Below are 115,343 nucleotides of genomic sequence, written 5' to 3'. Positions count from 1 at the left end.
AATTTAGAGGGATTGAATGGGGAAATTATGTAACTCAATCTGAAAGACAAGGTTTCCTAGACGCTACTTATGATTCCTTTATAGATCTTACAAGGCTTTGTGGTTTACCACCTTCTTTTGCCTCACTAGGTGGTAAATTGGGTATTGCTTTTGGCAGCAGAGGGCGAGGGTATGATGGGGCAGCAGCACATTTTGAGCTTGATCAATGGCTAATTCATTTGACAAAGACAAAAGGTGTGGGAGCACTTGCTCATGAATTTGGCCATGCGTTAGATGCTTATTTAGCTTTAAAGAGTAAAACAAAAAGAGATTTTCTAACTGAGTCTTTTATTACTAAATACAATAATCACTCACTTAGCCTTTATTCAAGTGGTTTAAAGATAAGTGAATCCGAAAGCCTGAGATGTTTTAAAGTTCTTCTTGAAAATATGATTTTTACTTCAGACAAGAACATAACTGATGAACAACAAGGAAGGACTAATTCTACATTTGCAAAGAATGCATGCTTGTTAGATCAAGGGAGAAAAGAAGCATACTGGACGGATCCAACTGAGCTTTTTGCTAGAGTCTTTGAAGTATGGGTCACTGATAAGCTCAAAGCTTCAGGATCAATTAACGAGTTTCTTGTTTATGGACCAGATGAACCACCTTCAAGCTGGCACACCAAAGTTAATTCATACCCTGAAGATCAGGAAAGATTAAGAATAGTCCATTATCTAGACCGCTGGTTATCAGAACTTGTAACTACATGGAAGTTTGAAAAAAAGAGAAAAATCACTATCTCTAGAATTATGTCGAAAAGTCCCCAATAATATTTATTATCACGATTTAACATTTGTCCGAAAAAATGTGATTTTTTCAAACAACCTTTGTCTGAAAACGTTGTAAAATGAATTTTATATTTGTGTGGAGGGTAGATTATGTACGCCTTAGCTCAAGAGGAAAAATTTGAAAATTCTTCAGTAGCGGAGAATGTAAGACATAAAATTAAAAAATTCCCAAGAGGTCGAGTTTTTTCTATTGAAAATATTCCTGAAACATATGGGAATAAAGAAGCGATTCAACGTAATTTGTCTCGATTAGCTCAAAAAGGTGAGATTTATCGAATTAGAAATGGGATTTACTATAAACCTTTACGAAATAAGTTTCTTAAAGGGCGAATTGTGCCGCCTAATGTCGATGAGGCACTTAAGGTAATTTCAAAAAAATATAACGAAAAGATTCAACTTCATGGTGGTGCTGCGGCTAATAAACTTGGATTAAGCACTCAAGTTCCAACAATTTACGTTTATTACACAAGTGGTGTCACACGTGAGCTTGAAATTGCGGGTATACATGTAAAGCTCATTCATACAAATAATGAAGCTTTAATTAAATATGCAGGTACAAATATTGGTTTGGCAATTGCAGCCTTACAATATTTAGGAAAGGAGCTGGTTTCGGAGGAAGTGATTCTTAAAATTCGTGAGAATCTTACTGATAAAGAATTTCAAAAATTGATGAAAGCACATATAGCGGATTGGATGCATAAAACATTGATTAAATATAGCGATATTAATAATGCCTGTTAAGTACACACATTTAACGCAAAAAGAGCAGTATGGTATTTTGCATTTCTCGGCAAGGCATTTTGGAAAGAACAGCATTGTTTTAGAGAAAGATATTTGGGTATGTTGGGTACTTAAACAAATTTTTGAGATGCCAAATCGCTTATCTATGGCTTTTAAGGGAGGAACTTCTTTATCCAAAATTTACAAAGTTATTGATCGCTTTTCTGAAGATATTGATATTACACTTGATTATAGACAATTTGAGGTTTGCAAAGAGCTAAATCTTGGTCCAAACCAAACGGTTCCGGATTCACTAAGTAGATCTGCAATTAGACGCTTATCTGAAGCATTAAAAGCAAACGTGCAAGAATATACAATGGACGTTGTTATTCCCTATTTGAAATCACAAATTCAACTACTTCCTAATGGTGAGGACTTTGAGGTGATTGCAGAGGGTTCAGAACAAATCCGTTTTATATATCCTTCAGCTATTAAAGAGGGCGGAAGAAGAGGATATATCAAAGACTATGTGCTAATAGAATTTGGTGGACGAAATATAATTGATCCAAGTGAAACTCATTTCATCGAGCCAGATGTAGCAGAAAGCACAGATCATATCGAATATCCAAGTAGCCAAGTAGTAGTTTTGTCACCGGAGAGGACATTTTGGGAAAAAGCCACCCTTATTCATGTGGAATGTCATCGAGGGGTAAGGGAAAATGCCGAACGTCTTTCTAGACATTGGTTCGATTTAACTTCTTTGTATAGTGATGATATTGGTACTCAAGCTATCCAGAATATTGAATTGCTTAAAGACGTCATTTCTCTTAAAAGTACTTTCTATAATGCATCATATGCTCATTATGGAGAATGTTTAACAGGCAGCTTTAGGTTGATTCCCGATCCAGAAGGGTTAACACATCTTGAAAGTGATTTTAGTAAAATGAATGAAGCCGGTATGCTTAATCATAGCTCAATGTCCTTCGAAGATGTAGTAGAACGTATCCGTACAATTGAAGCTCATATGAATCAGATGATCACTGAATTTCATGTTTGATCTAATAATAATGTACTTATAAAACGGGCCTATAGAGACTATAGGCCCGTTTTTTAGATTTTTACAAGCACAAGAACCGTTGATCAAATTTTATAAATCAATCTGTTTATCCACAACATTTAAATTTGAAATTTGGCTGGACTCTACTTTATTATTTTGAATACGTTACGTTTTCAAAAGGTGGCAAAATGAATAGAGCAGTTGAGTTGGGGCAGGCATGCAGCCATTTATTGTGTGGCAAAGTTTATCCGGATGTGATTTGTGTACATGAAGTAGTTAGATCTTCATCCATAAAAATTCCATTCGTAAGTGAAAAGATATCAGCGGGATTTCCATCACCAGCTCAAGATTATGTAGATAAAATGATGGATATGAATGAGCATCTTATCCGGAACGAAGCTGCAACTTTTATTGTCAAAGTTTGCTCGTTATCAATGATAAATGCTGGAATTGATATCAACGATGAGCTTGTGGTTGATCGTAGTTTAGAAGCGAAGAACGACGATATTGTAGTAGCACTTATAGAAAATGAATTTACTGTTAAGCGATTAAAGATAGAAGGAACGAAAGTCTGGCTAGAGGCAGAGAATCCAGACTACAAGAATATATATTTTAGTGAAGGGGAAAATCTGATCGTATGGGGAGTAGTTACGTTCATTCTAAAAAATGTTAGAAAAAGATCATGAACCACACAAACAAAATTTTTTTACTCGTTGATGTCAATAATATGTACACCTCGGTAGAAACGGCTTTTGATCCTTCCTTATCGGGGCGTGCCTGTGTAGTTTTGTCAAGTAATGATGGAAATATCGTAGCCAGAAGTCCGGCTGCAAAAAAGCTTGGAATCAAAATGGGTGAACCATTATTTCAAATCCAAGATTTAATAATGAGAAACGATGTTATTGTTCTTTCAAGTAACTATATTATTTATGGGGAAATGAGCCGGCGTTTTCATAAAATATTAGCTGAATACGTTTCTCCAGAAAACCATGAAATATATTCAGTTGATGAAGCATTTCTGGAACTTACAAGTTATAGGGATATATATGATTTGAATCAATGTGCTAAAGACATTAAAGATAAACTAATGAAATTTTTATCTTTGCCCGTTTGTGTGGGGATTGGACGCACGAAAACAGAGGCTAAGTGCATGAATCATATAGCGAAAACCTATCCACATTTGAACGGTATTTGTAATATTTTTGATATTGCTGAAGTAAAAGATTCTATTTATCGTAATACGGATGTTGGAGAGGTTTGGGGGGTGGGCCGGCAACAAAAAAAGAAACTTCAGCTTATGAATATTAATACGATCTATGACCTAATGATGGCTCCACCATCGCATATACAAAGTGTTTTTTCAGTGGTATTAAAGCGTACTGTTCTGGAGTTAAATGGCATATCATGTATTGATATAGAGCATACGCCTCCAACAAAAAAACAAATTGTCTCATCACGAACGTTTGGCCAGAGAATAACAAAAATTCATGATTTGAAAGAAGCAATTATTAAAAGAACACAAGAAGCGTTTACACGTGCGAGAAATGAACAAGTTCTTGTGGGGTGCCTTATTGTGTTTGGGTATTCAAATCCTTTTGATAAAACAAAGCCTTTTTATAAAAAGGAACAAAGCGCATCTTTTGCTGTACCTACGGATGATTTAAGGTTACTGGTTCAAACAGCAACAAGATTAATGGATCAAGTCTATAAGGCCGGAATTGAATTTAAAAAAGCCGGAGTGATTTTGACTTGTCTCGAACCAAAACATACTTACACCTATGATCTGTTAACTGACCATCAGGATCTGGAGAAAACAGAGCAACTTATGAAGGCTATTGAGGATGTACAACAGATCTTTGGTAAAAACAAAATTGGATTTGGGGGAAGTATGTTTAAAAACCGGATTTGGAACCTTACAGCAAATCATCAAACTAGAAATTATTTTAGTTTTGATGGAATGATAAAAATTATGAATTAAAAAAAGATAAAAAAACAAAGCCATAGATAGAGAAAAACCACCTTTCGGTGGTTTTTCCAATTAACGCTTATTTATATTGCTTTAAAATTAAAGTCAGATCCTTAATCAGTTCACCTAAAGAATTTACAACTTCTTCACGTTCTTCAGGATCTTTGATTTCGCCCTTATGTAGTTTCGATACTAACGGTAAGCTTTCTTTAGCTTTCGATAGAATATCCTCAATTACAGTTTCATTGAGTGAAACTTCTTTTGATTTAGGTTTATCTTTTTCAAGATCTGTTTCAAAAGTCTTTTTGAATTTTTGTACTTCAGCAATACCAATTTTTTTAGCTGTTGCAGATTGTTTTTCAACCCAAGCACGTACATCTACTTTATGATCACGATATAAAACTGCAATCTCATACATTGCTGAGAAGTCATTTAATAGATTGCGATTACACATATCTTCCAGAGTTTCGAGAATTTCTTCATCCAACCCATCGGTGATAGCTACAATCTTTGAAACTTTTGCATCACCATAAGCCAGCGTTTTACCGATTTGACGTTGGCTGTATCCTTTAGCCTTTAAGCGAACAATAGCACGACTAATATCATAAATAGTCATGTCTTCATTCATTGTGTTAGCTGTTAACTGGTCCAACTCTGTAAAGCTTTCTACAACAACGGCTGGGATCTTATCAATTCCAGCACGAAGGCTGTTTTTAACTCGTCTATTGCCATCTTTAACAATAAAACGGTTGCTATCATGAGGATGCTTTATAAGAATAACGGGTATACGAACACCGCTTTCACGAATACTTTCTTCAAGATCTTTTTCTTTAGCTTCAATGAATGTCTTACGTGGGTTTTCCGGATCGAGATCGATTAGATGGAGTTCAATTTCTTTTTGTTCGGCATTAGCTTCTGTTTCATCATCCTTAAGGATTGAATCTAATAACATACTCATGATTTATTCTCCTTTACCAGATGTATTGAACACAGATAATTTAAGTTGAGTGCCAACTTGTTTGAATATATTGGTAAATGTTCGTTTGACATCACGTGATGATGTTTTATTAATATGCCAACAAGCAGTGCCATAAGTGACTGCTTCTTCTATAACATTCTTATCCGTTATATATGCCATATTAGATTTATCTTGGTAGAACAAATTGGTTTGCTCAGCCACTTCCAACAACTTAGATAGTTCATTCTTTTGAATATTTGATTTTAAATTAACCATATTGGGAACAATACCGCCAATTAATAACTTGGGGTTGTTCGTTTTTTTAATTTTATTAGCAAAAGACAAATAATCTCGAATACCATCCGATGCGTATTGTTTAAGCATTGTCGGAATTAAAACTACATTTGATACTGATAAAGGTAGAAGCATTAAATTACTTAGAGTAGGGGGTGTGTCGAATATAATAACTGTTTTATATTTCAATAACTTACTAATATTATCTTTAAAAATAGTAACTAGATCAACATCGCTACTCGTGTTTATATTAGCGAGTGCTTTAGTTGGTCGAAAAACGCCAATTGAGCCATTTTGTAAGTCGCACTTAAGATTATGATTATCTTTAAGAAAAAGAGAAATTGCGTCCCCTAAGTTATGTACAGGTGAGGTTGGTCGCGTCACATATTCTGGTAATACTGTATTTGAATTGAGCATTAATAAATGACCAGAGCTGTTGCCTTGATTATCAAGGTCCACGACAATTACCTTGTAGCCATGTTGAGAAAAAAAGTACGCAGAATGTACGGTAAATGTACTTTTACCGACGCCACCTTTTCCATTACCAATAGTTAAGATACCGGCATCTTTAATTTGTGAAGTCTTGTCGTTCATGTGCTTATCCTATTTATAAAAATCAGGGCGAACTCTTGTAGAAATCACTACCCGTCCACCGCATGATTAATAGAATAGCAGAATATTAAATTTATGAAAGTATTTTTCCAAAAAAATTTTCATTTATGAAAACTTAATTAGACATTTGATTCGAACTAACAAACATATCCATAATTTCTAGATCAATGTTTTTGATATTTATAGAATACATTTTTAATGTTTCTATCGCATCTGGAAAAAAATCCAATGGGTTACTTAACTGATCTTCAATAGAAGAGAGGGCAATATTTGGCATTGCTCTTGAGGTTAAGTTGTTGATATAAAACACATTACACCAAGATGGGAAAATAAATTCTTGCTTGAGGTGAAGCTCAAAAATATTTAGTAAAACACCTTTTAGTTTTAAAGCAGACTCAGGACCAAAAACATTTGGTGCATTTAGCGTACCTAAGCAGTAGGAGAACTTTACAGTAAGAGAGTTTTCAGGAATTAAGTGGAAAACGTATACATAAAATTTATTTGGATCGTCATCAGATCTTAAAGTGAAGATTTGATCCTTACTCTCATATTCCTTTTTTTCTTTAAAAATATGTGATTGCTTTTGACCATTCGACATCAAATCATGTATCAGCAAGTTAGCTTTCTGCAACATTTCTGAGGCTGCCACAACATCTAAAACATGTTTCGGATTAGGTGATTGCTTGAGTCTACTCATAAATTTATTAGGATCATTCTGATTTGAACGGAATACTCGTTCAAGTAATTCTAGAGAAAGCTGCATTCGGCACCTTTTTATCTTAAAGGAATGAAGTTTTGTTGGATAAAGCGTGTTGACGATTAATTGGAGTCAATTGTGGTCGAACAGGTATAGGAAGATTACTGAACTCAGAAATATTCCATTTATTAATACCAGCCGGAGAAGGTCCAATCTTACCGATATATGCATTTTTGAATGCTGGAATATATTGCTGAAGATGATCATAGTACATGTCGCTTAACGGAATACTAATAGTTAAGCTTGGAATCCGGATCTTATTCTCACTGGATAAATTTAAATTGACATAATTTAGCGGTAAAAACTTGATAATCAAGTATTTTTCAATAAATGTAAAATACTCAATACCAATTTCACTTAACCACCAAAAGTCATTTTCTTGAGCGAATAACAAGAAATTTTCAGGATTCTTGTCATCTATTCCAAATGCAAACAAACTTGCTTGGTGATGTGTAAATTGAATACTAGAGTAAGGGTTTTTAGTTTCATAGTTTGTTTGAAAAGAACTTAAGAATCGGATGAAATACAACCATGCTCTTAATCGAAGTGCATTTAAAGATGCACTTTCAATTTCATTCTCTTCTAACGCTTCAAGAGCGTCAACGATATGTGGGGGTAGCTTTTTAGCCATTTACTTCACCAGTGTTTTCAATCTCATCTTCATCTGAAGAATCTAGATTCGATTTCAAAGTGAACTTTTTATGTTCTTTAATAATCTTCTTAAGAGCTTGGTGTTCACTGATCCCGTGCATCTGTGATTGCTCTAAAACCCAACTATATGATGGAGTATCAAGGATCTTCTCAATATCAGTTTTAAGTGCACGACTTCTTGCTGAACGATTATCTGTATTCAATAGCCCTTCAATATTAGACATCTTTCGGATGCGCTTTACATCACATTTACGGATATCAAGAGTTTTACCGATCGAAAAATCACTATTGCCGTCTTGAACCATGTTCGCATACGGCTTTACTTTGCTGTAAAGCTGAAGACTATTAATAATGTGGTCATGGCCAGTTACAACCATTCGTTCAATATATGGCGCAGTATCCAAGTCATCGATACGCTTATTACATTGAGCAACGATATCCTGAAGAACTTTTGGATCATTGATATCGCAAATCAACCGTGAAAGTTGGCGCGTTTTATCAATAAGATGAGAAGTACCATCAATATGGAACTGACTTTGAATTTTAGAGAATTCGAGATTGTTTAGGATTGATAAAGCAATCACAAATTCAGCTTTTAGGTCAACAATAAGGTCAAAGTTCTGTGAAATCGCTCGACAATAACTCTGTACTGGTAAACGACGTTCAACAGTCCAAATAGCAGTATCAAAGAAATTAATGAGATCGGCTAATTGATTGTCATTGAAAAGGGGATATTGCTTATTTGAAGATGAAAGAGGGTTATGCAAGTTCGACTTTTCACCACGAGTTATTTTTAAACTCAGTTCTTTGTCATCAGTAAAAAAACCGTTTTCTAAGATGGAAAAGTCCGAAGCCTCTTTTTTAGGTTTAGAGGCGATCAGATGTGTAATAGCCGAATAGTACTCATCTAGTGAGAAATTTAAACGTTGTTTACTTTCCATAATAACCTTTTAATTTAAACTATCTTGTAAGCAACCTAGATCATTGCTTTTGGCGGTAGCTGGAACCCCTAGCTTGCCCTGAACACGCGAAACCACATCTTCTGCAATTTGAACTTGTTGATCAATTGAAGATGAAGAATACGGGTTTTGTGAAGAATTTGCATAGCCATTTTTTGAATTAACATAATGGCCCCATAAAGATAGTGAGATAAATGCAAGTAGAAGTAAAACAATAGCGGCTAGGAAGAGCTGTAAAAGTGAAAACTCATAGCCAAATATTGAAAAGGTTCTTGGCTGTCTTACAGTTGATACAGATGCATGACCTGAAGGTGTGATAGGGGTATATCCACCACCGTTATTCTGGTTGCCAAAAGTTCTATTATTTAAGTTATAAGTTGAGATGATACTATTAAATGCATCCTCCCACTGGCCATTTAAATACTCTTTAATTTCATCAGGGGTGTTAAAGAAATATTTATCTGCTTTAGAATCATAATCGTTTGGATAGACTTTGAAGTCGATATCAGCAATTTCATATGTCTTAGTTTCATCAGTTTCATTCTTAAAGGAAGGTGATATTTCTAGAACTGCTTTGAATTTGACAATTTTATAAGGTACTTCCTCTGAAGTATGCACCGGATCTGCATTCAATGTACTTTGGTCAAAGTCTAAAGCGTAATTAAATGATGGTAGTTCTGGAAGTTGAATTGATACTAATTTGGGAGCACGATTGTGAATTGTGCAATTATCATCAGTATGTACCTGAATTGTCAGAAAACTTTTATCTTCCTTTTCGTGAACATTGCTAGTCACTGAAGGTAAATGAGTCGTATCAGGTAATGACACTTTTTTATTAAACAGTTTCATAGGTTATGCCTTCGCCAATTCTTAGATTTTTCCGAAAATCATTTCTAAAATGCTTTCATCTGATAAGCCAGTAGTCATTTTTGGCTCACCTGTTTTTTTGTTTAAGTAAAATGCTGTAGGAACAGCAATTGTTTGACTACCTGTACTTTGTACGGTTGCTTCAGTAAGGAATTGCACGTTTTCTTCAAGGGCCTTCTTCTCTTCAGGAGTAGGATTGACCACTATATTTGGATCTTTTGAGAACGCTCTTTCGAGTTGCTTTGGATCACGAAGAACAGCAGCCGCCAATTTAGCGCCTTCTTCATGTTTACCAAGTAGCGTGGTTGGAATCCATTTGATCGAAAAGCCTTTTTCTACATATTTACGTGTTGCGCGGTAGGCATCATGACAATTTGAACAACGAGGATCAAAAACGATATACAGTGTATCAACTGCTGAAGCATTACCTTCTTTTGCACCTTTTAATTTATCTAGTAAAGAGATAGAAGGAGGAACTTCTTTATCCCATTTCCCTACGATTTCGGCAAAATCAACAGCTACGTTACCGCCAGTCGGTGCAGCAACTCCGGTTGAATTTGCTGGAGCACCACCTTGTTGTGCTTTTTGCAAAATAGGAAGGCTTACACTATCCATTGTTGCTGTATCAAAAGCATTTCCAGTAATGACCACTTTTTCATCTTTAGTTGTAAAAACAACTTGTGGCTGGCCATTAATTAGCATGGTCCAAGCAAGTAGTTCGCCAGCCATAGGTTGAACGTTAGAAACTTGGCCCAGCTTACTCATTTGAGCAAAAAGATTTTCACTATAAAGGTTTGTGCTGTTTGAAGTTACCCCTGTAGGAACATTATGTGATTCGTAATAAAACCATCCTCCAGCCGCACCAAAGCCAAGTAGAGCTGCCAAAGCAACATGGGGAAATTTAAAGCTTGATTTTTTATTGCTGTTACCAAGTGATTTGGTTTTCATAAAATTCACCTTGAAGGAATTATTTTATAGAATAATACCTGATTTTAAAAAAAACATATATGCAAAAAATAAATATTTTTGCTAGTTGACGGTGATCTCATTAGCTTTCGGAGGCGCTGGTAAATAAACATGAGGATCGGCGTAGCGATATTGTTTAAGGCTTTCTAAAAGCCCATTCCATCCATAGCTGAAATCTGGAGAAATCTTTCTCCGGTGGTAATAAGCTTCTGAGGTGTAGTGTGAAAATGCCGCTAGTTGTTCTACATAAACACTAGGTCTACCAACATTCTGAACAAGAGCCCAAAGCGTGCGGTCATAATTTCTCAACCAGCGAAGCTCACATGGAGCAAGTACCCCTAACGTTCTGGTTTTATAGATCAGTGCAATAAGGGCAGTACGTACATATGCATGCTTTGAAAAGACTTCTTTAGCTACAGGGTGATTCCAGTATCTCTCGACAATTTTCTGTAATCTTTTTCTTTCAAAATACTTAAATTCACGTGGCTCATAATTTTTAGGATTAATAAAAGCTTTTTCTGAAGTTAAGTGCTCAATGGCTTTGTCCCAAAAGTAGTGAAGTAACATATCTTTTTGAGCTTTAATTTTTTTGAACTCTTTATCAGACATGCGTTCATCTGTAGCACAAGCCATTGGTAAAAAAAGTGCATAAAGAATAATTTCGCCATCGCTTAGATTGGATGGTTTATCTAGCATTTGACCAAGTTGATGCATCATCAATTTTTCAAATTTGCTTTGGTCTAGCAGTGGATAAGCATCATCTTTTGGAGAATTTGAGCCTTTGAAATCATCAAAATCTTCGGCATTTTCAATTTCGTATTTTCTGAATCCATAAACAAGATTATGTATTTTGATAAATTCTCTTGGCGATAAAAGAAGTCTATAAAACCCTTTGTCGGTCGCATAGTTGGATTGAATAAAACGTTGTATATAGCGTAAATGTGGCTGATAAGATCCCAGCTCTCCAATTAATGATTCAAGATCATGTTCTTGAACATAGCGTGTGTCCGGTAAGTATTTCAAATTAATTGCATGTTTATACCAGATCCAGCCGACTAAGAGAGCTCCAATAAGAATCGTTGGAAAAATGCAGTTTTCAGAATAAAAGGAAAAAGGAACTACTTTTAAATTCGCTGTACAATGCATTAACGGATTCATTGCGTGATTTGGATCCGGATAACATAGCTTTGTAATAGCATTAGTTGTGAAATCCAGATAACCAGCGTTAGAACCAGTTATCTTTTGAATAAATAATTGAAGGTAATAAAATGGAAGTTCAATTAACCCGTACACGTTTCGAGTAATTGTGATAATTGCCACTTTACCAATTTTCCATCCCCCAAAAACTAATAGAGGGATGCCTACACATAAAACACCAATCAAAATGAGTGTGTCATCAGTAGATCCATGACTTGCATTATGATTATTTGACATATACGGCCTATATTAAGCTTATCCGACCTGAATCTGACTCCAGTCTTCAATAGTTGAACTTGATTGTTCATCGAAGGACTCTTGATCAACGGGATTTTGGATTTGATCAATCGTTTCTTGTTTTGGTGAAGCTAAAGTGTATTCAGGGGTGGGTGAAAGAGCATTGGTAGTTAGATCGTCTAAGATAGGTTTCTGTAGAGGATCTGGATGACTAGTTGCTGTAATCATAGTTTCGCTATGAACATAACTTTCTAAAAGTGCAAAGGCTCTGGTGCTTTCAGTATTGAAGCTGGATGCCATGATTTGAATATTCTGGAAAAACTTCGTTTCATTCGTAAGCTCAATAAAATCATCAAGGAATGCAGAGATTCCCAATTCAAAAAATTGATTCTCAAGAGCTGCCAGTTCGTTGAAATTCCTATTAGTAACATACGTGTAATACATAAAAAGTTTGTATGCCAACATATTGGACATTTCATATAAAGCGGTTAGGCAATAAAGCTCTCTTTGATATTGAGTTTTACCAGTAAGTGTTTTAACAAGCGCCTCATGATGAAAGTTAAGGGCAATTTTGCTCTCATTTTTTCCAACGGCTCCAATTAACTGAAGTGATTTAGTAGGATGAAAAAAGAAATATGAAATGAGATGTGCATAGAAGCTATGCACATCAATCTCTTTTATATTCTTAAACTTGTCCAAAAAATCACGTTGGCGCTTAGGTAGCTTGGCTAAACTAACAGAGATTCTTAACCGGTGTTTTTGAGGCATAAGTCACCTCAAATCAAAGCTTCGAAATATACTTTGCACATTTATACATGCCACGTGCATTCGCAAATTCAGGCTGTTTTACAAGGTGCCAGTTATCATAGTTGAATCGTTTAAGTAGCTCGTCACCAAGCGTGATTGAACCTCCACCAACGAGCAACACTGCTCCTAGATCTTGACCGTCTTGCACATTCACTTTGATAGAGTTTTCAATCTGATCAGTGATTTCAACCTTTGCAGCATTTAAGATTTTTGAAATATCGTGATCTTTCCCGCCATGATTATAAATGCCGGTCTTCAAGGCTTTAGAGAGTCGCCAATCTGTAATATTTGAAGAAAGCCCGAAAAACTCCTTAAGATTTTGACTTACCTTATTTTTTAAAGTAATTATCCCTACATCTAGAGTGTCGCAGCGAGAAGCTTGCATGGTGCCGCCACGGGGATTGATCATTGCAATATCGGTAGTGCGACCACCAATATCGATAATTGCACAACCACCTTCCCATAAATCTTCATACATACTTGAGCGTTTGCCATTATCATCCATGAGAGCATCAAAATAAGCACATTGACCTTCAGAAAGAACGATATGGTTTAAAATTTGCAAAGGATCATTTTTTTTGTCGTGCTCATAAAGATTGTAAACAGTAGGGTTGTTAAAATCCTTATTAATCAATAGATTTTGAGTTTTGTCAGCAATCAACTTCTCATTTTTAGCTTTGTCTTTACCACCGTAGTACCGATTTAATGGTAAGCCAGTTGCAATTTTAAATTTACGGTATTGGCCATCAAAAGCTTGGTGAAGAGCATGGTGCACAAGTGCGACATTCGCATCACTTAGCGGATAATCTTCAGTACGTGTATCAATATGCTCTTTTGTAAATTCATCGACAGTAAAATACTTGCCATTAACGTGAATGATTTGTTTGTTTACTTCATCGGTATCACCAATAATGGTGCGTCCATTGGCTACTCGACTTGGTAGACGAAATGATTTACCCACTTCACCACAATAAATCTTGATTCCGTCATGGCCATCATCGACGCCAACTGTCAAAGTTTTATAACCTTTCATATCTATTTCCTTTAATTATTTGGGAGATTTAATTTTTCCGAAGAAAAAGCCGATAATGAGCTGGAAAAAATACTTGTATGGCATTTTTAAATAGTTCTCGATTAGCCAGCATATCGGGACAGCAAAGATACCGACGATTATCGGAATTTTTGAAATATTCCAAAACAAACATCCGAAAGCGATAAGAAATAGGGCTATAGGGTTAATGCCTTTTAAACTAGGGTTATTTGAAGCTTTACCCCAATCTATGAAATTATTGTTGTCTTCCATATTTAACTCCAAAACTAGGCTATAAGGGCATCAAAGCCTTTTTTGCTGATGAGTCCCTTATTCAATAAATCTTTAGCCTGATTTTCAAAATTTGGTGATGAGTTTTCTGTACCTTGTGGATTGTCATTCATCATCTTTCGAATGTATTGGATAACAAGTCCATACCCACCGGCCTGAATAGCCAGATCCAAAAGGTCATTACGAATGGATTTAGAGAAAAAGAGGTGTTCTCGTACACCTATTAATTTCCCCTCTGGCGTCTCAACGAGGCGCTGAGCAATAAATGCATGTGCTGTAGAGATAGTTTCGGTTAATTTACGATGTTGTTGGTCTGGTGGAACCAAATCCATGATACGAGGTAGTACGTTTGCAACATCGTTACTATGGATTGTTGACATAACGGGGTGTCCCGTCTTTGAGAGCTCAATTGCAGCAGAGAAAGATTCTTGGTCACGTAATTCAGCAACTAGTAGTAGTGCTGGTTTACGTCTCATTGCTTCTCTTACAGCTAGGCCAAAAGTCATGAAATGTTCAGGTATCTGACTTTGAACAATGATTGAATGCTTACTTTTAATGCCGTCGTATCTGAATTCGATAGGTTCTTCAAGAGTAATAATATTGCCCTGAATATGTGTATCTTCTTCATATACGTAACGAACCATTGAAGCTAATGTTGTTGATTTTCCGTGACCAGTTTCACCAACAACATAAGTGATGCCTAGTCTCGGAATGGCTTTTAGAACGAACTCTTCAGTTAGGCCGATTTGATCATAGGTAGGTGGATCAGATGGAATAATACGTTGAACAATTTGAAAGGAAGAGTTGCCAGTTCTATCATTACAGGCACTCACATTACAGCGGAAAATGATTTTCTCTTTTTCCACTGCATTCACATGTAACCAGCTTTCATCATTCTGTGTAGTTATATACCCTTTACCACTTTTCGAATTGCGATCTTGAAATGCGCTACAGTTATACGCGAAATTTAAACCTTTCCCTTTTTTAATTGAGCTTAGTGCTTCATTACCATTAATAATGGTTAAAAACATATTAAGCTCAACATCTTTAAGGTTCTTCAGAGTTAATGCATAAAGCTTATTGTAACGACGAATGAGTATTGGTCTACCGGAGTTGATCAATACGTCACTCGCGTTAAAAGCATTAGCAACAGTTAAGATTTTACGCACATCTTCTTCAGAATTTATGCTGATGTTATCCAAATCAATTGTTTCATGTCGCAACATTTGATAGGGGTGTTCAGCTTTGGGCTCTTCAGCGACGGTATCTCTAGCATAAACATTCATAAGCTGTTTCTTTTATTGTTGAGTTTCAATCGCAACAGGTGTTTCAACCGGATCCTTAACGACTGAACGTTCTTTGATGCTTAAAATTCGGCTATTCCACAATTTAGTGTTGTTCACAAATTGAGGTAAAGAAGTAATCTCAAAGTTGGTCTGGTTCAACATAAGTGTATTGCCGTTACCAGTAAGGGCGATATCCCGACGAGCAATTGCTGGCATCGTAATTTTCCCGTCCATGACAAAACGATGGAATGCAATCATTCCTTTATATGTTTGGTTGAGACGGTTTAATTGATGCTTGAAAATAGCGTCTGCTTCACGAACACCATCTTCAATTCCTTTATTCATTGCTTCTTTAAAAGCACGTTCTTCGGCACTATTTTTAGGTTTTAACTCGTTAGGTAAGGCGTCCACACCGATTTCATAGCTCTTCACATTAAACTGTAAAAAGTCACGCCAGTTTGGTGGGGTATGTGAGAAACGAGCATTTTCTTTAATTTCATAACGGACACCAAGCACTGAAAGTGTACGAGGGTTTTGAACATCACTAATATTGTTTGCCTGAACAATGACAGGGGGAACAACAACAGTATTAATCATTAAACGCTGAAAGTCGTAAATAGAATCAAGCTTGCGTACATTGTTTGGGTTGTAAACGACTTTATCAATTTCAGTCAGTCGAGCACGTAATGCATTTCGTGTAGCTGCTTCATGTACTAGTGTTTTGATTGATTCAAGTCGGGCTGAGCTTTCAGCTTGTTTTGCAGAGTCATCTTGAGAAATGATGATTGGTGATTGCTGCAAGTAATATTGGTAATTAGGTAAATCTGCCATAGTCTTAATCCTTATCTTTATTTAAATGACGGTTCATTTGATTAACGATGGATCAATGTGATTGTTTTATCATTTTCATCTACATCAACAGTTGCAGAGTTACCAAGTTGCAAGCCAACATCTTTAATGAGATCAAATCCAGTTAATTTGCGTTTGCTGAAGTTTACGATTGGGAGCTGATGAATGTTACCAGCTTCAATAAAGCGATATCCGAAGTGATAAGCTGCACTTTGAAGGAGGGTCTGAGGTTCCCCGACATAGTCAACACGAATAACGTCAGTTCTAAAGCTACGTTGGCGTAAAGCTAAATCTTCGTTAAAGGCTTTTTTATCTAGGGCATAAGTTTGTTGTTCGGCTACAGCATCTTGAGCAGCTTGACTCAAAATACCTAAAGGCGATTCAACATCAAATTTAGGGCTTGGAACGTAGTAGTAGCTTTGGCATCCAGTCAAAGTGGCAACAGAGATACAAAGAACAGTGAGTGAACGACGAATTGAAGGTACTATTTTCATAATTACACCTAGTGTTTGCTATTGTTAGTAGAAGTGCTCAAGGCAGCTTCGGCTTGTAGCAACAAGTATAAATTCTAAATTTTAAAAAATATATAGTATTAAAAAATAAAAAAGAAGAATAAGCGGTCTTAAGTTCATATAAGTTGCGAACCAAAAACGTCAAATCAAAAGTTATTGCTAGTTGAGCTGGTAAGGTTAATTTGTGAACAGTTTCTAAGACGAGAAAAGACGAAAATTCTTTAAAAAATTAAATAACTAGTTAATTTCATCTAAAAAATATGAAATGTAATGAAATAAAAGAATTTAATTCCAAATAAATTTGGAAACTTGTAATTAAATTTAAAGAAATTCACAAATTAGTAAAACAGTTAAAATATTTGGACAAAGGTGGACAAGGCTAGTCTCTAATTAAAATCAAAATTGAAAGTTATATAATGTAAAGCGTGGTATATAACATGGTGAATTTTATAAAATTATTTGAATTATATAATATTATTTTATTTTTATAATGCAAATTAATTATGTATATGAGACAATTTTTATCGAATAATATAAGAATGAATAATTTTCTATATAATTATTAAAAATGTATAGTTTTAAAAAATAAAATTTCAAAGATTAATTATTTAAAATTTAAAGATCAATAAATCTTTTTTATACGTTTCGATAAATTTAAAAAAAATAAATTACATGTTGCATCACGTGTTAGGTTGCGAGTGATATCTGCTTACAGGATAATGAACGTACTTAGTGATAGCTCAAAAGTGGAATTTAATAAAGTTAAGGATGGGTAACGAGCAAGGAGTGTTGCAAACGGTAAGTTTTTAAGCAAAACTGCAATCTGATGAGACATGGTCTAGAACGAAGTGAAAGCAGTTGAGCAACACTCCGTATCTGATAGATGTAATAAATTAAAAGTTATCGTGGTGTTTGAATTATGAAAGCTGGCTCGGAATTAGAATTCAATGCAAAAAAATATCCAAAAAGTATTAAAGGCTTGGAGACACGTGTATTTGATTATTCTGAGAAAACAATAATCAGATATACCAATGTTTGGAAAAAACTATTAAAACAATATGGGTTAGAAGATCAAGTTTTGGTTAATCCCGAATATACGTTGGAAACAGTAGTAAATAATCTTATTTCTGAATATGGAAATAATGAATTGCGAAACTCTACTTTTAGACACTATCGATCTGCACTTATTCATCGTATGGGAGTGATCTTGAGTGAACAAAAGAGGGATGGTGAGAAGCTTGTAGCTTTGCCTAAGCTGGCAAGGCTTTTTGAAAGTTTGAAAGCTGTTGAGGCGACAGATGATAAGAAACAGCCGAACCGTTCTAGTAGTTCGAAGCTCAAGTACTTTCCAAAAGATCTTTATGAATTTGTGTTAGGCAGCAGTTTTAATTTGAACAGGTCTAATTTGGGATTGATGTTAAAGCTGTTTATAGAAGCAAATACTATGATTGGATTGAGGCCAGTGGAGTGGCAAAGCTTAAGGTTGGCATGTGATGTTGAAGAGAGATGCTTATCTCTTGTGGTCGATAATGCAAAAAATACTCAGGGTAGAGCGAACGGCGACATAAGGATTCTTAATATGATTGAGCCTGATTCAATCAAGCTTAAGAATCAATTAAGGGCAATACTTGGGTTTAAGAGATTGCTCGATTTAGAACTGGAGGCAAGAGCTAGAAAGTTCTTAACTGAAAGAAGTAGAGAGACTAATGAAACTTATAAAATCTACATCGCAAGTAAAGAGCCAGACAGTTTTGAATTTGAGTTCATTCATTGGAAAGGTTCCCAAACCGTTAACTGTATAGAAGCCGTAAACTGTATAAAACCTGTGAATGGAACTGGAGAAACCGTAAACTGGATTTCTACTGAAAACGAACTTGAGCAAAATATTGAAGATAGAACAAACGGCGCATTACCTTCCATAAACGGACCAGATACCGTAAACAGAATATCGTCCGGACATGGCCAGGATACGACTGACGACAATAAAGCTGGAGGTGGTGAATTTAATTATGAGCGAGTGATTGAAGACGGCGCTCATTCTTCCGTAAACGGGATAAATACCGTAGACAGAATAAAGACCGTAGACGGAATAAATAAAGTTGATGGAAGTGATCACGGCGCATTACCTTCCGCGAACGGACCAGATACCGTAAACGGAATAAAGGCCATAGACGGAAATAATACAGTTGATGGAATTAACGCCGTTGCCGGAATAAAGGGGGGTGGGACAAATCAAGCCATTTCTACTGCTTCTACTGCGCCAGCTCCAGAGTTGACCGACTTCGGATTTAATTCAGTTGCCGGTGAAATACAGCAAACGGGTAGAAATACCGATCACGGAAAAATGGCTGCCTTATTGGGTGCTTATAACGCCGTGGTAATTGAGAGTTATGTTGATCGTTATGGCACGATTCAATATGCACTATGTCAAAGTGTGATGGATTCATTGCAACGTAAATTAAAAGATATGAGCAATGAATTTTATGAAAAGAAAAAGTTTGGTTTACCTGAAGAGTTAGCTTCAAATAAAGCAAATGCTACGATTTACAGTACACGCCATCAAGCGGTAGCCAATCGGAAAAAATATAAGTGGAAAGAAGAAGAGGTCGCAGGTTGGTTTGGGCATGCAAGTGTTCAAACGGCGTCAAGACACTATGGTGTGGCTGGTAAGGGTTGGGGTGATAAACCTATGTTTAGAACTTCAAAATTTAGTCTGGAAAAAGTCAGAATGAGAGAGCAACAACTTAATCAAACCAAACAGCTCACTGAAGAAGATGTATTAAATTCGGTTTTATCAGATAAAGATTTAGATGATCTGTTGTAATTAAAAATGTATTCCGGTAATTTTTAAAAAATAGATATATCTTTTTTTAAAAAATCGGTGGTAATATGAAAGCGAGACTTTTGCTGGCGGCTATCATAATTATTGTGATTGGTGGGCCACTCTCATTTTTTTATTATTTATACGGCGGTTGAGCAGCAATGAAGATACCCCTAATCATAATTGTGGTTTTATGTACTTTGTATTTTTTAAATCTTTCATTGAAATCAAATATGAAAGACATTCACAAAAAAGAGATCAGCGATAAAGCTTATTTTCGTCTGAGTAGCGAATATGGCTTTGTTAAGGCAAGTCATGCTGGAGATGAGATGCGGTCAAAAATCATCAAAGCATTATCTGATGGCATAATAGATGGCAATGAATATGTATCTATAACCGGAGAAGAGCCTGACTATGATCTTAGTACTGATGCTGAAAAAGCAACATACAAAGAGGCAAAACAAAAATTTATTGATGAATTTAAACCTTCATAAATAGAGGCCAATTAATGAAAAAACTATTTATAGGGCTCGTAATAATAGTAATTGCACTGATCATCGTTACTCAGTACTTCAAAGCTAGGAGTTACAAAGTTGAGGTTGATGATAAGGGTTACTACATACTCAATGAAATGTATGAGCATGTTAAAAATAGTAAGGCTGGAGATGAGCTTGAAATACGGCTTCACACGGCGTTGGATGATGGGATTATCACTCAGGCTGAATATACATACCTCACGGACTCTGAATTGCCATCGATGACAGTTCAAGCCAGTGATAAAGAATATAAAGAAGCCAAGCTAAAAATTTTAAAAGAGTTTAAAAAAGTTTCATAAATGAAAGTTTGTATTTATAGCGCGGTTTAGTTCCGTTCTCGGACTAACATACAGTAAACGGTATTACCGCCGTGGACGGATAAAGGCTCTCCCCAATAGCCCTAATTTATATAGGTGGCTTAAATGAAAACAGATGATGTTATTGAACACATCGAAAAACAAAATGTGACAGCAGTAGAATTACTCGATGAGTTTGATCCGAACTTGCAATTCAAATTCGCTAAAGCAATGACGGCGTTAAAACAGGTTATTGATGATGTTCGGATTCTTTATCCAGATGCCTCTTACTACATTCAAGATGATGCTTTTTATCTAATGCTAGGAGATAGCCATTCTGGTGATCATAAACAGAATGCAAATACAAATTTAATTGCATTGACTGATAATCATAAATTGGCAGGGTGTATCTCTGGTGGAGGATTCTAAATGAATATGTCAAACGAATATAAACCAATGCTTATCAAGCACAATAAGTCACAGCCACGTATTAAAAGTATCGAGGACAGGGTATTTCAAGTCTTTGGCATTTTTGCGCTAATTGCTTTTGGGTTAACAACGTGGGACCTCTTTGCCTCTGGGGAGCTCTCAGTTCTAAGTTTTAATATGACTTCTGAGGAAATACATCAGTTATCTGAAGCTTTTATGGAAGCGCTCTTTTCCCGTGTATTTATGTTGGTCATTTTTATTTTCTTCGGTGGTTTTGCCCTACTTAATTTAATCAAACTTATTCAATTGTTTGATTCTGGCAAATAAATTACATAAATAACTTAATAGGACTTTATTATGAAATCAGTAATGCAATTAGGCAAACCGAAAGCTGAAAAAAGTATTTTTCTATCCCAGCTACTTTGTGAATATGAAAATGATCCCACCAAATTTAAGATTATATCAGCTCCAGTAGATACCTCTCAGCTAAACCAAGTTTATAGAAGTACATGCAACGTCGAGGTTAAGTGTATTAAGAAATCAAAGTAGGATAAGCCGTTCTCATTAGGAACATTACATAGACACGGCGTACCAATTCCGGCTACGGAAAAATACAGTAAACGGGCTTGGGTCCGGACACGGCGAATATTAAGTTTTCAGTTATGACAGATGAAAGGACTAATTCCGGAAGCGGAGGAATACAGTAAACGGAAATAGGTCCGTACACGGAAACACAGCTTCAAACGCCGTGATAATTTAAAAATAGACCAGCTTTAAAGCTGGTTTTTTTGTGCAAGCTATTTATAATTAGAAACTATAAATTTTTTAAAACTAAAAAGTTTTCTGAAATATTTTTATTTTCTTAGGTAATTTTAAAAAAAAGATATTGCAGATTTTTAAAAATACTAAGACAATAGCCACTATAAGCAACTGACACTAGATGTGCAGTTTAATTCAAGCTCGTGCCTTAATAATGACGAGATGAGAACTATGAAAGAGTCACAACAACAAGACATTGAACTGTCTTCTTCTTCAGATGAATACAGTACGTGGGGGAATCCTCGCAATTCTCTGAATGTAGATGTTAGAACTAAAGAGTTCTATTCAAATCTGCTTACGCGCATTATCAACTTCAAGATTATTGTTCTTGTTGCTTTGACATTAGTTGTACTTGCACAAGTTGCCTATATCGCTGTTAAAAGAAATTTTGAACAGCTTGTTTTTGATGATGGTTCAAGTACTCCTTGTATTTATAACCCTCTAACTAAAACCTTTCGGCAATAATAAGCAAGGAATAGGTAATGTCTGAACAAAAGCAGAATCAGAACCCGAAAACTAAACCTCGTTTTCCAACTACACCAGAACAGGTTAATAGTGGGTTGGTCGAAATGGCCAAAAAGAATGATGAACTTGAAGACAAGATTAAAAGTCAACGTCGTCAATTATTAGGCTGCATTATCGGTATTGGTGTGTTGGGTACAGCAGTTGCAGTACTTGGTGGCATTATTGGATTGATGCCAAAAGTCGAATACTTTCAGACCGTCAATAATGAAGTAATTTGTAAAATCAATCCGAATGACAATCCTGCATTTACTGACGTAAATGTTGCTGAATTTGCTTCGGAAGGTTTGCTAAATGCCTATTCACTTGATTATCAAAATGCTGACGCTGATATCAATAACACTTTACGCCGTTACTTCACAGATCGTGGGCGTGAAAGCTTCATTACTACACTACGTCAATCAGGTTTGATTGACCAAATCCGTAACAATTTCTTAGTCCTTAGAACTTCTAAGCTGCAAACACCTGAAGTCGCTAAAAATAATGGCATTGATAGTCGTGGCAATCGATTCTGGATTGTTATGCAACCAGTTCGCATGGACTACTTCAACGGTAAATCTCAACCGGCTGATACTCGACAATATATGGCTGAAATTCGTGTTGAAGTTACGCCACGTGATGTCTATAACCCGAAAGGTTTAGGTATCGCCAGTATCGTTTTACGTGCAAAAAATTAATTTAGGGAAGTCTCAAGATGCAGCTAAAGTTTAAAAATCTTGCACTGAGTATGGCGCTAGTCGTTGCTGGTAGTTCTTATGCTGAACCAAGCCAACAACAATCAGGCCAGCAACAGCAAGCTACGGCGCAGCAAACTGTGCCTTCTTCTCAACCACAGGGTAATAACCAATCTCAAGGGAATAACCAGCAACAAGGTCAACAGCAAGCCAATAATCAACAGGCTCAAGCTGAAGCGCCTTCGTATATTGGAACACCTCCACCAAATACGATTAATTTAGGTAATGTTCAAACTTTTGGTAATTCGTTCCCACCACCAGTACGTGTAGCGAAAACTAAAGATGAGATTGTTGCTGAAATTTTAAGTATGGAACTTACCCCGCAACAGGTTAAAAACATCAAGGATCTGCTCTTACGTCAAGAGCGGGATGCTTCTACACCATATACGACAACGGCGCGACCAATTGTACGCTCTGTTCCAATTGATTTGAGCCCAGCAGCTCAACCGCCAGTCTTACGGCTTTCTATGGGCATGTTAACCAGTATTGTTTTTAGCGATCTGAGTGGTAATCCGTGGGAAATTGAAAAAGTTACGTTCAACAAAGAACTGTTTGCAGACGACAGACCAGAACAAGGGCAGGGTCAAGGTGAAAAATCTGATATTTCATCTAAAAACACGAACATATTTTCAATTGAACCTCTTACCGCTACCGCTTACGGAAACGTGACAGTACGTTTAAAAGGTTTATCAACACCAGTAATTTTCATTTTAGCCACTGGTCAAAATGAAGTGGATATGCGTATTGATGCGCGACTAGCTGGGCGTAGTCCAACATCTGTCAACTCTTCGTTACGCGCAAATATGAATGCCACTGGCGTTATGTCGAGTATTGATAGCCAGACACTACTATTTCTAGATGGTACGCCTCCAGTAGAAGCAGAACGCATTAGAACTTCAGATACAAGTGTTGAAGCTTGGAATTTTAACGGTCAATACATTGTTCGTAGTAACGATACAGTGCTTTACCCAAGTTATAAATCAACAGCACGTTCAACAGGCGGCACAAGTATTTATGTCTATCCGGATCCTATTAATCAGGTAACGATTAGTAGAAACGGACAACCGACTACAGTGTATTTTAATAATTAAGGTGTGCTATGAGTGCTGAAAATAATACAAATAAACCAGATGACATCCAGTCTTCGCAAGAGCAATTCACTGGTCAAAATGAAGCGACTCACTCGACTCATAATTCCGATCCTGAACGCAGGGATCCATTGACGCCTGAATATGAGACGTTTGAAGAAAATCAGACAGCAACTTGGATACCAAGAAATGATGCAGATAATCGCATCAATATGAAATTTGGTGATAAGTTCAAGCTCTACTGGCGTGAAAACGGTGTGTTCCGTTTTATCATCATAACTGTTGGTGCAGTAATTCTTCTTATCCTATTTTTCCTCATGAAGTTCATCTTCAGACAGGATGCGCCGGAACAAATTAATCCGGCAAATATTAAGATGGATGCTCCGCAAAGCAATACTAAGCAAGCGGAATATGTATCACAAGAGCAATATACAGCTATACGTAAACAAGAAGAAATTCTTGCAAGACAGGCGGCGGCTAAAGGCGAAAGCTATACACCACGTAATCTTGTTATTGCTCCAACAGATGCTCAAGGTCAAGTGGTATTACCTTCAACATCTAATGCTCAATACGGCGCTATGAACCCGCAACAAGCTGGTTTAATGAATAGTACTGGCCAATTAACTTATGCAAATCCAGCAGTGGCAGGACAACAAGGTCAGATGCAACAGCAGGGAATGCAGCAAGGCCAACCGCAACCTCAATACATACCAGTTCAAACACAAGATTACGTAAGTGATGTTGCTGCGAATTATGAGCAAAATAACAATCAATTTGCGAACTGGTTTGATGAAGAAAGTCAACGCCAAATCACTGCAAATAAAGAGCAAGAACAAACAATTAACAGTTTTGTTCTTAAACAGATTGGTCAGATCACGGGTGCTGAGTTTGACGCTAACGGAAATATGATTCCGAAGAGCAAAGACAAAAAAACTAAAGCCGGTTCATACGCACAAAAAACCTATTACACGGCGCCAGCAAGCGCAGACAATTCCGGAAACGGAAGTAATACAGGTAACAGTGCAAACAATGCTCAGGATGCTTCGCCGTTTTCCGCTAACGGAAATAATCCAGTAAACGGTAAAAAGTCCGGAACCGGAAAAGTGTTGATTCCAGCCGGAACTCGTTCAATTGCTCGTTTATTGGGTGAAGTGAATACAGATGACGGCAACCAAGTCTTTGCACAAGTTACCAATGGCCCATTAAAAGGCCGCAAAGTGTTTGGAACAGTTTCTAAGTCAAATGACAATATTCAATTCAAAATTGATCGTGTCTTGAGTGATGGTAAGAACAAAGAATTTTCTATCGACGCCGTGGGTCAAACGTTGCAAGGCTCATATGGAATGGCGACATATATCAAACGCCATACTTTACAGCGTTATGGTGCATTAATCGCAAGTGGTATTGCACAAGGTTACGGTCAGGCATATAGCCAAGCTTATGGCCAACAAACTTATACAAGTGGTGCAACAGTGATTGAGACTAAGGATCCATCTGGTGAGCGTATTGCCGGAAACATCATTGGTCAAGTTGGCCAAAATGCAAGTCAGGAAATTCAGCAAATCGGGCGTAAACAAGTGACATATATCACTCCAGTCGGCACCGTTTTCTACATTTTCTTTAACCAAGATGTGACTGAATAACAATCGAATTTGGAGAAATTAAAAATGTCAAACGAACCACAACAACCTAATTATGATGACGATTTTGACTATCAGACACAGGCACAACAACCAGTTGATTCGACTGATAGACGTAATAAGTTCATTTTAATTGGCGCAGTTATCTTCGCTATTTGTGTTCTTACGTTCATGTTTATTTCAACAAAAATGAAAAAAGCACCACCGAAAGATCAAACTATTGAAGCTCCAGCTCCAGATCAAACGGCATATCAACCACCGCCACAACCAGTGCAAATGCAGCCACAACAACCGGTTGGATATTCGCAAAATTCAATGGTGGCCGTGCCAGAAACGATGCCAAAGTCTACTGATCCAGTGAACGGTACAGTGATGGTTAAAGATATGACTGGTAAAGACGTTGATGCTTATTCCGTGGACGGACAAAACGCCATTATTCAATTCAACAATGCTAATGGTTTACAGCCGATCCCATTGAATATGCCAGCTCCAGTAGCGCCAAATATCAATAATCAGGCGAATAATTTTAATGAGCAACGTGTGATTACGTTAGAGCAAGAAAATTCACAGCTCAAGGCTCAAAACAATTCACTACGTACATTGGCCCAAGATCAGCAACTTAAAATTGGACAGTATCAAGCATTGATTAAAAATGCACGCGCAAACAACGGCGCAAATATTGTGCAATTACGTGAAACTAAAAAAGGTGTTGCTTTGAATAAAGCATTACCACGTGGACAAGAAGTAGTAGCGACTGTAGGCAATCGTGTTTGGTTATCTGACGGTAAGCAATATAACTCATATGGAGTAGGCCAACGTCTACCAACGGGTTATCGCGTTCTTGATGTAAATGAAATGGCTGGCGAAGCTTCATTTAAGTAACAAAGCTACAAACTAGACCAAGATTATAGGGGGCGCGCATGGAAACTATAGATATTTTGCAAAATATGGGTTTCTTCTTCGTAGCAGCTACCGAATTGCTTCGATACTTCTTTGTAGTGTCTGGTTTTTACATATTTCTTCATGCGCTGGTTGATTTTGTTCAAATTTCACAACCAGCTTTAGCAGGACGATTTATGACTCAAATACGCCGACCAAGCGCATTTGGGGCATCGATGAAACTTATTATCGCAGCGTTTCTTTGTACGTTGGGTTTAAGACTTCAGTTGCTAGACATCGTTGGGTCACTCATTAGTGACACAACACCAGCAGGGGTAACTTATTACGATTACACACAGTACACAGGCAGCTCTTATACAGACGAGCTCAACTTAGCAGTATTGGTAATCATCGGGGTTTTACAATTTTTTGGATTATTAGCCATTGGTCGTGGTCTATGGATCTGGCGCGATAATGCTGACGGCATTGCCAAATTATCTGTAGGTCAAGGAACAATGTTCATGATAGGAGGAATGTTAGCTTATAAAGTTGAAGTTGTGCACGCATTTTTAGCGTCGTGGTTTGGCTTAGACTTTTTCAAAATCATAGGCTTAACCTAGAAATGAATATTAATTTTTTTAACATCTGAGCTGGTAGATCCACTCAGTCCAAAACCAACTCCTAGCCAATTTCGGCGGAAAAAGGAAAGAAGGAAAAATTTTTTATGAGCAAAATCAATAACTTACAGAAAGTAAAAAACGTTGGTCAAGATATCTATGCACAACTTGGCGTTGCTTTCACTATGGGTTCATTAGGTATTACTAATGCGATTGCGGCTCCAGATACTACCAATCTAACTGGTGGTAATCGTCAGGGACAAGCAACAGGTGGTGACTCTGTGGGTGACATCCGTGATCGTGGTATTAACGCAATGGATGCATTCATGTCATTCCTTCAATATGCGGGAATGTTAGTTGGTTTCATCGTTTTCGTAATGGGTGTTATCGACTTCTTAAATATCGGTAAGCCGGGTAAAGATGCCACTGCTGGTAAAGCTGGATTGAAGCTCTTGATTGGTGCTGTTTTAGCGGGTGCTGGTTACTTCTACTGGTCTGCTGCGAACTCTGCCTCTGGCAACGTCTAAGCGCGTTTAAGAGGTATTGTAGGGAGAGCTCCGGCTTTCCCTACAGCTTAATTTAAATATGCGATTAAGGGGATTATCATGATAAACAAAAGCATTCAACTCGATACCATAGGTGATACTGAGAAGTTTTTACATGCTTTAAAAATTGATTCTTCTTCCTTTTTCAAAAAGCATGACCATCGTTGCTATTTTTGTGATTTTCGGGATCTTCGTTTTCTTGAGGTCCACCATCTAGATGGAAATCACAACAATAATAATGAGTCGAATCTTGTGCCGGCTTGTACTTTATGTCATCGAGCGCATCATTTAGCTTGGGTGCTAACAGATCGTTCGGGGTTGTTAGGTATATGTCATGAGTTGGACCAGATCAGAATTAATCATCTACAACGTTTTGTTCTCGTTTTAGCTAACCATCCGGATCCTAAGCTGAAGGCATTTTTTATCAAGGGTGGGATGTTCCAGACCGTACTTGATAATATTGCAATGGAGTATTACCGTCCGGATGTTGATGAGAAGACGATTCGTGAAAGTATCGATTCTGAATTCCCTCAAGCAACGATTGATTTAAAAGAATCACTCTTTACTGACCGTATTAATGCAATTTATGTGAGACAGTCTCTATCATCAAATGATGGGTTAGAACGCCTCATTTATGCAATTAATGAGGTTAAGCAGAGTAATAAGACGATAGCGCCGAATGCGTTTTTCCCGTTTGTTCTGTTATATAACCAAAATATCTTTTCTAAAGAGCAAATTGATTATTACCTTTCATTAGATGAGTTTAATCCGGAGAAGTGGACTCAGCTTTTTGAAGAACAACTTCTTAAAGCCGGTTAATGGAGGTCATTATGATTGAAAGTAACCTAAATCCATTTCTGTTTAGAGCTCTGCCAAATATAGAGCATGCTTGTATTGGTAACGCTTACGATTTAATGGCCAATCAATTCGAACAAGCGCCTATAAATGTTCAAGAATGGTTTCACTTGCATACCGGCTTTATAGATACCGGATTAGAGCTTACTGACGATGTTGAGACGGCTTTTGTAACGATACTATCGAACCAAGTAGTACGTTTACTGGAGCAAACACGATTGCCTTTATTCAGTACTCCGGATCCTGAATTAGAACCATTTATTGCCGATAGTATGGATGATGAGCTCTGTCTGGTATCTATTTCACTAGAAAATTTGACGGCGCAACAAATCAAGATTCGTACTTTATTAGGTTTTGGTCCTCAACTAGTTATATTGAAGTCAAATAGTGATTTTTTTGACATGCATGGGTTCGAGTTGGTAGTAACTGATTCTTTCCCTTGTACTTCATTTCGATTGTTTATTGAGTCAAGTAAGCGGAATTTACTATCTACATTCAACAAAACTTTTATGCTTCAGCAAAACACTATTGCAAATGAACTTTTAAATGGTCCAGCAATCTATAGTGATTTATTTAAGCAAGCATTACGTCAACAAATCTGTTCAAAGCTATGTGCTGAAGATGATTTGGAAATATCAGTACATGACAAGGAACTTTGTGATGATGCTGGAAATTTATATTTTCATATTGGCTTTAATCAGACATTTAAGCATCAGTTTTTTCATTTAGTTTCTAAAAATATTCTTATTTCTCCTTTTCATATCGAACGTCTAATTGGCGAAGGAAACGAACTTCTTGAAACACCGGCTGCTGCTCAATCGAATTTAGAAAGTTTAGTTACATTCATGTTGGTGTACATGGCCATATATGAAAAAGAGGCTCTAGATTCAATCAATTCAACAAATATTAATGATGATGATGTTCTAAATATGATTATGTCTAAATTGGAACAACATTCTAATAATTACCCAAGTTTTAGTTAAAAAGGTGAGATCAGCTATGGTAAGCACTGCGACTCCAAAAAGAGCAGATACTAGAAGTACTGCGAATAATTCTAAAGCGAACACCAAGCCAACTAAAGTGAAAAGACGCTCTTCTTTAGTGTCTTCACTTGAGCTGATACTCGTATCGCTTGCGAAAATGTTTAAAGCTTCAGCAAATGACTATTGTGAAATAGAAACGGTTGATGGTCGTTTCAATTTGGTCATGCAAGACGGTACGATGGTTACGATCTTGAAGTATGAAGGTATTCGTTCAACAATTGATTATCACCAAACATTTATGGGTGAAATTGACCGCTTAAATAACTATCTGAAGAATAATTTAAATGCAGTAAACAGCCATAAGATTATGGTGTTATTTAGACGTGATGATGCAGTAAATTCAGAATTAAATCGTATTGTTGATATCCAGAAAAATACAGCACGTAAAGTCAATATTCGTCTGGATTCTTTCATTGATGAAATGCGTGATGTTTATGCACCGTATATTTACGATGAAGAGATCTATTTTGCTTTAATGACCAATCCGAAAATTTTGGATAAATCCGAAATTGCCGGTGATTATAGACGAACTGCTGATATTGTTAAGAAATACAATATTCCACCGATGTCAGATGCACAGAACCTTTTACATGGCTTGTCTTCGTTAAAATCAATTCATGATACATTCGTATCTGGTGTGATTAGTGAACTTGAACATCAAGACTTTAAAGGGGTTGTAGATAAGCTAGATGTAAGTGCTGCTATTACGGCAACTGGCCGTATGATGAATCCACGCTACTTTGATCCAAACTTTAAAGCATTTTTGCCGAATAGTGGAATGCCTATTCCTTTACGTTGGAAAAACCGTACTGATCCTCAAGATCTGTCTCACGTTTTATATCCTCGTATTTCTGATCAATTAATGACTCAGACGATTACTCCATTAAACAGTAAAGATAAAGCCGGAGACATCACTGTTCCAAAAAGTGCTGTTCAATGCGGTGATATGGTCTATGTTCCAATTCCTTTAAAAACACCTCCATCACCAAGTTTTTCAGGCACATCTTCTGTAATGCCTACATTTATTGATTTCTTCGACCGAATGAATCAACAAACAACTGAAACATCAGATGGTTCAAGTCGTGCAATTCCTTATGCCGTCTCATTTATGTTATCTGGCGATGGGATGGCATCTATCGGTATCAAACGAGCCGTAACGGCGGTAGTAGGCTGGCAAGGAGCTGCAAACCAGCAAATTAAGGCCGCTGGTGATTCATTGCAGCGTTATAAAGATTATGGTGGTTGTGTAGTCGGTTTACAGGTTTCGCTCATGACTTGGGATGAAGCTACTCCAAGAGGTATTGAGCGTTTACAGATTCGCCGATCTAAACTTTGGCGTGCTGCACAAAACTGGGGACATGCCGTTCCACTAGAGCGTACAGGAGATGCTGTTAAAGCTTATTTAACTCATTTTCCTTTATCTACTATGCATCATGCGCCACTTTGCCCAGCACCTTTACCTGATGCATTGCATTTACTTCCTCTTGACCGGCCAGCTTCCCCATTTAAAAAGGGTACAATGGTACAACGTACACCTTGCGGAAAATTAATTCGTATCGAGCACTTCTCTGAAGAGCTGGCATATAACTACACCATTATTTCCGGTACGATGGGTTCCGGTAAATCGATGCGTATGAACGATGAGCTGTTTGAAGCTTGTTTGGCGGCCGGTCTAGAACGCTTACCTTATATCTTTATTTCAGACGTTGGTGTGTCATCTTCAGGTCTGGTTTATGGCATCCAGAATGCTTTAGATCCTTCACGCAAACATTGGTGCGTGTATAAGCGAATCTCGAAGAGTGCTAAGGACGCAATTAACCCGATGGAAACTGCGGTTGGTCTTCAGTATCCATTATCAAACGAGTTTGATCAGATCCGCGCATTCCTTGTAACGCTTGTTACTCCAGCGGAAAACGAACATCCTGAACCTGAGATGAGCGCGGTAATCTCTTTGATTATTCGTGAAGCATTTAAATTCTTTGCTACTGATAATGATCAAAGTCAGCCAAAGATCTATCAAACAGGTCAGTCACATGAATTAGATCTACTTTTACGTGAATTAAGAATTTCATTATCTGAAACACTTCCGTTGCATGATCTGGCTTTATTGTGTCATCAACTTGCTGAACAAATTGTTTCTAATGAAGAAATACAACAAGTTAGAAAGAATAAGCTTTTACGTGCACGTAATTTGGCACACCGTTATGCAATGCCAATTTTGAGTGACTTAATTACGGTTGCCAAGAAAGAAGAAATTCAGCGTATTTATGGTGATTATAAAACCTCACACGGCGAAAATATTCTTGATGCAGTAACCCGTTCTCTTTCTCAAGCAGCAAACGATTACCCTAACTTTAGTACGTTTACTCAATTTGATATTTCTGACGCGCGTATTGCTTCTGTGGATCTGCAAGACGTAATTGTTAAAAACAACCGTAAAAATAACTCATTGTTCTTCCAGATCGTGCGTATGTTCTATAAAAAACGTATCGCATACAGTGAGGAAGACTTAACCCGTGGTGAGATACCTAAAGATTATCTTGACTATTACAGCAATTTAGTTGCAGAGCTGAAAATCGATAAAAAATATATGGTTTTCGATGAGATGCACAACATTAAATCTGACAACTTTATGATTGCTGAACTTGAGCGTGACAGTCGTGAGATCCGTAAATGGGGTATTGCTTACTACTTAAGTTCACAATATATCAGTGACTTTGGCATTCTTACCAAAGCTGCCAGTCGTTTTGTTGTATGTTCTCAAGGTTCACCTGAAGAACGTAAAGACATTGTGAAATACTTACAACTTACTCCAGCTCAAGAAAAACGTTTAACTTCCATTGTGGGTTTACGTTCATCTGGTATGACGTACCTTTCTAAAGTGATTAACGAGCGTAATGATCAATATGTTCAATTCTTCACCTCTATGATTGGGCCTAAACGCCTTTGGTTATTAACGACGAATCCGGAAGATCAGGCAGTTCGAAGCATCATGCGTAAAAAACATGATCTGGAGACATGTATTGATATCTTGGCTACAGTGCATCCCCGTGGTGTGAAAACCATTGTAAATACCCTGAAAGAGCAACGTGCTCTTGAAATCACTTCTTCAGCAGCTTTAAGTCTGGAAGAGGAAGAGAATATTAAGCTGGGTATTTATACCGAACTGGTGGATGAGGCGATTAAAACTTATAACTTCATTCAAAGCCAAAAACTCAGAGTTGCATAATTAAGGTTAAGGAAAAAGCTTTCATTTATGAAACCTTTTTCCTTTATTTCAGAAATTTGAGTCATGAATTTTCACGGTAATTCACTAAGTCAGATTCAAGATAAGATCCAGATCTTAATTTTTGAAAGTGATAAAGAAGAGTCATTTTTAGGTGAAACGATTCATTTTTATCAGTTCTGGATTGAACTCTTGTTTTTTCTAAATCAAAAGAAAGAGGTTGAGATTGATATGAGCAAAATACAATCATCAGAAGACCTTCAGGATTTGGCAGAATTGGCCTACGGTCACTTATATACAAGCTTCATGGAAAAGTATGGCAATGATTACTACCAGACAGTAAAGCCGCTGCGTGAATATCTTGATTCGCTGCCAGCTTTTAATCCGGAGGATCCTAATTCTTATGAATCTACTGCCACTAAAGAACAACATGCAAAGATCATTTGTAAATTTTCAAATACCGGTTTAAAGCAATAGGGATAAATGATGGCTACACCACGTTTTAAAGGTGCATCGGATAGATTTAAACCGAAGGACCAGCGTGTTGATACACGGGATATCATCACTAAAATACACGTAGCTCTTCAAACGTCAGAAGGGTCGATGTATTTTGCCATAACGATCACAATTGTAGTTTTTGTAAGTTTCTTTTTTCCTTTATTACTCATAATTGCAACGCCAATTGCAATATTGATCACACGTAAATATTTAATACCCCAGCTTCGCTATATCAATATGCCTTATCGGGTGCCGAAGCATGCAAATATGCCAGATGGATCATTCGATGGTGTAGCGCGGAAAGTAAATTTAAGGAAAAACCCTGAAAAAGCTTATGGGCAGGGGGTTTATTATTACGGTATTGACCGTCAAAATCATCAGCAAATCTGGAAAAGTGATAGTGATGAACGTGTACATGACTTGCTAATTGGTACGACTGGTGCTGGTAAAACTGAAACCATTAAGATGGTCTTGACGAATCCATTACTTCAGAATTCTGGTTTTATCTTATCGGATGCGAAAGGTACGACTGAACTTGTAGCCGAACTTATGTATTTACTGACGCGATTCATGCGTCAAGACGATTATCTAGTCACAAACTTCATTACTGCTGGCCGTGATTTGCTGGTACGCCAAGAAGATAAAATGACAAACACATTTAATCTTATGTCGTACACTTCTGCTGCAATGTTGAGTGAACAACTCGTCTACCTTCTCGCGGACTCTGAGGGTTCTGGCGGTGACATGTGGAAGGATCGTACCATTACCTATTTAACGGCCACAACACACTTATTAACTTTTTTAAGGGATAGAGGATTATTATTACTTGAGCCAAAAACATATGTTGAATACCAAGAGCTCAATCAATTAATACGAGCAGCTTACGGGGAAGATTTTGATGATAATTATAAAAATTTTGGTGAGATTTATATTACGGCCGTTTCACCTCTGCGTGCCTACCTTAAATCATTAGCAGGGTTTGATGAAGGTAAACTTTACAAACAACCGGAAAAATGTGTTGAGCAGCATGGTTATGTAATCATGCAATTTACTCGTGCTATTTCAGATCTTAGTTTTAACTTCGGTCATATCTATGGAACCAAATCTGGCGAAATTGATATGTTCGACGTAGTTCTAAACCGTCGTTGCTTGATCAATGTTTTACCGGCATTGCAGAATGCGCCCCCAACAATCCGGATGCTTGGTAAACTTTTTGTAGGCTCTATTAAGCAGATGATGGCAGGAGCGCTGGGGAACCGTATCGATGGCATGGTACGTAATGTCATTGAAGCGAAAATTACGGCTTCAGCGACATGTTTTAAGATTGTTCTAGATGAGCTGGCATATCAAATCGTAAAAGGCCTGTCTGTGATCCCAGCTCAAGCACGTGGTTTGACATTCAGCTTAACGTTTTCAGCGCAAGAGCTTAAAGATATCTTCGTTGCCGATGAAGCTGAAGGTGAAGCGATTGTAGCTAACACCGGTACTAAAACTTTTGGACGTATCAACTCCGGTACGGAAGGTTTATCGATGCAGCGTTTACGTAGTCTGGTGGACCAAGTGACACAGTCAGTAGTAAACGGCTACAACATTGCTTCTTCAGCAATGGGAATAAATTATCAATCTTCTACAAACGTTAATATCGAAAAGCAGGACCGGATTAGTTATCAGGATATTGCATCTCAACAAGAAGGTCAGTTCACGATCGTAGTTGCTAAAAAGATCGATGGTGGTAAAGAGGGTGGTGTATTCGCTATTCATGCTCAAACTATGTTTGTACAACCACCGAAACTAGCAAAGATCCGGTTAAATGATTTTGTTTCGATTGAAAAAGAGCTGACCTATTTTGATAGTAAGAAATATGATAATGAGCTTAAAAACTTTGCTTATCAGTTAGCAGAGAACAAGATCCTCCAAAGTTGTCCAAATTATAAAAAACATGCCATTGGCGTTCTAAATCAGGTCGATACTCACCTTGAAAGTATCAGTAAAATGGCGAAATTATACGAGACTGATGTTAAGTCCGGTTTCTTCGCAATTATGCGTACAATGCAAAATATGCTGGATTCAGTTCAAATATCAGGCTTTAGTGCTCCTTTTTATGAAGTTGTTGATTCAACTTTTGCAAATGAGATCGATGGAGCTCTAGATTCAATATTTACTGAAATTAAACTTGATACTGAAGAAGTCGATGTTGTTTTAAATAAAACAATTGATCACATTCAGGATGAACGTTCTCAGGATCTATTAACAAAAACTAGCGAAACAATTATCGATGAGATCGTCGATCAATACCTAAATTTAGATTCAAGCGAAATAGAGACAATAGAAGCTGTTAATGCATATATCGAAGCACTTCCAAACGTTTACGATGACCAACTTTATAGTGAAGAGTTTGCAACAACGGTTAGAGAGCATTTAAAGCAGCATGATATCTATATTCAATCGTTAGATATTCCATCATTCGAAGACTTATTAGAACTTGATCAATGTGCGGCCGAAGCTCAAAAGAGTATCTTCAGTGATGATTTTGAAGAAGATGATTTATTTTCAGATGCTCAAGAGCGATACAACTATGTAACCGACTTCATTAAATGCAAAAACTTAGTTTTTGAAGAAAAGGAAAAGGAAATCGAATCTGAAGATCAGGAGATCTTGAGCAAGCTGGAAAAGTATCACGAAATTGTATATCGCATGATCAGTGCGAAGCTCAAAGATAAGTAAACTGGAGAACAACATGTTAAATGAGGTTACTATGAGTGCGTACCAAATTAAGCATAATTATGATATTGGTGATCGAGGGATTTTTATTAAATTTCTTGATCAACCTAAAAGTGATGAAGTTAAAAACTTAGCTATTTATTTGCAATTTAAAGCAGAACTAATACTTGATGAAAGTATCACACTGGACAATATGACAATTGCTCAATTTCTTTGGCTTCAAGGTGCAAAAATATTAGATAATAAGCCAGATACATATTGTGTAATTGATATGTATTTTGACCGATATGAAAGATGTGGTGAATGGTATCGGCATAGTTTTAGCGCGTATGATGAAAAATATGGTGAACAAGCATCAAAATTTTTAATTAATAAAGCAAGAGGTAAAATTCTTGAAGGCAATGTAATTTAGTATGAGTTTGATACTACTTGATATGTATCTTTTTAGATGGAACTCTTTTGTATGCCTATACCAGTGTATGAAGAAGTGTGAGTTCTAATTAACTATGCGACATTCCAAACAACCATGCGATAAGGCTTGCTCAAGGGAATTTAGATGAAAAAAACAAATGTCCATATCTTCATTTGGAAATTTGTAATTGGATTATTCTTTTTTAGTTTTCTTATGACTTATGTTCACTCAAATGCTGAAATTACAAATTTATCAATGTTGTTTTATGGGTTTAAGGTAGGTCTGTGGTTTGCAACTATTGCTACCACTTTGATTTGTGTATTGCTCGGTTTAGCAAAGCTCTTAAACAATAAACCTGAGAAAAATGAGCTTATTTACTCATGGTTTTATACATCGACAAAATATACGCTAGTGTTTGTTTGCACATTAGCTGTTGCTATTTTTGTCGCATAGTTAAGTGTAATTTTTTTGGTCTTATCGCAACATTGATTAGTAAATTTGTCGCACAGTTCTTTAGAATATTGAATGTATTTTATTGATATTTTATAAAACTGTCGCTTAGTAAATTGGAACTGACACTTCATATTGGCATCGATGCTGAAACCTTGCAAATACGTGCAGTACAGCTTACTACAAATAATGTGAGCGATTCGCAAGTACTCGGTGATTTACTTGCTCAAATTCCCTTAGATGAACGAATTGATTCGGTCTATACCGATGGTGCTTATGACACGAAGCACTGCAGACAAGTCATTCTAGATCGAGATGCACATGCGCTCATTCCGCCAAGAAAAAATGCAAAACCATGGAAAGATCAGAAATTGAGATCTTTAGAGCGGAATGAGTTACTGAAAACAGTTAAACGTTTAGGAAGAACGCTTTGGAAAAAATGGTCTGGTTATCATCGTCGAAGTTTAGTTGAAACCAAGATGCATTGCATCAAACTATTAGGTGATAAATTAACAGCAAGGAGTTTTTCTAGTCAGGTGAATGAGATTCATGCACGCATAGCCGTATTGAACAAATTTACAGAATTAGGTCGTCCTCATACCCAAGTTGTCACTTGAATTCTGTTCAAATGAGCAGAGTGTTATCTTTTAAATCTTTGTGCAACAAAGCCCATCAGCTCTACGATGTTAATTTAAAAAAAACTAAAAACAGGGATAGAAAATTTTCGCTAAAGAGCTTTTTGATTTTCGATTTATAAAAAATATTGCTTTTTTTATACTATGGGGTACTATAGTATAAAAGCTAGCAAATAAGGAGGTCTGATGCCTAATCAGGTTGAAGACAAAAAAAAGATTCTTCTACGCGTCAGAAGGATCAAAGGTCAGACGCAAGCGATTGAAAAAGCGTTAGAAGACAATGTGGAATGTGGTGCAATTCTGCAACAAATATGCTCTGTGCGTGGTGCTATTAATGGTTTAATGAATGAAATGCTGGAGGTTCATTTAAAGGACACTTTAGTATCAGGTGAAACCACAGAACAACAACGAAAAGAAGAATTGGCTGAAATCGCCAAGATTCTAAAATCATATTTAAAATAGATCTGTATAAGGAATTATTCCATGAAGTCACGTGCTGCCGTTGCGTTTGCTCCTGGTCAACCTCTTCAAATTGTTGAAGTTGATGTTGCACCACCGAAGAAAGGTGAAGTATTAATCAAGATCTCCCATACCGGTGTGTGTCATACAGACGCATTTACTTTATCTGGCGATGATCCTGAAGGTGTTTTTCCGGCTATTCTCGGGCATGAAGGTGCTGGTGTCGTAGTTGAGGTTGGTGAAGGCGTGACTAGCGTCAAACCAGGTGATCATGTAATTCCACTTTACACCGCTGAATGTGGCGAGTGCGTATTCTGTAAATCTGGAAAATCGAACTTGTGTATTTCCGTTCGCGAAACTCAAGGTAGAGGCGTAATGCCAGATGGTACCACTCGTTTTTCCTATAATGGTCAACCGATTTACCACTATATGGGCTGCTCAACGTTCAGTGAATACACGGTAGTGGCAGAAGTATCATTGGCTAAAATCAATCCTGAAGCCAATCACGAACATGTCTGCTTACTGGGTTGTGGTGTCACAACGGGTATCGGTGCAGTACACAACACGGCTAAAGTACAAGAAGGTGATAGTGTTGCGGTCTTTGGTTTAGGTGGTATTGGTCTGGCAGTCGTACAAGCCGCACGTCAAGCTAAAGCAGGACGTATTATTGTGGTTGACATGAATCCAGATAAATTTGCGCTGGCAAAAGAGTTTGGTGCAACGGACTTCTTAAACCCTAAAGACTACGACAAACCAATCCAGCAAGTCATTGTCGAAATGACTGGTTGGGGTGTAGATCATTCATTTGAATGTATTGGCAACGTGAATGTGATGCGTGCAGCTCTTGAAAGTGCACACCGTGGCTGGGGACAATCCGTAATTATTGGTGTAGCTGGCGCAGGTCAGGAAATCTCTACCCGTCCATTCCAACTGGTTACTGGTCGTAAATGGCTAGGTTCTGCCTTTGGTGGCGTAAAAGGTCGTACGCAACTTCCAGGAATGGTTGAAGATGCCATGAAAGGTAAAATTCAATTAGAACCATTTGTGACACATACGATGGGCTTGGATCAGATCAATGAAGCCTTTGATCTAATGCATGAAGGTAAGTCAATTCGTACTGTAATTCATTACGAATAATTCCGTCAGACCTTATAGTTTTCCATGCATGTGCATCATGAATGACATGCATGGAATCCTCTAAAACGGCACATTATCTGTAAAACCGATCTATCTGTGTAGGCATCGTGTATAGGTTCAACAAACCTGCCTGGCACTGTTGCAAATAGAGATTTGAGTCGATGAAGTTCCTTTTTAAAAGTGCTTAGAGACCGAAAACCCTGTTGATTAGACACACTTCACCTTGAGGCTGACCATAATAAAATGACGATGCTTGTCCTTTACGTAGTGCACGCATGACTTCAATACCTTTAATTGTGGCATAAGCCGTCTTCATAGATTTGAATCCTAATGTGGCCCTGATGATCCGCTTTAACTTACCATGATCACATTCAATGACATTATTTTTATACTTAATCTGCCTGTGCTCAATATCTACTGGACATTTTCCTTCTCGCTTTAACCGTGATAAAGCATGGCCATAGGTCGCTGCTTTATCTGTATTGATGACCCGTGGAATTTGCCATTTTTTCACCGTATTGAAGATCTTTCCTAAAAAACAATAGGCTGATTTACTGTTCCGTCTAGCGGAAAGGTAAAAGTCAATCGTATGACCACGTTGATCAACTGCACGATACAGGTAAGTCCATCGCCCCTTCACTTTGATATAAGTCTCATCCATATGCCATGAATGTAAATCTGTAGGATTACGCCAATACCAGCGTAAGCGTTTTTCCATTTCTGGAGCATAACGCTGAACCCAACGATAAATTGTGGTGTGGTCAACATTCACACCTCGTTCAGCGAGCATTTCTTGAAGTTCACGATAGCTGATGCCATATTTACAATACCAACGAACAGCCCAAAGAATGATTTCACCTTGAAAGTGCCGACCATGGAAGGGATTCATCTGCTGTATCTCGAAATAAATAAGATATTTAGCTTATCATGTCAGCCTATTTGCAACAGTGCCTTCTATAATCCACAACTTTTTCTGAAGGGGTTTTAACCAGCTTGCCCCCATTTCTTTTACTTGGTTCAGGCATGTAATGCTCCTAGAGAATCGGGATCAACCTCTAGAGTATCTAAAGCTAGGTTTAGAACAGGTAAAGTTGTAACTGAGAGTACATAAGCTCCAATGTATAAATTTGGCTCATGGTACTGGTTTACTAAGCGATCAAAAACTTTACCTAAGATCAAAACAAAATGCTGAAGCGAAGCTAAATCGTTTTGGTCCTTAATTTGTCCGGTTGCAGACAATAAAGTATGAAGATGCTTCTTAAGTCGAAATGCAGAGCTAATTTGAATAATATTTTTGGCGTTGTTGAGCTTTTTAAGATAGCTCATAATACTTGAGCTTTGATTAATGATAGGGAGTATTTCAGCTTTGATAAGCTCATAGCTCGCTTCAGTTAAGTGAATAACATGAGTCTCAAGTACAGCTTGGTTTTGTACAAAATTTACTGTAATTGCTTTCATAAGTGCCTTCCTCATCAGTTCATCAAGAATCTGACTGTTTTGTTAATTATAAGACCTTAAGTCTGTGTTGTAGATAGATAACAACCTACAATCTCATTTTAGATGAAATCTTAGTTAAGTCAATATAAATTGTACAAAGTACAACTAATTAATATTTCATATTGTAATGCTAACTCTAAACAAATATAATGAATAGGCAAAAATTAAATATTTGGAGAGGGATAAATGAATAAATATAATGTAAAAATTTTTGAAGGTAATAATAGAATTTTGCATAGAACTGTAAAAGCTGGTTCGATTGAAGCTGCATACTATTGTGAAAATATTATTAATAATCTTAAAAAAGAGGTAGGTGTTTCTGTATTAAATTTAACTTACAGTACTATTTATGAATTTCAAGGAAGTGCAGAATTATGGCTTTCAAATACTAAAACTGGTAGAAAAATGTTTAGGTTGGAAGCTATAATAGTTTCGTAAAATATAAAATAAGGTATCAATTATGAACATTAATTTAAAGTTTATTATTTGGCATTATCTCATTCCGATTATTTTCCTAAGTATTTCTTTTTTTTATTGTTATTGTATTTTTTGGCTATATAGTGATGAGATTAATAATAGTATTCTAACCATTCTTGGTACTATTGTCTTTATAGAAGGAAAGGATCTAGATAGATTTATTTCTCCTCTCAATTGGTCTACGGTTGAAGGTGCTTACTCGTTAGTTCAATTTATGCTTGCTAATGTTACAGTTTTAGGCGTTAAATTTGTTTTTTGGGGATACCCTTTTTGTAAACTAGGAATTAATATTCTAGAGAAGCAGCAAATGAAAGTTAAAACTGCTCACTAAGAGCAGTTTTTTTATTAAGTTCTCTCATAACTTAGTGATTTTTGATTTTCAAACTGGTTAACTTGTTTGTTTTCCATTTCGCTAATTGTTTCTTTACAAAGCTTGAGTAATGTTTTGCTCCATCGTGGTTCCGCTTCATCTGTTGCTTCAAATATATTATCTTTAATATTTGTGTAGATGTTTACTTTTTCGGCTCTACTAATGGGTAGATATCCAATGAACTCAATGGTGTTTTTAAGCATTTCTTCTGCTTTTTCCTTTTTAGAAGCATCTATAGTGGTGTTGTTAGAAGCATAGAAGATTGCTTGTAAAGTCATATTTACCCGATTTAGAGCTTCTTTTTCATTGTTATTTCTTATCTCAACTTTATCGCTCATCAGGTTTAATGCTTGATCCAGATCGTGCCATCCATTTTTCTGACAAATTACTTTAAGCATCGGTAGGACTTGCTTTTGTTCATTGCTTGAAACAGCTTGAACAATATCTTTGGCCATACTTAAATCGACATCCTTTTCCTTCTGATTCTCCATGAGGTGTATTAACCACGAAGTAAAGATTGCCGGATCTAGAGCTGCTGTCGTTTTCTGAATATTGATTTGAGGTTTATGAATGTTTGCGGATGCCATTGCTGGCATTTTAAAATTTGACATATTACGGCTTTGGTTGAATTCTGCGATATCGATAAGCTGTTGTTTAATGATCTCTCGGCAATGCTGTGTACCGTACTTCAGTTCAAGATCATTCCAATCAGAGAGCGTTAACTCATCCTTTTTGATAGGAGGTATTAGTACGTATCCGGATACAGCTTGAGTTGCTTCATATGCTTTTATTAACCCTCCATTTGTCTTGGTTTTGCCATTTAATTGTTCATTTAAATCATTATCAGCGGCAATATATATGGTGGTATCTGGCCATTTGTTTCGTATTGCTATTGCTACTGAGATTAATGACTCTTTATCAAAAGCTGCGATAGTATTAGGTTTTTCTTTACAGATCCTTGCAAAACTTTTTCCAGTGGCAAAACCTTCAGTGAGTGCAAATATTTTTTCATCTTGCGCTGGCAATCTGTGAATTGGGCAAAAAACTCCATCTTTCCGGCCATGAGTTAAATTCCCTTTAAAGAATTTTAGTTTACCGGTCTCTCTGTCTTGTAGTGCTGAGATAAGCTGGCAATTCTGGATTTTTAAATCAACGTCGTAATATGCGTTAATCAAGGTAGGTCTAATGTGATGATTTTGGAACCATGCGTGCTGAAAATATTTGGGCTTGATATAGTCAATATTTAAACCTTTCGCTTCAGCTTTTTTTACTACTCGGCTAATAGCAATATGGAGTGATTTAGCAAACAATGGTTGCTTTTTAATAATGCGAACAAGGTCTAAGTTGTATCCTTCAGGAAATGCGGCTTTATTTTTAAGATAAGGGTGTTCATGTATGGACTGAACTGGCTGGGCTCTGTTGTATTCAATGCGCGACCATGTCTTAGCAATGCGTTGTAAGGTTCTCTGAAAGCGATGATTTCTACGCATTCGAATTTCGTATTGTTTCTTTTCCCTTTCCAATTTTCTGAGTTCTTGAGGTGATAGATTGGACTCTTTCTTTAACAATTTGGGATCTAGGTGCCATACCTCTTTATTGCCGGTATTATAATTGCCCCAAATTACACTAGGCACGTCAAAAGCGAAATTTAATCTGTACCACCCAGACTTTGAGTGCTTATTCTTTTGCGATCGCTTTAAGCATTTAACGTAATGGCGGGTGCCATCAACTTTTAGTTGATCCGCTGTGATGTCTAATTCAGCCGTTTCCCTTAAATAGTTGGCAAAAATTTGACGTGCATCATATTCGGAAATATTTAATCTCATTCCCATACCTCAATTGTTGTGTTCCTAGCATCAAGGTGTAGATGTCTAGGTGATTTATATAAAAAGGGTATTAGTTATGCGATTTTAACAGGAATATGAAATGTTTGCTTTTGTTTAATGTTAATTTCGATGATGTTTTGCGAGTGTCTTTTTTAAAAAGTGAAGAATAGAGAGGGCTTCAATGTGGGTAAGTTCCATTTCCATAAAATGATCTAAAAACTCACTTTTTATGTATGGCGGTATTTGACTTTCTTTTTCTAAATTAAAATAAAAGTTATATAAATAATGCTTTAGATCATCCCTATAATTAATTTTATAGAGGTCATCAATATAATTTTGGCATATAAAAACTAGTGCATCGGCCATTTGGGGTGATAGTGACTCTGGAAGGTTGCTCTGAACAATAGAAATATAATCACAAAGCATTTTATTGATATGCATAGACCAAGAAATTTGATCTTGGTCATTTTCTTTGCTTGTACGAGCCAAACTTTCTATGTAGTTCGAAACTTCTGATGAAATGGAAATCTTTCTTTTTTCGCCCATGATTAAGCAAGCTTGATTAATTAAGATCTATAGTAATATTTTTTAGTAAATATAGCCAAAAAATCATTACTTACAAGCTTTAAAAAAGTGCAGTTTTGAGATTAAAGTCATTAATGATTAATTGAGGTTGTACAGTCTTAGGATCTGATTGAGTGCTGCTCCAATTCTGCTGATAAGATAGGTAAAAGAGCCCAACATTCTTCAACTCATGATCATACGATTTAGAGGAAGATGTAAAGAAGCTGTGCTTTTTTGCAAGAGATACGGTGTATAAATTAGAAAAATCCAAAATAAGTTTTTCGTTCTTTTGGGGTGAGATTTTACTATTCCCTCTTAAGTTTTTGTAATCAATATAGAGGTCAACACAATAGTCCTTGCTGGTTAGAGTTGTGTTGACTTCATTGTTGTTAGTCACAACTCCAATGTAGGGGCGGTCACATTTGTAAAAACCAGCATGTACTGGAATGAAGAATATATCTCGTATAGCACAAATCCAAAAAGTCAAAACGACTAAGGTTATAAAGATTATTAAGCATATGATCTTTAAGATCTTAACTAACAGGGCTGTATTCATACGTTGACCTTTAGATATATTTTTCTATTAACAGTTCTTGAAAGTAATTTATAAATCCAGATAACCCTAAGATCTTATAAAGCAAAATCTGAAGAGAAATTAGAAGAATGTAACGAAAGAAAAAACCATGAAAAATGGATGGGCCATTAGGGAAAAACCTTTTGATTTTAAAAGGAAAGTAAATTAAAAATGCTTGAGCTATCAAAGCCAATATTCCGTAAAGTAGAAACATGGAAAAGCCTAATCAAAATATTTTAAAAAAATTATAGTGCATAAATTTAAAAATAACATTAAAATATTTTAAAAAATTGATACTGCAATTTTTTAAAAAAGGGCGTTCATTATGCTGAAGAAAATTGGTAAGGCTTTTGTCTATTTGTATGTGACGTTGCCATTGAAAGGTATAGCTGGAAATTTAGGTTATAAACACCTGAAAAATGACTATGAATTCAATAAACAACAGTATAAAAGTCTAAAGAAAATACATTGTCCTGCATGCTTCAAAAGCATTGTTCAAACATCGCAAATCAAGCTAACTGATAATGAAATTGTTGAGCACAAAGCACCAGCAAAAGCGGTTAAAGTCACGTTAAAATGCGCTAATCCTGAATGTTCTTTTGAGAATTCATTCATTTCGGGACCTAGTAAAAAAGAAATTAGTGAAAAGACTAATAATGCAATTTTGGCAGTTGGCCGCGAAAGTGCTAAACGGATCTTTGAAGTAATTCCGGTTGGTCAAGTCAATAATTCAATTAAAGAACATTATGAAATGGCGATTATGTTAAGAAATATAAGTATTTTTTGCGTAATCGGTTGTTTTGCATTTACTTTTTATCAGATTTTTTTCAAGGATAACTCATTATTTTTCACTGCCTTATCTGCCTTCTCGTGGCTGGTTATAGGGTTAGGTATATTTCTTAATGCCCTTAAGTATTCACATAAGTCATGGCAAGCACAGACTTTAAAGGTTTTTGAACAGCAGTCTCAGTTTTATTTTTGGTTTAAAAATCATGCATGGTTTTCAAAACCTAAATACTGGCGTATCAGTGGAGAAGGGAAAAATGCTACAAAGTAAAAGACTTTTCTACTTTCTTGGTTGTATGGTGTGTGTGTCTGGCATAACGAATGCTAAAGTTCCACAAATGAGCTCCCAGCAACTTGGTTTATATGCTAATCAGCTTAATGGTTCTCCTAGAGCCAATTTTGTTAATAGCGGTACTACTAGTAATCATTCAATTAATCCGAAAACTGCAAACACTTCTGTAGTTTTACCACAAAGAAGAACTGGTAATTATACAACTATAAGTTATACCAATTCTCCAGCTCCAGAAGCTAAGCAGCTCGAAATTGTACAACAAAGCCAAACATCGAATACAAATTGGGTTCAAGAATACGCATTTAGAGGTAATGTCGCTGCGCCTGAAGTACTAAATAATTACAGTTATCAAAAACCAAAAGTTAATATCAATTACGTTCGTGGACGTGAAGCTAACTTAACATGTGTAATCGCTGCGGCTCGATCAGAAGGTGTGCCTCTTTATGTGCTATTGGGAATTCAAAGTAAAGAAAGAGGTAGAAATGGTGAAGTTAACGCGACAAATGATATGGGTCATTTCCAAGTAAATAAACAGCATTTTAGAAATGGAGGAATGTTTAACCCGCAAGACATGGAGAGAGCTCGTACAGATGGGTGTTATAACGCTGTATTGGCCGCTAAAATATTACGTGATCGGCTGAGTACTAAAGTTGCATCTGTAGATTTCTGGACTCGCGCCGCAGCTTATCATTCATGGACTCCTTCCGTGAACGCAAGATATCGACCAGATCTAATAAGATATTCTATGCAATGGAAACAGTGGTTGACACAAAATGGAATTAATCCGAACTGAAGGTTATGAAGATAAAATGGTTCAAAAGCATATTTCTCAAAATTACATCTTTAAGAAACTTGTTCACTTAACAAACCTAAATGATGATATTGAAACTTTGATAACACTGTTTAAAGAGAAAGATATCGTGGTTGATTCAGCTTTGATTGAATCGTGGTTAAGCGAAGAAGGTCAATCTAACTTTAAAGAAATTTCAGAAAATAATTTATTTTCCTTTTTTGAGATTCTTTTTAGCGTTAAAAAGGAAGCTCTATCTAAAGATATAAATTTATTTGATTTAAGTTATATTTTTGAAGATATCAGAAACTAATAGATGCGCTTTGACAATCACGAGGCAGAGTTTAAAAGTAAAAATGAGTGACTATATGTTTAAAAAATTGATTAGATTCTTTATAGGAAAAAAGACTATTGTACCAAAGGCTATTTTTGATCCTATGGACTTCTCCCATGCTATCAGCTTGCAAATTACAATAAAGAAAGATGGCTCGAAATTGTATCAACCATTTGGTATTTCAAGTAAAAAGGGCACACCTATTACAACAATAGTTTATGAAAATGATATTGTTTAATATTTGAAATACTTAATTTCATACTGTTTGGGCATCTTATATGAGTAAAAAATTGAAATTTAATTTCAAAAATATTATTAACTTAAAACCTTTTGATGAAAATGAAGATAATAGTCGGGATGATTTTACGGGAAGTAAAACTAGATCTTTCTTTATTTATTTGGCCTTTTTTTGCAGTATAGCTGGAATTTCTGCGGTATTTATCTATCCTATGACTAAAGCACCAATAATTTTAATATCATTAGGTTGTGCTTCTTCAGCTATTTTAAGTGGTATCGAGTGGCATTTAGGATATAAGTCAAAAGCATTGAATAAGTTATTTGAAGCAACAGTTCTTTTAGTGCTTTTGATTCTTGTAAGGTTATTTACTTGGTAATAAAAAAGCCCTTTTTAAGGGCTTTTTATCTTTATCTTAAGCGGCAATAATCCTGAAGGTTATCTTTAAAATCTAGACATACATAATTTATAGATTTTTCAAACTGGTTAAAAAGAAACTTATTTAAATCAGAAATACATATTTCATCAATTATGTCTAATAAAGCCGATTTAGACTCTTCAGTAAGCGTCCGCTGAATCCCATACCTATTTTTTAATTCGATTTAGGTTTCCAGCAGTGCGGCAGTAACTCTTCAATCTGGGTCACTTTATGTGTCGGTAACCTTTTCAGCACATCACTTAAATAGGCATACGGATCCAGCCCATTCAGCTTTGCTGACTGGATTAAAGTCATGATGTTTGCCGCTCGCTGACCACTGCGCAGCGAACCTGCAAACAGCCAGTTCTTGCGCCCCAACGCCCAGGGACGCATCTGATTCTCTACCCAATTGTTGCATATCGGTAGATTGCCATCATCCAGATAGCGGCTTAAGGCTGGCCAACGCTTCAGAGTGTAATTGATGGCCTTGGCGGTGGGAGAACTCGATGGCACTGTCAGATGATGTTGGTTGAGCCATTCATATAGTTGTTGCATCACTGGTTGACTATGCTGTTGTCGGTATTCGCGGCGGTCTTCCGCTGTACCATCGGTCTTTTTCCTGAGTTCTGCTTCTATCGCATACAGTTTCTGAATCAGCACCAATGCCTGTTCAGCGACCTGACTTTTCCCGGTCACATGCAGTTCATGGAATTTACGACGTGCATGGGCCATGCAGCCGACCTCTATGACCTGGCCTGATTTAAAGCGTGCTTTATAACCACTGTAATCATCACAGACTAGATTGCCCTGCCAGCCTTTCAAGAACTCTGCAGCATGCTGGCCTGAACGACTATCCTGAAAGTCATAGATCACCGCCTGAACTGGATTGTACTGTGTGGTGGCATAGGCCCAGACATAACCTTTCTTCGGTTTTTTCTCATTCTCACCCATCCGCATGATGGTGACCGGTGTTTCATCTGCATGCAGCACCCGCTGTTGCAGCACCACCTCTTTTAAGGCATTGGCCAGAGGTTCCAGTTCTACACCGCAGCGACCTATCCAGTCAGATAAAGTTGATCTAGAAAGTTCGATTCCCGCCCGCTGATAGATCAGACGTTGACGGTACAGCGGCAAATGATCGGCATACTTCGATACCAGCACATGGCTGAGCAATTCAGGTGAAGCAATGCCTTTATCAATCACATAGGCGGGCATCGCTTGCTGAGTCAGAGTGTCACACTGATCACAGACCCATTTACCACGCACATGCTGTTCCTTATAGAACTGTGCCGGTCTGAAATGCAGTTTCTCACTGACATCTTCGCCGATACGACGGAGTTGGCATCCACAAGTGCATTGGGTTGATGCAGGTTCATGCTCAATACGGATGGTGTGTAGATGATCTGGCAGTGGTCGACGTTTAGGTTTATTGGTTTTGGCTTTCTGTGTCGCTGCATCGGTTTTATCTGCATTTAATCGTTCTAATTCCAGATCAACAGCAGCAATATCTTCTTCAACCGCTTCATCCCATAGGTGGATTTGTTTTGCCGTTAAGTGTTCATTCTTTTGGGCGAATTTGTGCTTTTTAAACAGCGCCAGTTCATGCTCGTATTTTTGATTGAGAATAGAAAGATGTTGAACTTTGGCATCCAATTGTTGGTTTGATTGTGCTAGAGACTGATGCTGCATCGCCAACTGTCTGGTGAATTCCAGCAGTTGTTCATGGGTCAGTTGGCTTAAGTCAGGCAGCGTATTCATGACCGCAGTATGCCTGAGGTCATGAAGAGAATGAAATAGAACGTTTGGAGGATGGCAGAATGGTCGAGCTTGGTTTAGAGCATATTCACCACTTGCTGCAATCCAATTCTCTGCCAGGGCAAACCTTGGATTAATGCCTGTAACTGTTCCGGGCTGAGGGCCACGGTTTCACCTTGGTGAACTTGAGCCCAGTGAAATTTACCCTGTTCCAAACGCCGGGCACACAGCCAGATGCCCAGTCCATCATGTACCAACACTTTCATACGATGACCACGTTTATTACAGAACAGGTAGGCGCAATGCGGTTTGATGTAGCCAAAGGCTCTCACCACCTGAGCCATGACAGTATCCATTCCTGCTCGCATATCCATGGGCTGGGTAGAGAGCCAAATTTCATTGATACGGATCATGTTGCCAGTGCCTTGAGTAATTCTGCCAAGGCAGGTATTTCTGATGTCTGCCATTTTAGCTGAATATCATTATTCGTATGAGGCACGGTGATACACAACGTGATCCTCTCATCAATAGGTTGGCTGATTGCAGCAGTGTAAGGCAAAGCAATAAATGCTGGATTCACATGAGTAGGATCCTGCACGGCACCCTCATGATGGCTGAAGATCCTGATCCAACGACTGACAAGGTTGGCATTAATACTATGTTGCAGTGCGACCGAAGCGATCGAGGTATTAGGATTTTTACAGGCATTGACAATACTGAGTTTGAATTCTTTGCTGTATGTTCTGCGTTTTTTAGCAACAGGAGGTGTTGCTGAATATATATCCATGTTCATGGATTAAGTCCCCACTTGTTTTTAGGTGGGAACTAAATTAAGGCTTATAGGACCGCTTGGTAAGGCTGTGTTAGCCGGATGCTTACACTCTTCATAAAGTTTACGACATTTCTCTAATGCAAACTCCGGATCTGAACAATCTAAGAAGTTTAGCGTGCCATCCAAGAAGGATAAAATTCTGTTTGATAAGAAGTTGTTGTAATAGTTTTCAATATTGCTTTGTGATTGTGCTAAGCACTCCAAAAAACGAACTATATTTTCAGTTTTTAAATGACCACTGAAGGTAGTTAAAAGATGATCATGTGCATCAACAATTCCATAACCTAAACTAATACGATTATTAATTGCATTTGTAGAATTGAACACTATAGGATTGCCTTTTAGATCCAGTGCAATAAATTGCTCACCATCTTTAAACAGTTCCTTTTCTTCAACAGTTTTTTGTACGGCATTGGCAATCACTAACATTTTTGACAGTTGCTCGTTAATAAGATCTCTTGAAGATGCAGAAAGGTCTGTATGCGCCGGAGTGAAATTTTTTATACAGTGCTGAATTTCAATGCCAATTTGTTTCTCATTATAGTGATGTGAATTCTGTAGATTGAAGATGTTATACAACGAGATATTTAAGATTAAATTGTCATCATCAGGAATCGAAATCTCTTCTGGAGTAGCGACTAAAACGGTTGCTATACACTCACCATACATCTTTTGTAGATGTTGTTCGCAGAAGTGAAGAATAGAAGGGATGTGAGACTCAACCTGAGAAAACTTTTTTATGTTCAAGCAAGCAATGATTCGCGGCTTATGGTAACCAACTAAAGGATCTATTCCGAAATTGTTATTAAACAGCATAGAATTGCTCGGCATATATTCAGGCTAAGTTTGTTTCTTTAACTACCAAATGAGCAAACTTGTTGACTCACGAAGTAAATAAGTTCAAATCATAATGATTATAAACTAACCAAAGTTTAAAATTTTGAAAAATGTTTCAAAATTGTATGTTTGTTAACAAATCGTACAGAACGATCCGCTTTTGTGTAATTTTACCGAAAAATAGAGGTTATGAGAACGAAATTTGTATCAAAATTAAAAATTAGATAAATTCAATTATCTGATTTTGTAAAGTAAATATAAGAAAGGCCAAATTTAGTATTGGCCTTTTTCCTTTTATTTTAATGAATTAGAGGCATTGAGCTCATCAAAGAAATTATTAATTTGTTCGTCGATTTCGACCGGTGAGTTCATGCGTGGGGGCATAAATTTAAGGCGAATTTCATAATCTTGAATATAAGCTGTCCAGTGAACACCTGTTATTCTATATTCAGTTTTGGATTCATATTTTTGCTGACGTGCTACGAAAGCTCGATAATCTACTCCGTATTTGACGCCAATTCGCCACATTTTATGATTAGCTGGTGCATTTACTCTATATTCACCTTTCTGCCAATAAGCGGCCTCTAGATCCTTAAATGAGGGTTTTTTAGTTACATTCTGTCGAGTAGAGTTCTTAGTAAAATTATCAATAGCTATTTCATCTGTACATATTGAAGAAATTAGCGAAATTACTGGAGCAATATGTTCATTGAGTTCTTCTGGACTTTCCAGATTAATACCCCATTTGAACTTGATTTGTTGACTCACCTTGCCAGAACGTTTTATGTCAAAAACGATAGTAGGGAGAGGCTTGAGCAGAGCAAAATTATTTTCTTCAAATGGGTTATGAGTGTCTAATGTAATAATGAGTTGGTCAGGTAGAGTATTCTTTAAAGTATCTATGCTGTTCGAAGATAGATCGAGGATTGCATACACACCATAAACCTTATGATCTGCAATATTTAAAGGTGTTGCTAGATCAATGTAGATACAACCTTCTGGTAAATTAGTCAAAAGTTGATGATCAAGATATTTTCCTGCTGAATGTTTAATCAAACATTCAAACGTGTATTCATCAAAACGATAAATACTTTTAGTGTATCTCCATGTAAATGCTGCAACAAAATTTGCGAAATATGCATCGATTACAAATGGATCTTTAGTTTTATTTATTTGCACTTGTTCATATAGTTTGGCCATGATGGTTGGTCTTAAGACTTCTTGCCATAAGTTTGTTGGTAAAAATACACATGGATGCCACTTATATTCTGTTATTGGTGCATTCAGGCGGCCTTTATTTATTGATTTTGTGTCTGCAACTGTTTGATAAAACGTTCGTTTAACATGCTCAAATATATGTTCAATTGTTGCTAAATAATCGAGTGGTTTAACATTCATAATTTATTCAGGCCCTTCATGTCCTTAGACATATTAAGTTTGTCTCGATTCTATCATTTAAAAATTGACACTTTAAAAAAATAAATTGAAAAAATACATAGGTAACTTATCATCTATACTTGAATACACAAGTTCAGATCGCTGGCGACTGAATGATAAGAAGGAATGTAGAAATGACTGATTTAGTTATCGTAGAGTCATCTAATAAGGTTGACTCTATACAGGGCTATCTAGATAGCCTTTTTGGTCGAGGTAAATTTAAAGTTTCATTTAGTAAGGGCCATATACGTGACTTACCCAAAGACTCACTAGGATTAACTGCCGAATATACACCTAACTATGTGTTTAATGATTCTGGTGCAAGTCGTGTAAGAGAGCTAAAAGCATTAGTTGAGAAATCACAAAAAGTATATCTTGCTACGGATCCGGATCGAGAAGGTGAGGCTATTGCATGGCATCTTAAAACGGTTCTCCGGCTTAACGAAAATTATGGTCGAGTTACATTTCAGGAGATTACAAAGACAGCAGTAGCACAAGCTATGGGTAACGAGCGTAAGTTAAATATGCAAGTTGTTCAAGCACAAGAAACACGAAGAATTCTAGACCGAATTATTGGATACATTGGAACACCGGCTTTTACTTTAATATGTGGTGAAAAACAGATTGCTGGTCGAGTTCAAAGTAGTATCGTATGGTATCTAGTCGATCTTGAAAATAAGATCAAACAATTCTCGTCAGTTTTGCATTTTGGTGTAACTTTCAATTTTGGTTCTGTAGATGAGTCTTGGGAAGCAAAATGGGATACATCAAATTTCATAACTAAGTTAGATCCTTTTGTAATTGATCGAAAGCTTGCTGAAGAAGTTTCAAAATTACGTGAATTCACTGTAGAAACTTTTGAAGAAAAACCAGAGAAAAGCTCTCCACCGGCTCCTTTTACAACTCCTACTTATCTACGGGCCGCACACGTTCAATTAAAACTTAAAACGAAAAGAGCAATGGAAATTGCTCAAAAATTATTTGAAGATGGCCATATAACATACATTCGTACTGACAGCCCAAATTTAAGTGATGATGCCATTCAAGCTATTCGTGAATTTGCACTGAAGAACAAATTACCTATACCGGCAACACCACGAAAATTTAAATCTAAAGCTTTGGCTCAAGAAGGCCATGAAGCTATCAGACCGACTGATTTTAATCAATTAAAAGTATCAGATGATTCAACCATTCAGGCGGTATATCAAATGATCTGGTTGCGTTCAGTGGCTTGTCAGCTTGATGATGCGACATTCACAGCGCGTATTGTCCGTATGAAAGGTCGCCAGTTAGTGCAAGGTCGAGAAGTCTTTGTTAAAGCTCGTGGACGTAAACTAATTGATCAAGGCTGGTTACGACTTACAGCAAAGCTAAACTTTTCTGAAGACGAGAATGAAGATATTCCGGAAGACGCTGCACAAGAGTTGAATAATCCAGTGCCGTTATTACAAAAGGCAGGGAATTTAGTTGCATTAAAATCAGATCTGAATGAGAAAAGAACCGAACCCCCACGTAGGCATTCTGAAGCTAGTCTCATTAAGTTCATGGAAGATGTGGGTATAGGTCGCCCATCAACTTTCGTAAGCATCGTTTCTAAAATTATTGATCATGGTTATGTACACTTAGACAGTAAAAATAAAATACATGCTACTGATCTGGCTCAAAGATTGGTTGGGAAAATTTCAAACCAATTTGAATTTTGCAATCTCAAATATACAGCAGAGTTAGAAGGAAAGTTGGATCTCATTGCACATGGTGAAAACATTGGTAAGAGGCTATTAAAAGAGACACATCTCAAAATTGAAACCCAAGCAAAAGAGTCTATTAAAAATTTAGATCAAGGTGGACCTAAACAATATTGTTCTAAGTGCTCAGAACAATTGGTGAATATGACAAGTGCGAACGGTAAGCCTTATTTCAAATGTACAAATTTGAAGTGTGGTCACATGATGATGAATCAAGATGGGATAGCAATTGATAGAGAATCGCTTACATCAGAATTTAAGTGCATTGTGTGCGAGAGTGGCCTAATTTCGCGTTCAGGCCAAAATGGTGAGTTCTTTGGATGCTCAGGTTTCTTCAAGAAGAGAAATAAATGTACAGCCAGTTATCAAAAGAAACCAGACGGTACACCTGACTATCAAGCATTCCTTGCCAAAAGGGAGCTGAAGGAATCTAAGCAAGAACAAGGTGAAAAACCTGTTCCTAAAAATACAGAGAAAAAGGAAAAAGAATTTAACTGTCCGGAGTGTAAAGCTCTACTCCAACAACGTACTGGTAAATCAAAAACAACAAACAAGAAGTGGGAGATTTGGTCGTGTTCTTCCCCTAATTGTAAAAATGAATATTGGGGTGAGCGAAACAAACCAATTTTCGATAAAAAGATCGTTAAATGATCAGAATTTGAGGTGAAATCGTGGATATAGTAAATACATTGAAAGCATACTCATTGAGTGAGAAACAATATTTTCAGATCAATAGTATTCTACTGCTGGTTCTCGTAATTATATTAGGTGTTCTTGCTAAAGGCTCCTACAATGGTGTGCTGACAAGCTTGAAGGTATCTCTGTATATACAATGTTTTATTTGTATTATGATGCAAGTCGTAGCAGTGATGGCAAATAAAACTTCACATATAAAATATTTATTACTTGGTAGTTATTTTTTCCTTTTCTGTACAACATTTTATTTAGATAACTTCTTTTATGGGAGTACTGCCGGATTTTTTGTGAGATTCTTATGTATCTACAGTATTTTACAAGGCTGTTTTATTATCTGGCTTTATGAAAAAAATAAGTGAATATATTTATACAGTCTTATACTATGTATAAGACTGTAAATAAATCTCTTATAAAGATTTGATATTTTTTTTGTAATTATTGTCCTTGAATTTTAAGTGCTCAGTATATAATGCATCTTTTATTTCAAGACCTTCATAAATTGAAATGAAACTGTCCCTTTTAGCCTTATTTAAAAGTTCGCGCACGGACTTGTTGTCTTTAAATTTTAAGTAATCTTCATTATTCATTAAAATATCAAGATTTTCTTGAGATAATGGTAACTTCTTTAAATCCATATCAATGCATTCATTGAATATTTTTGTATCGAGTTTAATATTATCTTTAAGTTTATATGAAAAGCGTTTTGAAAATGACTTTTCCTCTTCATAATCATTTTCTTCAATATTTAATGTTTCCTTACATCTATCTTTAATTGCATATATTGTCTGAAGGTCAAGTATTTGATAATCCAAATTCTCATCATTAAAGGTGTTTACCGATTCAAAGCTATTCTTAAAGGATGCGTTGAGATGTTGATATAGCAGTTTTTCAGAGATTTGTGATTTAGCTACAAGATATTCTTGTCAGTTCCACAAATAAATCAGAGTTTACACAAATAAACTAGAGCAAGAATAAAAAGTATATTATCTATAAGCTTTAATTTTTCATTTTGTAAAAATATATGCCTGTTAATAATGATAAAATAACGACTATTGATTGTTTCCCAAATGATAATATTAGTCGAGTGGTTTATCGATATGGTGGACTCGTTCGAAACGAAGATAACGACTCAACTAATCCTTTTGTTGAAGTGTTATTAATTGAGATTAGAAAAAGTGATCAATGGTTATTTTTAGATAAGTGCTCAACATTCCTTGTTCCCGTACTTGATCTTGATGCTGTTCAACATGGCAGTATTTGGGACGGGAATGTTCTGACCAATTACACTTATAGATTTTCAGGAAAACTCATCACAAAACGATTTTCTTTCGACTTCAGCAATAATAAACCGAGGAACATAAAACTTTCAGACAAAATTCCGGATACGTCAGAGTACTACATTCCATTAAAAAACTATTTTCTTCCCAATAAAGTTGATTATGTTCTACAAGGCTATCCATTCACTAAATACACCAATGATTCATATCGGAAAGTGAATCACTGCTTAATGCATTCTAATGATGGAACTCAAGTCATCACTTCCTCAATCCATATTTTGCATAGCTTATTCGTCAATCGGAAGGATATTCGGGGACTCTTATTAAGCACTTCAGGCCAATCTATCATTAACCGCTTTTTAGAATCTTATACAACAGAAGTTGAGAATGATAATATTGAATATAAAATAAAAATCAGAAAGCCATATGAAGATATTGGCGAAACAGCAATTATATTTCTGGCTAATCTAGCCTTAAATCCATATGTGCAGACGATAGTCGATAAAATTCAACGAAGTATGGAAGTTACTGAGTTTCATCATCTTCAGCATGGCACAGGCATAAGATACCCCATTGTATATCCGCCACATCCTACAAAGCTTTTTCTTGAAGCAGAAGGAATTTGGCTAGATGACAATAAGACACGTTTTTTTATTACTAGAGTGAAAAAATTTGATCCTATTAACGATCACATGATTGATGTCAATAAAGACCTTACCAATACTGTTTCAAAAACTGATGAAAAAAACCCTCGTCCTCGTGAAAAAAGTCAAAATAAAAATGAGCATATCAATACACAAAAACCACCATCAAGAACAAGCGGTGAATACCGTAAGCGTTCTGATGTGGAAACTGGAAATACACAAAATATTTTGAAGTATTCTTTTAATGAACCAGCCAATGACCCAATTGAAGTTGGCACATCCAATCATCCATATTCAGATAAATCAGAGGATGTTGAAACATCATCTGATGAACCATATGGCAATAAAAATACTAAAACTAAAAAGTCTGAAACAACTGATAATCCGCCTAGCAGAGATGAACGCTTTGATATTCAATATATTATTCAATCACTTAACCATTTAACACTAGATACAACCTCTCCATTAGAACGTGTGTATTCAATTGATATATTGGGGAATGAGATACACGGATTCAACTTACTTCAAATAAAGAAACTCGTTCCTCAACCAAAGCATCCATCTTGGATTGATGCAGAATTTGGAAGGAAATTGTTATTTTTAAAACTGGAATTGAAAGATCAGCATGATCAATATTATTTAATTGATATACATAAAAATAAAAGCCATGAAGCATTCTGTGCTTTTATTATCGTGTCACCACATAAGTTAACCCGTGAGCAAATAAAAAATATATGTATAGAGCTTGAGAATGCAAAAGGAATTAAAAAATGGACGCTACGTTGTGAAAGTTTTACCAAAAAAATTATTTCGATTAAACATTCATCTGCTACTCCCGATGCGTGGAAAAATAGATTTAAAAATTTATTTTCAACATTAATTAATTGATTTTTATTAAATTACAAAAAACTGTCGTACTAAAAATAAGAAAGGTACTTCATAAAGGAGTTGCAAGAATCCTAACCTTTTTTTACAATTCAATAGTTGTTGAAATATTGAAATATTATTTCTAAAGTAACCGTGCATCGGAAGTTAATATTTCTAGTATTGTTTCCTGTCATAAGCATCAAGGTCTTAGCTAATAATATAAATTAGCTCATTTGATACTTTTCAAACTTAATCTCCGTCGATATAAATCAATTAATATCAATATCTTGAAGATAGGAAATGCATAATCAGTGTTCGTTTCAAGAATCATTAGCATTATTATTTAAGGTTTAGCTATCCTATGTACTTATCTGATTTAAACGCACAACAAAGGGAACCTCCATTGAATCGAACTAATATTTTTTTTGGTGAATCGCATTCTGACTGGTTGCCTGTCAGAGGCGGAGAATCTGGTGATTTTGTTTTTCGACGTGGTGACGGGCATGCCTTCGCGAAAATCGCACCTGCTTCCCGCCGCGGTGAGCTCGCTGGAGAGCGTGACCGCCTCATTTGGCTCAAAGGTCGAGGTGTGGCTTGCCCCGAGGTGATCAACTGGCAGGAGGAACAGGAGGGTGCATGCTTGGTGATAACGGCAATTCCGGGAGTACCGGCGGCTGATCTGTCTGGAGCGGATTTGCTCAAAGCGTGGCCGTCAATGGGGCAGCAACTTGGCGCTGTTCACAGCCTATCGGTTGATCAATGTCCGTTTGAGCGCAGGCTGTCGCGAATGTTCGGACGCGCCGTTGATGTGGTGTCCCGCAATGCCGTCAATCCCGACTTCTTACCGGACGAGGACAAGAGTACGCCGCAGCTCGATCTTTTGGCTCGTGTCGAACGAGAGCTACCGGTGCGGCTCGACCAAGAGCGCACCGATATGGTTGTTTGCCATGGTGATCCCTGCATGCCGAACTTCATGGTGGACCCTAAAACTCTTCAATGCACGGGTCTGATCGACCTTGGGCGGCTCGGAACAGCAGATCGCTATGCCGATTTGGCACTCATGATTGCTAACGCCGAAGAGAACTGGGCAGCGCCAGATGAAGCAGAGCGCGCCTTCGCTGTCCTATTCAATGTATTGGGGATCGAAGCCCCCGACCGCGAACGCCTTGCCTTCTATCTGCGATTGGACCCTCTGACTTGGGGTTGATGTTCATGCCGCCTGTTTTTCCTGCTCATTGGCACGTTTCGCAACCTGTTCTCATTGCGGACACCTTTTCCAGCCTCGTTTGGAAAGTTTCATTGCCAGACGGGACTCCTGCAATCGTCAAGGGATTGAAACCTATAGAAGACATTGCTGATGAACTGCGCGGGGCCGACTATCTGGTATGGCGCAATGGGAGGGGAGCAGTCCGGTTGCTCGGTCGTGAGAACAATCTGATGTTGCTCGAATATGCCGGGGAGCGAATGCTCTCTCACATCGTTGCCGAGCACGGCGACTACCAGGCGACCGAAATTGCAGCGGAACTAATGGCGAAGCTGTATGCCGCATCTGAGGAACCCCTGCCTTCTGCCCTTCTCCCGATCCGGGATCGCTTTGCAGCTTTGTTTCAGCGGGCGCGCGATGATCAAAACGCAGGTTGTCAAACTGACTACGTCCACGCGGCGATTATAGCCGATCAAATGATGAGCAATGCCTCGGAACTGCGTGGGCTACATGGCGATCTGCATCATGAAAACATCATGTTCTCCAGTCGCGGCTGGCTGGTGATAGATCCCGTCGGTCTGGTCGGTGAAGTGGGCTTTGGCGCCGCCAATATGTTCTACGATCCGGCTGACAGAGACGACCTTTGTCTCGATCCTAGACGCATTGCACAGATGGCGGACGCATTCTCTCGTGCGCTGGACGTCGATCCGCGTCGCCTGCTCGACCAGGCGTACGCTTATGGGTGCCTTTCCGCAGCTTGGAACGCGGATGGAGAAGAGGAGCAACGCGATCTAGCTATCGCGGCCGCGATCAAGCAGGTGCGACAGACGTCATACTAGATATCAAGCGACTTCTCCTATCCCCTGGGAACACATCAATCTTACCGGAGAATATCGTTGGCCAAAGCCTTAGCGTAGGATTTCGCCCTCTCCCGCAAACGACCCCAGGAGGAAAGGGCATGAAGAAGCCGAACCAAGACGACGAGCCGTTTTTCATCACCGAGGAGATTGCGGCCGAAATGATCGCCGGCGGCTATGAGTTCGAGCTGCCGCCCATTCCTTGCACCATCCGCCTACGCGACGTGCTGGAGCGCATGACCGATGCTGAGCTAGCATTGCAGCCGGGCGAGATCGCCGACCAGGAGCGTGAACGCTGCCGGCGCAAGCCGTGTTCAACCTCATGATCTGGTCATGGTATTTTTCATGGCACTGAGCCTGATAGTTCTTGCAAATTGTTGTCACTAAAGGGTTTTGTGTGCTTGTTTACAATCGAGTGGGAGTGACGGGCACTGGCTGGCAATGTCTAGCAACGGCAGGCATTTCGGCTGAGGGTAAAAGAACTTTCCGCTAAGCGATAGACTGTATGTAAACACAGTATTGCAAGGACGCGGAACATGCCTCATGTGGCGGCCAGGACGGCCAGCCGGGATCGGGATACTGGTCGTTACCAGAGCCACCGACCCGAGCAAACCCTTCTCTATCAGATCGTTGACGAGTATTACCCGGCATTCGCTGCGCTTATGGCAGAGCAGGGAAAGGAATTGCCGGGCTATGTGCAACGGGAATTTGAAGAATTTCTCCAATGCGGGCGGCTGGAGCATGGCTTTCTACGGGTTCGCTGCGAGTCTTGCCACGCCGAGCACCTGGTCGCTTTCAGCTGTAAGCGTCGCGGTTTCTGCCCGAGCTGTGGGGCGCGGCGGATGGCCGAAAGTGCCGCCTTGCTGGTTGATGAAGTACTGCCTGAACAACCCATGCGTCAGTGGGTGTTGAGCTTCCCGTTTCAGCTGCGTTTCCTGTTTGCCAGCCGGCCCGAGATCATGGGGTGGGTGCTGGGCATCGTTTACCGCGTCATTGCCACGCACCTGGTCAAGAAAGCGGGCCATACCCACCAAGTGGCCAAGACGGGCGCGGTCACCCTGATCCAGCGTTTTGGATCGGCGCTCAATCTGAATGTTCACTTCCACATGCTGTTTCTCGACGGTGTGTATGTCGAGCAATCCCACGGCTCAGCGCGTTTCCGCTGGGTCAAGGCGCCGACCAGCCCAGAGCTCACCCAGCTGACGCACACCATCGCCCACCGGGTGGGTCGCTATCTGGAACGGCAAGGCCTGCTGGAACGGGATGTCGAAAACAGCTATCTGGCCTCGGATGCGGTGGATGACGACCCGATGACACCCCTGCTGGGGCACTCGTGTTAGCGGCAATGTAAAAATGACCCCCCAACAGCATTTGAAAATTGACCCCCTTGGTTAATATAGTGGTCTTTTTGGACTGCTCAACATGTTAACTTTGGAGCAAGCAGTGACAATCCAAATACTTCATCAACAAGGTCAATCTATTAAGGCAATTAGCCGCGAACTCGGTATTTCTAGAAATACTGTGCGTAAATATTTACGATCTCAAGTAACACCTAAATATCAACGAACACAATCTAAAGTGAGTATTCTTGAGCCTTATAAACCGTATTTAATCAAACGTGTAAATGCCGCCGATCCAGAATGGATACCGGCTGCAGTGTTGTATCAAGAAATCTTGCAAAAAGGCTACACGGGGAAAATTAGAACACTACAAAATTATCTCAATACATTAAAGCCAACTAAACAACCAGAGCCGATTAAGCGATTTGAGACTCAACCAGGTCAACAAATGCAGGTTGATTTCACAAAAATTCGACGTCATCACACCACATTAAAAGCATTTGTTGCAACTTTGGGATACTCTAGAGCAACCTTTGTTAAGTTTTATGATCATGAACGTTCTGATGCATGGATTGATGGCTTAGAAAGTGCTTTTCAGTTCTTTGGTGGTGTTCCTAAAGATGTATTATTTGATAATGCTAAGGCCATTATGATTGAACGTGATGCTTATCAAGATGGTCAACATCGCTGGAATGCTAAATTACTTGATTGTGCTAAGAAATATAACTTCCGACCACGTGTTTGTAAGCCATATCGTGCGCAAACAAAAGGTAAAGTAGAACGCTTTAATAGTTATTTGAAATCAAGTTTTATCGTGCCATTAAAAGCAAGTTTAAAGGTGGTTGACCTTAGCTTAGATGTTGATATGGCAAATGCCTATATTGGTCGATGGCTTAGTGAAACAGCAAATCAACGCATTCATGCAACAACTAAAGAAAAACCAAGTACTCGTTTGCTTGAAGAACAACAATATTTTTCTTCATTACCTTTATTTAATGATGGTTCTAAAAAATCTGTAATTGATGATGTTAGCCCATCATCACTCATACCTCATGAGAGTGTTCAACACCCCTTATCAATCTATGATGAATTACTGGAGGTTTCTTAATGAATTTACAGTATGAGCGTATTGAACAGCTTTGCCGTCAGCTTGGTCTACAAACAGTGGCATCACAATGGTCACATCATGCACAACAAACCTTAGCAAAGGATGGCAGTTATGCAGATTTCGTTGAAGCTATGCTATTACATGAATACACAGCCAAGCAGCAACGTAGTCAACAGATTCTTTTACAACTTTCAGGTCTTACTCAAATCAAAACGTTGGAGGCTTATGATTTTAATTATGCTTTAGGTGCTCCAAAGTCGCAGTTGCTTGAACTATTTAATTTAAGCTTTATTCCAAGAGCTGAAAATGTTGTATTTATTGGTGCAAGTGGTGTTGGGAAAACACATCTATCAATGGCTTTAGGCTATAAGGCAATTATGAATAATATTAAGACTAAGTTTATTACTGCAGCTGATTTAATGTTGCAACTTAGCCTAGCTTATCAACAAGGTAAATTAAAAAACTACATGCAACGTGTTGTACTTGCTCCAAAGTTATTGATTATCGATGAAATAGGATATTTACCATTTGGTCGTGAAGAAGCAAATTTATTTTTTAATGTTATTGCCAAGCGCTATGAAAAAGGCAGTACGATTTTGACCAGTAATTTACCATTTAGCCAGTGGTCTAAATCATTCGCAGATGATGTTACTTTGACAGCAGCAATGTTGGATCGTTTATTACATCATTGTCATGTTGTACAAATATCTGGGGAAAGTTATCGTCTAAAAGATAAAAAGAGAGTAGGAATTCAACCACAAATTGAGTCTTAATAAATCATCAAAGGGGTCAATTTTACTTTGCTGTTTTAAGGTAAAAGGGGTCAGTTTTAAATTGCCGTTGACACTCGATCACTTACCGTATCGCTGTCGGTTCACAGGCGGGGCGAAAGGTGTTCACTTTGCAAACTCTGCCGACCAGTGGTGATCCGTTCGGTGACGGGATTGGCAAGGTAGCCGGGTCCAGCCTGCACGCCGGCGTGGCGGCCAGGGCCGATGAACGCAAGAAGCTCGAACGGCTGTGCCGGTACATCAGCCGCCCGGCGGTATCCGAGAAGCGGCTGTCGTTAACACGAGGCGGCAACGTGCGCTACCAGCTCAAGACGCCGTACCGGGACGGCACCACGCACGTCATTTTCGAACCATTGGATTTCATTGCAAGGCTGGCCGCCCTGGTACCGAAGCCCAGAGTCAACCTAACCCGCTTCCACGGGGTGTTCGCACCCAACAGTCGGCACCGGGCGTTGGTCACGCCGGCAAAACGGGGCAGGGGCAACAAGGTCAGGGTGGCTGATGAACCGGCAACACCAGCACAACGGCGAGCGTCGATGACATGGGCGCAACGGCTCAAGCGTGTTTTCAATATCGACATCGAGACCTGCAGCGGCTGCGGCGGCGCCATGAAAGTCATCGCCTGCATTGAAGACCCTATAGTGATCAAGCAGATCCTTGATCACCTGAAGCACAAAGCCGAAACCAGCGGGACCAGGGCGTTACCCGAAAGCCGGGCGCCACCGGCTGAGCTGCTCCTGGGTCTGTTTGACTGACGAGCCTGAAGGCCAACGATACCAATCAAAATGCTGCGTTCACAGCGCCGCGGCAGGGATCCGCCGTGCTGGTTGTCGGAAAAGGAGCCGCTAGTGGGAAAGAGGAGGGTAAATTTTCAGCGTTGCTGGCTCCCCGTCAGCCGGATTGGGTTGCATCGCAGGGGTGTCGAAAGAGTCAACTGCGGTCCAAAGCTGTTGGACTTGGGTGAAAAGGGCGTTTATTCTTCCTATACGTTGTCGGCAGCGGGCCAAAAAGGAATACGTCCATGCCCATCGAGGTGAAACCGGCTGTGAGCGCGGGTTCAAGCATATAGCCCGACAGGCGCGTATCCTTGCCGATCACGACACGATGGCGGTGGTCACCGCGACGAAAGACACGGCCAGCCGCCATGCCGACGCGCAAGGCGGTTTCCGCCGTCATCGCGCCTTCGTTGGCTTTGCCACGAATACCGTCTGTGCCGAAATATTTGCGCACCATAAGGTCGATTATCCTGTCGTCGGGTCGCCCTCAAAGGGGACATGCCTGCTGAACCGCGAATATAGAGAAATATCCCGAATGTGCAGTTAACGAATTCTTGCGGTTTCTTTCAGCGCCGCCAATACCGCCAGCCCGTCGCGCAAGGGGCGCGGCTCGTGTGTGCGGATGAAGTCAGCTCCACCTGCGGCGGCGGCAAGCTCTGCAGCGAGTGTCGCGGCCCCGACATCCCCCGGACCACGGCCTGTGAGCGCGCGCAGAAAGGATTTGCGCGAAACAGACAGAAGCACCGGCAAATCGAAGCGCAGCCGCAATTCATCGAACCGCGCCAGCACCGAGAGCGAGGTTTCGGGAGCAGCCCCCAGAAAAAACCCCATGCCGGGATCAAGGACAAGGCGGTTGCGTTTGATACCGGCACCCGTCAGCGCCGCGATGCGCGCGTCAAAGAACGCCGCAATGTGATCCATGATGTCGCCAGCGGGTGCCTCGCGCCGATCTGCCTGCCCGTCTTGCACCGAATGCATAACGACGAGTTTGGCAGATGATTTCGCCAATTGCGGATAGAACGCAGCGTCTGGAAAACCGCGAATATCATTGAGATAGGCCACACCACGCGACAAGGCATAGGCTTGCGTCGCGGGTTGATAACTGTCGAGCGAGACGGGAATGCCATCTGCCTTGAGCGCGTCCAGCACCGGCGCGATACGCGCGATTTCTGTGTCGGACGAAACAGGCGCGGCGTCGGGATTGCTGGATGCCGGACCGAGGTCGATCACATCTGCCCCCTCGGCCATCAGCTTACGCGCCTGCGCAATGGCTGCGTCTGGCGCCAGATACCGGCCTCCATCGGAGAAACTGTCCGAGGTTATGTTGACGATGCCGAAAATGATGAGCGATTTATTCATGGGGGCTTCTATAATAATAATCTCTGTACACGATAAAAATAGATAACTCATTGAAATAATGTCATAATAATTGTTTTCTAACGACGAATACTATGACACATCTCAATGAGTTATATCTTATCTTAAACAAATATCTAAAATGGAACAAGTCACATTTAAAGTGCTTTGCGCTCATCATGCTTGTGATTATTTTAAAGCAAACATGTAATCTTTCTTCTGCATCTAAAGCCTTGCCCATCAAGTGCTTACCACAATCATTTTATCGACGTATGCAGCGCTTCTTTGCAGGTCAGTATTTTGATTATCGTCAAATTTCTCAGTTGATTTTCAATATGTTTTCATTCGACCAAGTGCAACTGACTTTAGATAGAACCAATTGGAAATGGGGAAAACGAAATATTAATATCCTGATGCTCGCAATCGTTTATCGTGGAATAGCGATACCTATCCTTTGGACATTGCTTAATAAACGTGGAAATTCAGATACGAAAGAGCGTATTGCTTTGATTCAACGCTTTATAGCCATTTTTGGTAAAGACCGTATTGTGAATGTGTTCGCAGACAGAGAGTTTATCGGTGAGCAGTGGTTTACATGGTTAATTGAACAAGACATCAACTTCTGCATTCGTGTTAAAAAAACTTCATTGTCACCAATCATTTAGGAAAGAATCATAAAATTAGTGATTTATTTCGCCATCTTAAAGTTGGTCAAATTGAATGTCGTAAACGACGGATTTTGGTTGGTCGGGTGAAACTATATATAAGTGCACTACAGTTAGAAAATGGAGAGCTTTTACTCGTCGTTTCTCCTCAGTTTAATGCCAATGCTATTCAGGATTATGCATTACGCTGGGAAATTGAAACCTTATTCAGTTGTTTCAAAGGACGCGGGTTTAATCTTGAAAATACGCGCTTGACAGACCCTAGACGAGTGAAAAAATTGATTGCGGTGTTAGCTATAAGCTTCTGTTGGTGTTACTTAACGGGTGAATGGCAACATGATCAAAAAAAAGCGATAAAAATAAAGAAGCATGGACGACTCTCAATGAGTTTATTTCGCTATGGTTTAGACTATGTTCAAATGGCGATTCAGCGTTTAATTGGTTTTGGGAAAAAAGAAGAGTTTAAGGAAATTTTGGCAATTTTAAGAAGGCAGAACCCTGATAGGATAAGGGTTCTGTGAAATTTGTCGTGTACAGAGAATAATAATAATCGAGCATGAGTCTCATACGGATGCTCGGGTCGAAAGGGAATCCCCAGGCGAGTAACCTGTTTGCGGTGATCCATTAGCTGCAGGAGCAGAAGAGCATACATCTGGAAGCAAAGCCAGGAAAGCGGCCTATGGAGCTGTGCGGCAGCGCTCAGTAGGCAATTTTTCAAAATATTGTTAAGCCTTTTCTGAGCATGGTATTTTTCATGGTATTACCAATTAGCAGGAAAATAAGCCATTGAATATAAAAGATAAAAATGTCTTGTTTACAATAGAGTGGGCTTTCTTATAGCCAATCCACCGATCAGTGAATAATGTCTCAATCCGTTCACTATCGCTTAATTGCATGATTTCAAGTACATGCTCTGCAAGATATTCATATTTTTCCATCACATCACCTTAAATCATCAAATGCAGTTAAAGGAGTACTCCACAAATCATCACTTGTCTGAAGGCTTTCAGAAACTACAGCCTTTTTAGACTGATTCTGTTCGGATAGCTGAGTAATGGCTTTTTCATTTTCCTTTTTTCTTTGGTTTGAGCGACGTTGCTTTCGAGTCAAGCTTCGAGCCTGATTAAGCTGCTCACGTAGATGTAAAATCGCCTTGTAAATCTCATCCTGATTCTGAACATCCTGACGCCCATTCTTGAGATAGTTCTGTACCTGTCTATATTCAAATAAGCTAATCGGTGGTATCTCTCGCTTTGCAGTGGGTACTTTAAAATAGGTATTAGAAAATGGCTCATAAAACCAAATCTGTGAAATATCCCTCGGATCACGCTTAAATAAGAATTTTCTTTTGCGCTTTCGATTATTGTCGTCTGGATCAATAGAATTAACCCATTGCCTTAAACAGTCTGCAAAATAGAATAAGTTATCTTTCTGCACCCCTGTACGCTGAATGGTCGCTTCAAATTCAGGTAGAAAATCAATAAACAAGGTATCTTCATCTGATACACGTTCTTTCAAACCTGTTCCTGCTGTCGTCTTCGTTCCCCAAACACCTTCTTCCCATTTAACAATAGGTGATGTTCCTAAAGCTGAATGCTTCTTCTGATGATAAACTTTAGTAATCCAATAAACGATATAGTATTCAAGTTCCTTTAATGTCATACAGGCTTGTTTAGCGGAATCATAAGTTCCTCGCTGCTGCACATTTGAAAAAGTTGTACCATCCAGCACATGCATTTCAAGATTGACAATACCAAGCATACGTTCAATATGACCGCCAAATCTCGCCCCACCAATTGGTCTATATTCCCAATGAATCCCATATTTTAGGCAAGCTTTACTGATGTGATTGGTTCTAAAATCGGGTCCATTATCTGTATGCACCGAGTCCATAATACCTTCGACCTGCCATTCAGCATCAATATTTAGTTCGATCAACTTACGTTTTTTTGACAAAATACAAGATGCTATACACATCGCCACTGAAGTCGTACTTGGTGCTTCTAGTGATAGGTAATATCCAACAATCATCCGACTGAAAACATCGATTGCCAAGGTTAAGTGAGGTTTTCCAATCGCTTCTCTGAACTCGTCATCCACGATTTCAATATCTAGAGGTGTATGATCAATCTGCACATATGCCAAAGGGTAATCAGCATTTGGGAATGAACCCGCAGCAGCCTTAAATTTATCTATTGCAGCTTTAGATCCAAGACGTGCTTTCGTTACTTGGTAATTATTTAAAGCCTCGATTCTTCTACGAATAGAGTTTTCATGTGGTGCTTCAAGCTGAAGCCGTGAACACTCTGCTTTTACAATTTCAATCGTTTTGGAAATACTAGGTTTCTTCGCATTCAAATATTCATCATTGATAGCTTGTTTAATGATATTGCTCACTTGAGGTGACAACCTTGATTTTTCAGTTGTCCAACCTCGTTTTTTGGGAATCAACGTCATTAGAGAGTTATTTTCACGATAATCTCTAAGCCACTTCCACAATGTAGAACGATTTACATCATATTCATTCGCTCTATTTTCAACCAGTTCAGTGGTTGAATACTCAATCAAAGGCTTAATAATCTCATAACGTTGTAAAGCAATCTGCCAAGCTTCATTGCTGATATCCTTATCACCTTTGTTTAGGTTTTCAGTTAGCGTATTTTCTCCCTCAAAAACGGTCAAACTTTTAGAATTGACCTGTAAACTACGTACCGAATCAAGACTTGATATAACAATGTCATTAGCATTTAAAACATTCACAATTTTATAAGGGTTTCCCTCATAACCAACAACCACATTGGGTTTAAGTGTGATACGACTACGATCAATACTGACAGCATTAGATTCAATCATTTAGATATTCCTCACAAACGCATCATTTTGGTTAACCCATATCACAGTTTCAGCCGTTAAAGGGCAATACAAGTCACAAGCAATCATTCGCTTTGCCACTAGTGCCCAAACTTGGTGAATCCCTTTTAGAACATTGGTTTTATCTTTAAAAAGATGAGCAGGTAATTGATTAATTGTTGATTGACCTAACTTTTGTAGGGTATCGAGTAATAATTGTTGATCAACGGCATCTATATGAGAGCGTCTAAATTTTTTTAAGAAATTAATATTTTCCCAATACTGATCATATAATCTTGTTTCACTGATAATTTTGAACTTCCATCCTTTATCAGCAGCAAAACGATGAGCTGCTCTAAATTTTGGTTTTAACTTATCCCAGTCCTCAGCAAGCTTTTTCTTGGGCTTAATTTCAATAAGCATAGGTACAGGGAAATCCTCAAAATCATCACAATTCGAGCTTGAAAACTGCACCAAAAAGTCAGGGGTGTAGTTTGATTGATTACCCAATTCAGTGATGTAGGGGATAACTACAGGTTGACCGATAACATCAATCACATTGTTATTAAATTCTTGCTTAAGTATGAAATCACGCTCAAGGGTCGATTCAAACCATATGGTTTTTTCACCTCTAAAAGCATAATTTCCTGAAATACTCCCATAAACAGTTTGAGCTTTTCTAACAGGTAAGTATTCGTCACTCAATTTTTTCATAAAAAATTCACCATTCAGGCACTCGTGCTTATTAATGTAATTTTGTAAGCCACTCTTATCTATTTGTATAAATAATCTGATTTAATTGTGTGAAATTAGAGTGACAACCTATTGATTATCTATAATGCCACTCTATTCTATTGCTGTAAATGACAATTCTGATTCGGAGGTGCCTGAGTCAAAACAAGCAGTAATGAAAAGACTTGTGGAGATAAGAATACATAACTTTGAATATTTCATAGTTTAGTCCTAGATATGACAATTAAATTAGAGCATGTTCTTTTATTTAGAATCATGCATTTATTAAAAAATTATTTGCACTCATTAAGAGATTTTAAGAAAAGATTAATTACTTCATCTATAGTGTTAAATTTATGCTCCGATTTGAATTTTTCTATTACCACAATTGTTTTTAGTAAAAGATTAATTGCTTCATCATTTGAGCTCAATTTATGCTCTGATTTAAATTTTTCTATTACCTCTAAACTTTCTTTTGATAACCAAAGATCCTTACGCGTGAACCCTTTTTTTAACATTTCTTGGCGTTGTTTTGCTTTACGCTCTGCTGCTGTGCTTGCCATAATCTACCTGAAATAATGTTAATAACTTTGGCCAAAAGGATGTGGAGTAGCGATCAGAACAATTCAGCTAATGAACGTGCGTGATTTTCATGTGACATTCTATTAGTTGCAATTAGATCATCAACTTCTTTTTCCGAATTTGCGTAATACTCGCGATAAGACACCACTTTGCCTTTGCAGTATTCCTTCACCTCAGACTCGGTTTTATACAATGTTACATGCGGTGTCATACCATAACGTTCAAATTGGTCAATACTGTCCCAAAAACCACACACATAAAAAGCGAAAGCGGGAGTGTCATCACCTACATGAATTCTTTTATTCGTGGTTACTATAGAATTTACATCTGCCTTAACAACTTTTACGCCGTTAGCTTGAACAATATAACTATTACTAACTGAATTTTTCATTAATCTAAGTCTCCTAATGATATTAAGTTTTTATTTATTCCGGAATTAAAATGCCACTTCTTCCCAGTAGATCTCTAACTGGCGAACTGTCTTAACATTTCCAAAGTCACAACCTTCATGTCCGATAATGACACGAGGCTCAACTTCCTCATCATAGATTTCAATTATGCTTCCCAAAAAAATACCTTTCGGAAGTATGATGTTATGTCTCTGAAGCAATGTGGCCAATGTTGAAACAGGCGTCAAATAATTCAAAATTGATTTTTTAGTTTTAATAGTTGTTTGAAAAAGTACCTCATGCTCAATTTCTTCAAACAATTCAACGTTCTCAACAGTTAATTTATATGCTTTAACTTCATTCATTTTTAACCTCAGCTCATAGGCATTATTGTACATATTGTTATTATAAATTTTATATTGTGACCGCTCACAAAGCAAGAACTATTTTTAATCAATGTTAAGTATCTAGTCTGCTTTAAGTTGTTTCAAACTAAGAAATCTACTCCATTTAACATAATTATGAAACTTTATCCTTATCTAGTCCTTACTTATTGTGAAAATTTAACTTTTTAGTTCTCACCTTCAGTATTTTTTACGGCTCTTGGATGTGTATCCATATAAACATTTGTCATTGAAGTATGGTCCAGATCTGTATAGATCTGAGTAGTATTCAAATTACTATGGCCCAGCATTTCCTGAATTTCACGAATACCTACAGAATTATTTATTAGATGAGTTGCAAATGAATGGCGTAACATGTGTGGGTTGGATTGAATTGGATAACCAGCAAGTTTAAAAGCATTTTTAATTCTTTTATTTATTTGGACTCTTGATAGTTGGGCTCCAGTTGTGGTGACAAAAACATAATTATGTTTTTGATTGGTATCTTTATTCATAATTTCTTCTCTTAAAGGCAACCATTCTAGATACGCTTCAATAGCTTTTGAACCCAAAGGTATAATACGAGTTTTATTTCCTTTTCCTGTAACTCTTACTTGTTTGCGTTTTACCTCTACATTTTCTATTTGTAATGAGTGTATTTCTTCAAGTCTTAAACCACATGAGTATGCTATTTCAATTAGTGCTAAGTCTCTTTTAAAAATAACTGTGCTTGATGGTCGTTCAAATTCTAAATTCTTATTTGAATCTAATACTTCATTTATTACTGTGACTTCATGAAATTTAGGTAAAACTTTACTACTTTTTTTAATTTTAATATCTTCTGCTGGATTGAAATTAATTAATTTTTCTTTAGTTAAATATTGGAAAAATGTTCTTATAGCAGAGATATTTTTTTTTAGTGTAGAAACTCCTACTCCATTTTGAGCTCTATAAGCTATAAATGTTCTAATATCGGATGCTTCGATTTCCTCTAATGCTAAATCGGTATATTCAAAAAATAGATTTAAACTATTTTTAAGCGTGTATATTGTTTCATTAGATTTATTTGCTAACAAATATTCATCTAACCATTTTTTTAGAAGTATTTCTCTGTCTAGCATTAATAAATCCTATTAACAAACTGTAATGATATTATATACGTTTATACAAAATAAGTGGTAAAATATAGCTATCGCAAGACCTGTCCTTATGGTGGTGCTTATGAATAGCAAATTTTCTGTTGATCATTCGAACAAGATTTCTCTTAAAGCAGTGCTTGAAGATCTTGGTTATCAAATGTTTGAAGCAAATAAATGTCCTGATACTCATCCTGTCTATGATCAGTTGCGTGAGCGTTTACGTAAAGATCGTGAACTTCTAGATGCCTTAGATGCTCAAGATGAGAACGCAAATACTGAAGAACGTTCTAGGAGTTTGGATATAAATTAAATGACACAAAAAAATGAACTAGACACCAAGTATGCAGTGATAGTTGCTGGTGGTAATGGAGCTGGTAAATCCACTCTGATAGACAATGTGATAATTCCAAAATTTAATAGTTTAAATCTTGATATAAATTTTATTAATGCTGATGTTTGGCAATTACAACACTTTGGTCATTTTGATAATACCAATCCTACCCATGCACGCGAAGCTCAGAAATGGGCTGAAGCTGAACGTCAAAAACATTTAGATGAAGGACGTTCTTTTATTGCTGAAACAGTTTTTTCGCATCCTTCTAAAGTTGATCTCATCAAGGAAGCTAAGAGTAAGGGATTTTACGTAGTCCTGTATCACATCCATTTAGAAAACTCAGATATCGCACTTGATCGTATTAAAGATCGAGTTCGTAAAGGTGGTCATGATGTTGATGAGGATAAGGTAAAAGCTAGATATGAGCGTGTACTACCCTTAGTTGCTGAAGCTACTCAATATGCAGATTTGACTTTTGTACTTGATAACAGCGTGAGAGATAGGCCTCATCAGCAAGTATTTAAATTAGAGTACGGGAAAATTACTGCGATTGACAACAATGTTCCGGATTGGGCCATTAAAGCTTATGAGAAGCAGCTCACTGATTATCTTGGATTGGATCAAGCAACCAAAATTTCAAATACTAATGAAGATTTAACTATGTCAAATACTAAAGAGAAACTTGGATTCGAGTATAACGCTAGACTGCTGGCTAATGATATTCAACCTCAACATCGAGAAACAGTTGTTGCTAATTATCGAAAGAATTTTGTTGAACATGTAGCGAACTCTGCTGCGGTAGCTGGTAATTCACATAAGCTTGATGATGTAGCATCTTTAATAAATGGCACCACTGTAGGTGGACACAGTGTTAAGGACCAGCGACAAGTATTAAATTTAATTGATGCGTCAAATGAACTGGTAAATATGGTTCGTAATGGAAATTTTGCATTAAATAAATCTACATATTTAAAAGTCAATGGAATTGTTGCAGATCGTGAATCGATTGAAGCTGGTGTTCTACGTGGCGAAGGAGTTGAACAATCATTTACTCCGGATGTAGGAATTAGACACTTTAGAACCCATCGACCGATGAAAACTGAAGAAGATGCTCCAGCGTTAAATAAATTCATGCAAGAAGGGTTTGATCATATCAACTCACTCAAGAACCCACTAGAAAAAGGTATTGCTACATTCCTTTATGGAAGCCTCAACCAATTCACATTTGAAGGTGAGAAAAGAACAGCTCACCTTATGATGAATGGAGTATTGATGAGTGCTGGTTTAGATGCTATTAGCATACCGGCTGATAAGGCAATTGACTTCCGTCAAAAAATGGTTCGTTTCTATGAATCAAAAAATGCGGATGAAGTGATGGAGTTTTTAGCTGACTTGCATCCGGCTCTCAATAATACGAAAAAATTAGATGCAGAAAAGGAAAAGAAATCAGAAAATGACTTTGGCCGCAGCTTTCAGTAATTTTCGTTTATCCTTTTAATATCAATACGAGAGACACTATAATTATAGTGTCTCTTTTTTAATTTAAAGTATTTTGTATTATTTATGGCCAGCCTTAATTCTGAGTTCCAGATCCCTTTAAAAGTGGTTACAACGCGCTTAAATCACATGAAAATTAATTTGCCGCAATTGGTAAAGAAAATTGAAAAGAGAGCGATTGAAAACTTAAAAAGACGTAAAGATAAGAAAGAACAAATTGATCTACTGATAACTTGGGATGATTGGATTTATGCCGCGCTAGATGCTGATCATGAACGTATACATGGGAGCGCGGATCCTCACCCACTTCCACCAACATTCAAAAATAATATGGTTAGTGGTGTATATGAAAAAGCTTTAAAAAATGTCATGGGGCATTTCGGAGTTAAAGCTACTGTTCCAGCATGGGCGGCAAATATAAAGGTTGGTGAGCATATTCCAAAGGAATTGCTTGATCGTCTGCCTGTGACCACTGGAGAGCTTGTAACTCTAGGAAATTGGATGCTCACAAAAAATATATACCGGTTCGAAGACATAGTAATTAATGAGTTAATTAAGACCGGCTTTAATGGGGTTATACCGAACCATATTTTGAACCTTCCCGATTTGTGTGTATACATTCAGACTGATAATGCTAAGGGTCTTACATTCGAAAATAGACAGGTTGTGGGTGTTCTATTCTGTGTAACTGAGCTTTGTGGCGACCGCCTTTTAGTTTCAACAATGTACCTTGATGATGGTATGCCACGCACAATTGCTATTATGTTGAATGAGGACCAAGATATTGAAGCAAGCCTCACAAATTTTGTGGACCAATTTCAACAAGACTATGATCCAGAAACAATGGCTTCAGATCTGAAAGAAAGACTTAAAATACAGAAAAAATTAATCAATCTTGTTTTATGGTTTAGTCAATCAAAACCTGAAGTGACTCCTCTAACTCCAGATGCCACCAATAAGCCGGTGCAATTTGTTGAGGTAAAGAAGGAAAAACGTTTATTTGAAGCTGGTAAATATAAGACTTTTAAAATTGGATCTGAAACAGCAAGGAAATTAACTAAATTATACGAAGAAATTGAAGTGGCCAAAGCTGAAGGAAAAGTGTCTGGTAGAGAGCCACATTTAAGAAAATCACATTGGCACCTTTACTGGTATGGTAAGAAAGGTCGTTATGAGCGTTATGATTTTTTATTAATTCCTGTCACAATTGTTGGCGGCGTTTCAAAAGATTAAACTTTATAAGCAGAGAAAAAATGTATAATTCTGAATCTAAAATATTGGCTGAATACGAGAAAGCGAAGAAGTGGGATAAATACGAGAAAGTATTTTCTAGACTTGGTGTGCTTTCTTTTTTCATATTTATGATTATGATCATAATTTCAGCACTTACTTTAAGTTTAAATGATACCTCACCAACAAAAATATTTAATTCATATTGTTGGGCTGCAATATTGTTTTTTACAATTTTATTCACCTCATTAAGAAATATTGCTGAGCAAATTTCTTTTAAGAAATCTATGGAAATCTTAATAGACTCAAATGATGATGAAGGTGAAAAAGATCATTTGCCAGTAGTAAGAAGACAGCACACAATTATTTGCATAACCGCTTTTTGTGCATTAATAGTTGCTGATTTTATTATATTCTACTTCGTTGCTTTTAATCTCACCCTTCCACTAAATATACTGATTAATAAACCCTTATTTATTATTATGCTGGCTTGTTTGATATTTTTTGCACTTAATTATATGATTTATAAATATAAGTTTAGTAAATTAAACAACGAAGTAACGGTTGCATATGGTAAATACATTGAGAAAAAAAGAAAGAAGTAATATAAGTAAAGGCTCATTAAATGAGCCTTTTTTATACCTTAAAATTTAATTATCTGTTTGATTTAAGATTTGTTCTAAGAATATCAAAAAACGTGTTTGTATCGACTTCTCGCCACTTATAACCATAGAATTCACTAATAGGTATAACCACCTGATGAGTGAATTCTTCTTTATCATTTATGTATCCGGTTTGAACCTTTAGGAACCCATCAAGACCAAAAAAGTCATATCCAATATCTCTACTTAGGGTTGAAAGTGGACAGTTAAAATGGCCTATTGGTTGCTTTAAATAGCCCTTTCCTCTTTTTTTGGGAATTAAAAGGTTAATATCATTTGTACCAAAGAAAACTAGAATAATTTTATCATCATGTTTTAGATTCATTTAGGTGTTCTCTTCAGTCTTGGTTTCACAATTAAAAACATTACTGAGTACCATTGCATTGAAATCATTAAAACCTCTTTTCTTAGCTATAGTTTCATAAATGAAACTTTGCCAAGTTTGCAGCTTTGGATTTCTGTAGCGTGTAGACTTAGGATCAGCCAGCCAAGCATTAAAGGTGTCATAGCTTAATCCGAATAACTCTTTATTCTTTTTCCCTTCCTCAACTGCTTTGAATGAATAATTTAAGTCATGCAGTATGTTATAGAGTTCTCGCGCATTTTGAGGCGTTGGTTGATCGATCATTGCTAAAAGTTTTAATTCAGTTTCATCCGGAGCGGTTGAGCTCGAATTACTATGTATGGTGTTATTAGATGAACTTAGGCTCTCCAGAAGTGGAATAAAGTCATTGCGAATAACAAAATCATGGAATCGTTCATAGAATTCAAAATTATGGCCTTCTTCATCGTCGAGAAGATGTGCATACTCATGGATTAAAATTAATAGTAATCTTAAATATGAATTCTGCTGGTAAAAGCTGATTGTCCTTATATCGAAGACAATATTCGATGTCATGTTGGTCCATGCATTATCTAGCTCTGATTTGCCTAGAAAAATCTCTCGCTTACCATAACAATCATTTATAAAATCTGGATAGGCATCACAAAATCTAGTATTCAATTTTTTTAGAAATTCAAGAAAGCCGGTTTGCTCGTTATTTAGATCTTTTTGGTCAATTATTTTTCGATCAAAAGATATCTTTTCCTTTTCATCCTTATAATTTAAAAGGGTTACTGGAGGTATGTCTGTGAACATTTCATAGTTGGTATAGGCTACAACTATATCTTTAAACTCAGATAACAGCTTCATAAGCATATAATCATAATCATATAAGTTTTCATTATCCGGCTGTTCATTCTTATCGATATACTCTTGAATTAGGCGTGTGCGGAGATAGCCTTGCAAATGCGAAATATCATAGGTTTCCTCCAAGATGAGACAGTTTGTTCTCTTTTCGATTTTTTCAACTACGAGCACGTCGTAATCTGACCTAATTACCATCATGATAGCTTTAGATTTTGAAATATCGATAAGGCTTTGTTTATAACCTTTATAATCGGTAAAGACGTCGAGAGGAGTATTTAGCATCATCAATATTGCCTCTTTATCATACCGGCAATCTTTCAGTGGATTTTTTAGAATATTAGCCAGCATACCTAAAGCTAATTTGCTCGATAGCTTCTTATTTTTTTTCTCATTGATTGTGGTGAGTTTAATAAAGGTTGGATCTACGACATCTCGGATCTTCCCTTCTATGTTTTTAAATAGCTCACAACGATCCTCAATAATTTCATTACGTGAAGATGTAATCTTGAATTGAGATTTAGAAATAATACTACCTTTAAAAATAGCATTTTTAAAACGGGCATAAGGAACCCAAACACCTATATTATAGACTTTAAGGGAATCAGAATTCGGATCTAGAATATAATATGCATAATCATCTTCAATGATTTTGCATTCAGAATCTAAACAATCTGATATATTTTTATTAATTTGATTTTTATTTATGAATACTGGAATTTGAACATATTTAATAATTGATTGGATTTCTTCTATTATTTCAGTAATAGAACCCATCGAATCTGTAATGTTTGTATAAATATAACCGGATATTTTGCATCCATTGAACTTTTTGGCGAGTCTAGTAATAGTAAACCCAAGTTCTTCGTCTGACTTTTCTCTTAGCGGCTTATAGATATCTACTTTGAGTTGGTAGTTGTTACTTGTCCATGTGGTTATAGCGTAATTAAAGACCTGTCCGCGACCAATACGAAATTTTCCGTATGTAGCATCACCCTCTTCATGAGGTGCACCAAACATTGCAAAGTATTCATCAATAGATTTTTTGGTAAAACCTTTTCCATCATCAATAATTTCAAACTGAAGATGTTTTTTGGCATTTAACCATAATTTTATATTTATTTGCGTGGCATTTGCATCAATAGAGTTCATTATCAACTCTACTATCGCTTTAGGTAAACCGTTGGCTTGCTGCTCAATGGCATTTACGATGAACTTGGGATGCAGCTTAAATTTTTTTGTTGTAGAGGTCATAATTATATCCGGTTAAGGTAATATAATTATTATATTTCATGTACAAAGTACAATCAATTAAAATAAATAAAATATTGTACAAAGAACAACAATATTAATTATAGTTTTAAATGTACTTTGTACAATAATATAAAGTTTTCTGTGTGATGTACAAAGTACATTTATTTGTGCAATGTTGCAAGGTAGAAAGGTCTAAATTTAGGTGCTGCCAATGCCAAGTCTTCCATACGTTTTTGTGGCATAGGATGAGTGCTTAGCATTTGCGAGAGTTTATTGTTCTGCCCTTTCTGTTGGTCCCCAACCTTCTTCCATAAGGTAATGGCTGCATCTGGATTAAAACCGGCTTTGGCTGCTATTTCTAATCCCAATAGATCCGCTTCACTCTCCTGACTTCGGCTATGCGGTAATGTTAATCCTAACTTTGTACCGAAGTACGCCAAGATCTGAGCATTGCCTCCAATTTGGCCTAACGCTAAATCCGATACGAGATTTCTTGAAGCTTTTTCTCGGCCATGCTCAAGTAGTGCATGAGCAATTTCATGGCCGATGATTGCTGCAATCTCATCGTCATTTAAATTAAGAGTTTTGATCATACCTTCAAAAATTGCCATTTTGCCTTGACCTACACAAAAGGCATTAATTGTAGTGGTATTAATTACATGTAGCTCCCAAGTCCATTGATTCGTTTCAGGTTTAATGTCTTGAACTTGCGCCGTAATTTTCTTGGCTATATTGACTACTCTTTTTGTTAATTCAGGTTTTCTATCCAAAGCGCCAGAATTTTTATAATTGTTCATTAAAACAACATAACCTTTGTTTGCTTCGATGTAATAGTCTTGAGACGGGATTAAGAGAAATTGTTTTCTTGAGAGTCCGGATGCTGAATTTTGAATTGTAGTCATGCAACCAGATAAGACGCTTGAAATTAGAATCACACTCAAAGCTTTATTTATCATAAACTTAACCCTGTATTATATTGTCTAATTTTATATCTCTAAAAAGAGTATACCAAAAAAAACAAGATTTTTAAAATCTAGATATATGCAAAAAATAAAAATCTTGCTACGATTATTTTAATACAGTTCCGACCTAAAAGTCGAAGGAGCCGCTTCATGCGTTCACCACAAGAACATATGCAACTTGATGTTCATATAGTTATAAAAATACGCCTTCTCGAACTTGAATATAAGCTGCACTTAAGAACCGCTATCTGTTTTCTATTGGGTGCTGTTTTAAGCTTAAGCTTCGCCTTCCCTTTTGATTTTGGCTTTTCTTTATCCACACTGTTTTTAATAGCCTCGTTTGCATCTGGTGCAGTTGCTTTGTACTGGTTAAACTCGGCCCAAGAATTTAAAGCAGCCCACCGAAGCTTATGTGATGAGTATTCACGGTACTGAGTATGGAGATTGAAATCATGACTAAAGTTATTTCAAAAAGAAAAACCATTTTGGATACCGCTTTATCACTCTTTAAGCAGTACAGCTTTAAGTTTGTCGGTGTAGATCGGATCATCAATGAGTCACAAGTTGCGAAAATGACTTTTTATAAACACTTTCCGTCTAAGACTTTGTTGATTCAGGCTTGTTTATGTGAAGAGCAAAAGACAATTGAAGAGTCTATTTTAAGTGAGCTGTCTTTACTTTCTGAGGCTGGAAATATCGACCGTTTAAAAGCATTGCTAAATTGGCATGTCACGTATATCAATCAGCAAAATTTTAATGGCTGTCTTTTTCAAAAAGCAGTGTATGAAAATGAGGTGAGTGAGGAAGTTTTATCCGTCATTCAAGCCCATAAACAATGGAAGTTCAAATTAGTTTCAGACTTAATGGAAGTTCCAGAATGCAGTACTGCCTTTGTCTCATCTTCGATGGTGTATAGCATGTTAGAAGGCATGCTCTTGCCTGCAAATATAAATCCATGTGTGGACCATGAAACAGCAATTAAGAGTCTAATTCAGACATTTGAGGCTTAAAGCCTCAAATAAGGAAAATAAATGTGAATAATTTATTTGATACGATTTATTCAGATATGTTTGTAATGATTGTTGCAAGTGCTTTTATTGCAGTGATGATCACTTCTTTAACCTCAATATTAGTTAAAGTAAATTTAAGTGGTTACGCCATACCATTGACATCTTTTATTTGGTTTCTTTTTTTATACGGTCCAATTCCAGCTCCGGCCCAACAAGCTTTAAAGAAAGATCTAGTTTTTTTAAAAAATAATAATGTTCAAACGAATGCAATGATAAATACAATTATTCTTTCATGCAGTGATGCTTTAAAGGGTAGCTATATTAAAGGTTATCAATATAGAGATTTCAGAGAAGCATATGAGCTTGATGTTAATGCATTTTTAGAAAGTAATAAACTTTTTACCCATCCTTTAAACTCCAGCCAAATTACCAAAGATCCAATCTATGCTGAAAGTAAAAATATTTGTGACGCTGCTTGGATGTATAATAAGTTTAAACAAGAGCATCAAACAAAAGGGTAGAACAATCAATTTTGTTATTAATCTATTGCATTAATTTTTAAATTAAACCAATCAGAACAGTAAATGTTTAATAACTTTAAAATGAGATATTAATGTTAGTTGTATTTTTAGAACTATTTTATAGAGAGTGGTGGATTCAGGTCCTAGTTTGTATTTTGCTTGCCAAAATTATAGCCGACCTACTATCCGTTTATTTTAAAAAGCCACTCAAATCTTTAGTCATACCATTTACAGCAATCGTATATTTTACATTCATCTTCACCCCTTTACCTTCAGTTGTTCAGCAAGAACTTAAAAAAGATTTGGTTTTTTTAAAGTTCAATAAAGTTAAAACTAATGGAATGATAAATCGAATCATCTATATATGTGATGATAAGAGTCAAGGAGGCTACATAAAAGGCTTTCAATATGAAGAAATTAAAGATGCATATCTCCGCGATATTGATAGACATTCTGAGAAAGACGGTGCCTATCTAAGTCCGGTTAAAAATGCTGAAGCGGATCCGATCTATAAGGATAGTCAGGATCTTTGTGAAGCTGCTTGGATGTTAAACAAATATAAAGCGGATCATCAAATTTTTCCTGAATAAGTGAGATGTCTCTATGAGTTCAATTAGATTAAATTTAATGTCGCCTAAGACTATCACTGAAGGTGTAAAAAAAATCCTGAATCACTTGTGTTTGCAAGAAAAGGATGCGGAGTACTTAGAATTTATAAAACCCAAGAAATTTACTCCAGCTCCAATTGAATGCCATTTAAATGTTTGGGTTCAATGTAATAAAGAAGGAGGTTCAGCAGTAAGCGGCTGGATGATTGCTGAAGATCCTAAACATCATTTTGTAGAGGCCCAATATCACACTGTATGGATCTCGCCTTCAGGCAAATTAGTTGACATAACCCCAAGACAGGATAAGGAAAAAAAAGTGCTGTTTGTGCCGGATTATGCACGACCATTAAAATTTAATGTCTCTCCAGATGGGAATACAATATTTTTTATCTATACGAATTGTAAGATGCAATTTAAAAAAATTATCGTGGATATTGAACGTGTACAGATCATGAGCAATTCTAAATTTGCAATTAAGCACGGATTCTATAAAAAAGGATAAGATATGATTGATACCTTATTGTCTCCTTTTTCAGTTAAACACGAGCTCTATAGTCAACTGAAGAAGCATCAAGAAAACAAAATCAATATTGTCGATAGAGACTCAATTTATCTATTTGATATTTTTAGTTTTGAGTCTTTCAAAATAAAGAGTGAAAGCCCCTATTCCCATGTTGCTTATTTCTCTTGTTCCTATACAGATGATGTCACTGAGCTGGAACTTTGCTTTAATCCAATTTTTCAGGATTTTGATATACCTAAATTGACAATAGATATTTCACAGCTAAGTGGTTTTGGCCACTCTAAATCTGACCTATTCAAGTATAAATCTATAGATGAATTTGTTGAAAGTGAATGCCCTTCTTATATTGAGACAATTAGTCAGGCTCAGTTAAGACTAATGCTCTCTCATCGGGGGATCCAGATTGTAAATAATCAAGATTCAACATTTGACAATTTCTATATGTATGGCTGGCAGCCTAAAGTATTTTTAAGCAATGAAAATGGTTCACATCATCTTGCGTCAGCTCAATACATTGCGTTAAGACTTAATCAGCCAGTACCATTGACTGCACGACTTATTTATAAAGTCATTAGAGGTGAGCAACTTGCTAATTTTCATGATCGTTATGCAGCGTACATAACGCCTCTCCATGAATTAGATGACTACTTTAAGTGGTTTGATAATTCCAATATTAAATTTATCCGGTTAGATGATTCTTTGCATGAATATGCAGTGTATTTCTTTAAGCGTACAAGTGAAAACAAGCGGATCATAGAGCTGTTTAGTTCAAAGTTTTCTTCATTAAACCAAATATTATGGAAAAGACTGTCAGATCAAACAAATAATATGCTGTTAAAAGCGCTTGTACCGCTTAATTCAGGCTGTTGGAGCTATTAGTATGGCTAGCCCCCAATCTTGCAATAAATTTGCCCTAAAAGCCTCCTGTAAGGATTGTCCGTTTAGAAAAGATAGCGGAGGTTATCTACATCCGGAAAGGGTACGGGAAATTGTTAATTATATGAGTAAAGATGATGCTCTATTCCCTTGTCATAAAACTGTGGGTACAGCTCGGACTAATTTAAACGAAGCTTTAGAGTTGCTAGAAGATGAACTGTCGTTTAACGGACTCTCACAAAATCTTACGGCACGAAAAGAGCTTGAAGAGAAGTACCAGATTGACAATCTTCAGGAAGCACTACTTGAAGAAATGAAGTCAGAAAAGGTTTGTGCTGGCTGGTTAATATTAGGGAAAAAAGAGCAAATCATTAACAATAATTTCCCATTGAGATTAGCTCAAATGCAAGGACTTTTACGGTTAAATGAATTAACAAGAGAGGAAGAGATATATGATTCTATTGAGCAAGCAATTTCAGATCATTCTTGAGCAGCTCCAATATTGTATTTATAGGAATTAAACTGTTTATCTATCCTTTATTAATTTTAAAATGTACATAGGCTTGTCTTCACAACCCGTATCATAACCAATTTTTGAGATTTCTTTAATGTTTACATTCCTTCAAGAGCACTGGTATTTCGTTTATATCATTGCAATAACGATTGGTTTGCTGTCTCTTTTTATCCGTCTTTATATATTACCTAAAATTCGATCATCGGAAGGTCCACAAAGTGAAATTTTTTTCGCAAAGAATTTAATCGAAATCTTGAATTCTGATCATAACTTAGTAATGTATGTGAATAATTCTGATGGTAAATCACCAGATTCTAATATGCGTGATAATGTAATTATCAAAGACCCTTTACGTTTTGAAGATGATTATTTAATAACTAGAGCATCTTCACCACATATTTATTTTGATCCAAAGACATTAAAGGTTAAAGGATATTTCTTCCTTCATAGTAAGGGAACATTCCAAGATAAGTACGCTGATACAGTATATGAAGGACAATTAGAACTACTTGAAGTCGAAAATAGAAAAGGTGTTAAATAAATGGACAATTTAATTTTAATTCATATTTTAAATTTTTTCTTGATTATTTGGTTTTTTAATAGCTCTATTTATAGCTTTATTCGAAATAGGATTATTGACAAGCGTGATGGTGCTGCCATGCGAGCTACAGCATCACTTAGTGGATATGTTGAGAAGTATGGTTTAAAAGCTTGTTATGTAGATAGTAGCCAAGCTGATTATAGAGTTAATAAATCTAAACTACCTCCAGCAACCAGAAAGGCCGTTAATGCTCTAGAAAATATAGAGTTCAATACTCGTCAATTTATATTCTATGTTACGGACGGTGAGACTAAAGAGCTTATAGCACATTGCTACCGTAGTGAAGATGGCCAATTGCTTAAATACAAAGTCAAGTTAAGCCCGAAATCAAAATAGAAATTTATAGACACGCCTGAGAAATCACTGATGACAAATAAAGCTTCACAGCCTAGAACATTTACATTATCTGATGAGAAGAGGATCCATATCTTAACGACAGCTCTAAACTTATTTGATCAGTTTGGTTTTCAGCATATAAGCATTATGCGTATTATCACTGAAGCAAAAATTGCTAAACAAAGTTTCTACATGGCTTTCCCTTCCAAAGATTCCTTCATCATTGAATGTTTAGATATGGAAATCTCTAGACTGAAGCAATCACTAAGCAACCTCTTGGGCCAGTGTGGTAAAGATGACCATACAAGTATTTTAAAATCCTTCTATCAGTGGCACGTGGACCTAGCTTATAGAGAAGGATATAACGGTACGCTGTTAACAAAAGCTGTGATCGAATATTGGAATTTACCAGATATAAAAATGAAGGTTGAAGACTTCAACAAATGGAAATATGAAATTATTGCAGAGTATCTGGCGGAAGAAATCAACAATGCTCGACTAAGAATTATAGTAAGCGCAATGAATGGGATTTTATTGCCGGCTAGTACTTACTTGCCTACATGGGAAGATATTGAAAGTTTATATGGTGAGCAATTTTGAAAAAAAATAGTTTGAATCGAATCATCTTCAATGAAGGACTAAATACATTAAAAATTTTAGTTTTTGTAGTATTTGTAGTCTATATTCTAAAGTACTTCTTAAATGTATATTTAGGTGTCGTATTAAGTGGAGAAATGGCTCGTTTCTTTGGCATTTTTATGACACTATTAATTGTTATCTATGATTATATCTCAGGAATTATTAATAAATTATCTAATAAACTTCAAGAAGAGACTGATCGAAAAGAAGCTATTAAAATACTTGAAGCAAATCAATTAAAAGTAGGTTTAATCTTATCAGAATTACCTTTGGATTTAAATAATTTAGAAAAGCGTGAATGTGTGGAAGCTTATATAACTTTAAAGGATCAAAATTCACAATTCGTCCTCGTTAATTCTGATAACGAAGTAAATGCACGATTGTACTTTTTAGGAAAATATGCAGATAAAGATCACAATAAGTACAAGCTTATACTTAAGAGAAATTTAGATTAATTTTTATACCATCATCATTAATTAACATCGCAAGGTATGCCGTTTTTGGTGATGATGGATTTAAATTGAGCTATTAATGGTTTCTCTGAAAGAATGACTTTCTGTAGTGAATAGTCATCTTGAAGTTCAAATTTTGCAGTATTTGAAGCAATGTAGTTATGTTTTTCTTTTAATAAAGAATATGCATAACAGGTCTTTAATCCATTATTAGGCTCTTTGGTAAGTTCTTGGAATACTTGAGCAATTTCCATGTCTCTTTCAAACAGACCTTTATTGAACTGTTCTTTGGTCGCTTGTGGTTTTGCGTCAACAATAACTGGTAATAAAGCTAAAGAAAGTACTAAAAGAATTTTAACGTTCATGAAATTCATCTTTTTACTGTTTTCATAATTATAACATTACAAATAATTCTTGATTCGAAATATTCTTTCAAAAACATATATCCTTATGATAACATTGGCTTGCTAAATGCGGCTTCTGGTGCAGCTTACTTGTGTGAAAGTAAAAGCCATCTTTTTAAATCTTATATCTACAAATTTAAACGAACCTTGTCGTCTATTTGTCTAATTTCACACCAAATAGCAATTTTCAAGGAATCGTTATATCTAATGAAAAGAAGTTCTTCTTAAACTCTTTTAAACGCAATGCAAAATTGCTTAATACTTCTTTTGATGTTGTTTCAAATACACTTAACACACCTTTTAAGGCACCAACTTACTCTCAATGCTTAGAAATCTTAGCACGATCCCTCGGATTTAAATCGTTTAAAGGATTGACTATTGGCGATGTCAGTGGTTTAAAAGAAATTGGCTATCTAAGTGATTTTGATAAAACTAAATTAATAGAAAGTTACTTAGAGGTTAATCGAAAAAAAATTATTACAATGCCGCTTAAAATCGATAGCTCTTTGGATTTAAATTTAACAATCGATGCTGTATGTACTCTCGCGTATCATATACAAACCTTTCCTTTACTTCGCGATTTCTATCTACCAAAAAGATATCTCAGTAAACATCTAGATTTTGATAATGGCCCCTTCAGAATTAATGATACATTATCAAAAATTTGTGCACATTGGTGTATATCGCTATTGCTTGAAAAACCGCAAGGCTATGAATTTTATAAAGGTGTTTATGAGAACAACAACGACATTCTTTACGATGTATCAATGAGTTTCTTCACAAAGAAAAAAATTAATGATTGGTATAAATCACGTGACTTTTTGCACGACTTTACTGATCTTTTTCAGCACTGTGATTTTATACGTGTACAAAGCGGTTGGACCGATTTTGATAACTTAAGTAATTCGAAAATCAATATATTCTTTCCTCCAGCACTACATGAAAGAATAGTAAAGTTATCTTTTCCTTCTAATTAATCAGCTAATTGAATATATATTGGAAGCTGAATTTAACAGCTTCCAATTTTGAATAATTCGTAACAAAGGAATGTTTGCAAACCTAGACGTAATTAATATTATTAAATAAAACGTTAAGAATAAAAGGAACTGAATATGATTGACTGGTTACTGATAAGACGGGCAGTATCAGTTCGGACTTATCATAATATCATTACTTATTTTTTTCTGATTATTATCCTTCTCTGCCTTGTAAATATTGGTATGCAACATTTACATGGATTCGAACCAAGATCTTATAAATACAATTTATCTTTAATTTCAACGTTATCGGTTTTACTTGGGTTTTATCTTGTAAGAAGTCATTTTAAAGATGTTCAGAGATCGTTACCTCGATTTACTAAAGAGGAAGTGCACATTCTAAGAAAGTATAAGGAAATAACATGGGTTCTATCGGAAGATTCAAAAAAACTTTGGGCTGAAGGATATCTTGCATATTCAAAATTTCATATAACTGAAAATCCTTATCAGGTTGATACTCAAGAGTACATTTCTTGGCAGGCTGGTAATGCTAAAGCAATTAAATATGATGATAAGCCATCAAACACTAATTAAAAAAGGAGTTCATAGAACTCCTTTTTTTTCACTGCTGATTAATTTTGCCTGTGCTAAACCTTACTTTATATTCACACTCTCTTTCTTCAGAGTTCGATAAATTTTCAAAAATGATTTGATCTTCAAATTTTTGGTAATGCCTGAAGAGCTGACTCAATTTTTGGAAGTCAGTTTCTAAGTTGAATGTGGAAGCATCTTTTTTAGAAAAAGGTAGAATGAAGATTAAATGCAATGTACCTAGCTTGAAATCTGCTACCACGTGCGGCCACTCCGGATCCGTATCACTGATTCGTGTATATAGAGTTAACTCCGGATGTTCCGCATAACTTTGGCCATACATTTTGGCTATATGAAATTGCTGCTTTTCCTCACCAATCTCCGGATCTGAAAATAACCATTCAATAGTCGATTCGAAAGCTGGTAGTTCTTTAGCCGGCAATACTGAGATAGCGTATTTGCATAATGACTTAAAGATTTTAAGTTTGTTAACTTTTTGATTGGCCGATAAGCTGACAATTAAACCGTTTTCTGTTTCTACAATGTCCTGTGAAGCAATCACAATAGAGTTTTCTTCAGATCCTTCTTGCTTGTGCTGGAACACTTGGCCATTCTTAAACTTCAGATGTGGAATGCCCTTCTTTCCTCTTGTTCCATAATATACACGTAGGATATCAAGGTACTGTATGAGATGAGGTTCATAATCACGACCGAACCTCTCATTGCATGTATCACATTCATCTGCCGTTACGATTGATTTATTGCCCAGCGCTTCAGAAATCGTATGAGCCACTTTTCGAAAGGTTGTGTTTTCATCAACCGGTGATTTACAAAACCTACAAACGCCGTGTTCTTTTGTTGGTTTTTGGCCTATAACAGTTCTCCGTTCTGTTTCACCAAACACAGCAATGTTGTATTTCTCTAATAAATCATCAAATAAGCTATTAAATCCTTCCATGTGAGTTTGCATGTATTGATTTACTTCTTCATCGCTGTTCAATGAATTTTTGGCTCTAAGAAAAGTTTGCAAAAGCATTTGTGCTTGCATCTTTTCTGTAAACTCATAGGGAAATACAAAGAAGTATTCATCATCTTCAATCGAATTGAGCTTACTAATCGCTTTATGAATACTAGGCTTGAGTTTAGTGTAATCGCTCAACATAGCATTAACTTGTGTCCGTAAACTTGGTGTCATGCGTTGTAAAGCGCTGGCTTTGATTTGATTGGGATGTGCTGGATCGAGATCCTGTTTGACATTGCTGGCGTATAAAACTCTGTACATATCATTGACGAAGTTTATAAGAGTTTCATTCTCATCTGGCCCTTCTACGCTAACAAAAAAACTATTCGTATTTTGAGTAATAAAGTGGAAAGTAAATCGAAATAGATTTACTTCAGCTTCAGTATTGTTTTGGTTCATATCGATGTCACCCCAAATTTATTAAAGTGGCCAACATGTTTGGCCACAGCATTGAAAATGCCATAAGGCTAATTATGCTCGTCCATCAATATTGTGTTTCATATATAACTTCTGAGAAAAATGAACATATTCATTTTCTGAGAGCGGTGGACCATTAACCACATGTTGTGCTGGTATTAAGGATGTTTTCTCTTTCCAGTGAGCCAGCAAATCCGGACTTAAAGCCATGATGCTTAGTAGTGAATCTAGGAAATCTGGATCGTTGTGATGGCGTGTTGTTTTAATAAAGAAAGTCGCCGTGATCTTTTTATTACCGGTTGAATTGTCTGCTACGCAAACAGAATATAAATTAGGTAGTTCGTTATAGATCTCTGGATCTATATCTTGCATAAAGTGTGTGATCGAGTCACTACCGTTATAAACACAATGAAATAGTAAAATACTAGCACCACCTTGAACAGTGGCCTTAGAAGACATAATTTTCATTTTGGAATCCTGTTTGAAAATTAAATGGAACTCATCAAAAGCTTATAATTTTGAGTTTAAAGCTATCTAAACTAGATACTAGTGCATCTACACCCTATCTTCAAATGCCCACCTTAAACGCGCTCTACGGCGCAGCTATAACGAAGAAATTTTTAATTCTCGCCGTGATTAAAATATTTACAGCAAATCCGGATACGGTTTTGCTGTAAATTTGCTCAGGTTTATCTAGATCAACTAAATTCAAGTACCAAAGCTTTATGTAATTCATCTAGTAGCTGAATAGCCCTTTGATGTGACGCGCCAAAACCAATATGAGAGCTCACATTGATACCGGTATTTTTCATTTGCGGCCGTAAATGATCTTTACCGATAACTATAAGAAATGTATGCAGAATTATACCGTTGACATGATATTATAAAATAAGACTTAAGCTAATAAACCAGCTTAAGAATATATAACTTGTATGCCAAAATAGCCTAAGCAGATTTTATCGAACCCCATATAAGGACTCACGGCGTCCCTCTTCTCCACTTTACAAAAATCGCATCTCCCGTTGACGGTCTTTTTAGTCCGGTTACGGTATTTATAATTCCGCTTACGGTTTTATCTATTCCGGATACGGAATTATCTACCACAAAAACACCATACTAAATTTTTATTTTTTGCATATATCAAATTTTTAAAAAATAGTTTATTCTACATTTAATGCAGATCAGCCCCCTTATTCCGCAGCCGGAATAATCCATAAACGGTATTAAAACCATAGACGGACTAATACTAGAAATGGAAAAGGTCCATAAACGGAAAGTCCGGCAATGGAAGAGTCACTTAAATAGGTTACTCAAAGGTAGAGCGAAGTCGGCTAACTATAAAGCAATAGACCTGCTTAGGCTATTTTATAATAGGTAATTATCATGCGTAAAATTGGTTTGATATTTTTTTTGCCGGTTCTCATCTCCGGTTGTTCTTCTCCAGCTTCAGAAGCCGAAATTCGTGCCGCCGTGCATGAATGTGAAGGTGTTATGCATGATATTGAAAATCAGATTCAACCAAAAACTGAAAAGAAGTTCGGCCGGTTCTGGATTGAAGATGCTGAGCCAGTGACTAGCAGACAACTCAAGTCATTTTTAAAAGACTGCAAAAATGACAAAAAAGAAATTGTTGAAGCCAGTAGAGATCAAAAAACAATCAGCAAGCAAATTAATGTAGTGGCCGAAATTAAGTATGAAAATGAAATTAAACACGCCAAATCAATGGCGTATCTAGATTCCCAAAGTGAGGATAATGCAAAATGACTTCCCTGAAAAAATATATTTGTCTTGGCGTTCCAGTTTTATTTTTAAGCTGCAATCTTTTCGCTGAACAACCAGATCCGGCCTATATCAAGGCAATGGTTAATGAAACGATTGCTGGAGCTCAACAAAACCAGCGCCGTTTTAAAACTGAAGACATCAAAGATGTGGTTGCAGCTTCAGATCAGAATCGCCGTGCCTACGAGCAAGATGCACAATCATTAAATAACCATTCAAAAAATTATTTATCTTCACCTCAAGCGCAAGCGGATCAAAAATGGGCTCAAGAAACTATGCGTAAGCATGAATCTTCGCCGGAGTTTAAAAAGCATAAGCGTGATGCTTATGAAACTTGCTTAATAACACAGCGCTATGCTCCAGTAAATTGTGAGGTGCCGGAATGATCTATGTCTATTGGACTTTTCAGGTCTTATTTTTCTTAATATGGATTTATTGCCTTTCATATCTATATACAAGAAATGATAAAGATGACAAGTTCAGAATTTTCGCACTTATTGGTGCCGTAGTTTTTGGACTATTAACTTTTTACTGGAACGACACTATCGCTCAGCTTACTGGTCAAGGATTTATATAGATGTTTAACATATTGGGATTACTGGTGTTAGTTTGCATTTATTTTGGGATTTCTTACGTAACTGGTCCAGCAAGCACCGAATCATTAGCAGAAATTAACAAACTAATAGATGCTTCAAAAGGTCAACCGTATGAAGCAGAGTTCAAAAGCCAAATTTCCGATCTCATGAAAGATGGAATTACCAGAACAGAGGCAGAGGAGATACTTCATATTTATGAGGAAGTACGTCTAAAAACTAGTTTAGTTTCTAAGGATACTAAAAGTGATAGTAATGGTTTAAATATAGGAAATAAAGAAAATGCAAGATGATGTTTATATTGAACCGTTTAAACAATCTGATTTATCAAAGAAAATTGATAAATACTTAAATTTTGTATTAGCACTTGGTTTACTTGCTTTTCTGATTTGCATAATACTAACCATAGTAGATGCATTTATTGTTAAAGCAGGTTTTAGTAATAAATTTTTTGAGATAAAAAATACCGGATATGCAATTGTTATTGTAGTTATTGTTGGCTTAATAGGATTCTTGAATGGAACTTTTGGTAGAACTCAAATCAAACAAGAGTTTATTTACAAACTTGTTAATGAAGCACAAACGCAAAAATTAAAAAATAATATCTTCGTAATATTGAAACATAACGAGATATTAACAAAAGGTGAGCTAGAGTTAATTAAAGATAAGATGGTAAACGAATTAAATCAAATGCAAAAATCTGGTTATAGAGAAATGATTGATACTAACAATTCGCTTTCTGAGGACAAGTTAGATTATATTAATGGTATAAAAATTGATATTGAACTCATTAAACTTATTATTTCTAAGAATGAAATTATTTAGGAAGATAATTAAGTATTGAACTTAAGGAAACCATAATGAGCAATTCATCTGAATCAAAAAATGATTTTCAAAATGGCCAAGTTGAAAATTATCTTGCAAAAGTTTATCCGGATTTACCGCCAAAAGATATAGGTTATATGGCTGCCACTATGGCAGCTACAATAGAAGCTGAAGCTCGTTTTATGCGGAAATGGAAATCAGATGCACCAACGGCTGAAGAATTTAAACGCCGAATTCCTTTTCTTGAATATCTTTTTGAACTACCAGAAGGTAGTCGTCCACCTCGCGGTAAATGCCGCAAAATGTAAGCAAAAGCACTCAAAATTGGAAGGCTACAAAGAATGAACGCTAATCATTATATTCAACTTGCTAGAGAATTTCGCAAGTTTAATTCCGAACCAATTTTAGCTAGTCAGAAAATTGAGCATTTAGCACGATATATGAAATTGCATCCTAAGATTGGTGCATACGAAGATTATATTCGTAATCTACCGCTTGGCAGCCGATTACCACGGGGTAAGTATTTTAAAGGTCGTAAAGCTGGTGACAATATAAGAGCTATGGATGAGTACTGGAATATGATCAAAGAACCGACTATTAGAAGCACTAACGCTAAAATTAGATCCTTAAACCCTGTTGCCTCTTTTAAAACTCAATATGACTCTACTATGATTTTTTTGCAAAGAGTCGCTAATTACACTTTGAATTCCGCACAGAGTCAACGTGCCAAATCTCTCATTCTGGATACACCCGATGGTTTTGAAACGACTATTTTATCCGTAGTGCAATTATGGGAAAAAGATGCATTGTTAAAAGATTTTGCTACAGCATTAAAACTTGTTGCTTTGCCTAATTAGTGTGGTAGGACAAAACCGACTATAGTCGTAATCTGTTGTTAATTCGAACTGTCATGTGTACGTTCAAGTAAATAAAAATAGGTAATCAAAATGAAGCGCAAAGTTAGCTTAAATCAAGTTAGTTTAGATGGAAAAAATGGCATAAATGAGGTGAGCTCATGTAAGTCTTTGAGCTCTTTTAACAATTTAGAGCATTTAATTCAAAGTGTTCATAATGGCGAAACAATTTACATAATCGATGTTGGGCGAACTTCTTGGGATATTGAGCAACTAATGAAAAATCATATTAAATGAATATCATCTTTTATATGAATCCATTATTTTAGATAGAAAAAAGCCTAGTATATGAACTAGGCTTTTTTTATACATCATTATTTAATCAGGAATTCACTCAGCTTTAACTTGCTTTCTTCCATTTCACTTTTCAACCATCTTGGCATCTGTCCTCGTCCTGTCCAAGTGTTCTCCGGATCAGCCTTACTTCTATAACGTGGCTCAACAGTCTTTGTTTTTTTCTTTTTATTATGGGTTTTCCCAAATTCAATGAGCTGGTCTAAAGTCAGTCCAACACTTTTGGCAATTTCCTCTAATTGGCCAAAGGCTGCCACTTTCTCTTCAATTTCCCTTTTTCCTTTTTCAAGACTTGCAGCCTTGATCAAATCCTCTAGTTCTATTGATGAATAACCATCTAAATTAAATTCTTTCATCATTAATACTCAATATGTTTTAAAGTAAATATTTTAATGGAATGTTAAATTGATAATTGAGATTTAAAATATTTAATTAAATCCCCAACTACAATATTAACCGCAAGTTCGTTATTTGCTAAGTTTGTACTATAGGCTCCAGATCGAATAGGATCACTAATAATCTGAGTATAGTTTTGCATCGCAAAATTTACACTAAATAAATAAGGATAGAGTACTTTACTCTGATTACTTTGATTCAGTAAAGAATTTAATGCATTTTCATTTCCAACAAAGAATATTCGCTTGACCATGTCAATAACATAATCATTTTTGAATGAATCAATATTTTCGGAAAAATAATTAAAGTACTTCAAATTATTATTGGTCAATTCGTCAAAATTCTCTTTAGAGATATTTTCAAAGAACGTTGTTTTAGATCCTTTGATAGCTAAAGTAGAAATCAAAGTCGCAACAGATTTAGCAATTTTATTCACTGGATTATTGTAATCAGACTCTTGTGAAGTTTTGGGTATATCGCCTTTACCAACGGCACTTTCGTAGTTTGTTCTACTAGCCTTCACAACAACATCATCGACTTCTTCGCCTAAAATTAATGATGATTGCCCTTTACCATTTTTAGAATCAATCCAGCTCTTATCTTTAAATGCTGAACGGCATGCCCCGACAAAGTTAATTGTCTGGCCCTTTTTCTTCAATCCATTTATCCATTGTTTAAGACGCGATAGAATCGTATATATAGAATCATCTGTTAAACTATCGATATCATAATTTTCCGGCACTAACTGCTTAATACGGATTCGTAAATTTGTTGTATTCTCAGGTGGACTATCTAAGAGTGATTGCCATGCATGAGCAGCTTGTTCATTATCAACAAACTTATATTTTTTGAATAGTTTTATCGACTCTATTTTTTGACGCTTACCTCTTATAAAGTCTGTTTCAACTTCATATTCAAGCAATTCGTTTGCATTAAAATTTTTTAAAGCTGGTTTAAGAGTATCACGCAAGAAATAACGATTTTCTTCTACATCACCATAGCCTAGATACTGTTTGAATGTTTCGTATGCCAAAGTAATTGGCTCATCAGTTCCTTCCAGTAATTTATAAATTAATAATTCAATTTTTCCATTTCTTCCTGTTGATGTACTTAAAGACTGTATTTGTGTCCAACTAAATAAACGTTTTACTTTTTCAATCGATATAGAATCAGTAATAATTGAACTAAAAAAAGGAGGTAATGAATATACAATTTCAAGACTTTGGTAGTCTGGTTTGTTATCAGCTTCCACCTCTTCTCGATTAAGCATCATATTTTTATTATAAATCGCAAAATCTTGAATAAAGCTGAATTGTGAGGAAGATGACTTTAATCCTTGTGCATTGAAGATATCGATTTGTATTTCAGCATCTCTTAAATTACTTAGTGATTTATTAATCTCCTTAAGTCTGTGTTGACTATTTGTTTTGAATCTTAATAGATCAAACGGTATTTTAAAATTAACAATAGGATGAGAACCATTATCTTGAAAATTTTCAAGAATTTCACAAGCATGATTCAAGAGACATAACCAAATCTTATGTTCAACTAATGAACATTCATGAGTCACATGAATTAATGAAACTGGCAATTTAAACTCTGTCTCATACTTAAAAGAGGCTAAATTTGGGTGCCCTTGACTAAGACTATTAGCTTGACTATAGCCCAGATCAGCAGGAGACAAGCTCTCTGCGTCAGAACTAGTCAATTCTTGTGATTGTACGTTCATTTGATCTAATAATGACGTTTGTTAGTAATGACAAAGTTATATCATAAAGAATGTGTGAGTTAAATAGAAATACCTCACATTTAGAACACTCAATGTGTGAGAAAAGTAAAAAAAACTCACATAAAAAAAAGATCCCATGTTTGGGATCTTCTTATTTACACAACTTGATCTAAATAAAGTTGTGATTGATTTTTCTTATGTAGGTTTTCTTTAAACATCGTTTCAAAGAAAGGTGCATAATTAAAGCTGTAGAAAATCTGCCCATCTTTATCAAAAGAAACGTATTCACTAACGAGTTTGGTAGAAAACATATGTACAAATCTAAAAGATTCGCGGCCGGTCTTTGTATGACGAAGTAAGCGGTGTTGATGAGCACTCAAAGAACAGCTTGCTAAGCTTTTCATTCTTTTTTCAAACTCATCTAATGAAATACCAACAACTTTGGAAATTTCACTTGCATTGATAGTATGAGTCAGTTTGCTATCAAATGAAGTAAGCAAAATATTTTTTTGCTTATAAGCCATTAAAACTTCATTAATTAAACACACAAAAGCTTGATCGGCTTTATCAATTTTAGTTTCAATAGTAAATCGATCTGATCCGACCATATATTCATATGACTTAGTATCAAAATCGAAATCTAAAAATGAAAACAATTTAGAAAATCTTTTTAATGGTAAAGCAGGTAAAGAACGTTCAACTACAGAAGGCTCTTGTACATCATCCAATAATGATAATTGAACAGATGACTGTTTTTTCCACTCTGCCGGCTCATTCAAATATAATGAGTGAGCATAGGGCATAGATGCTAAATTAGTCATATCCTCACTCCTTTTAAATTGAAAATAATTTGCCATATTAATTTGAATATAAATATATCCATACCAAATTTTAGCATAGGCACATAGCGAATACTATTATGTTTACAAAAAATGCAAAGTTAACTCTTTGAATAGTTTTACAAAAACATAGTTTTTTTTAACTTAATTGAAATAAAAAAGCCGAACCAAAGATGTTTTCCAGATATTGAGCATATTGGAAATGAAACCTCACATATATATAAGACTTATCCACAGGCTTTGAAATGAAACCTCACATATCGGAAATGAAACCTCACATATATATTTTAATAATTAAATTTCAATACTTTATTGTAGGTGCCTTAATTGAAATGAAACCTCACACATCGGAAATGAAACCTCACATTTGTTGAAATGAAACCTCACACAAAATTTAATAATTTAACATTTTAAGACTTAAGTTATTGAAAATAAATTAAATAAATGAAATCTCACATTATTTGAAATGAAACCTCACACATTGGAAATGAAACCTCACATTGCAAGATAAAAATTAATAAAATCAATGAAATACAATTACCCCCTATATAGAATAAATTTAAATTTATATTTATATAAATTTATATATATAGGAAGGACTTTCTTAGGTTTTTTGAATGTTTTATTCTTTAAAATACGGCTATATCTTTTTTTTAAAATCATTTCCATTTTCCTTTTTTTGTTTTAAAATCATATTTCGCTATCCACTATTCTTTTTGACACCAGCTCATACAACAGAGCAATATAGTAGGTATTAACATGATTAAAAACAATGACTTGGATAATCTAAAAAATTTGAATAGAAATATTATTCAAAATAAACCTAATTCTGCTCCAGCTACTCCTCAAAGGCTTTTCGTTTATCTTGATGGTATCGCACAAAACAACGATGGCCATGATTATGCTTATGGAACAAACGTCCTAACCAATGAAAAAGTGAAAGTTAGACTAACAACAATTGATGAAAGAATTGATGACTTAGTTGACTCTGGTAGAGCAAAGAACAGACAACAAGTTGCCTCTCAAGTAACAAATCAGTATCAAAACTCTGCCAATCCTCGTCAATCTTTAAAAGCGCGACTGAACAGCAATGTAGTTGTACTTAGTTTTGATCAATCTTTTGAAATAAAGAGTGAAGATAATTACCGGTCATATCGTAGCCATTGGGCAGAATCAGTAACAAGCAATCCTAGTTCACAACTAATTACAGCTCCCGTTCATATCCAATTTGTAAATAATCAAAGACCTTTCGGACGTGTCGAAATTTTAGAAGAGAATTTTAAAATAGATATTGGATCCTCAAAGGAAAATATAAAAGATGCATTTTTAAAATCTCTTGTACATCAAGATGAGTTCAGCGCTGAAAGATCCGGATCTTTAAATTATATACTGCGTTATAAAGATACTAATGAACCAATCTATCAAGGTTCTTTGCAAACTTTTTTACAACAAGTATCTGTAGGTCCTGACCGATCTATCCGGATACCAGCGGATATTAATACTACTCTCAATAATTTAATGAGTAAGCCTTTAACCACGCAGGATTTCACACCTGACGATAGTATGATGTTTAATCATGATTTAAATCGAATATTGGTAAATAGATTTCTTGGTGTTGAATTTTCTCAAAAACTAGAAACTTCTAATCCACAATTACAAGATAACCTACGTCTTATTTCTGGAAAGTTGAAAAAGGGTGAAATTTATCTTGATGCTTATTCAACTCAAAATATCTTTTTTGGTAGAGATACACTTAAGACATATCAAGCTAAAGCAAATAGAAATAGCAGTCCATTAAAAATCTATACTGTTACTGATATGCACAATGAACAACCAGTTTATCAAAAAGGTTATATACATTCTTTAGTTGGCATTGATAGACATTCAGACACTTTAGCTCCTTTTGTCACATTTAGTTCTACTACTGATCCAATGGCAGTATCAAAGAAAATTCAAGATTTAAATATTAATGAGGAAAATTTAAAGCGAACCATTTATCTAAAAGAAGAATTCCAAAAGCATCCATTACCTAATAGTGCTGCTCCAGTTGTGGATAAAGAAAGAGCAAGTATCAATAGAATTCGGGAAGAAATGCAAAATCAATCTAATAACTCAATAAATTTTAATAATATTTAAAAGGATTAGATGATATGAGCGTTTTAGATAAAAAAGGTTTTATTTGGGTTAATTTAGAATCTTTTGGATATTTAACTAGACCATCACGACGTAAAGAAAACAACCAAATCGGTATTGAAATAGTTGATCTCAATAATCAACTAGATATCGATAAATTAAGATCCTTTAATGTTCATGTTGAAAAAGTGAATAAATCAAGTGTTCTTGATGTTTACTGGTCAAGCATTTCAATTAAGGACTTTTCTAATTTTATTGGTGTTGATAACAACAATATTCCCTTTCAATCCATTACATTGGCTCAGCTTAATGCTGAGTTCAATAACTCTGTTCGTTCTCTTGCCCAACAAAGAGTTGACTATGCCATTAGACATGCGACATTAATTGGTCAAAACCTGAATAAACAATATGTTTATGCTACACAATATTCACGATTTTATTTGGATCAGCCTTTAACTGAAATTGCTAAGAATGGAACAATCTCAATTGATCCCGCGCAATTTGAAGCACGATTACCTCAAGAAGATTATTGGAAAATACTTAAAGTTGGCAATCAGCCAAAGTTTAAGCGAGCTAATATGGCACATTGTGCAAAAAGCTTTGCTAGTAGCATAGTTGAAGGAACAACAAACATTCATGATTCAGATGTTGAGTTGTTTTTAAAAAAATATTAAACGACAACCATGATAGATCTTATTTGAATGAAATAAAGCCGACAATTAAGCAATTTTTCTATGAACAGCTTGAATGTTGTTTTAATAGTTTAAGTAATCAATTTAACGTACATAATTTCAATTCTTTTGAAAAAATTATTGAAATCCATAACAAACAACCAGTTAAACCGATCATTGGTATTTCTGAGCTGCAACTGCAACAATTTTCAACTCCTATAACAATTTCAGCAATATGTCAGAAATTATTATTCAATCCTGAAACTCTAGATACTGGAAAAACTCTACTTGAACCTACTATTGGTAATGGATCCTTAGTTGCTCATTTCATAAAAAAACCGCAACTTAAAATCGTTGGTGTTGAAATTGATTCGAATCGGGTGAAAAATACCCAGCTCTTTCTCGACGCAAACATTGAACAATCAAATCTAAGAGTAATTGAGGGAGATTATTCAAAGATTAAATTGAAGCAATTAAACAATAATGAATTATTTGATTTTACTATCGCAAATCCACCTTTTGGCAAAATCGATAAAACTTCACTTACTTTGAATCAAGCGGGATCATTAGAACGTTTAAATTTTTCTACTCAAAGGTTAGATCATAAAATTTTATTAGAGACACTTTCTTTGAGAAAAGACAAAGGAAGAAGTGTTTTTATTATTGGTTCAGACAGCTTTTATGAAGCTGGCGTAGTCAAGGGTGGAAGTAAAAATTTATTAAATTATCTCTATGATAATTACAATGTTGAAGCGGCCGTAGAGCTCGACGGGAGTTTATATAAGAAACAAGGGACTCGCGTCAATGTTCGTGTTCTTGTCATTGGTGATCTTCTGGAAAATAACCGTACTTATGAAGTTCCTCATGAGTTGCCCATCATAAATAATGTTCAAGATTTATGGAGATGGTCGGAAAATGTCCTACAGAAAAGATTACAACCTGAGTTAAGTTACGATGGGCCCTCCCCTTCTATTAATCAAAGTGAATCAGTTATATCCGAAGCTAATTTTGACCAGAATTTAGATGTGGTAGACGATGCTGATTTCTTAACAAGTGCATTGGATTCATATTTAAATGATCAAATAGTTCCGGATGAGTCCGGTAATGTTGGGGACTTGAATAAACCTGATGATGACGACTTCTTTGGTAATGAGGAAGAAGATACGGCTGTTAAACCTCTTTCTACTGGAGATGAACACCAGAACAATGAGATTCTTGATCTAGAAATAGTAGAGGATGAATCTCAAGCTCAGGAAATTATTTTTGAATCTAAATCATTGCAAGTTGCATATGTGCCAGTTTCACAACTAAGCTTGCCAGAAACAATGTTGCCAGCAGATCAAGCAATACTTATTAAACAAGCGCAAGATAATCAGATTAAGAAGATCTTGCTTTTAGCTGAAGTAAATCATGAATTGCAAAAATCTATCGATTTAGCCAATAACAATCCTTTCGACGGCTTTCTACTTTACAAGCTACAGTATTCAGATCTTTCATCTCTTTCTAAAGCTTTCAGTGCTGAACAGGTTGATGCTGTTACTTCCGCAATATTAAGCATTGAAAATGACCGCTCTTATATTCTTGGTGATCAAACAGGTATTGGTAAAGGTCGCTCTTTAGCTGGCATGTTGCGTTATTCTTTAATCAATGGGTTTAGACCAGTATTTTTCACAAGGAAAGCACAATTATTTAATGATTTATGGCGGGATATCGTAGATACAGGAACAGATAAATTTATTTCTAATCCTTTTATCTGTAAGCATCCGGCTAACACAGCCTTACCAAGCGGTCCTATAAGCCTTAATTTAGTTCCCACCTAAAAACAAGTGGGGACTTAATCCATGAACATGGATATATATTCAGCAACACCTCCTGTTGCTAAAAAACGCAGAACATACAGCAAAGAATTCAAACTCAGTATTGTCAATGCCTGTAAAAATCCTAATACCTCGATCGCTTCGGTCGCACTGCAACATAGTATTAATGCCAACCTTGTCAGTCGTTGGATCAGGATCTTCAGCCATCATGAGGGTGCCGTGCAGGATCCTACTCATGTGAATCCAGCATTTATTGCTTTGCCTTACACTGCTGCAATCAGCCAACCTATTGATGAGAGGATCACGTTGTGTATCACCGTGCCTCATACGAATAATGATATTCAGCTAAAATGGCAGACATCAGAAATACCTGCCTTGGCAGAATTACTCAAGGCACTGGCAACATGATCCGTATCAATGAAATTTGGCTCTCTACCCAGCCCATGGATATGCGAGCAGGAATGGATACTGTCATGGCTCAGGTGGTGAGAGCCTTTGGCTACATCAAACCGCATTGCGCCTACCTGTTCTGTAATAAACGTGGTCATCGTATGAAAGTGTTGGTACATGATGGACTGGGCATCTGGCTGTGTGCCCGGCGTTTGGAACAGGGTAAATTTCACTGGGCTCAAGTTCACCAAGGTGAAACCGTGGCCCTCAGCCCGGAACAGTTACAGGCATTAATCCAAGGTTTGCCCTGGCAGAGAATTGGATTGCAGCAAGTGGTGAATATGCTCTAAACCAAGCTCGACCATTCTGCCATCCTCCAAACGTTCTATTTCATTCTCTTCATGACCTCAGGCATACTGCGGTCATGAATACGCTGCCTGACTTAAGCCAACTGACCCATGAACAACTGCTGGAATTCACCAGACAGTTGGCGATGCAGCATCAGTCTCTAGCACAATCAAACCAACAATTGGATGCCAAAGTTCAACATCTTTCTATTCTCAATCAAAAATACGAGCATGAACTGGCGCTGTTTAAAAAGCACAAATTCGCCCAAAGAATGAACACTTAACGGCAAAACAAATCCACCTATGGGATGAAGCGGTTGAAGAAGATATTGCTGCTGTTGATCTGGAATTAGAACGATTAAATGCAGATAAAACCGATGCAGCGACACAGAAAGCCAAAACCAATAAACCTAAACGTCGACCACTGCCAGATCATCTACACACCATCCGTATTGAGCATGAACCTGCATCAACCCAATGCACTTGTGGATGCCAACTCCGTCGTATCGGCGAAGATGTCAGTGAGAAACTGCATTTCAGACCGGCACAGTTCTATAAGGAACAGCATGTGCGTGGTAAATGGGTCTGTGATCAGTGTGACACTCTGACTCAGCAAGCGATGCCCGCCTATGTGATTGATAAAGGCATTGCTTCACCTGAATTGCTCAGCCATGTGCTGGTATCGAAGTATGCCGATCATTTGCCGCTGTACCGTCAACGTCTGATCTATCAGCGGGCGGGAATCGAACTTTCTAGATCAACTTTATCTGACTGGATAGGTCGCTGCGGTGTAGAACTGGAACCTCTGGCCAATGCCTTAAAGAGGTGGTGCTGCAACAGCGGGTGCTGCATGCAGATGAAACACCGGTCACCATCATGCGGATGGGTGAGAATGAGAAAAAACCGAAGAAAGGTTATGTCTGGGCCTATGCCACCACACAGTACAATCCAGTTCAGGCGGTGATCTATGACTTTCAGGATAGTCGTTCAGGCCAGCATGCTGCAGAGTTCTTGAAAGGCTGGCAGGGCAATCTAGTCTGTGATGATTACAGTGGTTATAAAGCACGCTTTAAATCAGGCCAGGTCATAGAGGTCGGCTGCATGGCCCATGCACGTCGTAAATTCCATGAACTGCATGTGACCGGGAAAAGTCAGGTCGCTGAACAGGCATTGGTGCTGATTCAGAAACTGTATGCGATAGAAGCAGAACTCAGGAAAAAGACCGATGGTACAGCGGAAGACCGCCGCGAATACCGACAACAGCATAGTCAACCAGTGATGCAACAACTATATGAATGGCTCAACCAACATCATCTGACAGTGCCATCGAGTTCTCCCACCGCCAAGGCCATCAATTACACTCTGAAGCGTTGGCCAGCCTTAAGCCGCTATCTGGATGATGGCAATCTACCGATATGCAACAATTGGGTAGAGAATCAGATGCGTCCCTGGGCGTTGGGGCGCAAGAACTGGCTGTTTGCAGGTTCGCTGCGCAGTGGTCAGCGAGCGGCAAACATCATGACTTTAATCCAGTCAGCAAAGCTGAATGGGCTGGATCCGTATGCCTATTTAAGTGATGTGCTGAAAAGGTTACCGACACATAAAGTGACCCAGATTGAAGAGTTACTGCCGCACTGCTGGAAACCTAAATCGAATTAAAAAATAGGTATGGGATTCAGCGGACGCTTACTTTTATCTTTAATAGTGATGGATTCATTACGCATAAAGACAAGGTTGTTTATTCTCCTATGAAAACCAGTGATATCTATAATCTAGATAGAATTGGTAATCAGTTTGATATTATCTTTAGTACATACAGTCAATTTTCTGGTAGAAGCGGTAAGAAAGAAAATCTTTTTCTATCAAGTATTGATAAGAATACCCTATTATTTTTAGATGAATCGCATGTGGCTGCAAGTGGCGAATCGAATATTAGCCGGTTCCTTTCAGTCGTTAAAGAGCGTACAGGTCCTACTTATCATTCTTCAGCAACAGATAGAAAGAAAGCAAACAATCTACTTTTCTATTCTGATATTTTCCCTGCATCTTTTAAAGGGCAATTGAAAAGCTTAATCGAAAATAAACCATCTAATGAATTACTAGAAGCTATTTCTATGGCTTTGGTCAAAGACGGTGTTTTCTTAAGACGTGAACATGATTTTTCTAAACTTGAATTCCGGACATATCACGCATCGACTCAGTATCAAACTGCTTCACGTGAGTTATCCGATCAATTAGCTCAGGTACTTTCAAAAATGGCATACCTTTCTGGTGATGTAGAAGAGAAAGTTGCCAAAATGAATAGTGAGATTAAACATAATCTTGAGCACATGAAGGAGGGAAGTTGGCAAGAGAATCGTATGCAAGTGAATTCGATGAACTTTGCTTCAAGAATGCACAATATAAGCCGCCAAATCCTTCTCTCAGTTACTACCCCTTTGATTATTGATCAAGCACTTGAGTCTCTCAAAGAAAATCGGAAGCCGGTTATTGGTTTGGAAAATACCGGTGAATCGTTGCTTAAAATGTTGCTTCTAAAAGATTCAAAAGCATTTGAATTGCTGGACCAGATTAATGAACTCAAGGATTCTTCAGATTATGATCGAGCACTGAGTGACCTAAACTCAGGGAAAATGAATCAAATTGAATTTGATCAAGAGCCAATTATTGTAAAACTAAAAAAATTAGAACAGGATCTAGCTCAGTTCAAACAAGAAGATACTATTCTTGCAAAACCACCGACGATAGCTGACTTACTTGAGAATATGGTTCATAAGTTAGATATTATTCAAGTTCGTGACCGATATGGCCAAGTACGAAGTGAAACCATTGATGACGAAATCTATTCTGATTTCAAACAAGACATCTTGGATAATATTCGGAAATTACCAGACATTCCTTTATGTCCTTTAGATCTGATAAAAGCTGAGCTGGAGTCTCGTGGGTATAAAGTCGGGGAGATTTCTGGTAGAGAGTATCAGCTCAAAAAAATTGATTCTAATCAAGGTTCGGTTTTTAAAGTTGAAGTACGTCAAGAAAATAATCCGACAGCAAAGACGAAAGCTTGTAATGAATTTCAGTCTGGCATTCTTGATGCAATGATTATTACGAGAGCTGGTAGTACTGGCCTTTCATTACATGCTATTCCCGTTAATGATGGTAGTCCTAGCCAATCAGATCATTTGAGGCAACGTGAGTTCCTTACAGGCCAGTCACCTCAAGCAATTGATGAATTCCTACAAATGATTGGACGTGTTGATAGAAAAGGCCAAGTTAGTGCGCCGATTATTTCCCAATTTGATACTGGGCTTCCAATTCAACGCAAATTTCTAATGATGCATAATGCTAAACTTGCCGAATTATCAGCGAATGTCACAAGTAACCGTGAAAATGTTAATAAGCAGGTAACTGACGTCGATTTACTTAATAGTTATGGTGATGATGTTGCTCTGGAATATCTAGTCCAGAATCGCTCTGTAGCTCAAATGCTTGTCATAAATTTACCTAAAGAAAATGATAAAAATGGCGCTGAAGGTATGGTTAAGAAAATCTTTAACCGTCTTAATTTTGTTTCCATTTACCAGCAAGAGAAGATTATCGATGATTTAACTTTTGCTTATAACGAAAAGATTCAGAAACTTAATGAAATGGGAATTAATCCATTCGTAGTTCAAGTATGTGATTGGAAAGCTCAAACTATCTCTAAACAAGAGTTACAAAGTGGCTTGGGCATTATGTCGCATGTTTCTGATAGTGCATTTTTCGAACCGGCTTATTTCCAAAAAGTTAGCTATAAATCTGAAACAAAACCTTTTCATGGCGATGATGTTATCTCTTTAATTGATAAGTCGAGACAGCTTACACGCCAGCAATTGTTCAAGCATTTATGTAATTTTGATGATAATTTTGCTTCTACTATGGAAGGAAAGGATCAGGAGCTATCTTTATCTAGTTTAATTAAGTTCTACAATGATGCTCAAAAACAGATTCTCGAAAGAGAATTAAGAGAGTCAATTAAATACTCAGCTTCGCAATCTTTTTTCAAATCTAAAATTGATAAATATGAATTTACCGAGATTGAAAACTTTATTCTGAATAAACCCAATCTTGATGAAATCAAAGAATTCTTGAAAATATCTGCTGAAAATAATAATTTTCTTCATATTTATCAAGGGTTAAATAAAGCTTTAACTGTGGTGGAATTTGTAGAAAAGCTTCAGATCTTAGAAGAACATCAGAGCTTTAATATAAATTTCGCAATAAGCATGAAGGAATCACTTTGGGATCAGCATTACCATCGTGAAACAAATGAAAATGCTTTGATACGAGTTATGTTCCCGAAATTAGGCGCTTCTAGTCTTTTAGCGAGTAATTATGAAATTCGTTACGTTTATCCAAGTTCAGATTTTGTACACAGTAGTAAGCTCAAATATTTAATAGAAGATGCTGCTTTAACTCCTACTCTATTACGGAATGTTGGTACTCATTTATTTATTGATGGAAATAAAAAGGAAGAAGAGTTTTCATTTATGAAAACTTTAAATGAAATAGAGTACTTAAAAACTAATAGTCCCCTTTTGCTTTCTTTCGATAAGTACGAACCAACCGCTATTGAGCGAACTGCAACCCTTTTAACTGGCAATATTATCAATGCCCTTAATGCTGCCTCAGTAGCTAAATTATCTTCTCAAATGATTAATTACACCGATGCTAGTGGAAATAGACAACGAGCAGTCATGCTATATGACGACTGTGAGTTGGAAGAAGTTTTAGACAAAGTTAAAGGTCTTTCAACAATACAAGAGGCGATTACTTATTTTGAACGTGTAAATGATGCTATAGAGATGAATGAAAAACCTACTCTTCCGGATTTCTATATTGTTCGTTCAAATTCAAATGGGAACCCAACTATTGAACTCAATCTAAAACCTCTAAATGATGAAACATATAACTTTGTTATTACTGGTAGCAGAAAACATTTAAAACAAGTTGCTGAGATGGATTCTATATTTGTACAAGCTGGCTCAGGAAATAGATCAGATAGTTTGAATTTAGTCCTTAAGGGAGATCTATCACAAGGAGCTCGTTCTAGCCAGACAGTTCAGGTCCTATTGAAAAGTAACTAAACTGCTAACCAACCTTTCCACTGAATTTTCTACTGTGAAATTAATAATCTTGATCCAGACGTCTTAGATCAACTTAAACCGAATACGTCGAATAAACTTACTCAGAATCTCATGTATTAGAGAGGAAAATATCATGGACAATAAAGAAGAAATGAAAGCAGCTCCACAAGCTTTAAACGAAATGGACTGGAAAGATGAAATCGTCTTTGATGATCTACTATCTAAAGTAGGTCCCATAACACACCAGACACCACTTTAAAATCGAGTGATTTGGAAGCTTACGGTTATCAAAGCCAAGTGATGCTACCAGTTAGCGAAGCAAGAGCCAAAGAGCTATATGAAAAATTGAATTATATCGATTATATGAAGATGGAACAGAAGCGTTAGTAGAAGATCTTGCAGACCTTAATAGTCATGCACAGAAAGATGGACTATTTGGTGTTCAGGAAAAAGATTGGAGAAATTATCAATTAAAATAGAAAAAACAATGATTCCGAAAATAGTAATGATCTTGAAAACTATCAGTATTTTTCGTATCCAGCTTTAGCTCAATCTATAATTAAGCGTGAAGGTGACCAATTTTTTGCAAATTATGAACTATCTCGAAGCTTGGGTTCTGATGAAGATAAAACGATTTGAATAAAGAGTTTTACGAAGAACACAAGCAGACTTAGACATTTGTTAAACGAATTAACTATATCTGAGCAATATGAACATCAAGGCTATGCTGTTTATATGCAACCAAGAGTAATTATCTGCCCTAAATAGTGATGAAGAAATAGAAGCAGAAGCAAATGAGATTAAATTATTTTTAGAAGGAAATAATGATGATCCAAAATATGCTTATGTATACGATACTCTTTATGAATTGAGCGCAGAAAACGTGTTCAATGAATTTAAGGCACTTGAAACTAGAATTGAAAGAGACATGGATTTAGAAGAAGGCAATTTTGATTTACCATTCCAGCATGCTGTAGAAAAGACTATGGAAACTTTTGATAATAACGCCCCTATTTCTAACCTTCCCTTGATAGTTTAAAAGAGCCCGAAGGATTTATGGAAGATATAGAGCAGTACTCTTATGCAGAGGATCAAAATTTTAGTTCTTCATTACCTATCAATAACGAAGAAATGATCCAAAATCTGAAGTAAAGGAAGAAAAAGAAAAAATTGATGTTAACGATGTGGGGTGCCAGAACAACTCATAATCAATGGTAAAGAGTTCAACTTGAACAATTAGATCCTAATGATATAGAAAAGCATGAGCAATTAAGAGCAGCTTTGTCGCAGTTATTGGGTAATACCAATGCTTCAACTTTTCAAAGTCCAAGCCAAATAAATCCAGTTACTTCCACTCCTTTGATTCCTCCATCAATGCCAGATTTTAACGAAAATTCGGCACAGCCTTCTACTGTTAAAAATTATTCGCTTTTCCTAGTTTTGCGAATCTTAAAAAGGCGACTCCGGATAATGCATTATCGTTATTACAAGCTGAACAACTTCTACAAACATCACAAAATATACAAGCTCCAGCTTCAGAAAATTCTGGTGCTCATATGAACACACAAAATGTTCAACATATGCTTTCAAGTCATTTAGCAAGCTCAAAATATAATGATTTGGTAAATTCACATAAAAATTATTCAGACTCAATAAATGAGTTCTGGAAATTTGACAAATTTGAGGATTTTCGTGGAACCCTAATTGAACGTGGACAAAAAGAAAATAAGGATTTGAAAACATTGATTAATGAAATGAATACAGATCCTAATTCACCATATCGCAAAGAGTTTCAAGATCTTATTGTTAATGTTGGTAGTACTGAGAAAGGCAAAGCTTTATTGAGTAAATTGAATAATTCACATCAAGACTTTTTGTCGCGCTCAGATTCAATGTTTGAAGTTATTCAAAAATCAGAGCTTTCACCTGATGATAAGACAAAATTTGAAAATAAGCTAAGTGAGGTTGTTGAAAACCAAGCTGAATTATCCTCTACCCTACCTAATTATATTAATGATGACGGGGTACGTATTAGTCTTGCGGATGAAATGAAGAAGTATGCAGAAAGTCTCAAGAAGGCTCTACAAGTTGTTGTGGACTTTGTTAAATCTAAAGTGGGTTTATCTGTAGATGGCCCTACAGAACAGTCCTCTAGCTCACCGTCACCTTAACAATGTATTGATATAGAGGTTTTATGAACATGAGCACTTTCCCCCACCCTAACATATATGAAGATGGTTGTTTTGCTGGGGCAGCAGAAATGAACTGGCTAAAACCAATTTTTGAAAAACAGATATATGTTAAATTTAAAAAAAATTCCTTTTCTCCTTTTTTTCTTGATAAGGTTAAAAGTGATTATTACTGTGAAGCAGACATTTCCGAAATTGAGAAAGATGAAGTTTATATTGTCTATATAAATTATGGAGAAACAAAGCTTTATGAGAAGGAGAATCAATATAGCCTTATATTAAAAGTAAAAATTATTAATGGAGAGTATAGGGAATATGTAGAAGGTTGCTCACTCAGGGGTGAACAGATGCCGCTTGAATCTATAAATTATAGCTTGAGGGCAATTTTCGACTTTAATTGAATATAGTCGAAAAACCCTCTAAAATTAAGCCTACTGATAATGCAAATACCCCTGCGGGGATTTGGGATAATAAAATGGAAAGTTTAGTTGAAAGAAGTGCCAAACAAGATTTGGATACTTTCTTACGTTTTATATGCACATATGCCTTAAATGATACATATGTGTCTAAAGATCTTATAACGGAAAGTCTTAAAGACTTACCGCAATCCGTTGTGACGTTTGTATACTTACTTGAGTTTTCTCCAAACGATCAGATCAGTTCTATCACTTCTATCTCAGATAGTGTTTTAAAACATTGTCAGAGCTTATTCATAATTTTAGAAATGAAAGAATTAATTCAAACGGTTACTCAATAATTTTTGATTTTTTTCCGCAAATCCTTTCAGTTATTTCATTTATTTTTTACGTAATGTGATTACAGCAAATATTGATGAGTTACCACTTGTTGTTAATTGAATATCACAGATTCTTTCAGTTTTTACTAGATCGTAAAAGTTCAGTATTTCACTCAAGAATTTTTTATTTTATACGGGCTTGGCAAACTGTTTCTGTATATAACGAAGCAAATATCAGAGAGCTAAAAGAAACAATGCTGTATGCCAGTCAAAATAAAGTCTTTCCAACATTTCAGTTTCATCTTGATCAGGTGGTGTGGGTTATGCATAAACGTACATCAGCTTTAAATAAAAATCCGCAGAAATTAAACTCTGTAGAAAAGAAACATTCGTTTAAACCAAAATTAGGTTTTACAACGGGTATTGTTCTTGGTGTGTCCTCAGCAATTGCATTGTCGACCACTGCAAGTGTCGGTGATGGTTTATCAACTATTCAATCCTCATTGAACCAAACTTCTAATACCTCAACAAACATTACGAATAGTTATACGAATACAACAACTTCTACTATTCCGACCTTATCAGCTTCTCCATTTGCTGCTAGTAGTAATGCTACTGCTGCCCAATCTGCAATTGAAGCTTCTAGCGTGGGTTGTGGTGATGCTTCACAACAAGGTTCAATTGCTTGGACTCAACAAGAAGTAATTAAGAATCGTCAGATTTTAAATACGGCACCAGTTGACATCGATGCATTGTTCAACGGATCTAAGGGTTCTTCTTCTGGTAGCTGTTTTTCAGATATCACGAAGATTATTGACTTGAGTGTAGCAATTCCCGATTGGGGTGGTATGCGAGCTGCTGCTATTGCTGCTTTACGTCAATATGCACAACGTAAAGTATGTACTATGGTTAATGAAGCAACCAAAAAAGCGTTGGAGCCACTCAATAATGCTATTGATATTATTAATAAAAATGGAACCATTGATTTGAATGGAGCTGTACAAGGGGCTATAACTGGTGGTTTGGGTAAGTTAGATCCAGATTTAGCAAATATATATCAAACACAAGCACCTCAAGGCGAAACTGTTAACATTTTTGATTCTAATCAGACTACTTTTAATACTGATGTTGCTAAAGTTCAAGATCAAGTTAATGGTGCTATTAATCAAATTGGCACAATCGGAACGAATACGGTAGTACTGGTTCAACGAATCCTACTGGAACTTCGGGTACTACATGGTCTAATAATACATCTACGCAATCTATACCAAATTTGAGCGCTAACACTTCTAATCAAACACAACAGAAGGCTCAACCACAAGAAGCTTCTCGTTCTTCAATTTTTGATGCGCTTTTTGGCGGTAGTTGAGGTGGCAATGAGTAAGCTTGTTAAAGTTGCCTTGAGTACTGCGATAACAATGAGTTTAATTGGTTCTAGTTATGCTCAGATTGCTCATACAACGTACAACCAAAATACGAGAGATTTAACATCTGCCATAGGTGTTTTGACTAAGCAAGAAGGTCTGAGCGCCCAGCAACAGGCAGAATCCGCAATGATCTCTTCTAAAGCACTAGCTACTGCAATTGGTGCGATAAATATGTCTGATCGTGTATTACGCTTATTGTTGACGATGCTGGGAGACTCGGTAGTACGCAAACCACTACTTGTACTGTTTTTGCTGAACAGCAAGCGGAAAAATAAAGATTCTTCAGTCATCTATTAATGCGGCCAATATGGTTAGTAATTATATGAAAGTTATGATGTCTAATTCAGTTGAGTCTGAAAAGGACAAAATACTTCGTCATGAAAATTACTGTTCTATTGCCGAAGCAGCAATGGGTACATGCACACTTCTACCAAATGGTTTACAAGCGGCTGACTCAAATTATGCATTAGTTTTCTCAAATCTAAGCTACAAGATGACACTTTAATGCGGCTACAGATTATATAGCGAATATTACTGATTCGCGTTTTTCTGCTCAAGATATCTGTTCAAACACTCAGTGTATGACTAAACAAATCGATTTTTTAAACAAGACTTCAGGTAATAGTCTTGCAGCGTTTGTATTGAGTAATCAAGTTAGTGATCGACTTTCTTATTCATTGAATGCTAATTCATCTGGAGCTAACTAAATGAAATATAAATATTTATGTGTAGTTGCTGCCCTCCCCTTCTGGGTCTTAGTTTTAAGGCATGGGCTGCGGCAGATGTATTGTATGGAAGTGTTGCACCTACTTCCATCAAAACGTTCAAACACTTAATAGTAAGATGGTTTCAGAATTCGCTTCTACTCAAGCAAATTTGTTGAATGCAATTCAAGAAAATACTCGTCAATTGCAGAGTGCACTTAGTGTTTCTATTGCTCAATCAAGTGCTGGAACAACACAAGTAATTGATGCACGTAAACGAGCTGGACAAGCTCTAGCAACTGCTTATCAAGCAATTGAAATGCAAGATAAAGTGATTGATACGTATTGAACTATGGATCTACTGGACAAGGTTACAATACATGTAAAGTACTAGTTAGTAACGCAACACTGAGTAAAGGTAAAGAAGTTTCGAGACAAACTGCTGCCAAAATGGTGAATGAAACTAGTACTGGTATGGTCGTGTAGTACATGATTTAAACCAAGTTCAAAAGAAACGGTTCAAAAGCACCGTGAGTTATTTTTGTACCCAAGCTGAGGCAAGTCTAGGATTATGTACGGTAAGTAAGCTGGCTGGTGGAGATACTAATGCGGCTTTACTTTTCCAACCTGCTAAGCCTAATTCATTAGAGGCTGAAGCGAGACGTACATTAAGAGGAAATATCTTAGGTTCACCAGATGTCGCTTTAAATGCTGTTAATGGTATGACACCTAGAGGTCAACAATATTTATTTGCTTTAAACCGTAAAACAGCTTTACAAGCCTTCCTGCTTATTCATTGGCTGCTATTGATGCAGCAAACTTACAAACAATCAAGAATGAAGCTGGGAACTGCGATCACCTAATCAGATGATTGATGAGACTATTGGCCGTTATTACGGTACTGACGAAGCCAAAAAGTTTCAGGCAACAATGATGAACCAGTCAGCTCGTGATTGCTAGTTGAGTTGGCAGACAGCGTGGTGCGGCTATTTGGTTACTCAATGAGGACTATGAACGTGGTTTACGTCTTGAAGGTAATTTAGCCTCACTTCTCTTAATTAGTGCTGAAGAATCAAAGTCGAAAATGCGTGATTCTTATCGCACAATGGCTGGCCGGAGCTAATTATGAAAAAGAAAACGACGTTTTTACTATTATCAGTTTTTAGTACTTCTGTAATTGCTGCTTACTGTCCTCCTTTTTCAAATCCATTGATACTCAGAGATTTTATAAGCGGTTTTCAGCAATTAAATGCGACATTCACGACTGGACTTAATACTTTGGATCAAAGTGTTAGTGCAGCTTTAACTACAGAACGCCAATTACTTTTAAATGCAATTGCTTTGAAGACAACACAAGAAGCAATGAATGCTTCCTCAATTGCTCATGCGGACCAAGAAATTGCAAAGGCGACTGCTAATGCTATTGGCGCTGTTAAACAATCAGAGCGTTTAAAAGAAACAGCTATTGATTTTGGAGCTGCTGGACAAGGCTATAACCCATGTAAGGTTCTAAATGAACGTAGAACAATTACTGAAACTCAAGTAAGGGATAAAGAAAATAGACCAGATTTAATTTTTAAGGAAATTTCAGCGGGAACGGGAAAATATGCAAATCCTGTAGTTGCTCAAGAACAAACACTTAAGCTTCATCACGATTATTTTTGTACATCAGAACAAGTATCAGCCGGCTTATGTATGAGCGTAGGTGAAATGTCTGGTGCAAATTTGCAAGCCTCTACTTTATTTGAGTATTCATCAGCGAATGATAAGTATGCTATTGCAAAAACTAGCTTCATTAACAATATGGTTGGTTTGCCGGATGCACCCTTATCTGCTAATGCAGCCAAAACGCCTCGTGGTAAAGAATACATGAGACAGAAAGTTGAAAATGATGCAGTTATTTCACCAGCTATTAATAGTTTAATGGCAATCAAATCTGAATTTACTGAAAACCCTAATGGTGGTGAGTTTGGTCAACCTGTTAAACCATTGCGACAACAATATCGGGAACAAGTAGACCGTTATCTTGGTCATGGTGAAGAATATAAGAATTGGAATAGAACATTAGTTGCTGCACCTGAGCGTGGGGTACTTGTAGAGATTCTTAAAGAAGGTGCATTAGAGCTTGCAATCATGGGAAATAAAGCTCAAAACGAACGTATTGAAGCAAATTTAGCTTCTTTAGTTGCATTAGAAAATAAAAAGGCAAACTCGCTTAATAAATCTAATATAGCTGGTTCTGCTAAAGCTAAATAATACATAGTTTTCATAAATGAAAACTTTTAGTTTGAACTATTCTTGCTAGAAGTTTTCATAAATGAAAACTTTTTTATTGGGTAAGTTTTCATAAATGAAAACTAATCTAAAAGTGGTGATGATATGAAATGGTTGAATTTATCAGAATTCGGACTGCATCTAGGGTTTCGAAAAGCAACAAGCTTTAGAGATAAAGTTGCCGTACTGACTGTCAATGATTTAAATACTTTATCACGGTTCATTCATTTAGTTGATTTAAGTGAAAAACTACAAGCAATAGGATTTAACCGTGTCAATTCAGATGACGGGAATGCAAAGTTTGTAAAAGCTGATAATTCAATCAATCCAAAACAATTAGCTTCAATATTGCCAATCACAAATAAACATTTACAAGAAATGCCGGAGAATGATGCTAGAGCGAAATTTCATGTAGATAAGCAAGCATGGATAGATTTGACTGCAAAACTAGCTCAACAAGGTTCAGTTTGGAAACTAGATGAAAATTATTACAATGAAGCAGGTATACACTGGAAAAATAAAATTAGTGAAAACTACCTAGATCTATCTACAAAGCAAGATGAAAGATACATAAATTTAGCTTTTGAAAGCCCTTTACCAGTAAATTTGTTAGAAACTTATAAATATGATTCAAGAGCATTGGGTGTACTAACTACTAATAAGGAAATACTGATAAGAAAAGGCGTGCCAGAAGAGGCTTTTACAGAAGTACAATTAAACTTTATGTTGCCATTATTATCATTAGAAGATGAAGTTCATATAGTTCTAAATGATATCCGTGAAGTACCAGAAATATTAGAGTTGCATCCAGATATATGGCGTCAATCGATCAATAGTTTTGAATCCTTTTTAACAAGATCAAAATTATTAGAAAAAATAAATAATCTTTTGATAAATGATGAATTCTTGGACAAATCAAATGAAATTGTAAATGATATAAAAGTGTTTTATGACACGTATAACAAATGCTTACTAAGTAAAGAAGAATTTTCAAATGATGATGATTTAACAAATCACCGTATTCAGTTGTTGAAAAACCAAATTATAAAGCTCGATAAATTTGGTGTGATTAATGAAAATTTATTACCAAAGCTTGATAACATCTATGACTCTTCAATTGAAGAAACTGTACTAGAACCTGAAAAGGAAAATAAGTCCCTTAATGAAAGAATTGAGGACTATGGAGAATATGTTTTCGGAGCTAGAAAACATTTTTATCAGAAATCTAAAAATGCACTTTTCGAAGAATTGAATAGTTCAAAGACCTATCTTTAGATGTTCTCATAGATAAATTCCAAAAACGAAATTTATGGTCATTCAAAAATGAAACCATGAGCCAGATTGAAGACAACAATGTGATCTTTTTCTTAGCTCAATCAGTCTACAACATGATTCCTTCTAAAATCTCTTTCTCCAAAGATGAGAGAAAAGACTCTGAAGAATGCATTGATAAGTTAAAAAGCTATATGTATTCAGTTAACCATTTTAAAGAAATGGTCCATACGGCTATAGAATTAGACAAAAATGAAAGAATGCCTATAGCTAATTTTGTCAATCAAATGGTTAACTATAGAAACGTCTTAAGAGGTTATGCTCAGGATCCTCAGCAATTCTTATTTGATGAATTAGATGAGGACCGTTTATTAGCAGATAGGATATATAAGGTTGTAAAAGGTACGACTCTTAGAGGAAGTCTTTATTTCAATTATGAATAATTTGGATACTGTCAAAACACAGTATTGCAAAATGATGTTTAATGAAGTCTATCCAGAAACTAAAGAAGTCTCATATGATCAATTTCAAGACTATGTTGAGTCCGGCGGTCACATATATGATGGTAGTGCAATAAAACAATTTATAGACGCAGCTAATGGTAAGTTAGATTACACATATCTTTCGCGCCAATTTGAGC

At 36.6% G+C, this 115,343-nt stretch carries 129 protein-coding genes and 5 pseudogenes (1 of these 134 running past the window's edge); 92 read left to right on the top strand and 42 right to left on the bottom strand.

Annotated features, from left to right (window positions below; translation table 11 throughout):
• The 5 genes from EGS71_RS01245 to EGS71_RS01225 all read left to right on the top strand — a co-directional run.
• Positions 1-812, top strand: partial view of an LPD1 domain-containing protein gene (locus tag EGS71_RS01245; RefSeq protein WP_002015123.1) — the end only. Its footprint begins 847 nt before the window's first position; the window shows 812 of its 1,659 coding nt (coding positions 848-1,659); its start codon lies off the left edge, out of view; the stop codon is at positions 810-812.
• A 108-nt stretch (positions 813-920) separates the two neighbouring features.
• Complete coding sequence (locus EGS71_RS01240) at positions 921-1,571, top strand: DUF6088 family protein (protein WP_000271057.1); 651 nt, start codon at positions 921-923, stop codon at positions 1,569-1,571.
• Positions 1,561-2,607, top strand: coding sequence for a nucleotidyl transferase AbiEii/AbiGii toxin family protein (locus tag EGS71_RS01235; protein ID WP_001144533.1), 1,047 nt, complete (start codon positions 1,561-1,563; stop codon positions 2,605-2,607). The genes EGS71_RS01240 and EGS71_RS01235 overlap by 11 nt, the downstream gene beginning before the upstream one ends.
• 188 nt (positions 2,608-2,795) lie before the next feature.
• The gene (locus EGS71_RS01230) at positions 2,796-3,293 is read left to right on the top strand and encodes a LexA family protein (protein ID WP_001077961.1); all 498 of its coding nucleotides are present in this window, start codon (positions 2,796-2,798) and stop codon (positions 3,291-3,293) included.
• Positions 3,290-4,585 (top strand): Y-family DNA polymerase, encoded by a 1,296-nt coding sequence (locus tag EGS71_RS01225; RefSeq protein WP_001016937.1) that lies wholly within the window; start codon positions 3,290-3,292, stop codon positions 4,583-4,585. Before EGS71_RS01230 ends, EGS71_RS01225 begins: the two co-directional genes overlap by 4 nt.
• 67 nt (positions 4,586-4,652) lie before the next feature.
• Here EGS71_RS01225 and EGS71_RS01220 read toward each other — a convergent pair whose 3' ends face one another.
• The 14 genes from EGS71_RS01220 to EGS71_RS01155 form a co-directional block, all read right to left on the bottom strand.
• The gene (locus EGS71_RS01220) at positions 4,653-5,531 is read right to left on the bottom strand and encodes a ParB/RepB/Spo0J family partition protein (protein WP_000062236.1); all 879 of its coding nucleotides are present in this window, start codon (positions 5,529-5,531) and stop codon (positions 4,653-4,655) included.
• A gap of 3 nt (positions 5,532-5,534) precedes the next feature.
• A complete protein-coding gene (locus EGS71_RS01215; RefSeq protein ID WP_000998564.1) occupies positions 5,535-6,419 on the bottom strand; it encodes a ParA family protein in 885 nt (294 codons plus the stop codon).
• Positions 6,420-6,552: 133 nt separating this feature from the next.
• The gene (locus EGS71_RS01210; RefSeq protein WP_001177226.1) at positions 6,553-7,200 is read right to left on the bottom strand and encodes a hypothetical protein; all 648 of its coding nucleotides are present in this window, start codon (positions 7,198-7,200) and stop codon (positions 6,553-6,555) included.
• Between the two features lie 16 nt (positions 7,201-7,216).
• Complete coding sequence (locus EGS71_RS01205; RefSeq protein WP_001085266.1) at positions 7,217-7,825, bottom strand: hypothetical protein; 609 nt, start codon at positions 7,823-7,825, stop codon at positions 7,217-7,219.
• Positions 7,818-8,786, bottom strand: coding sequence for a hypothetical protein (locus EGS71_RS01200; protein WP_000444264.1), 969 nt, complete (start codon positions 8,784-8,786; stop codon positions 7,818-7,820). The genes EGS71_RS01205 and EGS71_RS01200 overlap by 8 nt, the downstream gene beginning before the upstream one ends.
• Positions 8,787-8,795: 9 nt before the next feature.
• Entirely contained in the window at positions 8,796-9,653 is an 858-nt protein-coding gene (locus tag EGS71_RS01195; protein ID WP_000765384.1) for a hypothetical protein, read from the bottom strand.
• 21 nt (positions 9,654-9,674) lie between these two features.
• On the bottom strand, positions 9,675-10,619 hold the full coding sequence (locus tag EGS71_RS01190; RefSeq protein ID WP_000851072.1) for a hypothetical protein: 945 nt from the start codon (positions 10,617-10,619) through the stop codon (positions 9,675-9,677).
• Between the two features lie 81 nt (positions 10,620-10,700).
• Positions 10,701-12,071, bottom strand: a complete 1,371-nt coding sequence (locus EGS71_RS01185) for a hypothetical protein (protein ID WP_000069415.1) — start codon at positions 12,069-12,071, stop codon at positions 10,701-10,703.
• 18 nt (positions 12,072-12,089) lie between these two features.
• The gene (locus EGS71_RS01180; RefSeq protein WP_001135704.1) at positions 12,090-12,839 is read right to left on the bottom strand and encodes a hypothetical protein; all 750 of its coding nucleotides are present in this window, start codon (positions 12,837-12,839) and stop codon (positions 12,090-12,092) included.
• Positions 12,840-12,852: 13 nt separating this feature from the next.
• On the bottom strand, positions 12,853-13,911 hold the full coding sequence (gene parM, locus EGS71_RS01175) for a ParM/StbA family protein (protein ID WP_000679487.1): 1,059 nt from the start codon (positions 13,909-13,911) through the stop codon (positions 12,853-12,855).
• Positions 13,912-13,926: 15 nt separating this feature from the next.
• Entirely contained in the window at positions 13,927-14,181 is a 255-nt protein-coding gene (locus EGS71_RS01170; protein ID WP_000389972.1) for a hypothetical protein, read from the bottom strand.
• Positions 14,182-14,195: 14 nt separating this feature from the next.
• On the bottom strand, positions 14,196-15,485 hold the full coding sequence (locus tag EGS71_RS01165) for an ATPase, T2SS/T4P/T4SS family (protein WP_001103687.1): 1,290 nt from the start codon (positions 15,483-15,485) through the stop codon (positions 14,196-14,198).
• 12 nt (positions 15,486-15,497) lie between these two features.
• Positions 15,498-16,316 carry a type IV secretory system conjugative DNA transfer family protein gene (locus tag EGS71_RS01160; RefSeq protein ID WP_000774465.1) on the bottom strand — a complete coding sequence of 273 codons (819 nt, stop codon included), beginning with the start codon at positions 16,314-16,316 and terminating at the stop codon, positions 15,498-15,500.
• Positions 16,317-16,357: 41 nt separating this feature from the next.
• Entirely contained in the window at positions 16,358-16,828 is a 471-nt protein-coding gene (locus EGS71_RS01155) for a DotD/TraH family lipoprotein (protein ID WP_000706892.1), read from the bottom strand.
• Positions 16,829-17,765: 937 nt separating this feature from the next.
• Here EGS71_RS01155 and EGS71_RS01150 point away from each other — a divergent pair.
• The 22 genes and pseudogenes from EGS71_RS01150 (at position 17,766) to EGS71_RS01040 (ending at position 39,208) form a co-directional block, all read left to right on the top strand.
• On the top strand, positions 17,766-19,670 hold the full coding sequence (locus tag EGS71_RS01150; protein WP_000643578.1) for a hypothetical protein: 1,905 nt from the start codon (positions 17,766-17,768) through the stop codon (positions 19,668-19,670).
• 230 nt (positions 19,671-19,900) lie between these two features.
• On the top strand, positions 19,901-20,161 hold the full coding sequence (locus EGS71_RS01145) for a hypothetical protein (protein WP_000651695.1): 261 nt from the start codon (positions 19,901-19,903) through the stop codon (positions 20,159-20,161).
• A gap of 14 nt (positions 20,162-20,175) precedes the next feature.
• Positions 20,176-20,502, top strand: coding sequence for a hypothetical protein (locus EGS71_RS01140; protein ID WP_000732369.1), 327 nt, complete (start codon positions 20,176-20,178; stop codon positions 20,500-20,502).
• 123 nt (positions 20,503-20,625) lie between these two features.
• On the top strand, positions 20,626-20,928 hold the full coding sequence (locus EGS71_RS01135) for a hypothetical protein (RefSeq protein ID WP_000845226.1): 303 nt from the start codon (positions 20,626-20,628) through the stop codon (positions 20,926-20,928).
• Positions 20,929-21,255, top strand: a complete 327-nt coding sequence (locus EGS71_RS01130) for a hypothetical protein (protein ID WP_001057326.1) — start codon at positions 20,929-20,931, stop codon at positions 21,253-21,255.
• A 654-nt stretch (positions 21,256-21,909) separates the two neighbouring features.
• The gene (locus EGS71_RS01120) at positions 21,910-22,212 is read left to right on the top strand and encodes a hypothetical protein (protein ID WP_225453697.1); all 303 of its coding nucleotides are present in this window, start codon (positions 21,910-21,912) and stop codon (positions 22,210-22,212) included.
• 17 nt (positions 22,213-22,229) lie between these two features.
• Positions 22,230-22,946 carry a DotI/IcmL family type IV secretion protein gene (locus EGS71_RS01115; RefSeq protein ID WP_000003236.1) on the top strand — a complete coding sequence of 239 codons (717 nt, stop codon included), beginning with the start codon at positions 22,230-22,232 and terminating at the stop codon, positions 22,944-22,946.
• Between the two features lie 17 nt (positions 22,947-22,963).
• Positions 22,964-24,094 (top strand): DotH/IcmK family type IV secretion protein, encoded by a 1,131-nt coding sequence (locus tag EGS71_RS01110; protein WP_001176129.1) that lies wholly within the window; start codon positions 22,964-22,966, stop codon positions 24,092-24,094.
• A gap of 8 nt (positions 24,095-24,102) precedes the next feature.
• On the top strand, positions 24,103-25,734 hold the full coding sequence (locus EGS71_RS01105; RefSeq protein ID WP_001271961.1) for a DotG/IcmE/VirB10 family protein: 1,632 nt from the start codon (positions 24,103-24,105) through the stop codon (positions 25,732-25,734).
• A gap of 24 nt (positions 25,735-25,758) precedes the next feature.
• Positions 25,759-26,613 carry a hypothetical protein gene (locus EGS71_RS01100; protein ID WP_000064220.1) on the top strand — a complete coding sequence of 285 codons (855 nt, stop codon included), beginning with the start codon at positions 25,759-25,761 and terminating at the stop codon, positions 26,611-26,613.
• A gap of 194 nt (positions 26,614-26,807) precedes the next feature.
• The gene (locus EGS71_RS01095; protein ID WP_225472448.1) at positions 26,808-27,230 is read left to right on the top strand and encodes a type VI secretion protein; all 423 of its coding nucleotides are present in this window, start codon (positions 26,808-26,810) and stop codon (positions 27,228-27,230) included.
• A gap of 104 nt (positions 27,231-27,334) precedes the next feature.
• Positions 27,335-27,754 (top strand): hypothetical protein, encoded by a 420-nt coding sequence (locus EGS71_RS01090; RefSeq protein WP_000036098.1) that lies wholly within the window; start codon positions 27,335-27,337, stop codon positions 27,752-27,754.
• Between the two features lie 78 nt (positions 27,755-27,832).
• Positions 27,833-28,591: a hypothetical protein gene (locus tag EGS71_RS01085; RefSeq protein ID WP_000608872.1), complete on the top strand. Its 759-nt coding sequence runs from the start codon at positions 27,833-27,835 to the stop codon at positions 28,589-28,591.
• 11 nt (positions 28,592-28,602) lie between these two features.
• Complete coding sequence (locus EGS71_RS01080; RefSeq protein WP_000573069.1) at positions 28,603-29,610, top strand: hypothetical protein; 1,008 nt, start codon at positions 28,603-28,605, stop codon at positions 29,608-29,610.
• Between the two features lie 16 nt (positions 29,611-29,626).
• A complete protein-coding gene (locus EGS71_RS01075) occupies positions 29,627-32,899 on the top strand; it encodes an ATP-binding protein (protein WP_000255072.1) in 3,273 nt (1,090 codons plus the stop codon).
• 63 nt (positions 32,900-32,962) lie between these two features.
• A complete protein-coding gene (locus tag EGS71_RS01070) occupies positions 32,963-33,373 on the top strand; it encodes a hypothetical protein (protein ID WP_001009075.1) in 411 nt (136 codons plus the stop codon).
• 9 nt (positions 33,374-33,382) lie between these two features.
• Positions 33,383-36,118 carry a hypothetical protein gene (locus tag EGS71_RS01065; RefSeq protein WP_000235147.1) on the top strand — a complete coding sequence of 912 codons (2,736 nt, stop codon included), beginning with the start codon at positions 33,383-33,385 and terminating at the stop codon, positions 36,116-36,118.
• A 13-nt stretch (positions 36,119-36,131) separates the two neighbouring features.
• Entirely contained in the window at positions 36,132-36,527 is a 396-nt protein-coding gene (locus EGS71_RS01060; RefSeq protein ID WP_000931461.1) for a hypothetical protein, read from the top strand.
• 144 nt (positions 36,528-36,671) lie between these two features.
• Complete coding sequence (locus EGS71_RS01055) at positions 36,672-36,980, top strand: hypothetical protein (protein WP_000753507.1); 309 nt, start codon at positions 36,672-36,674, stop codon at positions 36,978-36,980.
• A 125-nt stretch (positions 36,981-37,105) separates the two neighbouring features.
• Positions 37,106-37,594 (top strand): annotated as a pseudogene (locus EGS71_RS01050) (IS5-like element ISAha2 family transposase); the annotation flags it as partial.
• A gap of 204 nt (positions 37,595-37,798) precedes the next feature.
• Positions 37,799-38,074 carry a metal/formaldehyde-sensitive transcriptional repressor gene (locus EGS71_RS01045; protein ID WP_001133625.1) on the top strand — a complete coding sequence of 92 codons (276 nt, stop codon included), beginning with the start codon at positions 37,799-37,801 and terminating at the stop codon, positions 38,072-38,074.
• Between the two features lie 21 nt (positions 38,075-38,095).
• Positions 38,096-39,208, top strand: coding sequence for an S-(hydroxymethyl)glutathione dehydrogenase/class III alcohol dehydrogenase (locus EGS71_RS01040; RefSeq protein ID WP_000842132.1), 1,113 nt, complete (start codon positions 38,096-38,098; stop codon positions 39,206-39,208).
• Between the two features lie 184 nt (positions 39,209-39,392).
• On the opposite strand, the gene EGS71_RS01030 is transcribed toward EGS71_RS01040, so the two are convergent.
• On the bottom strand, positions 39,393-40,097 hold the full coding sequence (locus tag EGS71_RS01030; RefSeq protein ID WP_001067790.1) for an IS6-like element IS1008 family transposase: 705 nt from the start codon (positions 40,095-40,097) through the stop codon (positions 39,393-39,395).
• 128 nt (positions 40,098-40,225) lie between these two features.
• Positions 40,226-40,666: a hypothetical protein gene (locus tag EGS71_RS01025; protein WP_000644490.1), complete on the bottom strand. Its 441-nt coding sequence runs from the start codon at positions 40,664-40,666 to the stop codon at positions 40,226-40,228.
• 225 nt (positions 40,667-40,891) lie between these two features.
• Here EGS71_RS01025 and EGS71_RS01020 point away from each other — a divergent pair, with 225 nt between their 5' ends.
• Entirely contained in the window at positions 40,892-41,143 is a 252-nt protein-coding gene (locus tag EGS71_RS01020; RefSeq protein WP_001046277.1) for a hypothetical protein, read from the top strand.
• Positions 41,144-41,165: 22 nt separating this feature from the next.
• Positions 41,166-41,513, top strand: a complete 348-nt coding sequence (locus EGS71_RS01015; protein WP_001024682.1) for a hypothetical protein — start codon at positions 41,166-41,168, stop codon at positions 41,511-41,513.
• 14 nt (positions 41,514-41,527) lie between these two features.
• On the opposite strand, the gene EGS71_RS01010 is transcribed toward EGS71_RS01015, so the two are convergent.
• Together EGS71_RS01010 and EGS71_RS01005 are read right to left on the bottom strand one after the other, a co-directional pair.
• Positions 41,528-43,378 carry a hypothetical protein gene (locus EGS71_RS01010; protein ID WP_001238796.1) on the bottom strand — a complete coding sequence of 617 codons (1,851 nt, stop codon included), beginning with the start codon at positions 43,376-43,378 and terminating at the stop codon, positions 41,528-41,530.
• Between the two features lie 120 nt (positions 43,379-43,498).
• Positions 43,499-43,924: a hypothetical protein gene (locus EGS71_RS01005; RefSeq protein ID WP_000504197.1), complete on the bottom strand. Its 426-nt coding sequence runs from the start codon at positions 43,922-43,924 to the stop codon at positions 43,499-43,501.
• A 917-nt stretch (positions 43,925-44,841) separates the two neighbouring features.
• Between EGS71_RS01005 and EGS71_RS00990 the strand changes: the two genes are divergently transcribed.
• The 5 genes from EGS71_RS00990 to EGS71_RS00970 are packed head-to-tail and all read left to right on the top strand — an operon-like array spanning position 44,842 to position 47,332.
• On the top strand, positions 44,842-45,573 hold the full coding sequence (locus EGS71_RS00990; RefSeq protein ID WP_000913724.1) for a hypothetical protein: 732 nt from the start codon (positions 44,842-44,844) through the stop codon (positions 45,571-45,573).
• A complete protein-coding gene (locus EGS71_RS00985) occupies positions 45,560-46,387 on the top strand; it encodes a transglycosylase SLT domain-containing protein (RefSeq protein WP_000941930.1) in 828 nt (275 codons plus the stop codon). The genes EGS71_RS00990 and EGS71_RS00985 overlap by 14 nt, the downstream gene beginning before the upstream one ends.
• Complete coding sequence (locus EGS71_RS00980) at positions 46,368-46,697, top strand: DUF1456 family protein (protein ID WP_000420425.1); 330 nt, start codon at positions 46,368-46,370, stop codon at positions 46,695-46,697. The genes EGS71_RS00985 and EGS71_RS00980 overlap by 20 nt, the downstream gene beginning before the upstream one ends.
• Positions 46,698-46,752: 55 nt before the next feature.
• Positions 46,753-46,956 (top strand): hypothetical protein, encoded by a 204-nt coding sequence (locus tag EGS71_RS00975; RefSeq protein WP_000473709.1) that lies wholly within the window; start codon positions 46,753-46,755, stop codon positions 46,954-46,956.
• A gap of 40 nt (positions 46,957-46,996) precedes the next feature.
• Positions 46,997-47,332: a hypothetical protein gene (locus EGS71_RS00970; protein ID WP_000038505.1), complete on the top strand. Its 336-nt coding sequence runs from the start codon at positions 46,997-46,999 to the stop codon at positions 47,330-47,332.
• A gap of 213 nt (positions 47,333-47,545) precedes the next feature.
• Here EGS71_RS00970 and EGS71_RS00965 read toward each other — a convergent pair whose 3' ends face one another.
• From EGS71_RS00965 to EGS71_RS00945, 5 genes are all read right to left on the bottom strand, one after another.
• Complete coding sequence (locus EGS71_RS00965) at positions 47,546-49,129, bottom strand: IS66-like element ISAba25 family transposase (RefSeq protein WP_001094424.1); 1,584 nt, start codon at positions 49,127-49,129, stop codon at positions 47,546-47,548.
• Between the two features lie 74 nt (positions 49,130-49,203).
• The gene (gene tnpB, locus EGS71_RS00960; RefSeq protein WP_000619347.1) at positions 49,204-49,539 is read right to left on the bottom strand and encodes an IS66 family insertion sequence element accessory protein TnpB; all 336 of its coding nucleotides are present in this window, start codon (positions 49,537-49,539) and stop codon (positions 49,204-49,206) included.
• Complete coding sequence (locus EGS71_RS00955; protein WP_001055589.1) at positions 49,536-49,919, bottom strand: transposase; 384 nt, start codon at positions 49,917-49,919, stop codon at positions 49,536-49,538. The genes tnpB (EGS71_RS00960) and EGS71_RS00955 overlap by 4 nt, the downstream gene beginning before the upstream one ends.
• Positions 49,920-49,940: 21 nt before the next feature.
• The gene (locus EGS71_RS00950) at positions 49,941-50,774 is read right to left on the bottom strand and encodes a hypothetical protein (RefSeq protein WP_002011520.1); all 834 of its coding nucleotides are present in this window, start codon (positions 50,772-50,774) and stop codon (positions 49,941-49,943) included.
• Positions 50,775-51,089: 315 nt separating this feature from the next.
• Positions 51,090-52,193, bottom strand: a complete 1,104-nt coding sequence (locus tag EGS71_RS00945; protein WP_001101323.1) for a hypothetical protein — start codon at positions 52,191-52,193, stop codon at positions 51,090-51,092.
• 173 nt (positions 52,194-52,366) lie between these two features.
• On the opposite strand from EGS71_RS00945, the gene EGS71_RS00940 reads away from it, so the two are divergent.
• Complete coding sequence (locus EGS71_RS00940) at positions 52,367-54,628, top strand: type IA DNA topoisomerase (RefSeq protein WP_000131185.1); 2,262 nt, start codon at positions 52,367-52,369, stop codon at positions 54,626-54,628.
• Positions 54,629-55,080: 452 nt separating this feature from the next.
• Here EGS71_RS00940 and EGS71_RS00930 read toward each other — a convergent pair whose 3' ends face one another.
• Positions 55,081-55,485: a hypothetical protein gene (locus tag EGS71_RS00930; RefSeq protein ID WP_000386247.1), complete on the bottom strand. Its 405-nt coding sequence runs from the start codon at positions 55,483-55,485 to the stop codon at positions 55,081-55,083.
• A 209-nt stretch (positions 55,486-55,694) separates the two neighbouring features.
• Here EGS71_RS00930 and EGS71_RS00925 point away from each other — a divergent pair, with 209 nt between their 5' ends.
• The 8 genes and pseudogenes from EGS71_RS00925 to EGS71_RS00885 all read left to right on the top strand — a co-directional run.
• Positions 55,695-57,482 carry a hypothetical protein gene (locus EGS71_RS00925; RefSeq protein WP_002011499.1) on the top strand — a complete coding sequence of 596 codons (1,788 nt, stop codon included), beginning with the start codon at positions 55,695-55,697 and terminating at the stop codon, positions 57,480-57,482.
• Positions 57,483-57,864: 382 nt separating this feature from the next.
• Positions 57,865-58,668 (top strand): aminoglycoside O-phosphotransferase APH(3'')-Ib, encoded by an 804-nt coding sequence (gene aph(3'')-Ib / locus EGS71_RS00920; protein WP_001082319.1) that lies wholly within the window; start codon positions 57,865-57,867, stop codon positions 58,666-58,668.
• Positions 58,668-59,504 (top strand): aminoglycoside O-phosphotransferase APH(6)-Id, encoded by an 837-nt coding sequence (locus EGS71_RS00915; RefSeq protein WP_000480968.1) that lies wholly within the window; start codon positions 58,668-58,670, stop codon positions 59,502-59,504. The genes aph(3'')-Ib and EGS71_RS00915 overlap by 1 nt, the downstream gene beginning before the upstream one ends.
• 119 nt (positions 59,505-59,623) lie before the next feature.
• Entirely contained in the window at positions 59,624-59,848 is a 225-nt protein-coding gene (locus tag EGS71_RS00910; protein ID WP_000743213.1) for a hypothetical protein, read from the top strand.
• A 210-nt stretch (positions 59,849-60,058) separates the two neighbouring features.
• Positions 60,059-60,856: pseudogene (locus tag EGS71_RS00905) on the top strand (IS91-like element ISVsa3 family transposase); the annotation flags it as partial.
• Positions 60,857-60,944: 88 nt separating this feature from the next.
• Positions 60,945-61,970 carry an IS21-like element ISEc57 family transposase gene (gene istA / locus EGS71_RS00900; protein WP_002009888.1) on the top strand — a complete coding sequence of 342 codons (1,026 nt, stop codon included), beginning with the start codon at positions 60,945-60,947 and terminating at the stop codon, positions 61,968-61,970.
• Positions 61,970-62,743 (top strand): IS21-like element ISEc57 family helper ATPase IstB, encoded by a 774-nt coding sequence (istB, locus tag EGS71_RS00895; protein WP_001053381.1) that lies wholly within the window; start codon positions 61,970-61,972, stop codon positions 62,741-62,743. The genes istA and istB overlap by 1 nt, the downstream gene beginning before the upstream one ends.
• A 71-nt stretch (positions 62,744-62,814) precedes the next feature.
• Positions 62,815-63,516 (top strand): annotated as a pseudogene (locus tag EGS71_RS00885) (IS91-like element ISVsa3 family transposase); the annotation flags it as partial.
• Positions 63,517-63,691: 175 nt separating this feature from the next.
• On the opposite strand, the gene EGS71_RS00875 reads toward EGS71_RS00885, so the two are convergent.
• Positions 63,692-63,994, bottom strand: a complete 303-nt coding sequence (locus EGS71_RS00875; protein ID WP_000251875.1) for a phosphoglucosamine mutase — start codon at positions 63,992-63,994, stop codon at positions 63,692-63,694.
• A gap of 86 nt (positions 63,995-64,080) precedes the next feature.
• Entirely contained in the window at positions 64,081-64,896 is an 816-nt protein-coding gene (sul2, locus tag EGS71_RS00870; RefSeq protein ID WP_001043260.1) for a sulfonamide-resistant dihydropteroate synthase Sul2, read from the bottom strand.
• A 92-nt stretch (positions 64,897-64,988) separates the two neighbouring features.
• Here sul2 and EGS71_RS00865 point away from each other — a divergent pair.
• Positions 64,989-66,079 (top strand): IS4-like element ISAba1 family transposase gene (locus EGS71_RS00865; RefSeq protein WP_125275246.1). Its coding sequence is split into 2 segments (ribosomal slippage): positions 64,989-65,529 and positions 65,529-66,079, totalling 1,092 coding nucleotides; the frame shifts between segments, so codons are not numbered across the junction.
• A gap of 291 nt (positions 66,080-66,370) precedes the next feature.
• Here EGS71_RS00865 and EGS71_RS00855 read toward each other — a convergent pair.
• From EGS71_RS00855 to EGS71_RS00825, 7 genes and pseudogenes are all read right to left on the bottom strand, one after another.
• Positions 66,371-66,496: pseudogene (locus EGS71_RS00855) on the bottom strand (transposase); the annotation flags it as partial.
• Between the two features lie 4 nt (positions 66,497-66,500).
• Positions 66,501-68,411, bottom strand: a complete 1,911-nt coding sequence (locus EGS71_RS00850) for a Mu transposase C-terminal domain-containing protein (protein WP_000573066.1) — start codon at positions 68,409-68,411, stop codon at positions 66,501-66,503.
• Complete coding sequence (locus EGS71_RS00845) at positions 68,412-69,122, bottom strand: heteromeric transposase endonuclease subunit TnsA (protein ID WP_000736393.1); 711 nt, start codon at positions 69,120-69,122, stop codon at positions 68,412-68,414.
• Between the two features lie 311 nt (positions 69,123-69,433).
• A complete protein-coding gene (locus EGS71_RS00840) occupies positions 69,434-69,703 on the bottom strand; it encodes a hypothetical protein (RefSeq protein ID WP_000168733.1) in 270 nt (89 codons plus the stop codon).
• A 53-nt stretch (positions 69,704-69,756) separates the two neighbouring features.
• Positions 69,757-70,113: a hypothetical protein gene (locus tag EGS71_RS00835; RefSeq protein WP_000798673.1), complete on the bottom strand. Its 357-nt coding sequence runs from the start codon at positions 70,111-70,113 to the stop codon at positions 69,757-69,759.
• Between the two features lie 45 nt (positions 70,114-70,158).
• A complete protein-coding gene (locus tag EGS71_RS00830; protein ID WP_001006517.1) occupies positions 70,159-70,476 on the bottom strand; it encodes a hypothetical protein in 318 nt (105 codons plus the stop codon).
• Between the two features lie 206 nt (positions 70,477-70,682).
• Positions 70,683-71,615, bottom strand: a complete 933-nt coding sequence (locus EGS71_RS00825) for a site-specific integrase (RefSeq protein ID WP_000886982.1) — start codon at positions 71,613-71,615, stop codon at positions 70,683-70,685.
• Positions 71,616-71,715: 100 nt separating this feature from the next.
• Between EGS71_RS00825 and EGS71_RS00820 the strand changes: the two genes are divergently transcribed.
• The 4 genes from EGS71_RS00820 to EGS71_RS00805 all read left to right on the top strand — a co-directional run bounded on the left by EGS71_RS00820 (position 71,716) and on the right by EGS71_RS00805 (position 75,299).
• Complete coding sequence (locus EGS71_RS00820) at positions 71,716-71,943, top strand: hypothetical protein (RefSeq protein ID WP_001085037.1); 228 nt, start codon at positions 71,716-71,718, stop codon at positions 71,941-71,943.
• On the top strand, positions 71,944-73,446 hold the full coding sequence (locus EGS71_RS00815; protein WP_000192314.1) for a zeta toxin family protein: 1,503 nt from the start codon (positions 71,944-71,946) through the stop codon (positions 73,444-73,446).
• A gap of 84 nt (positions 73,447-73,530) precedes the next feature.
• Positions 73,531-74,697 carry a hypothetical protein gene (locus EGS71_RS00810; protein WP_000157683.1) on the top strand — a complete coding sequence of 389 codons (1,167 nt, stop codon included), beginning with the start codon at positions 73,531-73,533 and terminating at the stop codon, positions 74,695-74,697.
• Between the two features lie 20 nt (positions 74,698-74,717).
• Positions 74,718-75,299, top strand: coding sequence for a hypothetical protein (locus tag EGS71_RS00805; RefSeq protein WP_000282778.1), 582 nt, complete (start codon positions 74,718-74,720; stop codon positions 75,297-75,299).
• Positions 75,300-75,348: 49 nt separating this feature from the next.
• On the opposite strand, the gene EGS71_RS00800 is transcribed toward EGS71_RS00805, so the two are convergent.
• From EGS71_RS00800 to EGS71_RS00790, 3 genes are all read right to left on the bottom strand, one after another.
• A complete protein-coding gene (locus EGS71_RS00800; RefSeq protein ID WP_001049486.1) occupies positions 75,349-75,681 on the bottom strand; it encodes a hypothetical protein in 333 nt (110 codons plus the stop codon).
• The gene (locus tag EGS71_RS00795; protein WP_000204893.1) at positions 75,682-77,796 is read right to left on the bottom strand and encodes an ATP-binding protein; all 2,115 of its coding nucleotides are present in this window, start codon (positions 77,794-77,796) and stop codon (positions 75,682-75,684) included.
• Between the two features lie 161 nt (positions 77,797-77,957).
• Positions 77,958-78,698: a M48 family metallopeptidase gene (locus EGS71_RS00790; RefSeq protein ID WP_223235674.1), complete on the bottom strand. Its 741-nt coding sequence runs from the start codon at positions 78,696-78,698 to the stop codon at positions 77,958-77,960.
• A gap of 210 nt (positions 78,699-78,908) precedes the next feature.
• On the opposite strand from EGS71_RS00790, the gene EGS71_RS00785 reads away from it, so the two are divergent.
• From EGS71_RS00785 to EGS71_RS00735, 11 genes are all read left to right on the top strand, one after another.
• Positions 78,909-79,193: a hypothetical protein gene (locus tag EGS71_RS00785; RefSeq protein ID WP_001257461.1), complete on the top strand. Its 285-nt coding sequence runs from the start codon at positions 78,909-78,911 to the stop codon at positions 79,191-79,193.
• Between the two features lie 17 nt (positions 79,194-79,210).
• Positions 79,211-79,768, top strand: a complete 558-nt coding sequence (locus EGS71_RS00780; protein ID WP_000169856.1) for a TetR/AcrR family transcriptional regulator — start codon at positions 79,211-79,213, stop codon at positions 79,766-79,768.
• 23 nt (positions 79,769-79,791) lie between these two features.
• On the top strand, positions 79,792-80,289 hold the full coding sequence (locus tag EGS71_RS00775; protein ID WP_001061021.1) for a hypothetical protein: 498 nt from the start codon (positions 79,792-79,794) through the stop codon (positions 80,287-80,289).
• A gap of 92 nt (positions 80,290-80,381) precedes the next feature.
• A complete protein-coding gene (locus EGS71_RS00770) occupies positions 80,382-80,879 on the top strand; it encodes a hypothetical protein (RefSeq protein ID WP_000961970.1) in 498 nt (165 codons plus the stop codon).
• A 13-nt stretch (positions 80,880-80,892) separates the two neighbouring features.
• Complete coding sequence (locus EGS71_RS00765) at positions 80,893-81,399, top strand: hypothetical protein (protein WP_002015155.1); 507 nt, start codon at positions 80,893-80,895, stop codon at positions 81,397-81,399.
• Between the two features lie 3 nt (positions 81,400-81,402).
• Complete coding sequence (locus EGS71_RS00760) at positions 81,403-82,299, top strand: DUF6685 family protein (protein WP_000567443.1); 897 nt, start codon at positions 81,403-81,405, stop codon at positions 82,297-82,299.
• A 1-nt stretch (position 82,300) separates the two neighbouring features.
• On the top strand, positions 82,301-82,786 hold the full coding sequence (locus tag EGS71_RS00755) for a hypothetical protein (RefSeq protein WP_000168103.1): 486 nt from the start codon (positions 82,301-82,303) through the stop codon (positions 82,784-82,786).
• 118 nt (positions 82,787-82,904) lie between these two features.
• Complete coding sequence (locus EGS71_RS00750) at positions 82,905-83,351, top strand: hypothetical protein (RefSeq protein WP_000493808.1); 447 nt, start codon at positions 82,905-82,907, stop codon at positions 83,349-83,351.
• Positions 83,352-83,747 carry a hypothetical protein gene (locus tag EGS71_RS00745; RefSeq protein WP_000369329.1) on the top strand — a complete coding sequence of 132 codons (396 nt, stop codon included), beginning with the start codon at positions 83,352-83,354 and terminating at the stop codon, positions 83,745-83,747.
• 30 nt (positions 83,748-83,777) lie between these two features.
• The gene (locus tag EGS71_RS00740) at positions 83,778-84,347 is read left to right on the top strand and encodes a TetR/AcrR family transcriptional regulator (protein WP_000182207.1); all 570 of its coding nucleotides are present in this window, start codon (positions 83,778-83,780) and stop codon (positions 84,345-84,347) included.
• Positions 84,344-84,841 carry a hypothetical protein gene (locus EGS71_RS00735; protein WP_000742270.1) on the top strand — a complete coding sequence of 166 codons (498 nt, stop codon included), beginning with the start codon at positions 84,344-84,346 and terminating at the stop codon, positions 84,839-84,841. The genes EGS71_RS00740 and EGS71_RS00735 overlap by 4 nt, the downstream gene beginning before the upstream one ends.
• A gap of 17 nt (positions 84,842-84,858) precedes the next feature.
• On the opposite strand, the gene EGS71_RS00730 is transcribed toward EGS71_RS00735, so the two are convergent.
• A complete protein-coding gene (locus tag EGS71_RS00730; RefSeq protein WP_001101148.1) occupies positions 84,859-85,203 on the bottom strand; it encodes a hypothetical protein in 345 nt (114 codons plus the stop codon).
• Positions 85,204-85,400: 197 nt separating this feature from the next.
• Here EGS71_RS00730 and EGS71_RS00725 point away from each other — a divergent pair, with 197 nt between their 5' ends.
• On the top strand, positions 85,401-86,219 hold the full coding sequence (locus tag EGS71_RS00725; protein WP_000064550.1) for a hypothetical protein: 819 nt from the start codon (positions 85,401-85,403) through the stop codon (positions 86,217-86,219).
• Positions 86,220-86,354: 135 nt separating this feature from the next.
• Positions 86,355-86,813: a hypothetical protein gene (locus EGS71_RS00720; protein ID WP_000568115.1), complete on the top strand. Its 459-nt coding sequence runs from the start codon at positions 86,355-86,357 to the stop codon at positions 86,811-86,813.
• 28 nt (positions 86,814-86,841) lie between these two features.
• On the opposite strand, the gene EGS71_RS00715 is transcribed toward EGS71_RS00720, so the two are convergent.
• Positions 86,842-88,230 carry an HNH endonuclease gene (locus EGS71_RS00715; RefSeq protein ID WP_001075210.1) on the bottom strand — a complete coding sequence of 463 codons (1,389 nt, stop codon included), beginning with the start codon at positions 88,228-88,230 and terminating at the stop codon, positions 86,842-86,844.
• A 72-nt stretch (positions 88,231-88,302) separates the two neighbouring features.
• Positions 88,303-88,716 (bottom strand): hypothetical protein, encoded by a 414-nt coding sequence (locus tag EGS71_RS00710; RefSeq protein ID WP_000700025.1) that lies wholly within the window; start codon positions 88,714-88,716, stop codon positions 88,303-88,305.
• A gap of 915 nt (positions 88,717-89,631) precedes the next feature.
• On the opposite strand from EGS71_RS00710, the gene EGS71_RS00705 reads away from it, so the two are divergent.
• From EGS71_RS00705 to EGS71_RS00670, 7 genes are all read left to right on the top strand, one after another.
• The gene (locus tag EGS71_RS00705; protein WP_001226062.1) at positions 89,632-90,012 is read left to right on the top strand and encodes a hypothetical protein; all 381 of its coding nucleotides are present in this window, start codon (positions 89,632-89,634) and stop codon (positions 90,010-90,012) included.
• Positions 90,009-90,413 carry a hypothetical protein gene (locus EGS71_RS00700; protein WP_000202450.1) on the top strand — a complete coding sequence of 135 codons (405 nt, stop codon included), beginning with the start codon at positions 90,009-90,011 and terminating at the stop codon, positions 90,411-90,413. The genes EGS71_RS00705 and EGS71_RS00700 overlap by 4 nt, the downstream gene beginning before the upstream one ends.
• A gap of 191 nt (positions 90,414-90,604) precedes the next feature.
• Positions 90,605-90,913, top strand: a complete 309-nt coding sequence (locus EGS71_RS00690) for a hypothetical protein (protein WP_000481946.1) — start codon at positions 90,605-90,607, stop codon at positions 90,911-90,913.
• Positions 90,903-91,445 carry a hypothetical protein gene (locus EGS71_RS00685; protein WP_002011618.1) on the top strand — a complete coding sequence of 181 codons (543 nt, stop codon included), beginning with the start codon at positions 90,903-90,905 and terminating at the stop codon, positions 91,443-91,445. The genes EGS71_RS00690 and EGS71_RS00685 overlap by 11 nt, the downstream gene beginning before the upstream one ends.
• 35 nt (positions 91,446-91,480) lie before the next feature.
• Positions 91,481-91,753, top strand: coding sequence for a hypothetical protein (locus tag EGS71_RS00680; RefSeq protein WP_000071965.1), 273 nt, complete (start codon positions 91,481-91,483; stop codon positions 91,751-91,753).
• Between the two features lie 33 nt (positions 91,754-91,786).
• On the top strand, positions 91,787-92,302 hold the full coding sequence (locus EGS71_RS00675; RefSeq protein ID WP_000993274.1) for a hypothetical protein: 516 nt from the start codon (positions 91,787-91,789) through the stop codon (positions 92,300-92,302).
• A gap of 90 nt (positions 92,303-92,392) precedes the next feature.
• The gene (locus EGS71_RS00670) at positions 92,393-92,596 is read left to right on the top strand and encodes a hypothetical protein (protein ID WP_000824500.1); all 204 of its coding nucleotides are present in this window, start codon (positions 92,393-92,395) and stop codon (positions 92,594-92,596) included.
• A gap of 77 nt (positions 92,597-92,673) precedes the next feature.
• Here EGS71_RS00670 and EGS71_RS00665 read toward each other — a convergent pair whose 3' ends face one another.
• The 3 genes from EGS71_RS00665 to EGS71_RS00655 form a co-directional block, all read right to left on the bottom strand.
• Positions 92,674-93,012, bottom strand: coding sequence for an H-NS family nucleoid-associated regulatory protein (locus EGS71_RS00665; RefSeq protein WP_000974111.1), 339 nt, complete (start codon positions 93,010-93,012; stop codon positions 92,674-92,676).
• A 41-nt stretch (positions 93,013-93,053) separates the two neighbouring features.
• Complete coding sequence (locus EGS71_RS00660) at positions 93,054-94,778, bottom strand: hypothetical protein (RefSeq protein WP_001102765.1); 1,725 nt, start codon at positions 94,776-94,778, stop codon at positions 93,054-93,056.
• A gap of 155 nt (positions 94,779-94,933) precedes the next feature.
• Positions 94,934-95,599 (bottom strand): hypothetical protein, encoded by a 666-nt coding sequence (locus EGS71_RS00655; protein WP_000182799.1) that lies wholly within the window; start codon positions 95,597-95,599, stop codon positions 94,934-94,936.
• 777 nt (positions 95,600-96,376) lie between these two features.
• Here EGS71_RS00655 and EGS71_RS00650 point away from each other — a divergent pair.
• The 24 genes and pseudogenes from EGS71_RS00650 to EGS71_RS22600 all read left to right on the top strand — a co-directional run.
• Positions 96,377-97,753: a hypothetical protein gene (locus EGS71_RS00650; RefSeq protein WP_000594604.1), complete on the top strand. Its 1,377-nt coding sequence runs from the start codon at positions 96,377-96,379 to the stop codon at positions 97,751-97,753.
• Positions 97,754-97,767: 14 nt separating this feature from the next.
• Positions 97,768-98,424, top strand: a complete 657-nt coding sequence (locus EGS71_RS22655) for a hypothetical protein (RefSeq protein ID WP_228201070.1) — start codon at positions 97,768-97,770, stop codon at positions 98,422-98,424.
• Positions 98,425-98,447: 23 nt separating this feature from the next.
• Positions 98,448-100,241: an N-6 DNA methylase gene (locus tag EGS71_RS00645; protein WP_025464989.1), complete on the top strand. Its 1,794-nt coding sequence runs from the start codon at positions 98,448-98,450 to the stop codon at positions 100,239-100,241.
• A 21-nt stretch (positions 100,242-100,262) separates the two neighbouring features.
• Positions 100,263-100,646: a transposase gene (locus EGS71_RS00640; RefSeq protein WP_001055589.1), complete on the top strand. Its 384-nt coding sequence runs from the start codon at positions 100,263-100,265 to the stop codon at positions 100,644-100,646.
• Complete coding sequence (gene tnpB, locus EGS71_RS00635) at positions 100,643-100,978, top strand: IS66 family insertion sequence element accessory protein TnpB (RefSeq protein WP_000619347.1); 336 nt, start codon at positions 100,643-100,645, stop codon at positions 100,976-100,978. The genes EGS71_RS00640 and tnpB (EGS71_RS00635) overlap by 4 nt, the downstream gene beginning before the upstream one ends.
• Before the next feature lie 74 nt (positions 100,979-101,052).
• Positions 101,053-101,259 carry a hypothetical protein gene (locus EGS71_RS22925; RefSeq protein WP_416240520.1) on the top strand — a complete coding sequence of 69 codons (207 nt, stop codon included), beginning with the start codon at positions 101,053-101,055 and terminating at the stop codon, positions 101,257-101,259.
• A pseudogene (tnpC, locus tag EGS71_RS00630) lies at positions 101,235-102,508 on the top strand (IS66 family transposase); the annotation flags it as partial. The gene EGS71_RS22925 and the pseudogene tnpC, both read left to right, overlap by 25 nt.
• A complete protein-coding gene (locus tag EGS71_RS22920; RefSeq protein WP_002011530.1) occupies positions 102,494-102,634 on the top strand; it encodes a transposase domain-containing protein in 141 nt (46 codons plus the stop codon). The pseudogene tnpC and the gene EGS71_RS22920, both read left to right, overlap by 15 nt.
• 89 nt (positions 102,635-102,723) lie before the next feature.
• Positions 102,724-106,101 carry a strawberry notch C-terminal domain-containing protein gene (locus EGS71_RS00625; protein ID WP_228201069.1) on the top strand — a complete coding sequence of 1,126 codons (3,378 nt, stop codon included), beginning with the start codon at positions 102,724-102,726 and terminating at the stop codon, positions 106,099-106,101.
• A gap of 133 nt (positions 106,102-106,234) precedes the next feature.
• Entirely contained in the window at positions 106,235-106,360 is a 126-nt protein-coding gene (locus EGS71_RS22860) for a hypothetical protein (protein WP_265936745.1), read from the top strand.
• A 624-nt stretch (positions 106,361-106,984) separates the two neighbouring features.
• Positions 106,985-107,140, top strand: a complete 156-nt coding sequence (locus EGS71_RS22650) for a hypothetical protein (protein ID WP_228201068.1) — start codon at positions 106,985-106,987, stop codon at positions 107,138-107,140.
• Between the two features lie 517 nt (positions 107,141-107,657).
• Complete coding sequence (locus EGS71_RS22645; protein WP_228201067.1) at positions 107,658-108,272, top strand: hypothetical protein; 615 nt, start codon at positions 107,658-107,660, stop codon at positions 108,270-108,272.
• Positions 108,273-108,295: 23 nt separating this feature from the next.
• On the top strand, positions 108,296-108,691 hold the full coding sequence (locus EGS71_RS00615) for a hypothetical protein (RefSeq protein WP_001057367.1): 396 nt from the start codon (positions 108,296-108,298) through the stop codon (positions 108,689-108,691).
• The gene (locus EGS71_RS22640; protein ID WP_228201066.1) at positions 108,688-109,047 is read left to right on the top strand and encodes a hypothetical protein; all 360 of its coding nucleotides are present in this window, start codon (positions 108,688-108,690) and stop codon (positions 109,045-109,047) included. The genes EGS71_RS00615 and EGS71_RS22640 overlap by 4 nt, the downstream gene beginning before the upstream one ends.
• A 74-nt stretch (positions 109,048-109,121) precedes the next feature.
• Positions 109,122-110,303 carry a hypothetical protein gene (locus EGS71_RS00605; RefSeq protein WP_228201065.1) on the top strand — a complete coding sequence of 394 codons (1,182 nt, stop codon included), beginning with the start codon at positions 109,122-109,124 and terminating at the stop codon, positions 110,301-110,303.
• Between the two features lie 99 nt (positions 110,304-110,402).
• The gene (locus EGS71_RS22635; RefSeq protein WP_228201064.1) at positions 110,403-110,750 is read left to right on the top strand and encodes a hypothetical protein; all 348 of its coding nucleotides are present in this window, start codon (positions 110,403-110,405) and stop codon (positions 110,748-110,750) included.
• Positions 110,751-110,760: 10 nt separating this feature from the next.
• Positions 110,761-110,958: a hypothetical protein gene (locus tag EGS71_RS22630; protein ID WP_228201063.1), complete on the top strand. Its 198-nt coding sequence runs from the start codon at positions 110,761-110,763 to the stop codon at positions 110,956-110,958.
• Between the two features lie 338 nt (positions 110,959-111,296).
• Positions 111,297-111,506 carry a hypothetical protein gene (locus EGS71_RS22625; protein ID WP_228201062.1) on the top strand — a complete coding sequence of 70 codons (210 nt, stop codon included), beginning with the start codon at positions 111,297-111,299 and terminating at the stop codon, positions 111,504-111,506.
• Entirely contained in the window at positions 111,503-111,643 is a 141-nt protein-coding gene (locus EGS71_RS22620) for a hypothetical protein (protein ID WP_228201061.1), read from the top strand. The genes EGS71_RS22625 and EGS71_RS22620 overlap by 4 nt, the downstream gene beginning before the upstream one ends.
• Positions 111,644-111,687: 44 nt before the next feature.
• Positions 111,688-112,020 carry a hypothetical protein gene (locus EGS71_RS22615; protein WP_228201060.1) on the top strand — a complete coding sequence of 111 codons (333 nt, stop codon included), beginning with the start codon at positions 111,688-111,690 and terminating at the stop codon, positions 112,018-112,020.
• A gap of 262 nt (positions 112,021-112,282) precedes the next feature.
• Positions 112,283-113,413: a hypothetical protein gene (locus EGS71_RS00590; RefSeq protein WP_125275245.1), complete on the top strand. Its 1,131-nt coding sequence runs from the start codon at positions 112,283-112,285 to the stop codon at positions 113,411-113,413.
• Positions 113,414-113,536: 123 nt separating this feature from the next.
• On the top strand, positions 113,537-114,706 hold the full coding sequence (locus tag EGS71_RS22610; RefSeq protein ID WP_228201059.1) for a hypothetical protein: 1,170 nt from the start codon (positions 113,537-113,539) through the stop codon (positions 114,704-114,706).
• A gap of 56 nt (positions 114,707-114,762) precedes the next feature.
• A complete protein-coding gene (locus EGS71_RS22605) occupies positions 114,763-115,146 on the top strand; it encodes a hypothetical protein (protein ID WP_228201058.1) in 384 nt (127 codons plus the stop codon).
• The coding region (locus tag EGS71_RS22600; RefSeq protein WP_228201057.1) for a hypothetical protein at positions 115,139-115,343 on the top strand (205 nt) is incomplete at its 3' end. The genes EGS71_RS22605 and EGS71_RS22600, both read left to right, overlap by 8 nt.

Origin of the sequence: Acinetobacter sp. FDAARGOS_559, from assembly GCF_003940475.1 — a bacterium.
GTDB lineage: Bacteria > Pseudomonadota > Gammaproteobacteria > Pseudomonadales > Moraxellaceae > Acinetobacter > Acinetobacter baumannii.
Note: the sequence above shows the minus strand (reverse complement) of the source record. Positions and strands in the feature narration are given on the sequence as shown.

Excerpts from the sequence above, each read along its gene's own strand:
- EGS71_RS00965 (WP_001094424.1), bottom strand. The coding sequence starts at position 49,129 with ATGAATACGCTGCCTGACTTAAGCCAACTGACCCATGAACAACTGCTG.
- EGS71_RS01230 (WP_001077961.1), top strand. The coding sequence starts at position 2,796 with ATGAATAGAGCAGTTGAGTTGGGGCAGGCATGCAGCCATTTATTGTGT.
- EGS71_RS00700 (WP_000202450.1), top strand. The coding sequence starts at position 90,009 with ATGACTTCCCTGAAAAAATATATTTGTCTTGGCGTTCCAGTTTTATTT.
- EGS71_RS01105 (WP_001271961.1), top strand. The coding sequence starts at position 24,103 with ATGAGTGCTGAAAATAATACAAATAAACCAGATGACATCCAGTCTTCG.
- EGS71_RS01065 (WP_000235147.1), top strand. The coding sequence starts at position 33,383 with ATGGCTACACCACGTTTTAAAGGTGCATCGGATAGATTTAAACCGAAG.
- EGS71_RS00760 (WP_000567443.1), top strand. The coding sequence starts at position 81,403 with ATGATTGATACCTTATTGTCTCCTTTTTCAGTTAAACACGAGCTCTAT.
- EGS71_RS00640 (WP_001055589.1), top strand. The coding sequence starts at position 100,263 with ATGAACATGGATATATATTCAGCAACACCTCCTGTTGCTAAAAAACGC.
- EGS71_RS01150 (WP_000643578.1), top strand. The coding sequence starts at position 17,766 with ATGAAAGCTGGCTCGGAATTAGAATTCAATGCAAAAAAATATCCAAAA.
- EGS71_RS00875 (WP_000251875.1), bottom strand. The coding sequence starts at position 63,994 with ATGGTGCGCAAATATTTCGGCACAGACGGTATTCGTGGCAAAGCCAAC.
- EGS71_RS00715 (WP_001075210.1), bottom strand. The coding sequence starts at position 88,230 with ATGAACCAAAACAATACTGAAGCTGAAGTAAATCTATTTCGATTTACT.
- EGS71_RS00940 (WP_000131185.1), top strand. The coding sequence starts at position 52,367 with ATGACTGATTTAGTTATCGTAGAGTCATCTAATAAGGTTGACTCTATA.
- EGS71_RS01045 (WP_001133625.1), top strand. The coding sequence starts at position 37,799 with ATGCCTAATCAGGTTGAAGACAAAAAAAAGATTCTTCTACGCGTCAGA.
- EGS71_RS00950 (WP_002011520.1), bottom strand. The coding sequence starts at position 50,774 with ATGCTGTTTAATAACAATTTCGGAATAGATCCTTTAGTTGGTTACCAT.
- EGS71_RS00765 (WP_002015155.1), top strand. The coding sequence starts at position 80,893 with ATGAGTTCAATTAGATTAAATTTAATGTCGCCTAAGACTATCACTGAA.
- EGS71_RS01235 (WP_001144533.1), top strand. The coding sequence starts at position 1,561 with ATGCCTGTTAAGTACACACATTTAACGCAAAAAGAGCAGTATGGTATT.
- EGS71_RS00955 (WP_001055589.1), bottom strand. The coding sequence starts at position 49,919 with ATGAACATGGATATATATTCAGCAACACCTCCTGTTGCTAAAAAACGC.
- EGS71_RS01185 (WP_000069415.1), bottom strand. The coding sequence starts at position 12,071 with ATGTCAAATAATCATAATGCAAGTCATGGATCTACTGATGACACACTC.
- EGS71_RS01195 (WP_000765384.1), bottom strand. The coding sequence starts at position 9,653 with ATGAAACTGTTTAATAAAAAAGTGTCATTACCTGATACGACTCATTTA.
- EGS71_RS01165 (WP_001103687.1), bottom strand. The coding sequence starts at position 15,485 with ATGAATGTTTATGCTAGAGATACCGTCGCTGAAGAGCCCAAAGCTGAA.
- EGS71_RS01115 (WP_000003236.1), top strand. The coding sequence starts at position 22,230 with ATGTCTGAACAAAAGCAGAATCAGAACCCGAAAACTAAACCTCGTTTT.
- EGS71_RS22925 (WP_416240520.1), top strand. The coding sequence starts at position 101,053 with ATGAATACGCTGCCTGACTTAAGCCAACTGACCCATGAACAACTGCTG.
- EGS71_RS01040 (WP_000842132.1), top strand. The coding sequence starts at position 38,096 with ATGAAGTCACGTGCTGCCGTTGCGTTTGCTCCTGGTCAACCTCTTCAA.
- EGS71_RS01110 (WP_001176129.1), top strand. The coding sequence starts at position 22,964 with ATGCAGCTAAAGTTTAAAAATCTTGCACTGAGTATGGCGCTAGTCGTT.
- EGS71_RS22625 (WP_228201062.1), top strand. The coding sequence starts at position 111,297 with ATGGTTTCAGAATTCGCTTCTACTCAAGCAAATTTGTTGAATGCAATT.
- EGS71_RS01155 (WP_000706892.1), bottom strand. The coding sequence starts at position 16,828 with ATGAAAATAGTACCTTCAATTCGTCGTTCACTCACTGTTCTTTGTATC.
- parM (WP_000679487.1), bottom strand. The coding sequence starts at position 13,911 with ATGAAAGGTTATAAAACTTTGACAGTTGGCGTCGATGATGGCCATGAC.
- EGS71_RS01200 (WP_000444264.1), bottom strand. The coding sequence starts at position 8,786 with ATGGAAAGTAAACAACGTTTAAATTTCTCACTAGATGAGTACTATTCG.
- EGS71_RS00670 (WP_000824500.1), top strand. The coding sequence starts at position 92,393 with ATGAAGCGCAAAGTTAGCTTAAATCAAGTTAGTTTAGATGGAAAAAAT.
- EGS71_RS22610 (WP_228201059.1), top strand. The coding sequence starts at position 113,537 with ATGAAATGGTTGAATTTATCAGAATTCGGACTGCATCTAGGGTTTCGA.
- EGS71_RS01140 (WP_000732369.1), top strand. The coding sequence starts at position 20,176 with ATGAAAAAACTATTTATAGGGCTCGTAATAATAGTAATTGCACTGATC.
- EGS71_RS00665 (WP_000974111.1), bottom strand. The coding sequence starts at position 93,012 with ATGATGAAAGAATTTAATTTAGATGGTTATTCATCAATAGAACTAGAG.
- EGS71_RS00825 (WP_000886982.1), bottom strand. The coding sequence starts at position 71,615 with ATGCTAGACAGAGAAATACTTCTAAAAAAATGGTTAGATGAATATTTG.
- EGS71_RS01005 (WP_000504197.1), bottom strand. The coding sequence starts at position 43,924 with ATGGGCGAAAAAAGAAAGATTTCCATTTCATCAGAAGTTTCGAACTAC.
- istB (WP_001053381.1), top strand. The coding sequence starts at position 61,970 with ATGAATTTACAGTATGAGCGTATTGAACAGCTTTGCCGTCAGCTTGGT.
- EGS71_RS01080 (WP_000573069.1), top strand. The coding sequence starts at position 28,603 with ATGATTGAAAGTAACCTAAATCCATTTCTGTTTAGAGCTCTGCCAAAT.
- EGS71_RS01055 (WP_000753507.1), top strand. The coding sequence starts at position 36,672 with ATGAAAAAAACAAATGTCCATATCTTCATTTGGAAATTTGTAATTGGA.
- EGS71_RS00945 (WP_001101323.1), bottom strand. The coding sequence starts at position 52,193 with ATGAATGTTAAACCACTCGATTATTTAGCAACAATTGAACATATATTT.
- EGS71_RS00850 (WP_000573066.1), bottom strand. The coding sequence starts at position 68,411 with ATGATTGAATCTAATGCTGTCAGTATTGATCGTAGTCGTATCACACTT.
- EGS71_RS00790 (WP_223235674.1), bottom strand. The coding sequence starts at position 78,698 with ATGACTACAATTCAAAATTCAGCATCCGGACTCTCAAGAAAACAATTT.
- EGS71_RS00710 (WP_000700025.1), bottom strand. The coding sequence starts at position 88,716 with ATGAAAATTATGTCTTCTAAGGCCACTGTTCAAGGTGGTGCTAGTATT.
- EGS71_RS22605 (WP_228201058.1), top strand. The coding sequence starts at position 114,763 with ATGAGCCAGATTGAAGACAACAATGTGATCTTTTTCTTAGCTCAATCA.
- EGS71_RS00820 (WP_001085037.1), top strand. The coding sequence starts at position 71,716 with ATGAATAGCAAATTTTCTGTTGATCATTCGAACAAGATTTCTCTTAAA.
- EGS71_RS00680 (WP_000071965.1), top strand. The coding sequence starts at position 91,481 with ATGAGCAATTCATCTGAATCAAAAAATGATTTTCAAAATGGCCAAGTT.
- EGS71_RS00815 (WP_000192314.1), top strand. The coding sequence starts at position 71,944 with ATGACACAAAAAAATGAACTAGACACCAAGTATGCAGTGATAGTTGCT.
- EGS71_RS22920 (WP_002011530.1), top strand. The coding sequence starts at position 102,494 with ATGACTTTAATCCAGTCAGCAAAGCTGAATGGGCTGGATCCGTATGCC.
- istA (WP_002009888.1), top strand. The coding sequence starts at position 60,945 with ATGTTAACTTTGGAGCAAGCAGTGACAATCCAAATACTTCATCAACAA.
- EGS71_RS00690 (WP_000481946.1), top strand. The coding sequence starts at position 90,605 with ATGTTTAACATATTGGGATTACTGGTGTTAGTTTGCATTTATTTTGGG.
- EGS71_RS00655 (WP_000182799.1), bottom strand. The coding sequence starts at position 95,599 with ATGACTAATTTAGCATCTATGCCCTATGCTCACTCATTATATTTGAAT.
- EGS71_RS01205 (WP_001085266.1), bottom strand. The coding sequence starts at position 7,825 with ATGGCTAAAAAGCTACCCCCACATATCGTTGACGCTCTTGAAGCGTTA.
- EGS71_RS00910 (WP_000743213.1), top strand. The coding sequence starts at position 59,624 with ATGAAGAAGCCGAACCAAGACGACGAGCCGTTTTTCATCACCGAGGAG.
- EGS71_RS01160 (WP_000774465.1), bottom strand. The coding sequence starts at position 16,316 with ATGGCAGATTTACCTAATTACCAATATTACTTGCAGCAATCACCAATC.
- EGS71_RS22655 (WP_228201070.1), top strand. The coding sequence starts at position 97,768 with ATGAGCGTTTTAGATAAAAAAGGTTTTATTTGGGTTAATTTAGAATCT.
- tnpB (WP_000619347.1), top strand. The coding sequence starts at position 100,643 with ATGATCCGTATCAATGAAATTTGGCTCTCTACCCAGCCCATGGATATG.
- EGS71_RS00980 (WP_000420425.1), top strand. The coding sequence starts at position 46,368 with ATGGAATTAATCCGAACTGAAGGTTATGAAGATAAAATGGTTCAAAAG.
- EGS71_RS01220 (WP_000062236.1), bottom strand. The coding sequence starts at position 5,531 with ATGAGTATGTTATTAGATTCAATCCTTAAGGATGATGAAACAGAAGCT.
- EGS71_RS01145 (WP_000651695.1), top strand. The coding sequence starts at position 19,901 with ATGAAAGACATTCACAAAAAAGAGATCAGCGATAAAGCTTATTTTCGT.
- EGS71_RS00590 (WP_125275245.1), top strand. The coding sequence starts at position 112,283 with ATGAAAAAGAAAACGACGTTTTTACTATTATCAGTTTTTAGTACTTCT.
- EGS71_RS01100 (WP_000064220.1), top strand. The coding sequence starts at position 25,759 with ATGTCAAACGAACCACAACAACCTAATTATGATGACGATTTTGACTAT.
- EGS71_RS00740 (WP_000182207.1), top strand. The coding sequence starts at position 83,778 with ATGACAAATAAAGCTTCACAGCCTAGAACATTTACATTATCTGATGAG.
- EGS71_RS00985 (WP_000941930.1), top strand. The coding sequence starts at position 45,560 with ATGCTACAAAGTAAAAGACTTTTCTACTTTCTTGGTTGTATGGTGTGT.
- EGS71_RS01075 (WP_000255072.1), top strand. The coding sequence starts at position 29,627 with ATGGTAAGCACTGCGACTCCAAAAAGAGCAGATACTAGAAGTACTGCG.
- EGS71_RS01215 (WP_000998564.1), bottom strand. The coding sequence starts at position 6,419 with ATGAACGACAAGACTTCACAAATTAAAGATGCCGGTATCTTAACTATT.
- EGS71_RS00785 (WP_001257461.1), top strand. The coding sequence starts at position 78,909 with ATGCGTTCACCACAAGAACATATGCAACTTGATGTTCATATAGTTATA.
- EGS71_RS00845 (WP_000736393.1), bottom strand. The coding sequence starts at position 69,122 with ATGAAAAAATTGAGTGACGAATACTTACCTGTTAGAAAAGCTCAAACT.
- EGS71_RS01090 (WP_000036098.1), top strand. The coding sequence starts at position 27,335 with ATGAGCAAAATCAATAACTTACAGAAAGTAAAAAACGTTGGTCAAGAT.
- EGS71_RS00975 (WP_000473709.1), top strand. The coding sequence starts at position 46,753 with ATGTTTAAAAAATTGATTAGATTCTTTATAGGAAAAAAGACTATTGTA.
- EGS71_RS00730 (WP_001101148.1), bottom strand. The coding sequence starts at position 85,203 with ATGAACGTTAAAATTCTTTTAGTACTTTCTTTAGCTTTATTACCAGTT.
- EGS71_RS22635 (WP_228201064.1), top strand. The coding sequence starts at position 110,403 with ATGAGTAAGCTTGTTAAAGTTGCCTTGAGTACTGCGATAACAATGAGT.
- EGS71_RS00780 (WP_000169856.1), top strand. The coding sequence starts at position 79,211 with ATGACTAAAGTTATTTCAAAAAGAAAAACCATTTTGGATACCGCTTTA.
- sul2 (WP_001043260.1), bottom strand. The coding sequence starts at position 64,896 with ATGAATAAATCGCTCATCATTTTCGGCATCGTCAACATAACCTCGGAC.
- EGS71_RS00705 (WP_001226062.1), top strand. The coding sequence starts at position 89,632 with ATGCGTAAAATTGGTTTGATATTTTTTTTGCCGGTTCTCATCTCCGGT.
- EGS71_RS00605 (WP_228201065.1), top strand. The coding sequence starts at position 109,122 with ATGAGTTACCACTTGTTGTTAATTGAATATCACAGATTCTTTCAGTTT.
- EGS71_RS00615 (WP_001057367.1), top strand. The coding sequence starts at position 108,296 with ATGAACATGAGCACTTTCCCCCACCCTAACATATATGAAGATGGTTGT.
- EGS71_RS00810 (WP_000157683.1), top strand. The coding sequence starts at position 73,531 with ATGGCCAGCCTTAATTCTGAGTTCCAGATCCCTTTAAAAGTGGTTACA.
- EGS71_RS01095 (WP_225472448.1), top strand. The coding sequence starts at position 26,808 with ATGACTCAAATACGCCGACCAAGCGCATTTGGGGCATCGATGAAACTT.
- EGS71_RS00660 (WP_001102765.1), bottom strand. The coding sequence starts at position 94,778 with ATGAACGTACAATCACAAGAATTGACTAGTTCTGACGCAGAGAGCTTG.
- EGS71_RS22630 (WP_228201063.1), top strand. The coding sequence starts at position 110,761 with ATGGTTAGTAATTATATGAAAGTTATGATGTCTAATTCAGTTGAGTCT.
- EGS71_RS01190 (WP_000851072.1), bottom strand. The coding sequence starts at position 10,619 with ATGAAAACCAAATCACTTGGTAACAGCAATAAAAAATCAAGCTTTAAA.
- EGS71_RS00675 (WP_000993274.1), top strand. The coding sequence starts at position 91,787 with ATGAACGCTAATCATTATATTCAACTTGCTAGAGAATTTCGCAAGTTT.
- EGS71_RS00805 (WP_000282778.1), top strand. The coding sequence starts at position 74,718 with ATGTATAATTCTGAATCTAAAATATTGGCTGAATACGAGAAAGCGAAG.
- EGS71_RS01030 (WP_001067790.1), bottom strand. The coding sequence starts at position 40,097 with ATGAATCCCTTCCATGGTCGGCACTTTCAAGGTGAAATCATTCTTTGG.
- EGS71_RS01120 (WP_225453697.1), top strand. The coding sequence starts at position 21,910 with ATGAGAACTATGAAAGAGTCACAACAACAAGACATTGAACTGTCTTCT.
- EGS71_RS00925 (WP_002011499.1), top strand. The coding sequence starts at position 55,695 with ATGCCTGTTAATAATGATAAAATAACGACTATTGATTGTTTCCCAAAT.
- EGS71_RS00755 (WP_000168103.1), top strand. The coding sequence starts at position 82,301 with ATGGCTAGCCCCCAATCTTGCAATAAATTTGCCCTAAAAGCCTCCTGT.
- EGS71_RS01135 (WP_000845226.1), top strand. The coding sequence starts at position 20,626 with ATGAAAACAGATGATGTTATTGAACACATCGAAAAACAAAATGTGACA.
- EGS71_RS01180 (WP_001135704.1), bottom strand. The coding sequence starts at position 12,839 with ATGCCTCAAAAACACCGGTTAAGAATCTCTGTTAGTTTAGCCAAGCTA.
- EGS71_RS01130 (WP_001057326.1), top strand. The coding sequence starts at position 20,929 with ATGAATATGTCAAACGAATATAAACCAATGCTTATCAAGCACAATAAG.
- EGS71_RS01020 (WP_001046277.1), top strand. The coding sequence starts at position 40,892 with ATGAATAAATATAATGTAAAAATTTTTGAAGGTAATAATAGAATTTTG.
- tnpB (WP_000619347.1), bottom strand. The coding sequence starts at position 49,539 with ATGATCCGTATCAATGAAATTTGGCTCTCTACCCAGCCCATGGATATG.
- EGS71_RS01170 (WP_000389972.1), bottom strand. The coding sequence starts at position 14,181 with ATGGAAGACAACAATAATTTCATAGATTGGGGTAAAGCTTCAAATAAC.
- EGS71_RS00720 (WP_000568115.1), top strand. The coding sequence starts at position 86,355 with ATGATTGACTGGTTACTGATAAGACGGGCAGTATCAGTTCGGACTTAT.
- EGS71_RS22645 (WP_228201067.1), top strand. The coding sequence starts at position 107,658 with ATGAACACACAAAATGTTCAACATATGCTTTCAAGTCATTTAGCAAGC.
- EGS71_RS00685 (WP_002011618.1), top strand. The coding sequence starts at position 90,903 with ATGCAAGATGATGTTTATATTGAACCGTTTAAACAATCTGATTTATCA.
- EGS71_RS00625 (WP_228201069.1), top strand. The coding sequence starts at position 102,724 with ATGAAAACCAGTGATATCTATAATCTAGATAGAATTGGTAATCAGTTT.
- EGS71_RS01010 (WP_001238796.1), bottom strand. The coding sequence starts at position 43,378 with ATGAGATTAAATATTTCCGAATATGATGCACGTCAAATTTTTGCCAAC.
- EGS71_RS01240 (WP_000271057.1), top strand. The coding sequence starts at position 921 with ATGTACGCCTTAGCTCAAGAGGAAAAATTTGAAAATTCTTCAGTAGCG.
- EGS71_RS00990 (WP_000913724.1), top strand. The coding sequence starts at position 44,842 with ATGCTGAAGAAAATTGGTAAGGCTTTTGTCTATTTGTATGTGACGTTG.
- EGS71_RS00650 (WP_000594604.1), top strand. The coding sequence starts at position 96,377 with ATGATTAAAAACAATGACTTGGATAATCTAAAAAATTTGAATAGAAAT.
- EGS71_RS00770 (WP_000961970.1), top strand. The coding sequence starts at position 80,382 with ATGTTAGTTGTATTTTTAGAACTATTTTATAGAGAGTGGTGGATTCAG.
- EGS71_RS00840 (WP_000168733.1), bottom strand. The coding sequence starts at position 69,703 with ATGGCAAGCACAGCAGCAGAGCGTAAAGCAAAACAACGCCAAGAAATG.
- EGS71_RS01210 (WP_001177226.1), bottom strand. The coding sequence starts at position 7,200 with ATGCAGCTTTCTCTAGAATTACTTGAACGAGTATTCCGTTCAAATCAG.
- EGS71_RS00750 (WP_000493808.1), top strand. The coding sequence starts at position 82,905 with ATGTTTACATTCCTTCAAGAGCACTGGTATTTCGTTTATATCATTGCA.
- EGS71_RS00745 (WP_000369329.1), top strand. The coding sequence starts at position 83,352 with ATGGACAATTTAATTTTAATTCATATTTTAAATTTTTTCTTGATTATT.
- EGS71_RS00915 (WP_000480968.1), top strand. The coding sequence starts at position 58,668 with ATGTTCATGCCGCCTGTTTTTCCTGCTCATTGGCACGTTTCGCAACCT.
- EGS71_RS00795 (WP_000204893.1), bottom strand. The coding sequence starts at position 77,796 with ATGACCTCTACAACAAAAAAATTTAAGCTGCATCCCAAGTTCATCGTA.
- EGS71_RS01060 (WP_000931461.1), top strand. The coding sequence starts at position 36,132 with ATGTTAAATGAGGTTACTATGAGTGCGTACCAAATTAAGCATAATTAT.
- EGS71_RS01225 (WP_001016937.1), top strand. The coding sequence starts at position 3,290 with ATGAACCACACAAACAAAATTTTTTTACTCGTTGATGTCAATAATATG.
- EGS71_RS00800 (WP_001049486.1), bottom strand. The coding sequence starts at position 75,681 with ATGAATCTAAAACATGATGATAAAATTATTCTAGTTTTCTTTGGTACA.
- EGS71_RS01015 (WP_001024682.1), top strand. The coding sequence starts at position 41,166 with ATGAACATTAATTTAAAGTTTATTATTTGGCATTATCTCATTCCGATT.
- EGS71_RS01025 (WP_000644490.1), bottom strand. The coding sequence starts at position 40,666 with ATGAAAGCAATTACAGTAAATTTTGTACAAAACCAAGCTGTACTTGAG.
- EGS71_RS00830 (WP_001006517.1), bottom strand. The coding sequence starts at position 70,476 with ATGAATGAAGTTAAAGCATATAAATTAACTGTTGAGAACGTTGAATTG.
- EGS71_RS00970 (WP_000038505.1), top strand. The coding sequence starts at position 46,997 with ATGAGTAAAAAATTGAAATTTAATTTCAAAAATATTATTAACTTAAAA.
- EGS71_RS22860 (WP_265936745.1), top strand. The coding sequence starts at position 106,235 with ATGGACAATAAAGAAGAAATGAAAGCAGCTCCACAAGCTTTAAACGAA.
- EGS71_RS01070 (WP_001009075.1), top strand. The coding sequence starts at position 32,963 with ATGAATTTTCACGGTAATTCACTAAGTCAGATTCAAGATAAGATCCAG.
- EGS71_RS01085 (WP_000608872.1), top strand. The coding sequence starts at position 27,833 with ATGATAAACAAAAGCATTCAACTCGATACCATAGGTGATACTGAGAAG.
- EGS71_RS00835 (WP_000798673.1), bottom strand. The coding sequence starts at position 70,113 with ATGAAAAATTCAGTTAGTAATAGTTATATTGTTCAAGCTAACGGCGTA.